The sequence below is a fragment of the Nocardia sp. NPDC046763 genome, assembly GCF_040645495.1.
Taxonomy (GTDB): Bacteria; Actinomycetota; Actinomycetes; order Mycobacteriales; family Mycobacteriaceae; genus Nocardia.
In genome coordinates this window covers 1-115,343 of record NZ_JBEYYI010000009.1, presented here as the reverse complement: position 1 = coordinate 115,343, position 115,343 = coordinate 1, and the positions used below count along the sequence as shown (strand labels likewise).

General features: G+C 66.9%; 62 protein-coding genes, 1 tRNA gene and 3 pseudogenes (1 of these 66 running past the window's edge). 39 read left to right on the top strand and 27 right to left on the bottom strand.

Annotation, left to right across the window (positions count from 1 at the left end; genetic code table 11):
* Positions 1-8,639, top strand: the 3' portion of a protein-coding gene (locus tag ABZ909_RS16940; protein ID WP_357000135.1) for an amino acid adenylation domain-containing protein. The gene continues 8,542 nt to the left of window position 1, outside the view; the window shows 8,639 of its 17,181 coding nt (coding positions 8,543-17,181); its start codon lies beyond the left edge, outside the window; the stop codon is at positions 8,637-8,639.
* Entirely contained in the window at positions 8,636-9,322 is a 687-nt protein-coding gene (locus ABZ909_RS16935) for a DUF6875 domain-containing protein (protein WP_357000132.1), read from the top strand. Before ABZ909_RS16940 ends, ABZ909_RS16935 begins: the two co-directional genes overlap by 4 nt.
* Positions 9,323-9,828: 506 nt before the next feature.
* Here ABZ909_RS16935 and ABZ909_RS16930 read toward each other — a convergent pair.
* On the bottom strand, positions 9,829-11,484 hold the full coding sequence (locus ABZ909_RS16930; RefSeq protein WP_357000129.1) for an LCP family protein: 1,656 nt from the start codon (positions 11,482-11,484) through the stop codon (positions 9,829-9,831).
* A gap of 225 nt (positions 11,485-11,709) precedes the next feature.
* On the opposite strand from ABZ909_RS16930, the gene ABZ909_RS16925 reads away from it, so the two are divergent.
* Together ABZ909_RS16925 and ABZ909_RS16920 are read left to right on the top strand one after the other, a co-directional pair.
* Positions 11,710-12,645, top strand: coding sequence for a hypothetical protein (locus ABZ909_RS16925; RefSeq protein ID WP_357000126.1), 936 nt, complete (start codon positions 11,710-11,712; stop codon positions 12,643-12,645).
* A 317-nt stretch (positions 12,646-12,962) separates the two neighbouring features.
* Complete coding sequence (locus tag ABZ909_RS16920; protein ID WP_357000123.1) at positions 12,963-13,592, top strand: hypothetical protein; 630 nt, start codon at positions 12,963-12,965, stop codon at positions 13,590-13,592.
* Positions 13,593-13,784: 192 nt separating this feature from the next.
* Here ABZ909_RS16920 and ABZ909_RS16915 read toward each other — a convergent pair whose 3' ends face one another.
* The 3 genes from ABZ909_RS16915 to ABZ909_RS16905 form a co-directional block, all read right to left on the bottom strand.
* On the bottom strand, positions 13,785-14,468 hold the full coding sequence (locus ABZ909_RS16915; protein WP_357000121.1) for an MspA family porin: 684 nt from the start codon (positions 14,466-14,468) through the stop codon (positions 13,785-13,787).
* Between the two features lie 795 nt (positions 14,469-15,263).
* Positions 15,264-16,775: a hypothetical protein gene (locus tag ABZ909_RS16910; protein ID WP_357000118.1), complete on the bottom strand. Its 1,512-nt coding sequence runs from the start codon at positions 16,773-16,775 to the stop codon at positions 15,264-15,266.
* A gap of 508 nt (positions 16,776-17,283) precedes the next feature.
* Complete coding sequence (locus ABZ909_RS16905) at positions 17,284-18,756, bottom strand: IPT/TIG domain-containing protein (protein ID WP_357000116.1); 1,473 nt, start codon at positions 18,754-18,756, stop codon at positions 17,284-17,286.
* 682 nt (positions 18,757-19,438) lie between these two features.
* On the opposite strand from ABZ909_RS16905, the gene ABZ909_RS16900 reads away from it, so the two are divergent.
* Both ABZ909_RS16900 and ABZ909_RS16895 read left to right on the top strand, forming a co-directional pair.
* The gene (locus ABZ909_RS16900; protein WP_357000113.1) at positions 19,439-19,831 is read left to right on the top strand and encodes a hypothetical protein; all 393 of its coding nucleotides are present in this window, start codon (positions 19,439-19,441) and stop codon (positions 19,829-19,831) included.
* Complete coding sequence (locus ABZ909_RS16895; protein WP_357000110.1) at positions 19,828-20,133, top strand: hypothetical protein; 306 nt, start codon at positions 19,828-19,830, stop codon at positions 20,131-20,133. Before ABZ909_RS16900 ends, ABZ909_RS16895 begins: the two co-directional genes overlap by 4 nt.
* Before the next feature lie 535 nt (positions 20,134-20,668).
* Here ABZ909_RS16895 and ABZ909_RS16890 read toward each other — a convergent pair.
* The gene (locus tag ABZ909_RS16890) at positions 20,669-21,517 is read right to left on the bottom strand and encodes an alpha/beta hydrolase (protein WP_357000107.1); all 849 of its coding nucleotides are present in this window, start codon (positions 21,515-21,517) and stop codon (positions 20,669-20,671) included.
* A 31-nt stretch (positions 21,518-21,548) separates the two neighbouring features.
* Here ABZ909_RS16890 and ABZ909_RS16885 point away from each other — a divergent pair, with 31 nt between their 5' ends.
* The gene (locus ABZ909_RS16885) at positions 21,549-22,070 is read left to right on the top strand and encodes a MerR family transcriptional regulator (protein WP_357000503.1); all 522 of its coding nucleotides are present in this window, start codon (positions 21,549-21,551) and stop codon (positions 22,068-22,070) included.
* Between the two features lie 167 nt (positions 22,071-22,237).
* On the opposite strand, the gene ABZ909_RS16880 is transcribed toward ABZ909_RS16885, so the two are convergent.
* Genes ABZ909_RS16880 through ABZ909_RS16870 form a run of 3 tightly spaced genes read right to left on the bottom strand, consistent with a single transcriptional unit; the run spans position 22,238 to position 25,859 of the window.
* Positions 22,238-23,269 (bottom strand): ABC transporter ATP-binding protein, encoded by a 1,032-nt coding sequence (locus ABZ909_RS16880; protein ID WP_357000105.1) that lies wholly within the window; start codon positions 23,267-23,269, stop codon positions 22,238-22,240.
* On the bottom strand, positions 23,266-24,840 hold the full coding sequence (locus tag ABZ909_RS16875) for an iron ABC transporter permease (protein WP_357000103.1): 1,575 nt from the start codon (positions 24,838-24,840) through the stop codon (positions 23,266-23,268). The genes ABZ909_RS16880 and ABZ909_RS16875 overlap by 4 nt, the downstream gene beginning before the upstream one ends.
* Positions 24,837-25,859, bottom strand: a complete 1,023-nt coding sequence (locus ABZ909_RS16870) for an iron ABC transporter substrate-binding protein (RefSeq protein ID WP_357000100.1) — start codon at positions 25,857-25,859, stop codon at positions 24,837-24,839. The genes ABZ909_RS16875 and ABZ909_RS16870 overlap by 4 nt, the downstream gene beginning before the upstream one ends.
* 534 nt (positions 25,860-26,393) lie before the next feature.
* Between ABZ909_RS16870 and ABZ909_RS16865 the strand changes: the two genes are divergently transcribed.
* The 5 genes and pseudogenes from ABZ909_RS16865 to ABZ909_RS16845 all read left to right on the top strand — a co-directional run bounded on the left by ABZ909_RS16865 (position 26,394) and on the right by ABZ909_RS16845 (position 31,668).
* On the top strand, positions 26,394-27,638 hold the full coding sequence (locus tag ABZ909_RS16865; RefSeq protein ID WP_357000097.1) for a hypothetical protein: 1,245 nt from the start codon (positions 26,394-26,396) through the stop codon (positions 27,636-27,638).
* A 36-nt stretch (positions 27,639-27,674) separates the two neighbouring features.
* Positions 27,675-27,929: pseudogene (locus ABZ909_RS16860) on the top strand (hypothetical protein); the annotation flags it as partial.
* Between the two features lie 150 nt (positions 27,930-28,079).
* On the top strand, positions 28,080-29,771 hold the full coding sequence (locus tag ABZ909_RS16855) for a GMC family oxidoreductase (RefSeq protein ID WP_357000501.1): 1,692 nt from the start codon (positions 28,080-28,082) through the stop codon (positions 29,769-29,771).
* A gap of 7 nt (positions 29,772-29,778) precedes the next feature.
* A complete protein-coding gene (locus tag ABZ909_RS16850; protein WP_357000094.1) occupies positions 29,779-30,174 on the top strand; it encodes a hypothetical protein in 396 nt (131 codons plus the stop codon).
* Between the two features lie 66 nt (positions 30,175-30,240).
* Positions 30,241-31,668, top strand: a complete 1,428-nt coding sequence (locus ABZ909_RS16845) for a cytosine permease (protein WP_357000091.1) — start codon at positions 30,241-30,243, stop codon at positions 31,666-31,668.
* A 60-nt stretch (positions 31,669-31,728) separates the two neighbouring features.
* Here ABZ909_RS16845 and ABZ909_RS16840 read toward each other — a convergent pair whose 3' ends face one another.
* The 4 genes from ABZ909_RS16840 to ABZ909_RS16825 all read right to left on the bottom strand — a co-directional run bounded on the left by ABZ909_RS16840 (position 31,729) and on the right by ABZ909_RS16825 (position 38,306).
* Positions 31,729-34,977, bottom strand: a complete 3,249-nt coding sequence (locus ABZ909_RS16840; protein WP_357000088.1) for a protein kinase — start codon at positions 34,975-34,977, stop codon at positions 31,729-31,731.
* Between the two features lie 617 nt (positions 34,978-35,594).
* Entirely contained in the window at positions 35,595-35,996 is a 402-nt protein-coding gene (locus tag ABZ909_RS16835) for a PPOX class F420-dependent oxidoreductase (RefSeq protein WP_357000085.1), read from the bottom strand.
* 483 nt (positions 35,997-36,479) lie between these two features.
* Positions 36,480-37,880, bottom strand: coding sequence for a hypothetical protein (locus ABZ909_RS16830; RefSeq protein ID WP_357000082.1), 1,401 nt, complete (start codon positions 37,878-37,880; stop codon positions 36,480-36,482).
* 90 nt (positions 37,881-37,970) lie between these two features.
* A complete protein-coding gene (locus ABZ909_RS16825) occupies positions 37,971-38,306 on the bottom strand; it encodes a hypothetical protein (protein WP_357000079.1) in 336 nt (111 codons plus the stop codon).
* A gap of 527 nt (positions 38,307-38,833) precedes the next feature.
* Here ABZ909_RS16825 and ABZ909_RS16820 point away from each other — a divergent pair.
* The gene (locus ABZ909_RS16820) at positions 38,834-39,943 is read left to right on the top strand and encodes a serine/threonine-protein kinase (protein WP_357000077.1); all 1,110 of its coding nucleotides are present in this window, start codon (positions 38,834-38,836) and stop codon (positions 39,941-39,943) included.
* A gap of 50 nt (positions 39,944-39,993) precedes the next feature.
* Here ABZ909_RS16820 and ABZ909_RS16815 read toward each other — a convergent pair whose 3' ends face one another.
* Genes ABZ909_RS16815 through ABZ909_RS16805 form a run of 3 tightly spaced genes read right to left on the bottom strand, consistent with a single transcriptional unit; the run spans position 39,994 to position 41,065 of the window.
* Complete coding sequence (locus tag ABZ909_RS16815; RefSeq protein ID WP_357000074.1) at positions 39,994-40,323, bottom strand: YciI family protein; 330 nt, start codon at positions 40,321-40,323, stop codon at positions 39,994-39,996.
* Between the two features lie 24 nt (positions 40,324-40,347).
* Positions 40,348-40,710, bottom strand: coding sequence for a hypothetical protein (locus ABZ909_RS16810; RefSeq protein ID WP_357000071.1), 363 nt, complete (start codon positions 40,708-40,710; stop codon positions 40,348-40,350).
* Between the two features lie 13 nt (positions 40,711-40,723).
* The gene (locus ABZ909_RS16805) at positions 40,724-41,065 is read right to left on the bottom strand and encodes a putative quinol monooxygenase (RefSeq protein WP_357000069.1); all 342 of its coding nucleotides are present in this window, start codon (positions 41,063-41,065) and stop codon (positions 40,724-40,726) included.
* 90 nt (positions 41,066-41,155) lie between these two features.
* On the opposite strand from ABZ909_RS16805, the gene ABZ909_RS16800 reads away from it, so the two are divergent.
* Positions 41,156-42,061 (top strand): LysR family transcriptional regulator, encoded by a 906-nt coding sequence (locus ABZ909_RS16800; RefSeq protein WP_357000066.1) that lies wholly within the window; start codon positions 41,156-41,158, stop codon positions 42,059-42,061.
* Positions 42,062-42,198: 137 nt separating this feature from the next.
* Here the strand turns inward: ABZ909_RS16800 and ABZ909_RS16795 are convergent, their stop codons facing one another.
* Entirely contained in the window at positions 42,199-42,924 is a 726-nt protein-coding gene (locus tag ABZ909_RS16795) for a DJ-1/PfpI family protein (RefSeq protein ID WP_357000064.1), read from the bottom strand.
* Positions 42,925-43,046: 122 nt separating this feature from the next.
* On the bottom strand, positions 43,047-43,277 hold the full coding sequence (locus ABZ909_RS16790) for a DUF1772 domain-containing protein (RefSeq protein ID WP_357000062.1): 231 nt from the start codon (positions 43,275-43,277) through the stop codon (positions 43,047-43,049).
* A gap of 496 nt (positions 43,278-43,773) precedes the next feature.
* Between ABZ909_RS16790 and ABZ909_RS16785 the strand changes: the two genes are divergently transcribed.
* Together ABZ909_RS16785 and ABZ909_RS16780 are read left to right on the top strand one after the other, a co-directional pair.
* On the top strand, positions 43,774-44,475 hold the full coding sequence (locus ABZ909_RS16785) for a type 1 glutamine amidotransferase domain-containing protein (protein ID WP_357000060.1): 702 nt from the start codon (positions 43,774-43,776) through the stop codon (positions 44,473-44,475).
* A 12-nt stretch (positions 44,476-44,487) separates the two neighbouring features.
* On the top strand, positions 44,488-45,525 hold the full coding sequence (locus tag ABZ909_RS16780; RefSeq protein WP_357000057.1) for an NAD(P)H-binding protein: 1,038 nt from the start codon (positions 44,488-44,490) through the stop codon (positions 45,523-45,525).
* 250 nt (positions 45,526-45,775) lie between these two features.
* On the opposite strand, the gene ABZ909_RS16775 is transcribed toward ABZ909_RS16780, so the two are convergent.
* Positions 45,776-46,054, bottom strand: coding sequence for a carbohydrate-binding module family 14 protein (locus ABZ909_RS16775; protein ID WP_357000054.1), 279 nt, complete (start codon positions 46,052-46,054; stop codon positions 45,776-45,778).
* 441 nt (positions 46,055-46,495) lie between these two features.
* Here ABZ909_RS16775 and ABZ909_RS16770 point away from each other — a divergent pair, with 441 nt between their 5' ends.
* Positions 46,496-46,855, top strand: a complete 360-nt coding sequence (locus tag ABZ909_RS16770) for a hypothetical protein (RefSeq protein ID WP_357000052.1) — start codon at positions 46,496-46,498, stop codon at positions 46,853-46,855.
* 127 nt (positions 46,856-46,982) lie between these two features.
* Here ABZ909_RS16770 and ABZ909_RS16765 read toward each other — a convergent pair whose 3' ends face one another.
* A complete protein-coding gene (locus ABZ909_RS16765) occupies positions 46,983-47,699 on the bottom strand; it encodes a nitroreductase family protein (protein WP_357000050.1) in 717 nt (238 codons plus the stop codon).
* A 69-nt stretch (positions 47,700-47,768) separates the two neighbouring features.
* On the opposite strand from ABZ909_RS16765, the gene ABZ909_RS16760 reads away from it, so the two are divergent.
* Positions 47,769-48,182, top strand: coding sequence for a helix-turn-helix domain-containing protein (locus tag ABZ909_RS16760; protein WP_357000048.1), 414 nt, complete (start codon positions 47,769-47,771; stop codon positions 48,180-48,182).
* Positions 48,183-48,759: 577 nt separating this feature from the next.
* On the opposite strand, the gene ABZ909_RS16755 is transcribed toward ABZ909_RS16760, so the two are convergent.
* The gene (locus tag ABZ909_RS16755) at positions 48,760-49,200 is read right to left on the bottom strand and encodes a MarR family transcriptional regulator (protein ID WP_357000045.1); all 441 of its coding nucleotides are present in this window, start codon (positions 49,198-49,200) and stop codon (positions 48,760-48,762) included.
* Positions 49,201-49,329: 129 nt separating this feature from the next.
* On the opposite strand from ABZ909_RS16755, the gene ABZ909_RS16750 reads away from it, so the two are divergent.
* From ABZ909_RS16750 to ABZ909_RS16740, 3 genes are read left to right on the top strand one after another with little or no spacing between them, the layout of a single operon-like run.
* Complete coding sequence (locus ABZ909_RS16750; protein ID WP_357000043.1) at positions 49,330-49,767, top strand: SPW repeat protein; 438 nt, start codon at positions 49,330-49,332, stop codon at positions 49,765-49,767.
* Positions 49,768-49,815: 48 nt separating this feature from the next.
* On the top strand, positions 49,816-50,202 hold the full coding sequence (locus ABZ909_RS16745) for a patatin-like phospholipase family protein (RefSeq protein WP_357000041.1): 387 nt from the start codon (positions 49,816-49,818) through the stop codon (positions 50,200-50,202).
* The gene (locus ABZ909_RS16740; protein ID WP_357000038.1) at positions 50,196-50,627 is read left to right on the top strand and encodes a hypothetical protein; all 432 of its coding nucleotides are present in this window, start codon (positions 50,196-50,198) and stop codon (positions 50,625-50,627) included. The genes ABZ909_RS16745 and ABZ909_RS16740 overlap by 7 nt, the downstream gene beginning before the upstream one ends.
* Positions 50,628-51,160: 533 nt before the next feature.
* Here ABZ909_RS16740 and ABZ909_RS16735 read toward each other — a convergent pair.
* On the bottom strand, positions 51,161-51,778 hold the full coding sequence (locus ABZ909_RS16735; RefSeq protein ID WP_357000035.1) for an IPT/TIG domain-containing protein: 618 nt from the start codon (positions 51,776-51,778) through the stop codon (positions 51,161-51,163).
* A gap of 368 nt (positions 51,779-52,146) precedes the next feature.
* On the opposite strand from ABZ909_RS16735, the gene ABZ909_RS16730 reads away from it, so the two are divergent.
* A complete protein-coding gene (locus ABZ909_RS16730; protein WP_357000033.1) occupies positions 52,147-55,884 on the top strand; it encodes an IPT/TIG domain-containing protein in 3,738 nt (1,245 codons plus the stop codon).
* Positions 55,885-56,723: 839 nt separating this feature from the next.
* Here ABZ909_RS16730 and ABZ909_RS16725 read toward each other — a convergent pair.
* Positions 56,724-56,987: a hypothetical protein gene (locus ABZ909_RS16725; protein WP_357000030.1), complete on the bottom strand. Its 264-nt coding sequence runs from the start codon at positions 56,985-56,987 to the stop codon at positions 56,724-56,726.
* Between the two features lie 116 nt (positions 56,988-57,103).
* Between ABZ909_RS16725 and ABZ909_RS16720 the strand changes: the two genes are divergently transcribed.
* The 4 genes from ABZ909_RS16720 to ABZ909_RS16705 are packed head-to-tail and all read left to right on the top strand — an operon-like array spanning position 57,104 to position 59,546.
* Positions 57,104-57,745, top strand: a complete 642-nt coding sequence (locus ABZ909_RS16720; RefSeq protein WP_357000028.1) for a DUF1906 domain-containing protein — start codon at positions 57,104-57,106, stop codon at positions 57,743-57,745.
* A gap of 18 nt (positions 57,746-57,763) precedes the next feature.
* Complete coding sequence (locus tag ABZ909_RS16715; RefSeq protein WP_357000026.1) at positions 57,764-58,876, top strand: hypothetical protein; 1,113 nt, start codon at positions 57,764-57,766, stop codon at positions 58,874-58,876.
* Between the two features lie 14 nt (positions 58,877-58,890).
* Entirely contained in the window at positions 58,891-59,112 is a 222-nt protein-coding gene (locus ABZ909_RS16710) for a hypothetical protein (RefSeq protein ID WP_357000023.1), read from the top strand.
* Entirely contained in the window at positions 59,109-59,546 is a 438-nt protein-coding gene (locus ABZ909_RS16705; protein WP_357000020.1) for a hypothetical protein, read from the top strand. The genes ABZ909_RS16710 and ABZ909_RS16705 overlap by 4 nt, the downstream gene beginning before the upstream one ends.
* 144 nt (positions 59,547-59,690) lie before the next feature.
* Here the strand turns inward: ABZ909_RS16705 and ABZ909_RS16700 are convergent, their stop codons facing one another.
* Positions 59,691-59,888: a hypothetical protein gene (locus tag ABZ909_RS16700; RefSeq protein WP_357000498.1), complete on the bottom strand. Its 198-nt coding sequence runs from the start codon at positions 59,886-59,888 to the stop codon at positions 59,691-59,693.
* Positions 59,889-60,441: 553 nt separating this feature from the next.
* Between ABZ909_RS16700 and car the strand changes: the two genes are divergently transcribed.
* Complete coding sequence (car, locus tag ABZ909_RS16695; protein ID WP_357000017.1) at positions 60,442-63,951, top strand: carboxylic acid reductase; 3,510 nt, start codon at positions 60,442-60,444, stop codon at positions 63,949-63,951.
* Positions 63,952-64,340: 389 nt separating this feature from the next.
* Here car and ABZ909_RS16690 read toward each other — a convergent pair whose 3' ends face one another.
* A complete protein-coding gene (locus ABZ909_RS16690) occupies positions 64,341-64,850 on the bottom strand; it encodes a hypothetical protein (protein ID WP_357000014.1) in 510 nt (169 codons plus the stop codon).
* 401 nt (positions 64,851-65,251) lie between these two features.
* Positions 65,252-65,686 (bottom strand): hypothetical protein, encoded by a 435-nt coding sequence (locus tag ABZ909_RS16685; RefSeq protein WP_357000012.1) that lies wholly within the window; start codon positions 65,684-65,686, stop codon positions 65,252-65,254.
* Positions 65,687-66,041: 355 nt separating this feature from the next.
* On the opposite strand from ABZ909_RS16685, the gene ABZ909_RS16680 reads away from it, so the two are divergent.
* The 3 genes and pseudogenes from ABZ909_RS16680 to ABZ909_RS16670 all read left to right on the top strand — a co-directional run.
* Positions 66,042-66,527: a hypothetical protein gene (locus ABZ909_RS16680; RefSeq protein WP_357000009.1), complete on the top strand. Its 486-nt coding sequence runs from the start codon at positions 66,042-66,044 to the stop codon at positions 66,525-66,527.
* A gap of 502 nt (positions 66,528-67,029) precedes the next feature.
* Positions 67,030-67,704: a serine protease gene (locus ABZ909_RS16675; RefSeq protein ID WP_357000007.1), complete on the top strand. Its 675-nt coding sequence runs from the start codon at positions 67,030-67,032 to the stop codon at positions 67,702-67,704.
* A 162-nt stretch (positions 67,705-67,866) separates the two neighbouring features.
* Positions 67,867-68,924: pseudogene (locus ABZ909_RS16670) on the top strand (IS3 family transposase); the annotation flags it as partial.
* A gap of 92 nt (positions 68,925-69,016) precedes the next feature.
* Here ABZ909_RS16670 and ABZ909_RS16665 read toward each other — a convergent pair.
* On the bottom strand, positions 69,017-69,139 hold the full coding sequence (locus tag ABZ909_RS16665; RefSeq protein WP_357000005.1) for a hypothetical protein: 123 nt from the start codon (positions 69,137-69,139) through the stop codon (positions 69,017-69,019).
* Between the two features lie 619 nt (positions 69,140-69,758).
* Between ABZ909_RS16665 and ABZ909_RS16660 the strand changes: the two genes are divergently transcribed.
* The 6 genes and pseudogenes from ABZ909_RS16660 to ABZ909_RS16635 all read left to right on the top strand — a co-directional run bounded on the left by ABZ909_RS16660 (position 69,759) and on the right by ABZ909_RS16635 (position 72,720).
* On the top strand, positions 69,759-70,202 hold the full coding sequence (locus ABZ909_RS16660) for an OB-fold domain-containing protein (protein ID WP_357000002.1): 444 nt from the start codon (positions 69,759-69,761) through the stop codon (positions 70,200-70,202).
* A gap of 361 nt (positions 70,203-70,563) precedes the next feature.
* Positions 70,564-70,887, top strand: coding sequence for a hypothetical protein (locus ABZ909_RS16655; protein ID WP_357000000.1), 324 nt, complete (start codon positions 70,564-70,566; stop codon positions 70,885-70,887).
* 323 nt (positions 70,888-71,210) lie between these two features.
* Positions 71,211-71,392 (top strand): annotated as a pseudogene (locus ABZ909_RS16650) (transposase); the annotation flags it as partial.
* 119 nt (positions 71,393-71,511) lie between these two features.
* Entirely contained in the window at positions 71,512-71,772 is a 261-nt protein-coding gene (locus ABZ909_RS16645; RefSeq protein WP_356999997.1) for a hypothetical protein, read from the top strand.
* Entirely contained in the window at positions 71,769-71,900 is a 132-nt protein-coding gene (locus tag ABZ909_RS16640; RefSeq protein ID WP_356999994.1) for a hypothetical protein, read from the top strand. Before ABZ909_RS16645 ends, ABZ909_RS16640 begins: the two co-directional genes overlap by 4 nt.
* A gap of 148 nt (positions 71,901-72,048) precedes the next feature.
* Positions 72,049-72,720 (top strand): class I SAM-dependent methyltransferase, encoded by a 672-nt coding sequence (locus tag ABZ909_RS16635; RefSeq protein WP_356999992.1) that lies wholly within the window; start codon positions 72,049-72,051, stop codon positions 72,718-72,720.
* A gap of 634 nt (positions 72,721-73,354) precedes the next feature.
* On the opposite strand, the gene ABZ909_RS16630 is transcribed toward ABZ909_RS16635, so the two are convergent.
* Positions 73,355-73,431, bottom strand: a tRNA-Pro gene (locus tag ABZ909_RS16630).
* Between the two features lie 971 nt (positions 73,432-74,402).
* Between ABZ909_RS16630 and ABZ909_RS16625 the strand changes: the two genes are divergently transcribed.
* The 3 genes from ABZ909_RS16625 to ABZ909_RS16615 all read left to right on the top strand — a co-directional run.
* A complete protein-coding gene (locus tag ABZ909_RS16625; protein ID WP_356999989.1) occupies positions 74,403-88,145 on the top strand; it encodes a type I polyketide synthase in 13,743 nt (4,580 codons plus the stop codon).
* Entirely contained in the window at positions 88,142-103,921 is a 15,780-nt protein-coding gene (locus ABZ909_RS16620; RefSeq protein ID WP_356999986.1) for a type I polyketide synthase, read from the top strand. The genes ABZ909_RS16625 and ABZ909_RS16620 overlap by 4 nt, the downstream gene beginning before the upstream one ends.
* Before the next feature lie 52 nt (positions 103,922-103,973).
* On the top strand, positions 103,974-115,343 hold an 11,370-nt coding region (locus ABZ909_RS16615), incomplete at its 3' end, for an SDR family NAD(P)-dependent oxidoreductase (protein ID WP_356999984.1).

Genomic DNA, 115,343 nt, shown 5'->3' with positions numbered 1-115,343 from the left:
ATCTGACGCTGTCCGGGCTCGGACAATCCGACATCGAGCGACTCGAGGACCGGTATCCGGGCTCGAGCGACGTCTGGCCCTTGGCCCCACTGCAACAGGGGCTGCTGTTCCATGCGCTGGTGTCCGAGCAGTCGGTGGACGCCTACATCACGCAGCTGGTTCTCGAGCTGCGCGGCCGGGTCGACCCAGGGCGGCTGCGCCGAGCCGTGCACGTGCTGCTCGACCGGCATGCGAATCTGCGCACCGCATTCGTCACCGACAGCGGCGCCGGGCCGGTGCAGGTGGTCGACGACGACGCCGAGGCGCCATGGACGGAGCTGGACCTGTCCGGGCTGGATGACGGTGCACGCGAACGCGAGTGGACGCTGCTCATGGCCGCGGACCGCGCCACCCGGTTCGACCCGGCTCGTGCCCCGCTGCTTCGCTGGATGCTGGTCACCACCGGGCCGGAGCAGTACCGGCTGATGCTGACCAATCATCACCTGCTGCTCGACGGCTGGTCGACGCCGCTGCTCCTGCAGGAACTGCTGGTGCTCTACGCCACCGACTGCGACGCCACGCTGCTGCCGCAGGTGCGCCCCTACCGGGACTTCCTGACCTGGATCGTCCGGCAGGACCCGGCCGCGTCACTCGACGCCTGGGCCCGTGCGTTCGACGGCGCCGACGAGCCGACCCTGATGGCGGCGACCGATCCCCGCCGTCGCTACACCGAATCCCGTGAGGTTCTCGGCGAACTCACCGAGGCGCAGACCGCGGCGCTCACGGGCCGCGCACGGTCCCGCGGAATCACGCTCAACACCATGATCCAAGCGGCCTGGGCGATCGTGCTGAGCGCGTTGACATCCCGGAACGATGTGACGTTCGGGGCCGTGGTCTCCGGACGGACCCCGCAGATCGCGGGTATCGAATCGATGATCGGGCTGTTCATCAACACGGTCCCGGTGCGCGTCCGACTCGACGCCACCGAGACCCTCGGGCAATTGCTCGACCGCATTCAGGCCGAGCAGGCCGCGCTGCTCGATCACCAGTTCATCGGTCTGGCCGACATCGAGCGGGCGGCCGGGCCGGGGGCGGTATTCGACACAATGACGGTGTTCGAGTCCTTCCCGGTCGACCGCCACGGATTGACCGCGGACACCGACATCGCCGGCATGCGGCTGGTCGACGTGACCGGCGCCGACGCCGCGCACTATCCGCTGGGCGTGGTCGGTCGGATCGACTCGAGACTGCACCTCGAGATCAAGTACCTGCCCGAGCTCTTCGACCACGACACCATCGCTGCCACCCTGCGGCGGATCCTGGACGTGCTCGGCGACATTGCCGCCGACCCGGATCTGCCGCTGGCCCGGATGAATCTGCTCTCGCCACAGGAATACCGCGAATTGGCGCCGGTATCAGGCGATCCCGCGATGCCGGAGCGGGTGCTGCCGGAGCTGTTCGCGGCGACGGTGGCGCGGAATCCGGAGGCGGTGGCGGTGGTGTGCGGGGACCGGCACTGGACCTACGGCGAGCTGGATGCCGAGTCGAATCGGTTGGCGCGCTTGCTGATCGGTCGAGGTGCCGGACCGGAGACGAATGTCGCGGTCGCGTTGCCGCGCTCCTACGAGTCGGTGCTCGCAGTGTGGGCGGTGGCGAAGTCGGGGGCGGCATTCGTCCCGGTGGATCCGCGCAATCCGGGGAGCCGGATCCACCACATGCTCAGCGATTCGGGCGTCGCGACAGGAATCACGCTGTCGGAGTGGAGGAATCGACTGCCCGGATCGGTGCGGTGGCTGGTCCTCGACGATCCGGCGGTCGAAGCGGAGGCGGCGGAGTCGCCGGCTGTGCCGGTGACCGATGCCGAGCGAATTCGGCTGGTCCGGGTCGATCAGGCCGCGTACGTGATCTACACGTCCGGCTCGACGGGTGTGCCGAAGGGCGTTGTGGTCTCGCACCGGGGGTTGGCGAACCTGGTGGCCGAGCAGTGCACGCGGTTCGACCTCGGGCCGGCCGCACGGGTGCTGCATGCCGCGTCTCCCGGTTTCGACGCGGCGGTCCTGGAACTGCTCTGGGCGTTCGCGTCCGGCGGGCGGCTGGTGATCGCGCCGCCGACCGTCTTCGGCGGAATCGAACTGGCGCAGATCATTTCGCACAACTCGGTGACCCATGCGGCGCTGACTCCCACGGCCCTGGGTACGGTCGACCCGGCCGGGCTGCGGAACCTCGGGACGGTCGTGATCGGTGGCGAAGCGCCCCCACCACGACTGGTGTCACGGTGGGCGCCGGGCCGGAAACTGTTCAACACCTACGGTCCGGCGGAGGCCACGATCCAGACCGATGCCGGTGCGCCTATGGTGCCGGGCGAGACCGCGACGATCGGCGGACCGATCCGCGGCGTCGGTGAGGTCGTGCTCGACGCGTGGTTGCGTCCGGTGCCGCTCGGCGTCGTCGGAGAGCTGTACCTCACCGGTCCGGGACTGGCTCGCGGCTACCGCAACCGGACGGGTCTCACAGCGTCGCGGTTCGTCGCCGATCCGTTCGCGGACCGCGGGCAGCGCATGTATCGAACCGGAGACCTGGTGCGGTGGCTGCGGCTACCGGAGGGAGGTCTGACCCTCGACTATGTCGGCCGGACGGACTTCCAGGTCAAGATTCGTGGCTTCCGCATCGAGCTCGGCGAGGTCGAATCGGGTCTGCTGGCCTGCCCGGGAGTGGCTCATTCGGTGGCGGCCGTGCACCGCGGCTCCACCACCGGCGATCGGTTGATCGGGTACGTCGTGCCGGAGCCCGGCACCGACCTGGACCCCGTCGCGGTCCTCGCGTTCGCCGAGCAACGACTGGCCCCGCACATGGTGCCGGCGACCGTGATGGTGCTCGACACGCTGCCGATGACGGAAACGGGCAAGATCGACCGCCTCGCGCTGCCCGAGCCCGACTTCAGCACGGGCCGAACCGAATTCCGGGCGCCGGTCACCGAGACGGAGACGACGCTCGCGGGACTGTTCGCCGAGGTATTGGGCATCGACACGGTCGGGCTCGACGACTCGTTCTTCGCCCTGGGCGGAGACAGCATCATGTCGATCCAGTTGGTGACGCGGGCCAAGGCGGCGGGGCTGGTGCTGTCCGTGCGTGAGGTGTTCGAACGCAGAACGGTTGCCGGACTTGCCCAGATCGCCGTCCGCGACAGCGCCGCGGCGGCCGCCCTTCCGGCTGAACTGCCCGGCGGGGGTGTGGGGCCGATGCCGTTGACGCCGATCATGTGCTGGATGTTCGAGCGTGGCGAATTCGACCGCTTCTGCCAGTGGGTGATGCTCACGCTGCCGACCGGCATCGAGCAGACCGCCATCGCGGCGACCGTGCAAGCGGTGATCGATCATCACGACATGCTGCGGGCCCGGCTCCGGCCCGACCCCGCACACCCATCGGGCTGGGCAATGCACGTGCAGCCGACCGGGATGTCCGCCGCCGGACTGATCCGGCACGTGCCGGTGGATGTGGCACCGGACAGCAGCGCGTTCGCCGCGATCGCCGATAGGGAGGCACGCGCGGCCGCCGAGCGCCTCGACCCCGCCGCGGGAATCGTGCTGCAGTTGGTCTGGTTCGACTACGCCGACGGACCGGGCCGGCTTCTGGTCGTCGCACACCACCTGGTGGTGGACGGAGTGTCGTGGCGGATCCTCGTTCCCGACCTTGCTGTCGCAGGAGCCCAGGTGAGTGCCGGGCAACGGCCGCAGCTGATGCCCGTCGGTACGTCGATGCGACGCTGGGCGCACGCTCTCGACACCGCTGCCGCGAACCTCGACGAACTCGACTGGTGGCGTTCCACCCTCGCCGCCGCGGATCCGCCGATCGGGACGCGCCCTCTCGACCCGGTCGTGGACCTGCAGGCCACCGTCGCCACTGTTCGGGTCACGCTGCCCACCGCGGTGACCCGCGCGGTACTCACCACCCTGCCCCAGGCGTTCCGCGGCAATGTGGACGATGCCCTCATCGCCGGGCTCGCACTGGCGCTGACCCGGTGGCGGCGCCGCCATGGCGACAACATCACCGACACGCTGCTCACGCTCGAAAGCCACGGGCGCGACGACACGGTCCTTCCGGGCGCCGACCTCACCCGCACGGTCGGATGGTTCACCACCACCTACCCGGTGCGGCTCGACCTGTCCGATATCGACATCGATGACGCGTTCGGCGCCGGCGCTGCCGCGGGGGCGGTCGTCAAATCGGTCAAGGAACAACTCCGGCGGGTCCCCGGCCACGGGATCGGCTATGGCCTGCTGCGCTACCTCGACACCGATACCGCCCGCATCCTGGGTGCGCTGCCCGACCCTCAGGTGAGTTTCAACTATCTCGGCCGATTCGACACGATTCCCGACGCATTGCGCGAGACCGGGTGGATGCCCGCCGGGGCCGATACCGCCGGCGGCGCCCAGCCCCCCGAAGCATCCGTGGCAGCCCTGCTCGGCATCAACGCGGCAACCGAGGACACGCCGGGCGGACCTGCCCTGACCGCGTCCTGGGACTACCCGGTCGACCTGATCACCGCGGCCGAGGTCACCGAACTCGCGGAACTGTGGCGCGACGCGGTGACGGCTCTCGCCGCCCACGCCTCCCGGCCCGGCGCGGGCGGGCTGACGCCCTCCGACGTCGGCCTCGTCGACCTCGACCAGGCCGCGATCGACCGGCTCGAGGCCCGGTACCCGGAGCTGGACGATATCTGGTCGCTCACGCCGCTCCAGGCGGGGCTGCTGTTCCACGCCCAGCTCGCCGACGGCGCCCGCGACGACTACATCGTGCAACTCCGGATGGAACTCGGTGGGCGCGTCGACGCGGATCGGTTACGCCGCGCCGTACAGACCCTCATCGGACGGCACCCGAACCTGCGGACCGCATTCGTTCACGACGGTCCCGGCGAGCCGGTCCAGGTCGTACACCGCCGTGTCGACGTGCCGTTCACCCGGATCGACCTCGCGGAATACGCCGACACCGCGGCCGCGCTCGATCAGCTCATGGACGCCGACCGGCACTTCGACATGACCGCGGCGCCGCTGCTGCGACTGACACTGATCAGCACCTCCCCGCAGCGACACACGCTGCTGCTGAGCATGCATCACATTCTGATCGACGGCTGGTCCACCCCACTGCTGATCCGGGAACTGCTGATCCTCTACGCCGGCGACAGCGACCCCGGTGCCCTGCCCCCGGCGCGCCCCTACCGCGACTACCTGGTGTGGCTGAAAACCCAGGATCAGCGGGCGGCGGAAACGGCGTGGGCCCGGACCCTCGAGGGCGTCACCGAGCCGACTCTGCTGGCGCGCGCGGACCGCGGCCGCCGGCACGCCGCCGCCGCACGCGAGGTCCGGGTACAACTGAGCGAACACCGCACCGCGGCCCTGGTCGCGGTGGCCCATCAGCAGGAGAGCACCCTCAACACCGTCGTCCAAGCCGCCTGGGCGATCGTGCTCGCAAGCGCGACCGCGCGCGAAGACGTCGTCTTCGGCACCACCGTCTCCGGACGCCCCCCGCAGCTCCCCGGCATCGAATCGATGATCGGCCTGTTCGTGAACACCGTGCCGGTCCGGGTCCGGCTCGACTACGGCGAAAGTCTCGCTCAGCTACTCCGGCGAATCCAGGCCGAACAAACTGCGCTGCTCGACCACAACGACCTCGGGCTCGCCCGGATCCAGCAGACGGCCGGGTCCGGCGCGATGTTCGACACCGTGACCGTCTTCGAGTCCTACCCGGTCGACGCGGCCGGGTTGTCCGAAGACACCGACATCGCCGGGATGCACGTTCTCGACGTGCAGGGACGAGACGCCGCGCACTACCCGCTCGGCCTGATCGTCCATCTCGATACCCGGCTGGAGCTGACCTTCAAATACCTGCCCGAACTGTTCACACAGCACCAGATCGACGCCCTCGCCGGCCGTGTCCGACGCGTGCTCGACGCCATCACCGACGACATCGATCTCTCACTCCTGCGAGTCCAACTGCTGTCGCCGGATGAACTGGCCACCTTGGTACCCGTTCGCGGTGATCCCAGCGTGGCGACATCGACGTTGCCGCAGGTGCTGGCGGCCGCAGCGAGGTCCGACGTGGACGCGGTGGTCTGGGAGGGCGAAAGGTTGTCCTACCGCGAACTCGACGAAACCTCGAACCGATGGGCGCGGATACTGATCGAGGCCGGAGCAGGACCGGAATCCTTTGTGGCCGTGGCGTTTCCGCGCTCCGTCGACGCCGTGATCGGCGTGTGGGCGGTCGCCAAGACCGGCGCCGCGTTCGTTCAGATCGACCCCACCCAGCCCGAAGACCGGATCAGCGGCATTCTCGCCGATGCCGGTGCCACCGCCGGGCTGACCGCCGAGACCTATCGACACCGGCTGCCGCAGGCCACACCGTGGCTCAGCCTCGACAGTCCCGAATTCGCCGCGAAGGCAGTGTCGGCGCGCGTCACCGCGATCGACGACAGCGAGCGCACGGCCACACTACTGCCGGAGCATCCGGCGTACCTGATCTACACCTCGGGCTCCACCGGGACCCCCAAGGGAGTAGTGGTCACCCAAACCGGGATCGCGAATCTGGCCGCCGAAGCGCGGGAGCGGTTCGGCCTCACCTCGTCCTCTCGAATGCTGGCTGCGGCCTCGCCGAGCTTCGACGTGTCGATCCTCGAATGGTTCAGCGCCGCCGCCGCCGGAGCCACCCTGGTGCTCGCACCGGAGCGAGTGGTCGCCGGCGCCGAACTGGCCGAGCGGATCACCGCCGCACACGCCACCCATGCGGCATTCACCCCGACCGTGCTCGAATCCCTACCCCCCGGCGAACTCGATACCCTGCACACCCTGATCCTCGGTGGCGAGACCTGCCCACTGGATCTGGCGAACCGATGGGCGCCGGGCCGCACCCTGATCAACACGTACGGGGCTACCGAGACCACCATCCTGAGCTGCGCCGACGTCCCCCTGACCGCGATCACGGAGAGTCCGCCGCTGATCGGCGGCCCTGCCCGTGGGTTCTCCGCCGTAGTGCTCGACGGCAGACTGCGCCCGGTCCCGCCCGGAGTGGCCGGCGAACTGTATCTGTCCGGACCGGGCGTCGCCCGCGGCTACCACGGGCAACCCGCACTCACGGCAGCACGATTCATCCCCGACCCGTACGGGCCGGCCGGGACCCGCATGTATCGCACCGGCGATCTGGTCACCTGGACCGGTGACGGGAGGCTCGAATACCTGGGCCGCAGCGATCTGCAGCTCAAGGTCAACGGCCATCGCATCGAACCCGGCGAGATCGAAACCGCGTTGTGCAGCCACCCCGCCGTCTCCCGTGCCGCCGTCGTGGTCCACACCCGGCTCGACGGTGTCGACCAGCTCACGGGCCATGTGGTGCCCGCCCCGCACACCACACCGGATGCCGCAGCGCTGACCAGGCACCTCGCTACCCGATTGCCCACCCACATGATCCCCACCACCATCGTGACGCTCGACCGGATACCGCTCACGACCACCGGCAAGCTCGATCGCAACGCCCTGCCCGTACCCGACCTGCGCGGTCGGTCTCGGTTCCGGGCGCCATCCACCCCGCTCGAGGCGACCGTCTGCGCTGCCTTCACCGACACCCTCGGCATCGAACGAATCGGAGTCGACGACGGCTTCTTCGCTGTCGGCGGTAACTCGCTGGCCGCCACCCAATTGGTGGCGCGGCTCGCGGAGTCCACCGGTGTCACCGTGCCGCTGCAGTGGCTCTTCACCGATCCGACGCCGCAGGCGCTGGCCCGCCGCATCGAGAGCCGTCGCGACGGTCTCGCAGGGCGGGACGTCGACGGACAGGGTCTCGACGGGGCGCTCGCCGTCATGCTGCCCCTGCGGGCTGCCGGAACCGACCCGCCGCTGTTCTGTATTCACCCGGCGATCGGATTGGCTTGGGGTTTCAGCGGACTCGTGCAGTACCTCGATCCCGACCGTCCCGTCCGAGGGCTGCAATCTCCGGCGCTGTCCGACCCCACCGTGCGGTTCGACACCCTCGATGAACTCGCCGCCCGCTATGTGCAGGAGATCCGGTCCGTCCAACCGCACGGTCCCTACCATTTGCTCGGCTACTCGCTCGGCGGCACCATCGCGCACGCGATTGCGGTCCAACTCCGCCGCGACGGCGACTCCGTGGCCACCCTGGCCATGATGGACACCCGCGTCGTCACTGCCGACAGCTTCCGGGCCCCCACCCCCTCGGTGGCGACGATGCTCGCCGAGTTCGGCGGTTTCGCGGTTCCGGACGGCCACACCGAGCTGACCGTCGAGGCCGCAACCGAGTTGCTGCACCGGCAAGGCGGCCTCTTCACCGAGGTCACCTCGGAGCATCTCGTGAGCTTGCAACGCGACTACGCCCGGCTCATCGACCTCACCTGGAACCATCGGCCGGGATTGTTCGACGGTGATCTGATCTACTTCAGCGCCGTCGACCACCACGTCGACGGGTCTTCTCCTGTTCGTGCCTGGAACGACCACGTCGCCGGGCGTATCACCGAGCACCGGATTCCCGTTCAACACGAACGAATGACCGGTCAGGATTCGCTCCGCGCCATCGGTTTCGTCCTCACCGAGCACTTCCGGTCCATCCACATCGCCCACACGGAGTCAGAAACCCCAGCAAGGACAAGCCGATCATGAACACCGACCGAATCGTCGGAACACGTTCCGGCGTCGAGCCAGTCAACCTGTTCGACCCCGATCGGGCAGCCGGTAACGGCGTGCACCCTCATGTCGCCGAACTGCGCCGGTGGATGGTCGGATACCTGTGCCAATCCCATCCCGACCTCGGCCGGCCCGGCCATGTCTGCCCCTACACCAGCCACGCCATCGCACTGCGATCCCTGTGGGCCGCATTCATCACGGGTCGTGATATCGACCGCCAGCGCATCAGCGCAATAGTCGCCGACCTCTACGATCTGTTTCCCAGCCTGCCACCCCGGGACGAGCCCGATTCCAAACTCAAAGCCGTCATCGCGGTCTTCCCAGACCTCACCGAATACGCCGACATCGACACCGTTCAACACGACCAGAAAACCAAATTTGTCGAACAGGGCCTGATGCTCGGCCAGTTCTACCCGGGCTGCACCGTTCCCGGGCTGCACAACCCGGCCTTCCGTGCACTCGACGCACCCCTGCCAATGCTCGCCATCCGCTACATGGCCCCCACCGATTTCCCATTCCTCAACGCCCGCCACGAATGGATGCACTTCTACCTCAAGATCTTCGCCCCCGCCATCCCCAAATTCATCGCCACCGCCATGTCCGACAGACTCGTCGTGACACCCGACGCCCCGACCGACCTCGGCCCTGATGGCCGGTGACGCTACCTTTCGGTCAGCCATCTTCTATGCCGCGAAAAAGGTATGGCTGCAACTGAATTGGGAGAATGCGCAACCATCGCCGACCCGGCGGATCTGGACCCGTGAACGTGCCGTGCGGCCACCAAATGGCCACCATGAACTTGCCTTTGTGGTCAATCCGATCTGTATCGCGGGACACGCGGTAGTCAAGGTAGACCATCGGGTCATGGTGGGTTGTTGTCGGCGATCGGTGAGACACTCGATATCGATATAGATTGTCTGGCAACAGGATTGGCGGTTGGTCCAGGCCGGATCGACCAGACGCTACCGAGCCGGGCCGTAGCAGACTTTGAGCGTGCCCGCGCACAGGGACCCGACAGGCGTCGACAGGTGAGGTCTGCGCCCAGCTCGATACGCTGCAACCGGTACCGGGGCTGAATTCAACTCTGCGTCAGGGCGACACGCGCAGCTGCTCGGCCCGCAGCGGCTCACCCCACCGGCGGGACCGCAAACCCGGACAAGGTCGGTCATTTGACGCAGGGAACGGCGGTGGAGTCCATGCTGGACAGGTCGGTGGGGGAGGGGGCCTGCGTCCCGGTCGCGGTGGCCGGGACCGGGACCGGTGGTGTCGCGGAGGTGGTCTGGCCGGGTAGGTCGGGCGCCAAAGAGGTGATGGGTTCGCCGGTCGCAGCATCGGTGCCGATGGTCAGTTCGACGGTTTCCGCGTCGAGGGCCGCCGATTTCGTCGCGGTGAGTCCGAGTCGTTGGCCGAGTGCGGTGGCGGCGGCGTCCGCGCCGGGACCGTAGGCGATCGAGCTGGCGGTGTGGATGGGGCCGGTGGTGGCGGCACCGCGGATGAATCCCCGTGCCGACAATGCCAGTTCCACGCGTGCGGCCAGGCCGGTGCGGCCGGTGCTGTTCACCACGTTCAACACCACACCGGAGGCGGCGGGGATGGTCGGGTCGGTCGTGGCTGCGGCGGTCGCAGCGGTGGTGTGCGAGGTGAGCGGGGCGAGCAGGCTGGCCACGATGCCACGGATCTCGGTGGTGTCGACGACGTTGATGTCCTCGCCGAGGGCGTTGGTCCCGAAGTCCTTGACAGGCAGGGTGAACAGCGACATCCCGTCAGCGACCAGCGTCGACGCTTGTCGGGCGAACTGCGGCAGATCCAACTCGTTGTCGACGGCGATGTTCTGCTGTGCCACATCGAGGACGCCGCGCAGGCTGCTGGGAGTGGTGAGAGTGCCACTTGCCTGCAGTGTGCGGGCCAGCGACACGATGAACGCCTGCTGCCGCCGGGTCCGGTCGAGGTCGGTGAAGTTCAGTGACGGATCGGGATCACGACGCTGCCGCACGAACGACATCGCCTGCCCGGCGTCGATCTGCTGCGTCCCCTTGTGGAAGTCGGCGCCGGAGAAACTGTCGGATGTGTTCTCGTTGAGGCACACGGTGATCGGCTGTACGACCTGGGCGATCTGAAAGAACGCCACCAGCGTCACCTCGACGAAATGGTCCACCGGCACGCCGCCGAGAAAGCTGCGCACGGTCGCGATCTCGGCCTTGCGCCCCGCATCACGAGACTTCTTCTCCAGGTCGGGCGAATCCTCGGCACCGGACTTGGTCAGCTTGTCCTTGGCCCGCTGATACGCAAACCCGTACGCCTGTTTGATCTTTGCCTTGCAGGGCGAGGAATCACACGCCGCGGAATCGAGGTTGACGTAGTCGTCGCGCGGAATGGAGATGGCTGTCGCCCGCGAACCGTCGCCGGGAATGTGCACCAGGATAAGCACATTCGCGTTGTACCCGCCGACACTGTCGTCGCCGGCGTGCAGCGCGTCGTACATCGCCTGCGGCAACGGGTTTCCATGCTCGTCGAGGCGACTGTCCAATCCCATGATGAGGATGTTCTGGTCGGTGCCGTTGGATTTCGGGTCATCGGCCAGCGCGTCGGATGTGGTGACTCCGCCCAGTATCTGGTGATAGCTGCGCCATGCCATCGCGGTGCCGGCCACCACGAAGATCGCCAGCAGCGCCACAATAGTCCGCGCCACCACCAGCAACCGCACGGTGCGGCGCGTGGGCGGCTGATGCGCTCGGAGGCGCCGAGCCGACCGGCGAGACGACACCGCGTCGCCGTCCGCCGCATCCGGTCGCCTCCACCAACGCTCCCAAGCTTGCGTCATGCGGTCTGACTATAAGCGGAGGCCTCGCGGCCGCTGGGCATCTGCGCGCTTCGACATGCTGTGTGGCAGGCGGGGCAGCCAGGCAGGCGACCGCTGCGGCCGGGAACTCCTCTGGACCGCGGGGGAACCGGGCCTCCAACTCGAAGAATTTCAGCAATAGCCCGAAGCTCAGTCGCGTAGCCCCCGGTCTCGGCTATTTCGGTGACCCATGCCACAGTAATGTTCATGAGCTATCAGTACTCCAGCCTGACCGGGGCGATCGACGACATGGCCAGCCCGCTGCGCCAGTACTTCGACCAGCGGTACCCGAATCTCGAACCCGTGCAAGCCGACTACCGAGCCCGCGCGGGCACACTGCTCGTCGGTGGCACCGGCGCCAGCCCGGGAACCTTGGGCGCGGCCTTCGACTACCTACTCCGATTCACCTGCGCCGCCGAGTATGTACCCGAGACCGCGGTGTTCGCCGAACCGATCTTCCATCGCCCCGACCACATCGCCGTAGTCTGGGAGCTGGCCACACTGGCAGGCCACGCGTATATGCGGCCGCTGCCGGAGAACGCTTTGGAGATCGTCGCACGAGCGAGCTGGGCGTTGGCGCTGTGCGCGGAGCTGTACCGCAACCCGTTCGTCTTCTCCAATTCCCCACTGGCCGAACCAATTCGCAGCGACCGGTTCACCACCGAGGCTTTGCTCGCGCTGGCTCCCGGCGACGCTCTCACCGAGATGCGGTCGCTGTATCTACTCGCTCTCACCGAACTGGCCGAATTCCTGCCCGACCCATCGTCGGCGGTGGCCCTGGGACCGACGTTCGCCGCCTCGCAGCTCTGCTCGGCCGATGCCGACCTCATCGTGGACGGCGTCCTGATCGAGGTGAAGACCCGCCTCGGCGCGGCCAACCGTGAGACAGGGCAAAGATCGGACTCGCTGTCGCTGACCGACATCTACCAGATCATCGGCTACGCGCTGTTCGACACCACCGACACCTTCTCCGTCCATACCGCGGCCCTCTACTCCGCCCGCTACGGCGCATTGCACAAATGGCCGCTGCAGCAGCTGCTCGACACCCTCGCCGACGCGCCGATCGACCTCGCGGCCGAACGCGCCCACGTATGGAAACTTCTCGGCGGCCAGCAGATTCCGGCGATCCCCGTGCTCCGGTGAACCGCTGGCGCGTGAGTCTTTCCCGTGGCGTGCGTGTAGTAGCTCCCGGGCCCGAACCCGTCGTCATCGTCCTCGCCACCGACCAGGCCACCGCTCGGGTGATCATCGACGTTGAACTCGACGGAGCAACCCGCTTCCTTCGCGAAACGGACGATGTCCCGCAGGCCCTAGCAGATCGCCGCCTCCTCGTCCCAGACCTCAATCGTGAGAGTGAATTTGGACTCCAAGGGCACTGATCTTCCCCGACTGTCGTGCGGAAGTGCAGCGGGGCGGCGAGTTTCGCCGCCCCGCGTGGCGTCGCTACGGCTGGCGCCGGGGTGGACGGCGGCCACCGTGTGATCGAGAACAGTCTGTTCCTTGCGCAGTTCATAACGCCGGGCGGCCGGCGTGTCCTGGTCGATGCGCTCCGCCCGGTCGACGAAGTCGGCGAATCGGATCCGATGGCTCCGGATCGCCGTGCGAGGCTGATGGGCATGTCCGAACCACTCCATTACACGCCGCATCCGCGCATCGCCGAACGCAAGCAGGCCGGACCGCCTAAGATCACCGACGTGGCCACGGCGCCACCCGATTCCGCGTGGTACACGCGGTTCAACGCGAACCTGGCGGTCGTGATCACCAAGGGCGTCGGCACCATGTGGTGTGCGTACGCGTTCGCCGCGCTCAGTTTCGTATCGCTGCCAGCTGCGATCAGTTCGGGCAGTCCCGTCATCCTGGTGTCGTGGATCAGTCAGACGTTCTTGCAGCTCGTGCTCCTGAGCATCATCATCGTTGGCCAGAACATCCTGGCCGCGGCCGCCGACAAACGGGCCGAGGCCACCTACAAAGACAGTGACGCGATCCTGACCACCACTTTGGACATTCATCGGCACCTCGAGCAGCAGGACAAGCAGATTCGCGACCTGCTGGAGATGATCCGAGATGCGGAGCGGGCCCGGGAATCCTGAAGCCGACCCGAGCCGCAAAGGCTGTTCTCCTACCGAGGTTTCGGGGTCGACGTCTGTCGGGGTCGACGGGGCTGCCCTGGTCGACACGCCGACGTCGGGCAACGGCCGGTGATCCTCGGGGAGGGCAGGCCGGGTGTCGAGGTAGCTGTGGACGGTGTCGCGGTGTACCCCGAATTCCTTGGCCATCGGGTTTCAGAAGGTGAACTGGTCGCCGTAGGCCGTGGTCTGCGCCAGCCCCTCAGCGGTGCTCACCGTGGCGGTGACGAAAGGGACGGCCGATACCGGCGAGGCGCATTGGGCGATATTCAGCGCGGCATTGTAGAACGCGATGCGATACGGAAACGTCGTGTTGGCATGCAGGCGGACCGTCTCCGTTCTCGCGACAGTGACCTGGCCGGGTCCCAAGTTCCCGAACACGCCTTCGCCCACGCCCAGAGTCCCGCCGATACTGGGCCGGCCCGCACCGGGCGCGACGATCGAGGCGTTGGGGGAGCCAACCGAGGGGCGAATCCTGACTCCCAGCCCTTGATTGGTGCCGATCTCGACATCGAAGCCGCCGTCCACACTGATCCCGCAGCCGATGATGAATCCCGCGACCGCCTGTCCGGACGTGATCTGGCCGCCGTCCACGGTGACCGAGTAATCGCCCGACATCTGCGTGGCATGCGAGAACGTCATGAGGAAGTTCGGTGTCCGGTCACCGGGCGGGTTCGCCGCGATGCTGTCGACCGACGCCGTCAGATGTACTCCTCCAGCGGAGACATCTGCGCCGGGCGGCTGGGCGCGGCCGAGTCCGGCGCCGCCGACCCACAGGCCCAGTACGGCCAGACTTGCCGCGACCGTAGCGGCCACAGCGACGGTGAACGAACGTCGCATGCCTGGAGCCTTCCGGTTCGCAACGATTCGCAACTCGGTATCACAGGAACAAACCCGCACGGGATAGCGCTTGACAAGCCTAAACGGTGGCACCGGCCAGGCGTCGCCACAGCAAGGCGTGTCCACCCCCGTCGACCCCGACGGACATCGACACCGAAGCCGCCTCCCTTGTTGATTCACCGAGCCACATTCGCGTTCGGAAAACGAACGGATATGGACATCGTTCCTGGTCGCTCGGCATGTCCCCGAGTGCTGCGGTCGGGTGTATCACCAACCCCCGACCGCTCGACGCTGCCGGGTACACGGCATGCGCTACCGGCTCGACCTGCTGAAACGTAGTGCCCCAGAAGGGGTCTCACGATCGAAGGTCTGAGTACGCCGCCGCTGGCGGACTGGCATCGGATGCGGTGCAATCATCGCCGAGGATTGTGGGCAGCAGACTGCCGTGTACGAGCGTCGAATGCGCAGGTCTGGCGAACTCCGTGTCTATCACGCGATTACAACAAGTGCCGCCAACTGCGTCGAATGCGAACACGCGATGGTCCGCCTCACTCGCTGAACGACGCGGTGAATTCGCTGTGCGGAAGTGACCCGGGCGGTCGCGCGGGAAGGCCACCACGGCAAGGGAATTGACCATGCGAGCCGCATGGCGGCTTCGGTGAGAGGTCCGGGGAACGGACTGGAGTAATCCCGACACCGTGCCCCGGCCCACTCAACTCTGTTTCAACACATTCTCACAGTCCCTGAGGAGTCGGCCAGCGCCGGCTCCGAGCGGAATTGCTTGAAGGGACTGGCCTATGGGCGGGTCACCTCGGTGGCGTGGAGGTTGCGCAGGGCGCCGTCACCGGCCTCGTGCTGGGATGGGTAGAGCAGTTGCAAGGCCACGGTCAGCGGCGTGCCGGGCTCGATGGTGTGGTTGTCGTCCGGTGTGGCGATGACGACCGATCCGTCGGTGCCATCCTTGATCACCTTGTACCACTGAGTCTGCTGGGGATTGACGCGTGTTCGTGGCGGGACGTCGAAGCGGATCTCCCACCACACCACCCGCTGCGCGTGGGCGGCCAGCGTGAGTTCATAGCTGATGACCCACCCTTTCGCGTCCTCGGGCCAGGTCTGGGGCCACTGCCCGACGATCACGGGGGAGACGGTGACAGGAGGCCGATCGACCTCGGTGGTGACCGAGCCCGAGTGCCGTTCGGCGGTATTGGCGCGTGATGGTGAGGTGATGAGGCTGGTGCAGGTGAGTCGGCCCTCGTACTGCGGGTCGATGGTGCCGGTCAGGTTGATGACCGCCTTACTGCCCTTGGGCAGGTCGATCGGCATGTGTAAGCCGTCGCCGACCGAACCGGTGCCGCAGACCGCCCCATTCTCGGCCTGGCAGGTCAGTTCCAGATCGGTCAGCTCTGTCGGGATGGTGGCCTCCAGCACGGCGTCGGGGGCGTCGTTGGGGCCGAGATTCTGCACGCTGATGGAGTAGGTGATCCGATGTCCCGACTGCGCTGTCTGCGGGCCGCTGATCTCCAGAGGCATTTCCGCGGGCAGGGACACCTTGAGGTTCTTGATCCGGTGGTAGGCGGTCGCGGCGCCGGTTCCGGCTGCGAAGCCCAGCTTGAAGGTTTCCGGCACGGGTGGCTGACCGTCGGCGCCCGCGAGATTGAAGCCGTCGATCAGCAGGGTGCCGTTCGAGTTGGCTTTGTCGGCGTGGCGAACGGTGAGCCGACCGCCGATGATGGACACCTGAATGTGGGCACCGCGCTCCCACGACGCGTGGAACCCATTCGGCACCTGAACGCCGGTCAGCCAGGCGAACCCCTCCCGCAGACTGCCGGCTCCGCGTACCCCGACGGTGTCGGGTCGCTGTGCGCCGCCTCCGGTACCGGCCAGCGGTGTGGCGAAGTTCCCGAAGTTGTCGAAGCCGACGCCGACGAACCCGGCGGTGACTCCGGGCGCGACGATCTGCCCGGGCGAGGACTTCGTGATGGAGTAGCCGAGCGCGGCGCCGATGCCGCCGGGCTGTGTCGTGTGCGCGCCGTCGATCAGGTAGACACTGAAGCCGTCGCCGAGCGTGGCCCCTCCCTCGCAGGAGTAGTCGAAGTCGATGGTGACGCCGAGCGTCGACGAGAACGGCTGATCGAGGAACGCCGTCCCAGCTTGGGAATTGGTGTTGGGAGTGAGTTCCAGGCTGCCGCCGTTCAGCCGCGCGCTGCCCAGCAATTGCCAGTGCGGGTTGGTTGGGGTCTCCTGGGTGAACGATTCGACGATCGGGAACTGTGCCTGTTGGATGGTGACCGGTGCATACGTCGTCATAGTCGAATCCTCTCGGGGCTGGATGTGCCATGAGATGAGCGATTGCGCCGCGCAGATTGACCAGTACTCCGCAATGAAGATAGTGCCTTTCACGCTCCATGGCTAGAAGCACAAAGTGGACTGGAATGCAACATAATTGGTTAATTGCGTCGGTGCGATTAACCCGTCCAGTCTTTCCTCGCCTGTGTCCAAACGTGGAACGGTGCCTTCAACCTCGGAGGTTCACCTCGGGGGGTCTTCTCTTGGATTTAAGGCCCCGCAGTCACCCGCCGGGGTTGGGCCGGTGATTCAACCCCGAAACGGAACAGTGCCTCCCGCAGTTTGTTTCAGAATCGCTACACAAAGGTCGCCGAGTTGAAGGGGTCCCCGACCGTATCGCCGAAAATCGGGGTGGATATAACGTAATCCTCTGCAGGACAGGGGATTACGTAGGGGTCGGAGCCGAGCCTCGTGCGCACGTCCGGGAAGGACGATCGAGGCTCGGCTCCGCCGGATCCGATGATTGTCCTCAGACGTAGGTGAAGGGTATTCCTGCACTTGTGCCGACGGCTGTGGTGACGGTGACTTGCACCGTGCCCGTCCCGGGTGGAGTGACCGCGAGAATCAGCGTGTCGGACAACACGAGAAACAGGGTCGCCGGGGTGGCGCCGAAGGTTACCGCGGTGGCGCCGGTGAATCCGGTCCCGGTGAGGGCCAAGAAGGTTCCTCCGGTTACCGGGCCGGTGTTCGGGCTGATCGAGGTGATGGCGGGAATTCCCAGGTAGGTGTACGGCAGGCCGTTACTGGCACCCGCTGTGCTGGTGGCTGTCACCGCTACCGTGCCTGTCCCGGCAGGAGTGACCGCGGTGATCTGGGTGTCCGACACGATCGTGAACGACGTTGCCGGTGTGGCACCGAATTTGACTCCGGTGACGCCGGACAGGCCCAGGCCGGTAATGGTCACCGTGGTTCCGCCGGCTTGCGGTCCCACCGTCGGTATCAAGAACAGCAGGATCGGCGCCAGCACGTAGGTGAAGGCGAGCCCGCTGCTCGTGCCGGCCGCGGTGGTGACCGTGACCGGTACCGTCCCGAGACCCGGTGGAGTGACAGCGGTGATCTGCGTATCGGAGTTGACGGTGAACGAGGCCGCCGGAAGGATGCCGAAAAACACTGCGGTAGCGCCGGTGAACCCCGTGCCGGTCAAGATGACGGTCGTGCCTCCGGTTATCGGTCCCGTCGCCGGACTGATCGAACTCAGCGTGGGTACCGGCCGGTACGTGAACGGAACGCCAGCACTTACTCCGGCCGCGGTGGTGACCGTGACCTGCACGGTGCCCGTGCCCGGAGGAGCGATCGCGAGGATCTGGGTGTCCGACAACACGAAAAACAAGGTTGCCGGGGTGGCGCCGAAACTCACCGCGGTGGCACTGGTGAACCCGGTACCGGTCACGGTGACCACGGCGCCTCCGGTCACCGGCCCCGAATTCGGGCTGACCGAGATCACGGTGGGTACTCCCACATAGGTGAATGGCAGCCCGTTACTCGAACCCGCCGTGCTGGTGACCGTGACCGACACCGTGCCGGCCCCCGCGGGAGCGATCGCTGTGATTTGTGTGTTCGATACGATCGTGAACGAAGTCGCCGGTGTGGCACCGAAATTGACCCCGGTGGCGCTGGACAGACCGGTACCGGTCAGCGTCACCGTCGTTCCCCCGGCGGTCGGCCCGGTGATGGGAGCTATGAAGATCAACGAGGGAACCGCCGCGTAGGTATAGGAAGCGCCGTTGCTCGTTCCACCGGCGTTGGAGACGGTCACCTGTACCGTTCCCGTTCCCGGCGGCGCGATCGCCGTGATCTGCGTATCCGAATTGATGGTGAAAGTCGTTGCGGTCGCGCCGAACTGCACGGTGTCCGGCCCGGTGAACCCGCTACCGGTGATAACCACGGGGTTACCCCCGGAGGCCGGCCCCGAGGGCGGTGAGATAGCAGTGATAGTAGGCATGATGGTGCCTCCTTGTCGGTCAAGAGGGTGACGCAGGGATGCAACAGATTGCGCTGCGGTGGGTTTGCCGACTCTCGCCATGGCACGGCAATATCCAGTAACACTCCTGAACCACCACTGAGGCAAGACATCTCGCGATCCGCTTTGGTCCGCTTTGCAGACGTACTGCCCCCGGCGGGCGAAGCCGGAGCAATGACGTGTAGTCCCACGTGACGGTGCTGGCCGCCCGGACGACGACTCTGCAACCAGCATTTTCCCGTCGACCGCCTCCCGAGCCGGTGACCGACAGACCGAACACCAACCGCCCTCAGCGGACATGACTTGTCGGGACGGCGAGTGGCGCAACGAAAGCGCGGGCCGGTCGCAAAGCAGTGACACGTGTGCCCGATGCGGCGGTGGTTGGGGTGTCTGGCAACACGTGGGCGAAACCGGACGAAAGGGGATCGGCAGATGCGTTGCCCGGCAGCCGGTCCAGGGGTGTTAATGAAGGCGCCGGAGTCTTCGGCAGCACTCCACACCTGTGGGGTGTGGGGCGTCGATCGAACGCAGCGATCAGGAGGCGAGCATTGTGGCTACCGTCGCGTCGCTGTCTGCGTCGTCAGGACCTACCGGGACCGGCGGGAGGTGATCCGGTATGAGAAGTGTGAGGCCGCCGACCCGTCACGACCCGTTCGAGGTTGTGTTGTGTGCGGTGTTCGGTATTTCGGCGCTGGTGCAGTGTTTCCGTGGTGCGCCGGTGAATTCCGCGGTCGCGACTTTGCCTGCGGGGTTGCGGATGCTGTGGTTGGGGTTGACGTTGGCGGGTGCTGTGGTGACTCTTGTCGGTGTATTCGCCCGGCGGGTATGGGGTTATCTGGTCGAGCAGATCGGTGTGGGGGCGTTGGGCTGGTCGCTGGTGGCTTCCGGTGCGCGACTGTCGATGATGGGGTTCCATCAGCGAACCATCAGTGCGGCCACGGTCTTGGGTGGTGTGTTGCCCGTGGCGGTGGGTGTCGCGTTCTTGTGGAAGCGCCGGCAGTTGTTGCGGGACTTGAAGATGTTGCACGCGATCCGGGACAGGAGGGCCGCCTCGTGAATGCGTTCGCGTCCTCACCGTTGTTCTCCGCGCTCATGTTGCTCGCCAGTTCTTCGGCGCTGTCGGCGGCGGTGACCGCGTGGTTCAAACGCGGCGATGTCGATGCCAGCATGACCAAGAAGAAGGCCGATGCCGCGAAGGTGCTCAGCGACCTCGCGATCTCCGAAACCCAGCGGATGTCGGAGCAGATGGGTGAGTTCCGGATGGCGTTACGTGCTCATCGTGAGTGGGACCGGAAGATGGTGGCCCGCGCGCGTCAAGCGGGCATCGACTTCGACGACCCTCCCGAGCTGTATCTGTAACGAACCACCAGGTGGACGGCAACAGACCAGCTCGTCCACGAAAACGGAATGGGTGCAAGGAAACTGAACCAGTGGTTGACGGCCCGTGACTCGTCAGCGGCCTGCCGAGTCTGGTGGATGGGCCGCGCTGCGGTGCTGGAAAGCCTGAAGCCGACCGGCCTTCTCTCTCGTCATCCGTGGGATTTGGGTGGCGGGAGGCCCGGAACCAAGACTGCGATGTGCGGTCCGGGCGATGCCACCTGGATATAGCTGGGTGTCGACCGCCGACCCGACAGATGCAGGCCCTGGACCGATCCCAGCCGGCCGCTGCGTAACTGGGACAAAGGCAGTGTCGTGCAACATCTGATTCTCACCTATGGGCTGGCCGCGATATTCGTGCTGATAGCCGCGGAGTCAGCGTGCATTCCCACTCCCTGGGTGCTGCGCTTGATTCTGGGTGGCGGGGCCAGTCGCTCACGGCCCGGTTGATGTCCTCGACTGGGCTGCTGGACAACGAACCACGACTGTCGCGGCAGCGCCTCCTACATGGCCGAGCTCACCAGAATTCCTGCCTGCCAGGCATCGATGGTCTCGCAGAGGAGTCGATGTGTTCGATTACGGCGGTGGCGAATTCGTTCGGGTGAGTCAGGTGTGGTGCATGCGCGCACCCGTGGATGACACGCAGCATGGCTCCGGGAATGGTGTCGGTGAGGATGCGCACGACCGGTGCGTACCACGGCAGTCCCCGGTCACCGTGCGTGATCAAGATTGGTACGGAAAGACTCGCCAGTAGTCGGGTCGCCAACGCCAGCCGGTCGGGGTCGCGGGCCTGGTCCAGCCAGGTGTCGGCGTGCGCGATAAAGGACTCGCGCAGTCTCGGGCTGAGTACATGATCCCAGGTTCCGGGGCCGAAGCCGACTTCATCGACGAATTTCCTTGTGCCCTCTTCAATTTGGCCGCTCGTGAGCAGCTCGATGACTCGGCCCATGCGGTCGCGCACCAGTTCGGCCAACCCGGTCTCGCCGGCCTCGGCGAGCAGCGCGAACAGCGGTGGTTCGTGAATGGTGAGACTGTGGCACAGCTGCGGATACCGCAGCGCCAACAGCAGCGCGACCGTGGCGCCGTAGGAGTGACCGACAACATGGACAGGACCGTGTCCGAGGTGTTGCACGAGACCGGCGAGGTCGTCCACGTCCTCGCCGATTCGTCCTTGCCCGGGCGGGCAGTCGCTGCGACCATGGCCGCGTCGGTCGTACCGGATGACGGTCAGATGCGGTTCGAGGTACGGAACCACGTCATCCCATCCGTGATGGTCGTCCCACGATCCGTGCACGAGAACGACCGGCTCCCCGTGTCCGCTCGTCTGATAGTGCAGAACCAGGCCATCGATGACTATGTCGGACAAGTCAATTCGCCCTTCCTGTTGATACGGCGTGATGGTTCGAGGTCCTTCGAGGGATATCGGTGACAGTTTTCATTACCACTCACCCAGCCTGCGACCTAAAGTCGGCTTCATGTCAAGCTTGTCCGCAACGGAGCAAACCTTTTCGATCGGTGCGGTCGCTCGCCGTGCCGGCGTCGCCGTGTCGACACTGCGCTGGTGGGAGCGGATGGGACTGGTCGTGCCGGCAGGCCGTATGTCCGGCAAGCGGCGATACGACCACGCAAATCTGCGACGAATCGCATTGATCCAGCTCTGGCAACGTGCGTCGATGAGTTTGGACGAGATCGCGACCGTGCTCGCCGGAAGTAGCAGCGACCGGGATTGGCGAGATGCGGTGCGCGCGCGAGTGGCTGTCTGCGACGAGCAGCTGGCCCGGATCACCGCCGCCCGCGACTATCTGTCACATCTGATCGAATGCCCGAATGATCATCCTGCCGACAACTGCCCGTACCTGGCCGACGCCATCAACGAAATCCTGGCTGGCCGATCCGATACCGGCTGGGGCTCGAGGTGATTGGCTGGACGGCTCCCGTGCGCAGCTACAAGGTCAACCTCGTCGTTACCGACGGTCCGGCAGCGCCTGCGGACTGACGCACGGTAACAGTGGGGGCGCTGGTGTCGAGCGAAGATCCCTCATTACCCTCGCTCGACACCAGCACGATCAATGGGGCTGGATATCGCTCACCGCCCGGTCTTCGGCTGCAGTAGGTGCGGCTCTCCGCAGACCTGGATGTTGACGAGGGTGCCCACGGGCGGGGGAGTGGAGTCCGCAGCCGTATAGGCGATGAGTCGATTCGGAAGGGCGACACCAGGTTCCGGCGTGAGCTCGACGCGGTGGTCGTAGCCACGGAAGTGGCTGCGCTCGATGCGGCAAGGCACTGACGCCGGTGCGGGCTCGTCACCGAGCCGGAGTTGTGGCGGCCGGACCAGGAGGTACGACCCCGGTGCGGCGGTTGCTCGGAGGCCGAGTGCGGTCAGCGTCGCCGGTTCCGTGGGAATCAGGTTGGCCTCGCCCAGGGTGCGGGCCACCTCGGCATCGACGGGGTGGTGGAACAGTTCGTGGGGTTCACCTGCTTGGGCGATGCATCCTTCGCGCAGTACCGCGATGAGATCGGCGAAGGCGAGTGCCTCGTCGACGTCGTGGGTGACCAGGATGGCGGTGGCGCGGGCCTGGTGCAGCAGGTCGGCGACTTCGGTGCGCAGGTCGGCGCGGAGCGCGGCGTCGAGTGCGGAGAACGGTTCGTCGAGCAGCAACAGGTCCGGGCGCGGGGCCAGGGCGCGGGCAAGGGCGACGCGTTGTTGCTGCCCACCGGAGAGTTGGTGAGGGTGGCGGTCGCCGAATCCGTTGAGGCCGACCAGATCCAGCATCTCGGCGATACGGTCGCTGCGTTTCGCGCGGGCCAGGCCGAATCCGATATTGGCGGCGACACTCAGATGCGGGAACAACGCGCCGCTCTGGGGCACGTAGCCGATGCGTCGCTGTTCGGCGGATACACGGGTGCGGCCGTCGTCGAGGACGCGGCCGCCGACGGTGACGGTGCCGCCGTGCGCGCGGTGGAATCCGGCGATGACCCGTAGCAGGGTGGATTTGCCGCAGCCGGACGGGCCCAGGACGCAGGCGAGCGCGCCGTCGTCGACCGCGAGGTCCACACCGTGCAGAACGGTGTTACGGCCATGGGTCGCGGTCAGATTGGCGATTTTGACGCCGGTCATCGGGCACCTTCTTCTGCCGTGCGCAAGGTTCGTGTGGCCACCATCAACACGGCGGGAATCGAGAGAGCGGTCATCACCACGGCGTACGGTGCGGCCGCGCCCCACGCCAATCCCGAGGTGTAGACCCAGAATTGGGTGGCCAGGGTTTGGGTTCCGGTGGGCCGCAACAAGAGTGTGGCGGTCAGCTCGGTCGTCGAGGTGAGCGCGACCATCGCGAAGGCTGCCCCGAGCCCGGGGGCGATGAGCGGCAGCGTGACTCGACCGAGCACCGCCCACCAGCGGGTGCCCAGGGATCGCGCGACCTCCTCGACGCCCGGGGGTACCTGGGCCAGCGACGCGCGGACCGCGGTGAGGGCGAGCGGGAAGAACAGCACGACGTAACCGGCCACCAGCATCGGCGGCTGCTGATACAGCGGCTGCGCGTAGCGAATACCGAAGTACACCACCGCCAAAGCGACGGCGATGCCCGGCAGCGCCCGGGTCAGGTAGGCGGCACGTTCGATACCGCGCGCCAATCTGGTGTCACGCCGCCACGCGTACAGCGCGACCGGGATGGCGGCCACGGTCGCGGTCACGGCCGCGGTGAGGGCGTAGCCGACGGTCGTCATGGTCTGCGCCCAGATCGAGGCGGGCGGCAGGGTGCTCGAGTTGCCGCGCACCAGCCAGTAGCCGAGGGCGAAGATCGGGACGCCCAGCGTTATCGCGGTCACCGACAGCAGACCGAAGAACGCGGGAATCGTGGCCCAGCCCAAAGCGATCGGCGGGCAGGGGCGGCCCGTCGTGCCCGTGGTGACGATCCGTCCGCGTCGCCCCACGCGCGCTTCCGCTGTCACGACCAGCAGCGCCAGGCCGATCAGGACCAGGGTGAGCATGCTGGCCGATGCGGTGTCGAAGGCCGTCGCGTACTGGGTGTAGATGGCGGTGGCGAAGGTGGTGAACCGGACCATCGCGAACGCGCCGTATTCCCCGAGCAGATACAGCGACACCAGCAATGCGCCACCGGCCAGGGCGGGCCTGGTCAGCGGAAGGGTCACCCGCCACATCGTGGCGATCGGGCCGTGACCGAGGCTGCGCGCGACCTCTTCGGCCGAACCGTCCCCGCGTCGCAGTACAGCGGCGACGGGCAGGAAAACCAGTGGGTACAAGGCGGATTCGATCAGCACCGCGCCCCAGAAGCCGTGCACGGAGGGGAACAGCGAGACCCAGCAGTAGCCGTGGACGAACTCCGGAACCGCCAGCGGCATGGTCAAAACGACTGTCCACCAGCGTTTCCCGGGCAGATCGGTGCGTTCGACGAGCCAGGCAGCACCGAATCCGACCAGTGCGGTGATCAGGGTGACGACCACGGCCAGGCTCAGTGTGTGCCACAGCAGGGTCGCCATGAGTGGACGGCCCAGCAGCCGGTGCGCGGCCGGCCATCCGGAGTGATACGCCTGCAGCACAACGAAGATCAGCGGGCTGATCATCAGCAGCGTGATCAGCCCGGCGACGAGGCCGAGGCCGGGCAGCGGGCGGCGCGCCCATCCCCGGATCGGGAAGGCGCGCGCTCGCTCGACCGCGGGGAGTGTCACGACAGCAGGCCGGTTTCCTGCATCAACTCGATGGCCTGGCTGCCGTCGCCGAGATCGCTCGCCTTGGCGATCGGGCCGGAGTCCTGCAGCGATCGAGTCAGTCGCGTATCGGTCACACCGGAGACCAGCGGGTATTCGAAGCTTTCGGAGGTGGCGATGATCTGCTGGGCGGGCTGGCTGACCAGGTAGGCCAGCCACTTCTGCGCCGCGGCCTGATGCTTGCTCGACGCGAGCACCGCCGCACCCGAGATGTCCACCAGCGCACCGGGATCGCCCTGGGCGAAGTACGACAGCGCGCTGTGGATGTTGCCTTCGCCCTTCTCCTCGCGCAGGCGGTACCAGTAGTAGTGATCGACGACGCCGCCATCGACCTCGCCACGGTCGACCGCGGCGATCAAGTCCTCGTTGCTCTGGTAGACCTTGCCGTTTTCCTTGAGGCCCTGCAGCCAGGCACGGGTGGCGGGCACGCCCGACGCGGCGATCATCCGCGACACGATCGGCGCGAAGTCGGTTTCGCTCGGTGCGACACCGAGGCGGCCCTTCCACGCAGGGGTGGCCAGATCCTTCACCGATGTCGGGGCCTGGGCGGACTGGAGCTTGCCGGTGTTGTAGACGAACGCGGCCGAGCGGGCCGACACCGCGACCCAGTCGCCCTTGTCGGAGCTGACCCCGGCGGGCATCGCCGACAGGGTCGAGTCATCGACCTTGGCGAGTTTGTTCTTGCCCTCCAACAGGTTCAGGGCGGGCGGGTTCTCGGCGAAATAGGCGTCGGCGGGGGTGGCGTCGCCCTCGGACAAAATCTGGTTGGCCAGCTCCGCCTCATCGCCGGAGCGCACGTTCACGCTCACGCCGGTGCGCTGCTGAAAGTCCTTGACCAGCGCGGTCACGGTCTGCTCATGCTGGCCGCTGTAGAGCGTGATCGAGTCCGCCGAGGACTTACTGCCGGAACACCCGGCGATCGACAGCACGACTGCCGATGCCGCGGCGACCGCCACGGCAGTGCGAAGCGAGCGGGACATGAGAACCTCCGAATTACCACGTTCGATTGTGAAGCTGAATCTTGTGAGTGCCGTTCAGGAGAACAGCGTGGCCCCGATGCAGTCGCCGTCGCCGCGCGCGCCGGGCGGGACGGCGAAGATGCCGGTGGCCGTGTGGGTGGTGAACTGGCTCATCGCGTCACTTGTCCAAGGACCCACACGCGGCGACCCCCGCCACGGCGACCCACCCCACTACCGCGCACCCCACCATTCGATCCCGCCATCGACCTGCTCATCTCTTGCATACTCGCGGCAGAATCACCGCACAAGCGGAGGTTAGCATTACCTAAATGGTAAACCGTCGACGGGTCCTTCGCTGATCCTCGCGTGTATTCCGCGCTGCGTCTGAGGACCGAGCGCGGCGCCGAGAGCTGGAACGAGTGTCTGGCCGCCGAGAGCGCCGCGGACAGGCCGCCCGCACCCGATGCCGCGTCCCACCGGGCGAGCCAGGCACCCTGCTCCTGCTCTCAGCGTCGTCTCAGCGCCGGATCGGTACGGTCCCGCCTTGTGGCGGACATGACGAAATCCGAGGTGGGCCAGGCCCTGCGCATGCTGAGCAAGGTGCCAGAGGTCACGGTGTGGTTCTGGATCATCAAGATCCTTTGCACCACAGTGGGGGAGAGCTTCGCCGACTGGATCAACAGCTCGCTGGGTGTGGGATTGAACCTGACGGCGCTGCTGTTCACGGCGATCCTCGCAGCGGTCCTGATCTGGCAACTGCGTCTGGACCGTTACGTGCCGTTCGTCTATTGGCTCACCGTCGTGGTGCTCAGCGTGACCGGGACGCTGTACACCGACATCCTCACCGACAACCTGTCGGTCCCGCTCGCGGTGAGCACCAGCGTCTTCGCGGTGGCCTTGGCGGTGGTGTTCGGCGTCTGGTTCGCGCGCGAGCGCACGCTGTCGATCCACAGCATCGTCACCCTGCCCCGCGAATTGTTCTACTGGCTCGCGGTTCTGGTCACCTTCGCCCTCGGCACCGCTGTCGGCGACTGGACCCTGGAAGTGACCGGCTGGGGACCCGGAGTGTCGGTCCTGCTGCCCGCGGGCTTGATCGTCGCGATCCTCGTCGGCTGGCGACTGGGCGCGAACGCCGTGCTGTCCTTCTGGCTCGCCTACATCCTGACCCGTCCGCTCGGGGCGAACCTCGGCGACTGGTTCGCCTCACCCACCGATGAGCACGGGCTCGGCGTGGGCACGGCCCTGACCAGCGTGCTGTTCCTCGTCGCGATTCTGGTGACCGTCATCTACCTGACCAGCACCCGTCGTGACGTCATCGACGGCCCGCAGCAGTCCGCAGCCGCGAAATCGACCGCCAACCCAGCACGTGAGCGAATCATGCTGGGGTACTACGCGATTGTCGCCATCCTCGCCGGAGCGCTGCTGGTCTGGGCCGCGGGCCAACCGCATGCCGCCTCCGCAGGCGAGGAGGACTCCGCGAATCCTCCGGCCAGTGCGCCGGCGACCCCCGGTTCGACGACCGCGCATTTCCCGGCGGGGGAGATCACCAAGTTCCGCACCATCACCCAAGACACCCTGACCAAAGTCCAGGCCGGTCAGCAAAGTGACGCCAAGGCGCGGATCAAGGATCTCGAAACCGCTTGGGATGAGGATGAATCGACGCTCGAGCCGATGGACAAATCCTCCTGGACCCTTCTCGACGGCCAGATCGACGACGCGCTGAAATCCGTACGCGCGAGCAAGCCGGACACAGCGACCGAGACCCACGCACTGACCACACTGCTCACCACCCTCGGATAGTCCGACCACCGCAACGATCCGCCGACAGGAAGAATGGGTGTGCTGAAGAAGCCGGAACTGTTGAAGCCCCGAAACCACGACATCCTCGGTCCTGCACTGGCCTGATCTCTGGTCGCCGGTGTACTGGCTTATCTCTCGGTCAAATTCCTCGTCAAGTACTTCGAGACCCGCACACTGACCCCCTTTGCGGGCTACTGCTCGGTCGTCGGCTTCGGCACCGCGAACTCGGTGACCGGGAGCTGGATCGGTTCACCGTGTATCCGGCCCGGTTATGGCATTGCGCTCTGGTGATCTGCCACCACGACGTCGCGTTATGTGTGCATTTCATTTCCTTGTGCGTTTGCACAACACAGGTTCGCCGGTTTGTTGCGGATCGATGCTAGCGGGCGAGGTGTGACCCACGCATCATTGCTCGTGACTCCCCGAACCGGAGAAGGACCCATGGGCGCGACCGGGCTTCGGCTGGGCTCGAGCCGACCAGGAGCACAGCAGTTGAACACCCAGCACATCGACTACGACATCGCCGGAGGAGCCGACGTTCTCATCGTGGGCGCCGGAGCATCTGGCGGGGTGGCAGCACTCGAGTTGGCCGGCAGCGGCCTCGAGGTCGTGTGTCTGGAGCAGGGAGACTGGAACCTGCCCGACGACTTCACCGGCGACAAACCGTCGTGGGAGCTCACCCGTCTGAAGCAGTGGAACTCCAGCCCGAATGTGCGTCAGAACCCGGCCGACTATCCGGTCGATGCCACCGAGAGCCCGGTCGAACCGCTGATGTTCAACGGGGTCGGCGGCAGCACGATCATGTTCTCCGGGCACTGGGTTCGCGCGATGCCGTCGGACTTCCGGGTCAAGACACTCGACGGCGTGGCCGAGGACTGGCCGTTCACTTATGAGGATCTGCGACCGTTCTACGACGAGGTCACCCACCATATCGGCGCGTCTGGGCTGGAAGGCGACCCCGCCTATCCGGATCCGCACACCTTTCCGCTGCCGCCGCTGCCGATCGGCAAGTACGGTCTGGTCGCGGCCAAAGGGATGGACAAGCTGGGCTGGCACTGGTGGCCGGCACCGAATGCCATCGCGTCGCGCGACTTCAAGAACCGCCCGGCCTGTCTGCGCTACGGCGCGTGTGAATCCGGATGCCCAACCGGCGCCAAGGCCAGCACCGACCTCACACACTGGCCTGACGCGATCGCGCTGGGTGCGGTGCTGATCACCGGTGCCCGGGTCAGCCGGCTCACCGTGAACGACCGCGGCCTTGTCACCGGCGCCGAGTACATCGACCGCGACGGGAACCTGCAACACCTGGCGGCCCGGGTGACCGTGCTGGCCGCGAACGGTATAGGCACACCGCGCCTGCTGCTGAATTCGACCTCGTCGCTTTTCCCCGACGGCCTCGCCAACTCCTCCGGGCTGGTGGGCAAGCGTCTGATGACGCACCCGTACGCGTCGGTATTCGGCGCCTACGACGAGGAGCTCGAAACCTGGCTCGGCCCGGCAGGACAGGCGCTGCAGTCGATGCAGTTCTACGAGACCGACACCGACCGCGGTTTCGTGCGGGGAGCGAAGTGGAACCTGATGCCGACCGGTGGCCCGCTCGCCCACACCCTGTGGGAGCGGGGCCAGGACTGGCGTGGGAGTTTCGGACCCGCCTTCCACAGCCGCCTCAGGCGCACGTTCGGGCGCTACACCGAATGGGGGATCACCACCGAAGATCTGCCCGACGAGCACAACGCGGTCGTGCTCGCCCCGGACCTCACAGATTCCGACGGGATCCCGGCCGCGAAGATCCGCTATACCATCGGTGAGAACTGTGAGCGAATGCTCAAATTCAACGTGGAGCGGGCGATCGAGGCGCATCAGGCCGCCGGGGCTGTCGAAGTCCACCCGATCCCGGTGGTACGCCACAGCGCCTGGCATCTGCTCGGCACGGCCACCATGGGCACCGACCCCGCCACCTCCGTCGTCGATCAGTGGGGTCGGGCACACGATGTACCCAACTTGTTCATCATCGACGGCAGCGTCTTCGTCACCTCCACGGGTGTGAACCCGACTGCGACCATCATGGCGATTGCTCTGCGCTCGATGCGGCACCTCGCCGAAACCCGCCACAGCATCCAGACCGCGTTCTAAGGACAGCATGATGCTCGATTCCGACCAGCGCCGCACCTTCGCGCTTCTCGCCGACACACTGATTCCCGCGTCCGGCTCCATGCCCTCGGCGAGCGCCGCCGGAGTACCCGACGCGTTGCTCGACCAGGTTCTCGGCTACCGGCCTGATATCGCAGAGGCATTCGCCGCCGCTGTTGCCTCGTGCACCGGCAAGGACCCCGAAGCGGCTCTCGATGAGCTCGCCGCGCACAGGCCCGACCAGTTCGAGGCGCTGACGGTGCTGACGGCCGGCGCGTACTTCCTCAGTCCCGCCGTGAAGGCCGCCATGCCCTATGCCGCGGCACCGCGTCCGGCCCGCGATGACATGGATTCCTACGTCGGTCTTCTCGCCGCCGTTGTCGAGCGCGGCTTTGCCATCCGCTGATCAATCCCGTCGCGGCCGAAACCACAATCCCCCAACCTGCCCCGGGTCCTCCGAAAGGCGACGCCAGTGAGTGAAAATCACAGCGGGCGTGAAGAATCTGTCTCCACCATCGAATCGGCCACCATCCAACCGATCCCGGCCGACCAGCGCCACGGGCGCAACCGGGACATGTTCACGATCTGGTTCGGAACCAACATCATGATCCTGGCGGTCGTCACCGGGTCGTTGTCGACGACCCTCTTCGGGCAGCCCGCCTGGTCGGCCGCGCTGGCGGTCATCGCAGGAAATCTCTTCGGTGCGATCTTCATGGCGCTGCACTCTGCTCAGGGGCCGCGGCTGGGTGTTCCACAGATGGTGCAGACCAAGGGCCAATTCGGTTCGCTGGGATCGATTCTCATCGTCGGAGTCGTCGTCTGCATGTACCTCGGGTTCTTCATCTCGATTCTCGTCTTCGGCGGGCAGTCCCTCGCGTCGGCCATACCCTTCCTGAACGGTAAGGCCGGCATCGTGGTGCTCGCGGTGATCAGCGTCTGCGTGGCCATCTGGGGTTACACCCTGATCCACGCCTACGCGCGCATCATGACGTTGGCGTCGGGGCTGGTTCTGCTGATGGCGTTCGTCTGGGCGTTCATTGTCCACTCGGTGCCCGCTCACTTCTTCAGCACGGGCACCGCGACGCTGGCCGGCTTCCTGAGCACCTTCGGGGCGTGTGCGGTGTGGCAGATCGCCTATGCCCCATACGTTTCCGACTATTCGCGCTACCTGCCGACAAAGACGGGCTCGAGGCCGGCATTCTGGATGAGCTACTGGGGCACCAGCATCGGCTCGATCCTGCCGATGTTCCTCGGGGCGGGCGTCGGATTGTTGCTCCCCCACACCGACCCGGTTGTCGCCCTGACCCAGGCCACCGCAGGGATCAGCGTCGTGGTGGTTGTGGTCTTCGGCATCGGAGTCGCCGCTACGAACGCGATGAATCTGTACTGCGGCACGCTGTGCACGATCACGATTGCGCAGACGATCTTTCCGCGCTTCAACCCACGCGGCCGCGAACGTGCTCTGGTCGCCACTGGACTGTGCGCGCTGGCCTCGAGTGTCGCGCTCGCCGGGGGCAGCGATTTCGTCGCCACCTACAAGAACTTCCTGGTTCTGCTGCTGGCTTCGCTGGTCCCGTGGACCACCGTGAATCTGGTGGACTACTACCTGGTCCGGCATGGGGACTATGTCGTCGAAGATTTCTACAAGCGCGACGGCGGTCGCTACGGCCGGGTCAACTGGCCTGCGGTCAGCTGCTACCTCATCGGTATCGCTGTACAACTCCCGTTCATGATCATCGGAACCGTCTTCATCGGACCGATCGCCAAAATGCTTGGCAACACAGATATCTCGTTCATCGTCGGATTGGCTGTCGTTTCACCGCTGTATTACTTCACAGCCACAGCTTTTGCCCGCCGCAGGAATCGTTCCGCCGCATTTGTCGACTCGGCGGTGCAGTAGTGGGAAGTCGATGCGTCGCCGGCCGACGAGACGCGGCGCCCGAACATGGATCATGTGAACTCAGGGTGGTCCTGCGCCTGCTGCAACCCAGGCCGCGATCTGAGCCCGCGAGGTGAAACCCAGCTTCGTCAGGATGTGCTCGACGTGCCCCTCCGCAGTGCGCCGTGAGATCGTCAATCGACCAGCGATTGCGCTGTTGGTGAGGCCTTCTGCTACCAGTTCGGCGATCTGCTGCTCACGTTTGGTGAGGGTCGACGCCGCCCGGTCGGCGGGCGATGGGAGATCTTCTCCGAGGCCGAAGGCAGCGGCCATGGCGAAACTCATTGCACCGCCCTTCTTCCGGGCTTTTTCGAATTCTTGTGTTCCGAGAGTCTCCTGTGCGCGGCGCTCGCATTCTTCGTGATGGATGGCCAGGTTGGGGAACAGGATGGAGGAGCTACCTGCGGCCCGGCCCAGTGCTGCGGCAGCACCCATCAACACAGAGGCGCGGCTGACATCGTCGCGATCCGAAGCGACCCATGCGAGAGCTTCCAAACTGGTCGCAGCGATGAGTGGATCATCTACCGAGCGAGCATGACGAAGGCTCTCCTGCAACAGGTCCGTGGCTCGGTCGAGCGCACCCTGCCTCCAGACGGCCGTACCCATTGCCCACAGCAGCCAGGACCGAAAGGACGTCTCTCCTCCGCGAGAGTCCGCGAATGCCAGCGTCTGCTCATGACAGGTGACCGCACGCCGGAGATCCCCGCTGAGTTGGTATGCCCACCCCAGCAATAGGGAAGAATCCATTCGTAATACAGGATCGGGATCACTCCAGCCTGTGACCAGTTCTCTGGCCTCCTCGAGGCGGGCGACTGCATGGCCGAGATCGTCGCTGACAAGCGCGGTGTAACCGTCCGCAACTGCCACCCAAGTGGCGATCTCCGGGCCGGCCAGCTGCCTGGCCAGCCCCCTGAGTTCAGCCACCCGGGCTGTCGCCGCGGCCAGGTCCGCCTGAGCCGCGGCAAGCATCCCGGCCGAGTAGATCGCCTTGGCGCGATCTCGTCCTTGTCCGATGACCGAGTGGGCCAGAGTTCGGTCGAGCCAGCTGCGGCCCTCGGTGATTCGGCCACCCATGTACCAGAACGAAAACAGAGCTGCTGCGATCCTCATGCCGCCGGCGCCGGCCTCGTCGAACTCCATTGCCTTGCGCAGATTCGGCAGTTCCCGCTTCAGGCGAGAATCCCACTCGAGTTGGCGGGGACTGATCCACTCGGCCTCCGAGTCGAACGCCAACCGCTCGTACCAATCCCGATGCCGGCGACCGATCTCCCGGTCCTCACCTGCCTCCTCGAGCTTTCTCCTGCCGTAGTTCTGCACTGTGTCGAGCATCCGAAACCTGACCGCGCCACCGGATTCCTCCCGGATCAGGATCGACTTGTCCACCAACGCGAACAATGCGTCGAGCTGGTCGGGGTCGGGTGTGGCGTTGCCGCACACCGCTTCAGCCGCGTCGAGGTCGAAGCTGTGAGCGAAGATCGACAGTCGCGACCACAGCTGCTGTTCGCGTGGTGCGCACAGGTCGTAACTCCAGCCGATGCACCACCACAGAGTCTGCTGGCGAGTCGGGACATCCCGATTGCCCGCTGTGAGCAGGGTGTACCGGTCGTCGAGCCGTCGGAGGATCTGATCGGCGGACAGCACGCGCAGCCGGGCCGTGGCCAGCTCGATCGCCAATGGCAACCCGTCCAGCCGGGCACAGATCCGGGTTACGGCAAGCCGGTTATTTTGATTCAGCTCGAACCCGGGTACCACCGCCGCCGCTCGTTCGACGAACAATTCCACCGCATCGTATCGGGACGCTTCTTCCAGCGTGGGCACGCTGGACGGATCCGGAAAACCCAGTGGCGTCACCGGCAATACGGATTCGCCGCCGATTCCGAGGGCCTCGCGGCTGGTGGCCAAGATCGACAGGTCCACACAGGCGCGCAGTAGCGACTCCGCGAGGACCGCGACCGCCTCCACCAGGTGCTCGCAGTTGTCGAGCACCAGCAAAAGTTTGCGTGTCGACAGAAACTCGACCAGTACTTCCCTCGTCGGTCTGCCGGCCGGGTTCCGCACGCCCACGGAGGTAGCCACAATATCGTCCACCAACTCTGGGTCGTCGATGTCGCCGAACTCGACCAGACTCATCCCGTCTGCGTAACTGCGGCGCAACTTGCTTGCCGCCCGCGCCGCGAGCCGCGTCTTGCCGACCCCACCGATGCCCGTCAGCGTAACCAGACGCGACTCCGACAGGGCCTTCTTCACCTCGGACAGTTGTGCCCTCCGACCGACAAAGCTTGTCAGTTCCAACGGCAGGACTCCCGTGTCCTGCCTGCGACGACGCCGTCCCTGCGCCGGTACGTGCACGTCCCGAACGTTGTCGGGTTCACCGCGGATGGTCATCTCCTCGACGGCGTACCCGTGGTCGCGCTGGATCCGTTGCAGCTGCTTACCGAAGGCGATGGCGGAGGGGCGCTGCGAGGGATCGCGGTCCATCGCGGTCTCGATTGCCGTGCACACGTCGTCGGGGATCCCGCCCGTACGCAGATCCGGCACCGGTTCGGTAGTGATCCGCAGAAACTGCGCAATGACCTGTTCCCCACTCCGGCGTTCGAAAGCGGCATGTCCGGTGAGCGCACAGAACAACGTGCTTCCGAGTTCGTACACGTCCGACGCCAGACTGGGCGGATGGCCTTCGAGAACCTCGGGAGCAGCAAAGGCCGGCGACGCCGTGAACGTTCCAGTCGCGGTCTCGAATCCGCCGGGGATATGGGCAATGCCGAAATCGCACAACGCCGGCTCGCCGTATTCGGTGAACAGGATATTCGCCGGTTTGACGTCGCGGTGCACGATACCGAGCCGGTGCGCCGTCTCGAGCGCCCCGGCCACCTTGATCCCGAGCCGCAGCACCTCGTCCACAGGAAGAGGGCCGTCCCTGCGGATCCGGGCCTCGAGGGATCCGCGCTCGTGGCACTGCATCACCAAATACGGTCTCCCAGGCGAGATCTCGCCGATCTGCAGGACCCCGACGATGTTCGGGTGGCCGGTCAGTCGCCCCATCGCGCGTTGCTCCCGCAGAAATCGCGCTCTGCTTTCCTCGTCCGGTTCAGCGCTGGTGAGCACCTTCACCGCGACGACGCGATCCAAGTCGCGCTGGGTGCAGCGGCAGACCACGCCGAACCCGCCCCGCCCGATCTCCTCGGCATCCTCGAACCCCACGGAATTCAGCTCCGCGACTGGAGGAGCCGCGATATCCCGCTGTGTTCTGAGGGGGTCATCCTCGACCATGTGGGTCACCTGCGATTCACACCCCCGGAACTCCTATCATTCACACCCCCCGGAACCCCTACAATAGTCCGCTGTGCTGCGGAAGGACCTGATCAGGTGGACCGCTCGGGCGCGTTGCGTGCAGCGTTGAGGTGAATGATGCGAGCGCGAGACCAGTTCCTAGATCTTGCCCAGCGGGTCGCCTACCGTGACTTTTCGGCCGACTGGACTCCACGGGCCATAACGACCTCATCATCAGTCGGCCACGATTGGGCACCGACCGGTTGAGAAGGCCGACCGATTGGTATGCGCTGAGATGTCGGCGCAGCGCACGACCCCCGACGGCTGAGCCGATACGAGGGTCTCGCCCCACGTGCACTACCGGGACGCTGGGGCGAGACCCTTGTCCATCCGATGTGGTCAGCGGGGGATGCGCTCGTGCAGCGTGAGCAGGATGTGATCGAAGGCCGACACCGAGCCGGGCGCCGAAAGGCACTGCGCCGCTACCGATGCCGGCCAGGTGGTGCTGGTTGAACTCACCAGGCTCAACCGCCACGAACTCCACCAGGGGCAGCCGAGCGAAACGACCGCTCGAGCCCACATCGCATGACCCCCAAGGGACTTGGGGGCGCGACTACTCAGCTGTTGGGCGTGCGACTGGTGAAATCGAAGGAGCCGCCGTCGATGCCCCAGGAAATGATCCGTTCGGGGTGGATCCGAATGATCGAGCGCTCCTGTGGCGGGAACGGCGGCTCCTGGTCCTCGAGCGCCTCGGCCGTGCCGCGCACCTCGATGCCGCGAATAACATAGGGCTCCAACGAGACCTGCTGGTCGACGACGAACGACACCCGACTGCCCGCCTCGACATTGCGGTACTTACGGCTGGCGTGCATGCGCATACCGCCGATGTCGATGGTGCCGTCGGCATTCACCCGATAGCTGGTCGGGTTGTTCTGTACAACGCCGTCGGGCGATACCGTGGCCAGCCGGCCGATCCCAGCCTCCGCGAGGAACTGCTGCTCATTCGTAGTGAAAGTCACCAACGAAGCCTAGCGGGATGGCTCGGCGGCGACGAGCCGCTTTGTTCGGGCACGCATCGTGTTCGGAGGACGATCGATCAGTGGTCGGGTGCAGGGTGATCTGGCCTGTCCGAATCTCGCGACTCGGTGTCGTGAGGGTTCCGGGTGTCGCGCGGGCATAGGGCGGTGCCGACGCGGATCTGTGGGTGCCGCAACGCTGTTCGGCTCCGCACGTGACCGGCCAGAACATCACGACCGCGGCCGTCTACCCGGTCGCGGGCGGCCACCGCATCACGGTGCCGATCCCGGTGGCCGGGGACTACCGGATCACCGTCGCCCGCGGATGATCCGCAGCCAACCTGTGGGCCGCGCCTTCGCGGTCGGTGAGCGCCACCTTCTCCAGTGCATTGCCGGCCAACCGCTGGAGCGACACCCCTCACCACGCCCGACCGGATGGGTGGGCCGCCGACCGCCACGCCGACTTCGCCGGCCGACCACACGGCGCTATCGCCGGGGGGTGAAAGTCAGCAGTGCTGTTGTATTCGCGGTCATGGTGAGGGTGGCCGACCGACCCGCACCGGTGGCGCTGATGTCGCCATTGTGGGCCGCGTCGATAACCGCTTCGGTCCACTGATAGTTGCCGTCGTCGAGCCGCACGGTGGTCGTCCGTCCGGCGGAATTACCGCTGGGCATGAAGTTCGTCAGTAGGACCGTGACCCGGCCGGCGTCGTCGGTGGAGGCGAGGGCGGTGATCTGTTCCTGGCCGTCAGTAATGTCGCTGGCCACCTGGATCGGGCCCAGCGCCCGCCAGAAGGCCATGACCTCATATTGCGGACCGGGCCGGGTTCCGCTGTCCTGGATCATCGCCAGACCGGGGTCGCCGGCCGTGAGGAAGATGCAGGCGCGGTCGAGTCCGGCCTGTTGCATCCGCATCAGCGCACTTGCCGCGTACGCGCCGCCATAGGGCTCGCCGACGCGGGAATCACCGGCGGAGCCGAGGTTCCACTCGGAGATCCACAGCTTCGGATGCAAGGCCGGATACCGTGCCACCATCGCGCGCATTCGACGCACCTGATCGGCGAAGGTTCCCGGTGTCGGCGTCGGGCAGGACGACAGGCAGATCAGTTCCGAATACCAGTGCCAGGACACGAAATCCAACGGCAGCCCGCGGGCGGCCACGAAGGCCAAGAACGGCTCGGCCACCAGCGGATCGTCGCCCACCGCGAGTGCCGGGCCACCGACTTCGATGTGAACGCCCGCGGCGGCTGCGGCATCTTCGAGCACTCCGACGGTGTCGGCGTACAGCTCGGGATAGGCGATCGGGGAGAACATCAGCGAGGTGTCCGGTTCGTTCCACACCTCGAAAGTGCGGACCCCATCGGCGATCTCGTGTGCTGCCATGGTCGCGACCAGGCTGTTCCACCGGTCGGCATGCTCCATCGGTGACGCGGCCAGCACCGGCTGCCCCGGCTGCGCGCCGTTGAGACAGGTCGGCGCGTAGCCGACCACGACCACCGGCTGCGCCCCTTGCGCGCGAATGTGGGCGTTCTCGCGGTCGAGTGGACCGGAATCCCATGCACCCGTGGCACAGTCGTAGTTGGGCCTGCCGTCGAAGGTCAAGTCGAAGTGGGCGAAGGTGCGGACCCACGACGGCGACAACCGCCGCATCAGCGGATCTGAGGCATCCTTTACCGTCTCGGCCATCTCCACCGGTTCGTTGCTACCCACCAACTCGGCGTGGATCGCCCCGGTCCGTTGTCCAGGATGCACGGTCATCGTCGTGGCCGCGGGCTCCGCCGAGACCGTCCCGTGGGCCGACAGCTCCAGAGCGAGGACGCACACCACCACGCCTGCGGTTCTGATCAGCACGGCCATCCGCGATGACACGGTTGCCCACGTTGTCATGAGATCCCTTCCAGCGCAGGACATCCGGCGCAGGTGCGAACACTCCGCACAGTTCTGCATATCGAACCAAGATAGTGAAGTTAACATGTTTCAAATCCATCTGGCCTTCATCTCCGGCTGCGCGCCCAGATCCGCCGGTGGCAGTCGGTGATCGCGATCGGTGATGAGCTGCACGACCGGTACCCGGAACTGTTGCCGGTATTGACCGGTCTGGACGGTGCCGCCGATCTCACCCGGGCCGACATCGGGATCCGCCGCCAACTCCTCGACGCGGACATCTACAGTCGCACTGCCGATTTCACCACCATCCCCGATCGGATACACCGACGCCGGCGCGCCGCCATCGACGACCTGCTCCCGGCCGCCTATCTGCGCCGTCAGTGCGCCGCGATCGCCGCGACCAGCGCTTCGAGGGTGCGCACCCACTCGTGCCGTCGGTGTACTCGAGTTCGGCAGGAACATCCGGCATGGCGGAGTCCGCTCAGGGGTGCAGTGTGGTCACTTGGTAACGCCACGTCATGGCGGCCGTGTCCCGCGATGGGCTTCCGGGGAGATGGCGACTACCTCGGCCGCATCCCCCGCTGACCGCATCGGATGGACAAGGGTCTCGCCCCAGCGTCGCGGTAGTGCACGTGGGGCGAGACCCTCGTATCGGCTCAGCCGTCGGGGGTCGTGTGCTGCGCCGACATCTCAGCACATACCAACAGGTCGGTCTTCTTAAACCGGTCGGTGCCCGATCGTGGCCGACTGATGATGAGGTCGTTACCGGCTCCCCGTCCCGTCCGCCCTCGTCGCTGGAGTGTCCGGAAACGGCCGGTCAGTGGTCGGGTGCAGGGTTTCCTCGCCGGCGAAGTAGTCGCTGTCGCCGGGCGGGGTGGTTGGTGTGATGATGGCCGGGATGTGTTGTGCGGCTTGACCGGTAGGGCGGGCGGCGGCTGGCGGTGGAGGTAAGGGTGTCGGTGGAGGGGACGCGGTTCGGTCGTTACCGGTTGCAGCAGTTGCTCGGTGAGGGCGGTATGGGGCAGGTGTACCGGGCGTATGACACCGGGACCGATCGGGTGGTGGCGGTGAAGGTGCTGCACGCGCATGTCGCGGCGGATCCGGTGTTCCGGGAACGGTTCCGCCGGGAAGCCAAAGCCGCCGCGGCGCTGGGTGACCCGCATGTGGTGCCGATCTTCGACTACGGCGAGATCGAGGGCCGGTTGTTCATGTGCATGCAGTTCCTCGACGGTGAGGGGGTCGATGCGCTGCTGGCGCGGTCGGGTCCGATGCCGGTCGGGGACGCGGTATCGGTGCTCACGCAAGCGGCGGCCGGGTTGGGGGCAGCGCATACGGCGGGATTGGTGCACCGGGACGTGAAACCGTCGAACCTGTTCATCACCGCGAACGGGTTCGTGTATCTGATCGATTTCGGGATCGCCCGCGCTGCCGGGGAGACCGGTTTGACCAGTATCGGTTCGACGATCGGCACCTTGGCCTATATGGCGCCCGAACGGTTCACCACCGGCATCGCCGATGCGCGCGCGGATGTGTATGCCCTCGCCTGTGTGCTGTTCGAACTGCTGACCGGTCATCCTCCGTTCCCGGTGGCCGCTGTCGAACAGCAGATCGCGTCCCACCTGACCGAGCCGCCTCCCCGGCTCAGTCTTATCCGGCCCGAGGTCGGGACCGGCATCGACGCGGTGATCGCCCGCGGCATGGCCAAGGACCCCGGACAGCGTTACCAGCGGGCCACCGACCTCGCCGCCGCGGCTGCGGTGAGCATCGGAACCGGTTCGCCGACAGCCGCTTCCCGCACCCGTGTCGTGGCCGGTGCGCGAGGACTATCCAGGTCGGTGCCGGGGAAGGCAGCCGCGGGCCCGCGGCCCGGGCAGCGGTCACCCCGCCGGCCGTTGCGGATCATCGGAATCATCGGGTTCACGGTGACCGCCCTGGCCGTGACGGGTGCCGCACTGGCCATCCCCTGGTTACGGGGGCACGCTGCTCACCAACCTCCAACTCCTCACCCCACCGCCACCATCCCCGTCGGTCAAGAACCGACGGGCCACCATCCGCGTCGGTAGCAGTCTGTGTCGGCCACCACCGGGCCGCCGCCGGACTGGCGTGGCCGGTGTCAGAGGACAGGCGGGATCGTCGTGATTCCCTGCACCCCGGCTGCGGCGAGCCAGGCGCTCGCCGTTGCGGTAGCGGTGGTGGGGGTCATCTGGATGATGTCGTAGCGAGCCGCGCCGGCCAGGACGAACGGATCGGTCTGGGTGATCTTGTCGATGGTGTCCAGGTCGTCGCCGATCGCCAGGATCACGCCACCGGTCCGGGGGATCTGCCGTCCGGAGAGCAGGAATGTGCCGTCGTGATAGTGCCGCTGCAGGTATTGCTGGTGATCCGACATCAGCCCATCGATCTTGTCCAGGCTTTCGAGGTAGGTGAGTACCAGAATGAACATGTTCGCTCCCGCAGGGTAGTGGTGTCAGTTGTCTTGTCCCAGTAGGCGGTAGGCCACGCGGGGGTAGTGGTCGTAGCGGACGGCGATCTCTCGCGACAGCAGGGTCATGCGTCCGATGACCCGGTTGTTGCGCAACGCGCCGCCGTCGAGAACCCGGAACGGCAATGGACCGAGCAGTCGCATGACGGTGGTCTTGGCGGTGTCGTCGTCGCCGGTCACCAGGAGGTCGCTGACGCCCTCGGGGAACTGCGGCTGGTCGAAGACGACCCAGAAGATGTTCTTGAATGCGCCGACGACGTGGGCCGTAGGGATGACCTCGGCGAGTCGTTTCGCGGCCGAGGTGTCGTAGCCGGTTCGGATAGCGGGTTCGAGCGGGCCCGTCCCCAACTCACCCAGCCGGCTACACCTCCTGCGGTGACGGCGAAAAGCGAGGCAGCGGAATCACTCCGAGCTGCTCGGTGGTGTCGAGGGTGCCCTGGCTGTCGGCTGCGAGCCAGTGGGGGAGTCGGGCGACGAAATCGGCCACCGCGGGCAGCGCCAAGTGGGCGTCGAGGGCCTGCGGGTCCGCGTAGCGTTCGAACAGCAGAAAGCGGTGCGGCGCAGTGCGATCGCGCCAGATGCCGTACTCGAGCACGCCTGGTTCGAGTGCGGCGGAGGCGACGAGAGCATCCAAGGTCCGCTCGAACTCGGCCACATGCTCGGGCTGGATCTCGATACTGGCCGACAGCTGAATGTTTGACATACCTGCACGTTAAGCGCCGATGTGCCGGGTGCGGAAAGATCGATTCGCACTAGACTCAGCACCGATCGTTATCAATCGACGGAAGGCGCGATGGCCCCGGACACCTCGAGCCTGCGGTACTTCCTCGTCGTAGCCCAGGAACGTAACTTCACCCGCGCCGCCGCCCGCATCGGCATCGCCCAGCCCGCCCTGAGCGCCCGCATCCGCCGCCTCGAAGCCGACCTCGGCACCCAACTGCTGACCCGCACCACTCGCAGCGTCGCATTGACCCCGGCCGGTACAGCTTTGGCGGACTCCGCCCCCGCCGCCCTGGCCGCCCTGGACCGGGCTTTCGACACCGCACGCCGAGTAGGGCTCGGCGCCGCAGGTCCACTCCGCATCGGCTACAGCGCCAGCGCAGGCTCGGAAACCGCCCCACTCCTGGTCGAAGCCCTGCGCCGAGATGCACCCGACCTGCAAATCATCGCCGCCCCCATGCCGACCCCGGACATCTCCACCGCCGTCGCGCAGGGCCGACTCGACGTCGGCATCACCCGAGCTGAACAACCGGGCACCGGAGTCCGCCGATTCCCCTTGCGCCGAGAACGAATCGGCGTACAGCTGTCCCTCTCCCATCCCCTGGCTGCCCACGTCGACCTCGACCCCACCGACCTCGTCGCCTACCCCATCCAACTGCACGACCGCCCTGCAAACCCGCCACTGCACGACGCCCTCGTCAACCTCTTCCGCGACCTCCCGACCCAACCCCAATTCATCACTCCCGCAGTCGCATTCGACATGTCCCAGCGGGCAGTCCGCACTGGCACGACGATCTCTCTGGTCGGCGAGGCCGCACTGTCGGCGCACCCGCCCGGCCTCACCTGGCGTCCCCTGCGCGGGGTCGCGCCTCTCACCATCTGCCTGGTGCTTCCACATGTGCTGATGCCCATCCATCGGCGAGTGCGTACGTTGGCGAAAAGCCTTGCCACCGAACTGGATTGGCTGACAGTCGAATAGCATGCGCCCTGCTCGGACGTTGTCCCACGTCGCTGATTTCGCCTTCGCTCGGCGGTAATGAGCATGTCCAACGTCGACGTATCGTCCTCGCAAGTTCACAGAGAAGGTGCCGGCCCCTGCTGCTGTCCATGATTGGGTCATCGGGTCCAGATCGGCCCACGTGCCTCGTATTCCAGGATCGCCTCGACGCGGGTCGCGGTTTCGGCGCTCAGCTCGCGGCGCACCAACCAGAGGGCCAGATCGATCCCCGAGGTTATGCCGCCCGCTGTCACCAGATCGCCGTCGTCGACGACGCGTGCCTTGGTAAGGACGCCACCTTGTTGCTGCAAGGTGTCGAGAGCACCGTGATGGGTTGTGCAGGGGCGGCCGTTGACCAGCCCGGCTGCACCCAAAAGCAATGCGCCGGTGCACAATGAGCTGATCGTCAGTCCGGCGCGGGGTGCGGCTGCCAGGGCTTCGGGCAGGACGCCACGATTGATCTCGGCCCAGACGCCCGGCGCGTCTCGGTGTGTGTAGCCGCCTCCGGGTACGACGAGCACATCGGCGTTCTGGGGCGCCCATGGCTCGGTGACTTGCACGACGGTGGCGTAGGAAGCGCGGATCGTTCCGGGTTGACCCGTGGTCACGTACCGTAGGTCCACGCCGCGCTCGGCGAGCATGGCGGCGAGCGAGAACACCTCGAAGGGTCCGATGAAATCCTGTTCTTCGACACCGTCGAACATGACGATATGGACGCGTAGAGGCCCGGTCCGGCCTGGTCCGTCCGCCTTCGCTTCCGGTGCGGCGATCTTGGGTGAGGCAGCTGCGAAGGTGGCGGCACCTCCGGCGGCCATCAGCGCTCGCAACACGTCTCGTCGTTCCAATTGTCTTGTCCTCCAGTCCTGCTCATCTCCGAGCGCGGTCATCAGTGGGTGCTGTCCAGGGTGGGAGCGGCCGCCGTGATGACGTGCACGGGGGCGGCGGCCACCAGTACTGCGGCGATGCGCTACAGGGCGACAGCGGATTTCGAGGCCCGGGCGGGTCGGCGCGTCGACGTGCCGATCATGCGGGCGGTCGTGACGATGACCAGCGGGAAGGCGAGAACGGGAGCGGCGGTGCGGATGTCGTGGTAGGTGTCCCAGCGGTACAGCATGGTCAGATAGTCGGTGGGCGGAGTGCTCGGGTTCCACGAGCGAATCTTGTTGTTGATGGGGACGTTCCCGAACTTGGTGACCACGCCGGTCGATCGGGGGCGGCCGTAGCATCGGCCGACTGTAGCCCGGAAGCCGTGAGGGGCAGCAGCTTCCGGGCACGAGGCATCGACGAGTCGGACGGGTCTGGCCAACGGAGCTCGCCCAGCCACAGAGACCGGCCTCGCGCGCCGACGATTACCGCCTTCAGATCACCCTCGCCGCCTGTGAAGCCGACCTCCACGCCGCCCGCGAGATCGTGACCCGCCTCTACGACCTCCGCCAGACCGCGTCGATCCACGCCTCGTCCCCACTGGACGGCTGGCTCCGCGACGTCACCACCAGGGTGGAGTTCCGAGGGCATCGTGAAAGCGGTTGTCGCTGTTGCTATTTCTTGCCGGGGCCGCCGCTGGTCGGCGTTGGCGGCCGAGCGCGGGCTGGCTGGCACGGGGCATGCCGTTGTGTAGGATCGGGGAGATTGCGGTTCGGTTGCCAAGTGTTTGCCAATTGACGGGCATATGGGATCCGGGAGGAGCTTTTGCGATGGCAAAGGTGCTCTTTATCGTCAGTGGTGCCAGTTACTGGGTTGTGAAGGACGGCTCACGATACGCGACCGGATACTGGGCCGAGGAGTTCGCCAACCCGTATCGGATCCTGACCGACGCCGGGCACCAGGTGGTCGTCGCTACACCGAATGGTGTGATCCCGACGGTCGACATGATGAGTCTGCGCCCTCAGATGGCGGGCGGCATCGACGGGGCCCTGCGGCTCGAGTCGATTATCCGCGAAGCGGAAGCATTGCGGCGGCCACTGCAGTTGTCAGATGTGCGTCTCGAGGATTTCGATGCGGTGTACCTGCCGGGTGGGCACGGTCCGATGGCGGACCTGGCGTTCGACGCCGACTGTGGGCGGTTGCTGACGCGGCAGTTGGCCTCGGGCAACCCGCTTTTCATCGTCTGTCACGCTCCGGCGTCGATCTTGTCCACCAGGATCCAAGGTGAATCGCCCTTCGCGGGTTATCGCCTCACCTGCTTCACCGACGAAGAAGAGGAAGCCGTGGGCGTCGCCGCGTTCGCGCCGTGGCTACTCGAGACCGACCTCAGGGAGAAGATCGGCGTCGATTTCAGCCGCGGGCCCATATGGGAGCCATACATGGTCGAGGATCGCAACCTGACCACAGGACAGAACCCGGCCTCTGCCGCCGTGCTCGGCAACCGGATGGTCGAGATTCTGAAAGGTACCTGACCGACGGGATCCTTGGTCACGGCGTCGGTCCTGATGCGAATCAGCCGAACCCTGATCCGGCCCCGCCGTCCGAAACTCCATGCGCAGCGCCCAATTCGCCTTGCCGAGCACTGGGAAAACACACCTCGAGGAGCGAACATGAATGCGCCCTTGTACCTGATCACCGGGGCGGGTGGTGGCACCGGTGACGTGAGCCGGCAGGTGATCGAGCAATTGCGGGACCGTGGGGATCGCGTTCGCGCGTTGGTGCACCGCGACGACGCCCGAGCCGAGCCGTTACGTGCACTCGGCGCTGACGTCGTAGTCGGAGATTTGACCGATCCACGAGATGTGGTCGATGCGATGGCCGGTACCGATCGCATGTTCTTTTCGATGGGCGTCTCGCCGGACTACCTGCAGGCAACGGTAGTCGTTTGCGACGCCGCGTTGGAGTACGGCCACCTCGAGGTGGTCGTGAACATGTCCCAGATGACTGTTTCTCAAATGACACTGACCAGTGTGGGGGAGTCTCGTCAACATCGGCTGCATTACTTCGCCGAGCACGTCTTGAATTGGTCGGGTGTGCCGGTCGTGCACATCAGGCCGACGGTGTTTCTGGACAATCCGATATTCGCTGGACTCGCGGCACCGTCGCTGCGAGAGCGAAACCTGTTGGCCCTCCCCTTCGGAACGGGTCGAACATCACCGATAGCTAGCAGTGACGTGGCCCGCACGATTACGGCAGTGCTCGTAGATCCCACCCGCCGCATCGGCGACGTCTACGAATTGACCGGCCCGGCGGGTTTGGACATCGATGGTCTGGCTGCCGAGTACACCCTGGGACTTCACCGGCAGATTCGCGGCACCGACATTCCGCACGAAACCTGGGTCCAGGAGGTCCTCGAGCCCAGAGGTCTGCCCGCGCACCTCGAGCAGCACCTGACCACTTTGGCACTGCTACACCGTGCCGGACGCTACGACCGAGCCACCGACGACGTCGAGAAGATCACGGGACAGCCGCCATCCACGGTTGGGCAGTACATAGCCGAACACTCGGAACTGTTCTCATAAAGGAATCTGTGCTGTCGTTTGCATGTCGTGCATCGGGATCAGTTGTGCTGCATGATGTTCGACTCGTGATCGACGAGTTGCCGAAACATCGTGTGCCGGACGAACTGTGGGGTTTCGGCGGCCGACACCAACGATGCTCGAGTGCCGAAACCGCTGGTGAGGGTGATGCCTGTCAGTGCGGTCTGCGGCGCGGTCCACGCGCCGCGGACCGGGCAAGCTGCACGCGCTGAGGGATTTGCACCGAGGATTATTAGCCAGGGTTGTTTGCGCTGGACGGCCAGTCACAGTACTGGCCTTGCAGGTTCCAGATCAGGCCGGACGGACACGACTCCAGGGTCGGGATATTGTTCGAGCACTGGTAGTACTGCGACGGGGTAGGGCCGGGGGAGAAGCCGTTGGGTTGGGGACAAGGGGATGCGGCACGGTTGGGTCCGGCGTGGTCGGCGAGGGCCGAGGGTACGGCGGCGAGCGTGAGACCGAAACCGAGCAGCAGTGCGGCGGGCGGAGCAAGGACGCGGGCGAGTTGCATGGTCGTCTCCTTCCGGTGAGGCGCAGGGCCGTTCTGATCATGACATCGGCTGGGCGGACACGAGCGTGGACGCGCCGCGCCGACTCCGACGCAACTGGCGAACGTAGTCGTTGTCGTCGCAGGTAGTGCCTATTTCGTCGCCCGACTGCTCAATTGGTGCGCAGCCGGTAGTCAGGGCACCCTCGACACCATCGAGTAGCTCGGAGTGATTCCGCTGCCTGGCTTTTCACCGTCACCGCAGGAGGTGTAGCCAGCCTGTGGGCGGGATTCGTTGCCGGACAACGAGTCTGCAGGATCAGAGAGGGCCGCGTAGGAGATTCCAATGTTGGACAGCTACAGATTCGGCGGCTCACGGTGGTCTTCGGGCATGCCGCGCCGCTGGCGGTGGCCTCCGCCTGGCACGACTGCGGCCTCGGCATCTCTTGGGGGAGAATGAACGATATGGATCGTGAGGCATATCTGCTGCATCAGGTCCATCCGGCCAAGCTCGCCACCGACATCACAGCCGGGATCGCCTCGATGGGCCTGATGTGGCAGCGGCGGGTGGCGACGGCGCTGGTCGTCGCGCATGTGCCCGCCGTGCTCGCGTCCGCGTTGCTGGTGCGCAGGGATCTGACATCGCTGCGCCGGACCCGACGCGGCCGCTACGTGCTCGCCCATATGCCGCCCGCCGCTTCATCTGCCGGTATGAGCTCGCATCAACCCTGGTACAGCCGCGCGTGGTTCCGTCGTTTTCGTCCACTTCGGCGGTCTCCGGTCGTTCTCAGGCCGTTGGACCAGAACACTCAGCCGTTGCACTGAGTGGTCACGATTTGGCCCTCGTCGTGCAAGCCCCGCGAGCTTCTGGCGGGCGGAAGGATGGTCGACTTGTGAAGCTCGCCGAAGCTGTCCCCAGCCGCAAAGTAGCTTCGCGCCCACGCTGATTCGTCTACTGGGCAGGGCGTGCGTCAGGAGTGGTCGGCCGAGGATCTGATTGGATCGTGGACGCTGGTCGGTGACGAGGCCCGGTAGCGTAGCGCTCGGCGAAGACGACCTGTTCCAGCGGGCGTCGGCCTGGGTGCGGTGGGATGGTGGCGGAGTGTCCGATCGTCACGATGACGGCGATGGCCAGATCATCTCGGTCCTCGATGCCGATCGCCTTCTTCACCAGATCGGGATCCCAGCCGTTCATCGGAGCCGACGCCAGCCCCAGCGCCGTGGCCGCGAGCATGGTGTAGGTGGCGGCGATCATGGCGTTCTTCACCGCGTTCTCCCGCAAGAGTCCGCGGTTGTGCAGGTCGCGGAATTCCGCCCGGCTGTCGAACATGGCGGTGAACTCGGCGTTCCAGGCACCACTGCGCCCAGCCGACTCGGCGATGTCGGTGTTCGGCGCCTCCCATGCCGCACTGTCGGCCACGAAGACCAGCGCCACCGGCGCCTCCCGAGGCTGTGGCTGCCCGAAGGCTGCCTCCGAAAGCCGGGCTCGCCCAGCCTCGCTGGTCACTACCACTATCGATCGGTCCTGCATGTTCCAGGCGCTGGGGGCCTGCATAGTGAGCTCCAGCAGTTCGGTCAACACGTCCGGGTCGATCGGATCGGGGAGGTAGTGGCGGACGGTGCGGCGCCGGTGGATCGCTTCCGGGACAGACAAGGTATCGGCTTTCATGAAGCTAACTATCGGAGAGTGGCAAACTTTTTGAAAGAAGGCACCTTTTAGTTCGTTACAATGGTCAGGGTGCGCACACATGTCGAATCCTCGGGCCTGCCGGCCGATGTCTTCTCCGCTCGCTGCCCCACTCGCCAGGTGCTGGACCGGATCGCCGGCAAATGGACGGTCCTGATCATCGACTCGCTCGCCGGCGGGACCATGCGCTACACCGATCTGCAGCGCCGCATAGAAGGCATCTCCCAGAAGATGCTCACCCAGACCCTGCGCGAACTGGAGACCGACGGTTTCGTCATCCGAACCGTCCATCCCACCGTCCCACCGAAGGTCGAATACACGCTCACCCCAATGGGTTACAGCCTGCGCGCCCCGATCACCGCGCTGCGCGAATGGATCGAGGCCAACATCAACGACATCGAAGCCGCTCGAGCGGCTTCCCGGCAACACCATGACTCGGCCGACCGACAGTCGACGAGTTCCTGACCGTCCCGACTTCTCGAGCCCCGCCTTCGGTCCGGCCGTCGACCGGGCCGCGCAGCGAGCGGTTCGAGCAGATGCTCTCCGACTACGCCGGAGCGAAGTACCGCGTCGCGATGGACTCGTGAACCGACACGCAGGATCCGCGGGTCGTTGCGGTCGCCATTCGCGCGTGGTGAGGCGACGCGTGATGCGTCCTGTCCCAGAACGGATCTGGCGGCGGACTCGGCATCGATGCTGTCGGACGTGCCGTTGACGGCTTGTTGCTTACGGGAAGGTGGCCGGACTGCTCCGAACGGTATGCCCGCCTGTCCTGGCGCGCCCACCGGCGCGGGGTGGGCTTCGACGGTCTCGACCTGGTCGACCCCAGGGGTTCGTCCCACAGGTGCCGGTCGAACGGAAAGCCTTGCTGGCCAAGGTATTTCGGCATCAGCCGCGAGACCGGGTGTGGCGCATGTCCGCCGGATCGGCACTGGAGTTCATCTGTGGCTCGATGCTGGCATCTGATGTACATGGACGAGGGCCCGCGCCCGCACGAACTGGCGAGCGGGATGCGCCGGAATGGGAGGGGTGGCTATCGTGCCTACGGAGTGGCGACGGTCGGGTCTGTTAGTGCGTCGACGAGGGGGGTCAGTCGCTGTAGCTCTTCCAGGTGTGTGGCGCTGAGCAGGGCGAGGGTTTGTTTGCCTGCCTCGGTCAGGGTGAGGCGGACGACGCGGCGGTCCTTGCCCTCATCCCGGTTGCGGGCGACGAGCCCGAGTTGCTCGGTGCGATCGATCAGTTGGACCACGCTGTGGTGCCGGGCGCTCAGATATTCCGCGATTTCGCCGACGCTGGGCCCGCTCGGGTCGAGATGGCCCCGGATCGCCAGCAGCAGTTGATGCTGAGCGCCGGTGAGTCCTACGTCGGCTGCCCGCCGCTCACTCCAACGCAGGAACCGGCGCAGCCCGGCCCGAAACGCCAGCAGTCTCGAATAGTCCTGGTCGGTGAGGTGTTCAGGAGACGACATGGACTCTTGTGTCATAACAAGATATTATCATGAAGTGATACATAGGTTCGGTGGTGATCGCAACCGGTACCGCTGTCCATGACGATTGCGGCCACCCCGGCTCGAAATGCGATTCGGCATTCAGTCGGAAAGTTGGTGGAAGACATGACCAGTGAGGCCATGAGCAGCATGAGCCTGCATCCCGATATCGTGGAGTTGCGGGCCAAGCATGAGAAGTATGAACTCGCCGCGGAGGCGCCGGTTGCCCAGGCGGTCACGGGCCTGTTGTTCCTGACCGGCCTCTACCTCGCGATCTCTCCGTGGGTTGTCGGATTCAACCGGTTCCCGACATTGACCGGGAACGACCTGATTCTCGGGATCGCCCTGGCGGTGCTGGCTTTCGGGTTCTCCTCGGCGCACGGCCGGATGCACGCCCTGGCGTGGGTTGCTCCACTGATCGGTCTGTGGACGATCATCGCTCCCTGGGTGATCAGCGGCGACGTCGCCCATACCGCGACGATTTGGAGCAACGTGGTGGCCGGCACGGTCGCTCTGGTGCTCGGCCTGGGCTCGATGTTGTTGGGGATGCCCCGGACCAGATGACCGGCGGCACGGCACCCGCCGCAAATTGGATATCCGCTGGTCAGGGCAGTGAAAGCATTCGTGTTGTGGGGCGCGGGAAGCCTGGGCGCCGCCCAGGTGGGGATGCTACGGGCGCTGGCCGAGCATCTGATCGTGCCTGATCTCATCGTGGGTGCGTCGGTCGGGGCGCTCAATGCCGCGCACTATGCGGCCCGGCCGACTCCCGCCGGCGCCGAGGAGTTGGCGAGGCTGTGGCTGTCGGTGGGCCGCCATGACGTACCTACTCGCACCCTTCTCTCCCAGGCGCCCATGCCCAAGACATCCGACGTCCTCACCACGCGGGCCTTCGTTCGGACCGGACTCCTGAAGCGGCTATTGACCGCATGGGTCTGCTTGGCGAGATTCGATGAATTCGCGTGTTGGAGTGAATATCCCGGGCCAGGGTTCTGGTGCTGACCGTTACCTATCAGACAAAGGTCTACCGGCGCCTGGTCAATGACATGTCGGAGAGCCAGGTGGTCACCGAGGAACGGACCTACCGCCTCGACGACATCATCTCCGCACGGTACGCCCAGCCGGCCGGACCGACACCCCCACCGCCACCGCCGGTCGACCTGCCGGTATTCCAGGGAACGACCGACGACATCCTTCAATACGCGCCCGATCCCACCGGCCTGAACGACGGGAACTATCCCCATTCGCAATTCGCGAATATCTACTGGGCCGTGGTCGCACAGACCCACTTGTACCTGCGCGATCCATGCCCGCCCGGCTTCCTGTTCGATATCGATTCCGGAACGGTCACGCTGCCCGAAAACGGTAGGACCGAGGCGCCGTGGATCTTCGAGGGCCCTTGCTTCCCCGGCAAGTACGCAGGCTGAAGTGCCTGTTGGCGACCCTCGGTGTGTTCTGCGGTAGAGCGCAGCCGTTCGGATCCACCGTCATCGTGACATGAGGCCGAACGGCTTCTGCCCCTGGGTGTCTCGGCTGCGAGTCGCGACGCGCGGGACTTTCTTGCTGGTATCGGTACCGGTTGACGAACGGGCTTCCGAACACTGGTTCATGAGGAATCGCATGGTCTTCAACAACATCCACCGCGAGACCGCTGTGCGCTACGCGACCGTCTCCGAGCTCGGTGACGAACTCGAACAGTCGCCGATCCGATAGCACCGTCCGAAGCTGTCATACGGTGCAAGGTGCTGGAGTGTCGGCAGCCCTGTCGTTGTCTGGTGAGGTGACGACGACCTGCACGAATCATGCTGCACGGCCAGGATATTCGGGCCGTGCAGGACGAACGCGGCAAACGCCCCTACACCATCGCCGAGATCGCCGGCGATGGTGTAGCGCACCACATCCCGAATCACGTGGTTGTCCCCGGCGGGGCCGGACCGGGGACAACGCGCGCCCCCCGCGCTTAAGTGGTGATACCGAATGCGCCGGTGGGGACGGCGGCGACAAGGGTGGGGCTGCCGCCGGTGATCGGCGCCGACACCACCCTGAGGTTGCCGCTGTCGGTGATGAACAGGGTGCTACCGGACACGGTGACATCGACAGGGCCCGACAGGCCGGTCGTCACCACGGGGGTCACCGTGCCGCCGGTTGTCGGCACCGACACCACCCTGTTGGCGCCGAATTCGGCGATGAACAGGGTGTTACCGACGCGGGCCAGACCCATGGGCTGATTCAGGCCGGTCACCACGACGGTTGCCGTACCGCCGGTGGCCGGCATCGAATACACCGTGCCGACGACGGCGCCGTCGCTGGCGAAGACAACGCCGGGGCCGTAGATGTAGGGCAGCGCGTTGCTCGTGCCGTCCAGATTCGCGCTGACGGTGACGTTCACCGTGCCCGTCCCAGCCGGGGCGGTGGCCGTGATCTGGGTGTCGGAGTCGATGGTGAATGTGGTTGCCGTGGTACCGAACTGGACGGTCAACAGACCGACACCATTGAATCCGGAGCCGGTGATCACCACAGAGTTCCCACCCGCTTGGGGGCCGGAGGATGGTGTGAGCGAGGTAAGTACAGGGGCCATGAGTCCGCCTCCAAACTGAAACATGGTGTAAGGGGTTGTACTGCCTGCAATGTTGATCTTGTCGCGACCCGCAATCTCCAGTAACCCTCCAGCGCAGGCACTTCGGCAACGAATCCACAGTTCGTTTTCGTCCCTTCTCGGATTCCTGCCGGGTGGCGACCGGCATCGGCATTCCGCCCCGCTGTGCATTCACCGCCGATCCTCGCCTGGCGCGTGATGACTTCCACGTCAACGCCGTTGGTGCTTGAACAGAACTTTCACTCGCCGCCGCACGATTTCCGTTTCACTGCAAAGGGTTTGGTTTCCTTTATATCGCCGCCGAGAGCCAGTCAAGTTCCGCGGAGCGCCCCGACACCTCAGCGAGTGTAATGAGGCTCGAGATCGGGGCCCGATCGCCAAAACTGCAGGGGTGCAAGGGGTTACGGGGCGAGCGGGCGCAGTGTGTATGTCTCGACACCGGGCAAGAATTCGAAAACGGACGAAGACGGACCGGCAGTGGCCTTCCCGGCAACCGGTCCGCGGGGCGTTACTGGAGAGAGCGGGCCGCTACAGGAGTCGGGCAATCGCCCGGTTTTGCAGAAACAACCGTCATCACAGCAACTCAGGAGGCAAGCGCTATGCCTACCATCACATCTCTGTCTCCGGCCTCTGGGCCCGCCACAGGGAACAACCATGTCACGATCACCGGCTCCGGCTTCAGTAATGTCGGTCCGTTGACCGTCCGGTTCGGAACCACGGCAACCACATTCACCATCGACTCCGACACCCAGATCACGGCCATCGCTCCGCCTGGGACGGGCACGGTGAACGTCACGGTCCAGGCACTGCTGGACGGCACCAGCAACCCGTTGCCCTACACCTATGTCGCGGTTCCGACCCTGACCAGCATCTCTCCCAATGCGGGCCCGGTGACCGGTGGGACGGTGGTCGTGCTGACCGGGACGAATCTGACCGGTGCGACGGCGGTGAGTTTCGGTGGGACACCGGCGACGTCGTTCGTCGTGAACTCCGCCACCCAGATCACCGCGGTCGCTCCTGCCCATTCCGCGGGGTCGGTGCTGGTCACCGTCACCACCGGGGCTGTAACCAGCAACGGTGTGGTGTTCACCTACGCCGTGGTGCCCACCCTGATTACGGTGGTGCCGAATGTCGGTCCGGTGACCGGTGGGACGGTGGTCGTGCTCACCGGGACAGCCTTGACCGGGGCGACGGCGGTGAGTTTCGGTGGGACACCGGCGGTCTCGTTCTTCGTGAACTCCGCCACCCAGATCACCGCGGTCGTTCCCGCAGGGGCGGCCGGGACGGTGCAGGTCACCGTGACCACGGCGGGCGGAACGAGTAACGGTGTGTCCTTCACCTTCGTTGCGGTGCCCACCTTGACCACGGTGGTGCCGAACGTGGGACCGGTGACCGGCGGCACCACGGTTGTGCTGACCGGGACCAATCTGACCGGTGCGACAGCGGTGAGTTTCGGTGGCACGGCGGCGGCCTCGTTCGTCGTGAACTCCGCCACCCAGATCACCGCGGTCGCTCCCGCAGGGGCGGCCGGGACGGTGCAGGTCACCGTGACCACGGCGGGCGGAACGAGTAACGGTGTGTCCTTTACCTTCGTCGCGGTGCCGACCCTGATTACGGTGGTGCCGAACGTGGGACCGGTGACCGGCGGGACCACGGTCGTGCTCACCGGTACAGGCCTGACCGGTGCGACGGCGGTGAGTTTCGGTGGGACACCGGCGACCTCGTTCGTCGTGAACTCCGCCACCCAGATCACCGCCGTCGCTCCCGCAGGGGCGGCCGGGACGGTGCAGGTCACCGTGACCACGGCGGGCGGAACGAGTAACGGGGTCTCCTTCACCTTCGTCGCGGTGCCGACCCTGATTACGGTGGTGCCGAACGTGGGACCGGTAGCCGGTGGCATCACCGTCGTGCTCACCGGGACGAATCTGACCGGTGCGACAGCGGTGAGTTTCGGTGGGACACCGGCGACCTCGTTCGTCGTGAACTCCGCCACCCAGATCACCGCGGTCGCCCCTGCCGGGACGGCCGGGACGGTGCTGGTCACCGTGACCACGGCGGGCGGAACGAGTAACGGTGTGTCCTTCACCTTCGTCGCGGTGCCCACCCTCACGGTGGTGGTGCCGAATGTCGGTCCGGTGATCGGCGGAACAACCGTCGTCCTCACCGGCACAGGCCTGACCGGTGCGACGGCGGTGAGTTTCGGTGGGACACCGGCGACCTCGTTCGTCGTGAACTCCGCCACCCAGATCACCGCCGTCGCCCCCGCAGCAGCGGCCGGGACGGTGCAGGTCACCGTCACCACGGCGGGCGGAACGAGCAACGGGGTCTCCTTCACCTTCGTCGCGGTGCCGACCCTGATTACGGTGGTGCCGAATGTCGGTCCGGTAGCCGGTGGCACCACGGTCGTGCTCACCGGGACGAATCTGACCGGTGCGACAGCGGTGAGTTTCGGTGGGACACCGGCGGCCTCGTTCGTCGTGAACTCCGCCACCCAGATCACCGCGGTCGCCCCGGCCGGGACGGCCGGGACGGTGCTGGTCACCGTGACCACGGCGGGCGGAACGAGTAACGGTGTGTCCTTCACCTTCGTCGCGGTGCCCACCCTCACGGCGGTGGTGCCCAACACAGGGCCGGTGACCGGCGGCACCACGGTCGTGCTCACCGGCACAGCCTTGACCGGTGCGACAGCGGTGAGTTTCGGTGGGACACCGGCGACCTCGTTCGTCGTGAACTCCGCCACCCAGATCACCGCGGTCGCCCCTGCCGGGACGGCCGGGACGGTGCTGGTCACCGTCACCACCGTCGGCGGAACCAGCAACGCCGTCGCCTACACCTACGCCGCGGTGCCCACCCTGACCACGGTGGTGCCGAACGTGGGACCGGTGACTGGCGGCACCATCGTCGTGCTCACCGGCACAGGCTTGAGCGGCGCGACCGGGGTGAGTTTCGGTGGCACGCCGGCCACCTCGTTCAACGTCGACTCCACCACCCAGATCACCGCCATCGCCCCCGCCGGGACGGCCGGGACCGTGCTGGTCACCGTCACCACCGGCGGCGGAACCAGCAACGGTGTCGCCTACACCTTCGTCGCGGTGCCCACCCTGACCGCGATCGCTCCCAGCACAGGGCCGGTGGCCGGCGGGACCACGGTCGTGCTGACCGGGACCAATCTGACCGGTGCGACGGCGGTGAGTTTCGGTGGCACGGCGGCGACCTCGTTCGTCGTGAACTCCGCCACCCAGATCACCGCGGTCACCCCCGCGGGGACGGCCGGGACGGTACTGGTCACCGTCACCACCGCGGGCGGAACCGTCGACGGTGTCTCCTTCACCTACGCCGCGGTGCCCATCCTGACCACGGTGGTGCCCAACGTGGGACCGGTGACCGGGGGCACCGTCGTCGTGCTCACCGGCACGGGCCTGACCGGTGCGACCGGGGTGAGTTTCGGTGGCACACCGGCGACTTCGTTCGTCGTCGGCTCCGCCACCCAGATCACCGCCATCGCCCCCGCCGGGACGGCCGGGACGGTACTGGTCACCGCCACCACCGCCGGCGGAACCAGCAACGGTGTCGCCTACACCTACGTCGCGGTGCCGACCCTCACGGCGGTGGTGCCAAGTGCCGGTCCGGTGACCGGTGGCACCACGGTCGTGCTCACCGGGACCGATCTGACCGGTGCGACAGCGGTGAGTTTCGGTGGCACGGCGGCGACCTCGTTCGTCGTGAACTCCGCCACCCAGATCACCGCGGTCACCCCCGCCGGGACGGCCGGGACGGCACTGGTCACCGTCACCACCGCCGGTGGAACCGTCGACGGTGTCTCCTTCATCTACGTCGCGGTGCCCGCTCTGACCACGGTCAGTCCGCTTTCGGGCACCACGGCCGGGGGGACCACGGTCGTGCTCACCGGGGCAGCCCTGACCGGCGCGACCGCGGTCAGTTTCGGTGGCACACCGGCGACCTCGTTCGTCGTGAACTCCGCCACCCAGATCACCGCGGTCACCCCCGCAGGGGCGGTCGGAACCGTACTGGTCACCGCCACCACCGCGGGCGGAACCAGTAACGGTGTCGCCTACACCTACGTCTGACAGTTGGTGTGACCGGGCCGTCGGCGGGCAAGCGCCTGCCGACGGCTCAGCCGCGTCGCGGCCGAAGATATGGTCGCCGCCACCAGCGGGACAAGCAACGTGTTGAACTTCGAATGAGGACCACCGTCGGCGGAAAGGCCCATGAGGTCCAGTTGATCGAAAAGTCACGGTAGAGGGCGCGGCCCGGCAGAACCATCTGCGTCGCAACGGTTTTCGGGCTTGTTCCAGCCGGCTTTCGAGAAAAGTCACGCTCGCGGCAGCTCACATCCGCACACTGTGTGCGATGGCCCAGGTGTCGAGCTGGGCGGATGTTCCGGTCAGCGGTGCCGACTCGGAAACTATTCGCGGTGGCCGGTTCTACCGTGACTTTTCAGCCCCGTGAGCCTCAGGGGCCTCGGGAACCGGGATCTGTTACGCCACTGAAGGTCTTGCGATTCGCGCCGATCCCGGAGCCCATCGCAGTCGAGGCGCCGCGACGCCTGGGAACTCGAGTATCGGTCCCACAGCGAGGTTTTCGTCACTGAAGTGATCTCACCGGAGCTATGCCGGCGCTGGAACCTGCCTTCGGCAACGGATTCGGCATCTGTCGCGGCCAGGTACGCAGAACACACCTCGCAGCAACCATCGGAACACCATCCGCTGCCGTCGACACCGTTGGCGCCCGAACCAGCGACGATGCGCTGGGCGTTGACAGGACGATTCGGGCACCTGACAACTGCGAAAGCGGACGAAACCGGACCGGCAGAGGCGTTGTCCGCCAACGCGTCCAGGGGCATTAATGAAAACAGCGGGCCTGCACCACAGCTGGGAACCACCCGGCGCAACAGGAACAACCCTCACTACAGCAGGGAGGCCAGCGCCATGCCTACCATCACGTCCCGGTCCGGGACCGCAGCGCCTGCGAGTGTCACGGTGACCGGTACCGGCGGCACGTCGACGACATCGATGGCGACGGCAGCCAAGCGTGCGAGATGCTCGCGAAATCCGTTGGCGGCCAGACGTACTTCGACACTCGGGGCTGCGTCGACAACGCGGCGCCAGACGACGTCGCCGCGCTGCCGGCACCGGATTGCCGACTGTGGGACCAGACCGTGCTGCGTCATGACGGATCTCCGACGTGACGTCGGCGACGGGCCCGGCACGGTGAACAAGGACCACCGCCGACTTGCTTCCAGATGGTCGTCTGCTGACCGAAATACATCTGACCAGGAGAAGTGTCATGGTTGAGCTGATCGATTTCTCGGCCGCCCTGATCGCCCCGCAAGCGATCAGGGACGCCGGATATGGCGGCGTCATCGGCTATTTCAGCGAATCACGCGCGGATGCCGACTTCGGCGCCAAACCCCTACCGCGGGACTACTGCGACCGGTTGCGCGCGCTCGGGCTGCAGATCGTCACCAACTACCAGTACGGCAAGGGCGACACCTCGGACTGGAAAGGCGGCTACGACGCCGGCGTCTACCACGCCACGATCGCGCTGGACAATCACTTCGCGGCAGGCGGACCGGGATACCGACCGCTGTACGCGCCGGTCGACTCGAATCCCACTCTCGCCGAATGGAATTCGCAGATCGGCCCGTTCCTGATCGGTTGGGCCTCGGTCGTCGGTCTCGAATGGACCGGCATGTACGCCAACGCCCGCTGCATCGATTGGGCACTCGAGGACGGCGTCGCGACCTGGTTCTGGCAACACAACTGGTCCGGCGACCCCGCCATCAACGGCGACCACCCCGCCGCCCACATTCACCAGGTCCGCATCGACACCGACCGGGTCGACGGTATCGGAGTCGACGTGAACACAACGTTGCAGGACGACTACGGCCAATGGTCGAAAGCCACTGCACCACCACCATCCGACTAACCGGAAGGTACGAGCGCTATGCCTCCGCAGTACACCGAACTCGACCGCATGGGAAACTCGGCATCCTCACGCACCGGCACACGAATCACCAACTTCTTGTTGCACACCCAGGAGGGCGACGGCACCGCCGAGACCCTGGCCGACTATCTCAATGATCCCAGCCACGAAGCCAGCTACCACTACACCCTGCGCGACGGCATCGTGTGCGATGTCGTGGATACCGATCTCGCGAGCTGGTCGGTGCTGGACGCGAATCCGTACACGATCAACCTGTGCTTCGCCGGAAGCCGTGCCGGATGGGGCCCCGGCGACTGGGCGCACATCGACGCCGACATCCGGATCGCCGCCTGGCTGGCCGTGCAGGACGCGAAGAAATACGGGTTCTCCACCGACGTCATCGCCCCGCCCTACCAGCAGCGCGAGGGCCTGAGCGACCACAGGTACGTGACCGAATGCCTCGGCATCGGCACCCACACCGACGTCGGCGACAACTTCCCCTGGACCCGGTTCGCCGGCTACGTCCAGGAATACACCACCGGTGCGGCTGCCGTACCGACGCCGAATACATCTGCCGTATCGACGCCGAATACATCTGCCGTACCGACGCCAGCGATCGACGACGTCTACGCCGCGAACCCGTGGCTCGGCACACGCATCACCGATGGCGAGACCACGACTCCCGATGGAGCGGGCCGATTCACGCAATTCGAGCACGGCTACATCTACTGGCATCCCGCCACCGGCGCGCACCCGATCCCGGAGACACTCTGGGCGAAATACCAGGAATTGGGATGGGAGGCCGGATCTCTCGGATATCCGGTCACCGACCGCACCATGTTGAACGGACCCGACGGCCAGGCGTCCGGTGAGGTACAAGGCTTCCAAGGCGGGGCGCTGTACCGGTACCAAAGCGGCGACACCTACTGGGTCCACGGCGCAATCCGCGACCGGTGGAACCGCAGCGGCTACGAAAACGGACCACTGGGCTGGCCGATGTCCGACGAAATCCCCTGGGACACAGGCACATACCAGGACTTCCTACACGGCCGCATCTACTGGACGCCCGGCCAGACACTGGCCACGGTGACCGCCGACGGCACCGACAAGCCTCTCCACGACCCGTACTACTGAAAAGGGAGAATCCGATGCACAACATATTCACGATCCTGCGTAGCGAGCCGGTGCGCACCCTGCTGTATCCGCTGCTGGTGGCACTGGCCGGGTATGGGGTCACCACCGGCGTCGTCTCCTCCGACCTGTCCGGCTTCCTGGTCGCGGTGGCCGCGGCAGCGCTGGGAGTCCCGGCGGTCGAGTCGGTGCGCGGCAGAGTCACTCCTGTGCCGCCGGGCAACGGTGAAGCCGGATGAAAGCGCCGAAGGCGACCACACGCCGCGACCCGTTCGAGGTCGTGCTGTGCGCGGTCTTCGGGATCTCCGGGCTACTGGAATGCTGCTACGGCCCGCCCGCGGGCTCGGCCACCGCGACCCTGCCACCCGGATTCCGCACGCTGTGGCTGGCACTGATGCTGACCGGCTGCCTCGCCACCCTCATCGGCCTGTGGGCCCGGCGGGTATGGGGGTACCTGATCGAGCAGATCGGTTTGGGGGCACTCGGGTGGTCACTGATCGCCTTCGGAGCGCAACTGCTACTGATGCAGATACAGCACCGAACCCTCGCTGCGGCAACGGTTCTCGGGGGACCACTGCCCATCGCGCTGGGTGTCGCATTCCTGTGGAAACGCCGCCAAGTCCTACACGACGTGAAGACGCTGCATGACGTGTACATGAGGGAGGCATCCTGACCATGACCCAGCAATCACCGCTGTTCTCCACTCTCGTGCTCCTGGCCAGCTCCTCGGCGCTGTCGGCCACGGTCACGGCGTGGTTCAAACGAGGCGACGTCGACGCCCACATGACCAAGACCAAGGCCGACGCCGCCAAGGTACTCAGCGACCTCGCCATCTCCGAGACACAACAAATGTCCGAACAGATGGGTGAATTCCGCATGGCGCTGCACGCACATCGCGAATGGGACCGCAAAATGGTCGCCCGCACACGCCAAGCAGGCATCGAAATCGAAGACCCCCCCAGCCGTGCGCGGCGTGGATCTGCACGCCATCGAAGCCTGCCTCCCGCGCTCGCATGCTCGCCGCGACGAAACTCTCTACGACACTGGGGATTTCGTCGAGCCGCAAGGGCGAGGGTTTGGTTCCGTCCAGCGGTTCGCGGACGTTGGAGGCGGAGACGATCCGGCCGGCGCGAGCTGAGCCGGGTGCAAGGCCGCCAGCCGACCGCGCTCGTCGAAGAGAGCGTCGGCCATGCTGCGGATCTCCCCGATACCCACCACTTTTCGAACGGGGTGAACCCCGCTGGGCAGGTGATTGCTCCGCGGGGGACGTTGCGGGCAGTTCGGCGATGTCTCGTCGTCCGGGACGAGTTGCCGGGGATTCGCAAGGATGGCATTGGCGGGCAGCGTTCCAGCTCTCTGACGCGACCTCGCTCAGATCGGCGCGCATCAGCCTAATGATGCGGCGTCGCCACGTACCCGCGATAGCGTCGGTAACTAAAGCCCGCGATGTCGCCGGTATTCGCCGTCCACCGTGATCGTGGCGCGCGCCGGAGGCACGGAATTAGACTTCAAATTTGCCAGAGGTTTTCTCTAGTTGTAGTCCGTCGAACGACCCAGGGAGACCGGCCATGGCGACGCATACGTGGGAAACCGAACAGCAGCACCGCATCGACCAGGTCTTCACCGACCAGCAGGTGCACGATGCCATGCCGTCTGAGGAGGTCATCGCCGCCGCCGCGCGGCCCGGCCTGCGACTGGCCCAGATGGTCGACACCCTCGCCGCCGGGTATGCCGACAGGCCGGCCTTGGGCATGCGCGGTACCGAACTCGGCACCGACGCCGCCGGGCGCCGGGTCCGTCGGCTGATGCCGCGCTTCGACACCATGACCTACCGGGAATTGTGGTCGCAGGTGGGCGCGCTGGCCGCCGCATGGCACCGAGACCCGCAGTATCCGGTGCGTGCCGGTGACTTCGTCGCGATCCTCGGGTTCACCAGCCCCGGCTACATCACGGTCGACTTCGCCTGCACCCGGCAGGGCGCGGTATCGGTGCCACTGCAGGTGAGCGCGACGTCCGCGCAGTGGGCGGCGATCCTCGCCGAGACCTCCCCGCGGGTGCTCGCCAGCAGCCTGGAGATGCTCGACGGGGCCGTGGACGCGGTGCTCGCCGGAACCGCCGCTCCGCAGCAACTGCTGGTCTTCGACTACCACCCCGAGGACGACAGCGACCGTGCCGCCATGGAGGGCGCCCGCCACCGCCTGGCGCAGGCCGACAGTCCCATCGTGGTGGCCGAGCTGAACACCGTGCTCGACCGAGGCGGCAGCCTGTCTCCCGCCCCGTTGTTCGTGCCCGCCGCCGGCGAGAATCCGCTGTCCATGCTCATCTACACCTCCGGCAGCACCGGCACCCCGAAGGGCGCGATGTATACCGAGCAGATGCTGGCCGCGATGTGGCGTACCCGCATCGGCACCGATGGCATTTCGCTGCCCGCGATCGAGCTCAACTACATGCCACAGAGCCACCTGGCGGGGCGAATGCAGGTGGTCAGCACGCTGATGCGTGGTGGCACCGCGTATTTCACCGCCGGCAGCCACATGTCCACCCTGTTCGACGACTTCGCGCTGGTGCGGCCCACCGAGGTGTCCTTCGTGCCGCGGGTGTGCGATCTGGTATTCCAGGAGTTTGTCAGCGAGGTGGAACAGCACGTCGCGGATGGCGCCGACCGCACCACCGCCGAGCGCGAGGTGCGAATCGACCTGCGGGAGCGGCAGTTCGGTGGCCGCGTGCTGGCGATGAGTTGCGGGACCGCGCCGCTGTCCGCGGAGACGCGGGCCTTCATCGAGTCCGTGTTCGAACTGCCGCTGCACGACGGGTACGGTTCCACCGAGGCCGGAATCATCATGCGGGACAACCACATTCGCCGACCCCAGGTGCTGGACTACAAGCTCGCCGACGTGCCCGAACTCGGCTACCACCACGACGACCGGCCGCATCCGCGCGGCGAGCTGATGGTGAAGACGATGACGATGTTCCCCGGGTACTACAAGCGGCCCGAGCTCAGCGCAGAGGTGTTCGACGCCGATGGCTTCTACCGCACCGGCGACATCATGGCCGAGATCAGCCCCGACGAACTGGTGTATGTGGACCGGCGGAACAACGTGCTGAAGCTCTCGCAGGGCGAATTCGTCGCCGTGTCCCAGCTGGAGGCCGTATACGCGATCAGCGCGCTGGTCCGGCAGATCTACGTATACGGCTCCAGTGAGCGCGCCTACGTGCTCGCGGTGGTGGTGCCCACCGACGAGGCGCTGCATGCGCATCCGGACGATCTCAAGGCCGCCGCCCTGCAGTCGCTGCAGAAGATCGCGCAGGATGCCGGGCTGGCCTCCTACGAGATACCGCGCGACATCATCATCGAGACGCGCCCGTTCACCCGCGCCGAAGGGCTGCTGTCCGGTGTCGGAAAACTGTTGCGGCCCAAGCTGAAACAGCGCTACGGGGAGCGGCTGGAGGAACTCTACCGGGAGCTGGAGCGGCAGCAGACCGACGAATTGACCGCGTTGCGAAGCGGTATCGGTGACCGACCGGTGCCGGAGATCGTGCACCGGGCGGTGCGGGCGCTACTGGGCTGCGCCGACGCCGATATCCGGCCCGACTCGCATTTCGGCGATCTCGGCGGCGATTCGCTGTCGGCACTGTCGCTGTCCAACCTGCTGCAGGAGATCTTCGGGATACAGGTGCCCGTCGGCGTGATCGTCAGTCCCGCAGTCGATCTGCAACAGCTGGCCGGATACATCGAGGAGGAGCAGGTTACCGCGGGGCGGCGCGCGACCGCGGTCTCGGTGCACGGCACCGGCGATCGGATTCGCGCCGCCGACCTCACACTGGAGAAGTTCATCGACGTCGGCACTCTGGCGGCCGCGCCCGCGCTGCCGGCGGCCGCGACGCCGCGGACCGTGCTGCTCACCGGCGCCAACGGATACCTGGGCCGGTTCCTGTGCCTGCGCTGGCTGGAGCGGCTCGACGCCGTCGACGGCGCCCTGATCTGCGTCATCCGCGGCAAGGACGCGGACGCGGCGCGCGCGCGGCTGGACGCGGTGTTCGACTCGGGCGATCCGGCGCTGTTACGGCATTACCGGGAGCTGTCCGAACGCCGGCTGCAGGTGCTACCCGGCGATATCGGTTACCCGAATCTCGGTCTGACGGAAAAGGATTGGCAGCGGCTGGCGGACACCACCGACATGGTCGTGCATCCCGCCGCGCTGGTGAACCACGTGCTGCCCTACGACCAGCTGTTCGGCCCCAACGTCGTCGGCACCGCGGAGGTGATCCGACTGGCCCTGACCGGCAGGCGCAAGCCGGTTACGTACCTGTCCTCGGTGGCGGTGGCCGGCCAGGTGCCACCCGGGAGGTTCGCCGAGGACGGCGACATCCGCGCGATGAGCCCGGAGCGGATACTCGACAACAGCTACGCCAACGGCTACGGCAACAGCAAGTGGGCCGGCGAGGTGCTGCTACGGGACGCGCAGGAGCGGTTCGGGCTGCCGGTGGCGGTGTTCCGCTCCGACATGATCCTCGCGCACAGCTATTACGCCGGGCAGCTCAACGTGACCGACATGTTCACCCGGCTGCTCCTCAGCATCCTGGTGACCGGCGTGGCGCCGAAGTCGTTCTACCGCACCGACTCCGGCGGCCATCGGCAGCGAGCGCACTACGACGGCCTGCCCGCAGACTTCACCGCCGAGGCGATCGTCACCCTCGGTGGCCGCGCCACCAGCGGCTATCAGAGCTTCGACGTCCTGAACCCCTACGACGACGGCGTCTCCCTGGACCAGTTCGTCGACTGGCTCATCGACGAGGGCCACCCCGTCCAGCGCTTCGACGACTACGGCGAATGGCTGTCCCGCTTCGAGAGCGCCCTGCTGGCCCTACCCCAGCAGCAACGCCAGCAATCAGTCCTCCCGCTTCTGGACGCCTACCGCACCCCCGCCGAACCCACCCGAGGCTCCGTCCTCCCCGCCGACCTCTTCCGTGTCGCCGTGCAGCAGGCCAACCTCGGCCCCGACGCCGACATCCCCCACCTTTCCCGCGCCCTTGTCCACAAGTACGTCGACGACCTACACCTGCTGAAGCTCCTCTGACCCCAGCAGCGGATCAGGTGTCGCGCTCATGGATGGTGCGACTGGTACACGTGTCGAGGACACGCAAGCTGTCCTCCAGTTGCGCGGACACATCGCTCGCCCACGATCACCCGCACCGAGGTGCACTGGCTCGGAGTGGCTTCCGCCATCTCGGCAAACTCGACACAGTGACCGCCCTGGAGCACCTACTCGCCGTGGGCGGTCGGCCACGACACCGATGATCAGTGCTGGGTCGAGCAGAATGTGCGACATCTCATCCGCGTGGCGGGCTGTTCGAACCGGCCACGGCACCCGCTGGCGGCGGCACCATCATGTCGAATGGCGGCTGCTGCAGCCGTTTCGGGTGGGGCCTTGCGCGTCAGTTCCGCGATGTGTCGGCCTTGGCCCGCTCAATTCATGGCGGACCGGTTGGACCGGTAGGACAACGTGAATGTGTTGTCGTAGTGCGCGACGATCCCGACTCCTGCGCCCTGGGTGGAGCCGAGCAGGTCGGCGATCGGTGTTCCCAGAGCAGTTGCGACGGAGCCGATCCCGATCGTGGCGTGGTAATCGGAAATAGTTAGACGCATCAACCCGGTGCCGTGGTCGTCCTGATGCCACGAGCTCGCCATCGGCAATGGAATCGCGTTCGGCAACGGTGGACCAACCTGGATACGGAGGCTCTCCGCAACGCCGACACCGGTCGTCGTCGCAGTGATATCCGGCGTGTAGCGCGCGGGAAAACCGGCGGCATCCATGTGGCGCACCAATTCCGGCAGTGTCGATAAGAAGTCGAACGTATAGATCTGCAGCCCCTGTGCGTCGTCGTGTGGCGCCACCACGATCACTCGATCGCTTTCCTCGAAACGACCGATCCGTTTCCCGTCGAGTGTCCCGTCCTGGCATACCAGGGTGCCCACGATCAAGCCCCCCCGAGACCCGGTAGGTCCGGATCTCCCGCCGTGAGTCCGATCAGGCTCTCGGGGCGATACCCCTCGGGCAGAGCGGCCGCGGCGTCGGCGTCCGCAATCGGCATTGTCATCGTGACCTCGGTGCAGTCGTCGGCCGTCATCGTCATCACGACTTCACTCGGCAGCTGATCCGCGACAGCCGACCCGGACCCGGCGAGCAGGATCGTCGTTGATGTGGCCAGGCGTGCGTCCGGCGTGCGGTCACCGCCGGGGAATTGGCGGTCAACGAACAGCTGCCTCCCGCAACGGAATTGGCGGAGACACTGTCGTTCGGTCGACCGCTGCATGATCACGCGGTGACCGCCCTACTCCCTGGTAGACGCGCCCGGCCAGCAAGTCCGGCTGGAGTTTTAGGCCATCCAGCAATACACGCGGTGATCCCGCCCGCCTTCGCTGCGAGCCAGTCGGGCCAATTCGCTCAGGATCTCGGTCGCGATCTCCCGGTCAATCGCCTCGCCATCCGCCGCTCGCTCCTGGACCCACAGCTGGCCTGCTTCGACAAGCCGGGACATGTCGGCAGCGGCGAGTGCGTCCTGAAGGGCTTTGGAAGCGACGAAAATCAGGGGGCTCTTCCCGCCGCGGGAAGCGATCGCTTCGGGCTCACCAGCGGCGACGAGCTCTTCAAAGCTCCGCCCGGTGAGGATGCTCTCCCACTCGACCAGCGCCTCTGCGGCATCGAGGTTGCCGTATACCAGCGACTCGAAAGCCCTGCCGGGGCCGTAATCCACGACCGCAGCGGCAGATTCGTGACTCAATGCCATGAAGAACTTGACGATGATGCTCACCGCGACATACTGCCTGCCCGACCAACCCTGGTCTACCCGCAGACCGCAATCAGCCAAGCCGCTACCACTCGATCCAGGCAACCATGATCACGATCTACGGCTGGAGTACCAAGCTCGGAATGTTCGCACAAGGGAATGGCGCGTTGTCCCCAATTGGTCCCAATCGCATACGATCCATTTGTGCTGCTAGATGCGTGCGCGGAGGTCCTCTTATGCCCGGCGGTTGGAACGGTAGGTCACGGTCGCCGGGTGCACCTGACGTTAGGCAAGACTGGATAGGGATCCAATACGGTTACCTTTGCCGCTCACGTCGCAATGCGTAGCAAACATATGGTCCAGCACGACCAAATGCACCATGACCAAGCACATCAAGGTCGAAGGAGACAAAGGTATGCCCGCTGTCGCTGACCTTGCCTTGGGGCTGGCGCCCGTTGCCGGTGGATTGGCTCTCGGCGCGGCGGCGGGATATCTGAAAGGTCCCGATGTCCGCAAGGCGATCAAGCAGGATATGGACCTATTGGACCGCCTATCTCCGGAGGACGTGGAGCGGCGAGCTGAACTCCAACGGAGCATCGATAGCCGCATCGACGACCTGGTCGCAACCGTCCACAGGTACCGGCCGCTGCGCAGGGCGGCCGCCTCCTATCACGCCGGCTTGCGCGACATCTTGCTGTTTATCAGCGCAATTTTGTTTACGGGGGTCTGGTGGAGTGTCGATCATGACAAGAACAGCTGGCTACCGCTTTTCATTGTGCTCATTGTGATTTCGGTATGGGCGGCCGGCTATGCGTTGAGCGGTCTCCTCGGACTCTTGCTCAGTTTTCGGCAAGGGAAGGACTGATCTGCAGCACCGCGCCAGCCGGCCACCACGAACACGTGATTCGAAGCCGGGCAGCTCCAGATGGCCCCACCGCCAACGATTATGAAAATGGTCCGTTGCGGGCTCGCGGCAACTCCACGCCCTGAGGTGCGGAGGGTTCGCCGCCGGTTCTTCGAGCCAGCAGGTCTGCCCGGCCCGGGCCGGGTGGATTTCGGTGCAGCGGCTGGGGACCCGGTTCTGGTGCGGATATTACGAACCCCAGACGAAGGGCGGGCATTTCAGTACCGCGGCTCGATCACCGACACCGAATCGCCGTCGTAGTTGGTGGTGTAGATGGTGTGCGTGCCCGGGTCCACAGCCACACCGAACGGCCTGTTACCGCCGCGCGCCGCGAACCCTCAGGCCCAGCATCTGCAACGATCCAGCAAACATCCCCTCGGTATGGACGCGTCCGGAGGTGAAAACCGCCAGGATGTAGTACGGCGACGCTGATACCGTGCGGACTTGCGACGTTTGGAGGGACATGCTCACAAAACTCGCCAAGGTGGCTCGGGCAGCCTGCGCCGGCGCCCTGGGCGCGGCGTTGCTCGGGACGGGCGCGGGGGTCGTGCAGGCCGATCCCGGTCCGCCGGTGATCGGGGGCGGTTCCGGAATCATCATCGACAACACGGAACTCTGCACCGTCACCACCGTCGGCCATGATGCGGCCGGACGGCTGGTCGGCCTGACCGCCGGGCATTGTGGCGAGCAGGGCTCCCAGGTGTGGGCCGAGCAGGACCGCGGCGCCGGCGTGATCGGGCATTTCGCCTACTCCAACCCCGGCGCGGCCCTGGACTATGCGGTCATCCAGTTCGATGAGGGCAGCATCATTCCGGTCAACCGGATCGGCAACACGACGATCACCGAGATCGGCGCGCCCGCGACGTTCCCGCTGACCGGCTGTAAGGAAGGCCGCACAACCGGCAACACCTGCGGAATCATCTGGGGCAACTTCCAGAACGACAATACCTCTACCCAGATGTGCGTTGCCCAGGGCGACTCCGGTGGGCCCGTGGTGGTCGGCACGACGCTGGTCGCCATGGTGCGCGCCTACCTGGTCGTGCCCTGCTTCGGTCCCGAAGTCGGCCCTAACATGTCGGCGATCGTCAACGATATGAATGCGCGCGCCGGGGTCGGCGCGGGGTACTACCCGATCTGATACCCGAGCATGCCCGCCTGAAAGTGGTTGTGCGGGGCGGTAATTCGAGTGCGAAAACTCAAGTCACCGCCCCGATCCGTGTTCGGGGGCGTTCGGCTGCACGGCCGGGTCGGTTGTCGGCGTCGTCGGCACTGAGGCCGACACATTCGATCTGATGAGGCACGGGAGCTCAAGCGTAAGAACGCCGAGCTGGAGCAGACCATCGAAATCCTCAAGGCAGCAACGAGTTTCTTCGCGCGGGAGAGCGACCCGCGACGTCGCTGATTTGTGCGTTCATCGCCGAGCATCGGGCTCGGTTCGGGGTCGCTCCGATCTGCCGTGCGCTGGCCGAGCACGGTGTCAAGATCGCCCCGAGAACCTTCCACGCCTGGGCGCGACGGGCACCGTCGAAACGGGCGCCGTGGGACACAAGGGTCACCGAGATCCTGGCCGGCTACTACGAACCCGACGAAAAGGGCCGCCGCGCATCGGAGTCGTTGTACGGGGCCGAGAAGATGTGGGCGCAGCTGCAACGGCAGAAGATTCCCGTCGCCCGTTGCATCGTCGAGCGGCTCATGCAGGCCAACGGCTGGAAAGGGGTGGTGCGGCGCAACAAGATCCGCACCACCGAACCCGATCCCACCGCTTCGCGGGCACCGGACCTGGTCGACCGCCAGCTCCGGGTCCCGGCCCCGAACCTGCTGCTCGTCGCCGACTTCACCTATGTCCGCCTGGCCACGGGCACATTCGTGTACACCGCATTCGTCATCGACGCCTACGCCGGGCGGATTCTGGGCTGGGAATGCTCGACCAGCAAACAGGCCACGTTCGTCAACTCCGCGATCCGGCAAGCCTCGACAGTCCGTCGCAGACAGGGACATCCCTTGGCGGGCAACACGATTCACCACTCCGATGCCGGATCGCGATACACGTCGCTGCGGCTCGGGGAAACACTGCTGCTGTCGGGCATGATCGCCTCGATCGGATCGGCGTGCGACGCATACGCTAATGCATTGGCGGAGACCACAATTGGGCTCTACAAGACCGAAGCGATCCGGGACGACTCACCGTTCCGGCGCGGCCCGTTGCACCGGCTCGCCGACGTCGAGTTGCTCACCGCCGACTGGGTTCGATGGTTCAACCAGTCCCGGATCATGCACCGACTCGGCCGCAAACCGCCGGTCGAGTACGAAGCCGACTGCTATGCACTCCACTCCGAGCAACCGGCTGGAGACAGATAAACCGGTGTGCATCAACCCCGGGAGGGGATTGATCGAATCGGCGGCCGCGATTCTGTTGCGTATCAACGACTGTGCTGTGCGGATGACAGTCTCTAGCGGACCTCGGCGCGGTGCCACTGTTCTGCGGCCCAGTTCAACTCGCCCATGATCAGCATTTGCGTGATGTGCAGTTTCGGATCGCTGCGGTGCTGTCCCTCGGTGGCGTCTTTGGTCACGGTCAGCCAGATCGTGTCGTAGGTCGTTCATTCGGCGCGTTGGCGGGTGCGCAGATAGCCGGGGACTTGGCCGCTGTTGTGGATGGCGGCAGTGGCGTAGTAGAGGAGTTCGAGTTCATGGCGCAGGTGTGCGCACCTGTCGGTGCGACCCTTGCAATGCGACGGGAATGCCCTGCGCCCCAAGCGAATTTGAGACGAGCTCGCTGGCGCTTCGCAATGGCTCCTACGGCTCGAGCTTCAGCAGTACCGGTGGCAGGCCGTGCAGGGGTCGGGCCAGTAAACACATAGCCTGTGGGAAGTTCGGCGCCGCCCCGCAGCATCCATCGACGTCGTATGGGTTCTGACCAGCGTATGGACATCAGCCGGCATCTCTGACCGGGATGCGGAAACGATCGTTTCCGTAGATGGTCGTTTTCCGAGCAGCTGAACTGAGCGCCGTCCTTCCGGCACGTGCCAGGGCTGTGCCGCGATCCGTGGAATGACCTGTTGTTACGTGTGCGCCGACGAAGCCCCGCTCGAGCAAAAATAGGTATGCCCCCAGGTCATTCGACCATCGTGGAAGTACTCCGGACAGACAATGCTGAACGGAATCCACCAGCACCGTTCCACGGAGGGTTTCATGTTCCCACCGAATGCCCAGCACACAGAGGGCGTCAGCGACGACAGCGCCCGTTGTGTCGAAGACACGTTGACGATCCGGCGTTGCGCGGCCTGCGATCAGCGGTTCGCGCCGCTGACCGCCGCGTGTTCCGCCTGCGCGTCCGACGATCTCGAGTGGGTGCCCTCGTCCGGTGCTGGTTCGATCGTGTCCTGGCGGGGGATGTACCGCGCGAGTGATCCGCACGGCAAGTCGACGCCATTGATGATCGCCATAGTCGAACTCGACGAGGGCCCATGGGTCTACGCCTACATCGAAGGTGAAGTCCCGCTGATCTACACCGGGCCTGTGCGTGTGTACTTCCAGCCGAGTCCCTGTCAGGACAGGTTTCCGGTCTTCAAAGTCGACGCCGATCCACGGCAGCCAGCGTTCTGGCGTGTATCCCGCGCCCCCCATTGCGACTGATCGCAACATCATGCGATCACACAATCAACCCGATGTCGGCGACACATCCACGATAGCCAAGCTGGCCACCACCGCCCGGGCCACCAGATCGGCATCACGCACGTCGGCCAGTTCCGCCAGCCAGACTCCGTCCGGGAACCACCGGCCGGAGGCGGCTGCGACCTCGGTAGCCGGCCGTGTCTTGTCTTTCTGACCCCGCCTACTCCCGCGTGAGCGTGATCAGCCGCGCCTGCATGCCGAGACCGATGACACAGGGTGCACAGATGTCGCCCCTGTGGCGACAGGTACAGATGACAAACACATTCCCGGCTGCCGGAGGTAACCCTCTCGTGGCCGGCCGACCGGGAAACCGGATGCTTCGATGACTGCTTTATTGCCGCTTGCCTACGGATACGTGCGCGACGATCTGCTGAGTAACCGCGACCCGAATTCCAGCGACGACTTACTGCGAGCCGCCGCCAGATCACTCGGGTATGCGCTGGGCACCATATTCCACGAGCCGGCACCACAGAACGCGACACTGCCCCCGGCGTTCGTCGATCTCGTCCAGGAATGCCGGCGAGCCAGGGCCCATACCGTACTGACGCTTCCCGGACACCTGTCGGGCATGTCCGTGTGCCGCATGGTCCTCCTCGCGATCCTCGAGGTACGAGCCGAAGCCGCAGTACAGGAGGTTCGCCTCTGACCGGACTGTCAGTGATTTGCTCGGCAGCCCATCTGCAACATATTCATCACGAACAGCGCAGCAATTGCGGCTTCCTGCGGGCGCTCCTGGATCGGTTGGCCGATAACTCGCTCGAGGCCGGTGAGTTTCCGTTCACACCCCTGACTTGTTTTCCTCGCCCTAGCCGGGTACGCCGCCACGGAGGCTGCTGAACAATGAGTACCATTTCCGCGCCGCCGGCTGATTCGTCGATCATGCTGCGCCGCAACTTGAAGCACATCACCCGGACTTCGGTCGCGATATTCAACGCGGCGCTGATGCCGGTGGTGATGATGTTGATTTTCGTGTACCGGATACTTCAGGTCACCGAGGCGACCTACTACCGGTGGCGCAACCTGTTCGGCGGCCGGAAAGCCGACAACGCGAAGAAGCTCTCAAATACCTCGAGCGGGAGAACGCCACCCTGAAACGGCTGCTGGCCCAAACGGAGGTGGAGAAGGCGGTGTCGAAGGAGGTCGCGACTGGAAACTTCTAGACCTGGAACGCCGCTGCGCGGCCGAGGCCTCACCTGATGAACAGTCAGCCGGCAGAATCGCGCTCGACGCGTGACACCGTTTGTCAGCAACGCCAGAGACGCGACGATGGATGCGCGTACGAGGTTGGGTTCCACTGGTCACCGAGGACTCGACGATCTGTCAGGGCGGTTATGCCCAATCGATTCGGACGCCGCAAGCGATCACCAGCCCCGAGGAGAAGGCCAACGCCGCCTCCTACGGCTACACCGGCAGCAGAGCCGATGCCGAGTACGACCATCTGATCGCGCTGGAACTCGGTGGCGATCCCAACGACCCACGTAACCTCTGGATCGAGCCCCCTCGCCCGATCACCAGCCCGGCCACGGTGTGAACAACCCGAAAGACCCGATCGAGAACACCCTCAACGCTGCGGTATGCGGCCGGAAAGTCACCCTCGCCGCCGCCCAGGCAGCCATCGCGGCGGACTGGACCACTGCGCTGGCTTCACTGGGGTTGTGAAATCCGGACACCAGCTGCGGTAAACGGAAGGCGCACTACCGCAGTGCCTTCCGCGCGCATCCGGCTGCGTTGGATTTTCGGCGAGGTCGGGACCCCGGTCAGCGAGCTGGGCTTATGCGATGATGCCCGCTGGCGTACTGTCGAGTCTGTGAGCAGTGGCGCCGTCCCGGCGGGAGCGGTGAAGGGCTCGGACCTGTGGGCCCGGGTTTTCGCGGCGCTGTATGACCCTCTGCTGTGGGTGGGCGAGAGGGCGGGTATGGGCGCTCGTCGGCGAAATTTGCTCAGCCGTGCAAGGGGGCGGACTGTCGAGCTTGGCAGCGGTACCGGCCTTAACCTGGGGTACTACCCTGACGGCCTTGACGAGCTGATCTTGACGGAACCGGAGGCCGCGATGCGTACGCGGTTGGCGCAAAGGCTGCGTCGCAGTCGACGTCGCGCACGTGTGCTCAACGCATCGGCGGAACAACTACCGTTCGCGGATGAAACCGTGGATACGGTCGTCTCAACGCTCGTGTTGTGCACCGTCGATGACCCAGATCCGGTGTTGCAGGAGATCGGGCGCGTGTTGCGCCCCCGCGGCCAGCTGCTGTTTCTCGAGCACGTCCGTTCCGAGTCGCCGCGACTTTCCTATTGGCAAGACCGCCTCGCCGGCCCGTGGCGCCAGTTCGCAGAGGGCTGCCACTGCAACCGCGCCACCCTCGAGCTAATCCGGGCGTGCGGTCTGGATCTCGAAGACGTGCAGGAAACGTCGTGGCGGGGAATGCCCCCGATTGTCCGACCGCTGATCACGGGCGTGGCCACCAAAACGATTTCTGATTGAAGCTGCGTCTCACTGGGCCACGTGCCGACGGCTGCCTCGATGGCCTGCCGGTGGGACCCAACCTCACGAGACACCATATCTAGGAGTCAGCTGAATCGGGTATGCACGGGCTCGTTCCGCAGGACGTAATCGACTACCGCGCTGGCGCACTCATCGATCCCGGACTCCAGTACTTCGGATCGGTACGCTTCCCAGTCCGCAAGCTTGGTGCGGTCACGTTCAGCTCCGCGATGGACCATACGCTGATGGATTGACTCGGAAGGGCTGGACACCCAGATGGGACGAATGGGCGGAGTTGGTGCGGTCGCCGTGGCTCGGATGAGACCCGCGTGAGACCGACCGTCCACAGCTGCGGCGCGGACATGGCCGATGAAGGGCGCGTCGACAAAAGACAGGAAGGTGGGTGCCGATGTTCAGCGAGCAGCCTACGAGTGCCTTGTAGATATTGGGGCCGACTACGGTCGCGTAGACCGCGCTGTCACGGTCATGCGGGTTGCCAGTGGGTTCGGCCACGACGGCCTCTTCGAGATCTGGTGCGAACGCATCTTTGTCCAAGAGTGCAGCGTCGGTGAGGCGTGGAAGAGTAGTTGAATAACAAAGAACCCCCTTCCGACCTTGGTCGGAAGGGGGTTCTTGGTCGGGCTGACAGGATTTGAACCTGCGACCACTTGACCCCCAGTCAAGTGCGCTACCAAGCTGCGCCACAGCCCGTTGCATTCGCTCTCGCTTGTGCTCGATGAGATTACCCCAGGACCCCCCCGAACATCCAAATCGGCTGGTACGTGGCGTGTGGTGGGGTAGCGCGGCCCACTTGGCGGGGGCGGGTGGGCGCCGGTGTTGGGGTCATCTGGTGCTCGGGTTGCATGCGCCGTGTGGTCCCGTCGTCCTGGATGGTCTCGGCGTCGGGCGGGCGTGCGGAGAGTGATCCGAGGCTTCGGTGTGGCTCATGATCCCTCGGTGGCGAGGTGGTCGGATGCCTGCGCGGGCTATGTCGGTTCCATGCGCCGCCGGGGGTGTGGCGTAGGCGCTCGACGTGCCGGTTGGACCCGCCTGCCCGCGGCGGCGGTCATGGGACGGCAATTATTTCGACATGCGTTCGAAATCGTTTGTGCGGCAGGGTAATAAAGTGCAAAAAGGTGCGGTTTTCATTGCCGCCCTCGGGTGTGGGTGGGGTGGGTTGCCTCGGCTGTGCTGCCATTGGTTTCAGGGGCATTTGGGCGATTGACAAGTCAAGATCGTTCGAACTACTGTTCAGTACGATGACCCACGCCGCTCGAAAACCCCTGGTACACATGCCTCATTCGGTTGGCATGGCCACGTAGCGTGGCAGTCTTCAGCATCATTGCTGATCAATTGTTGCACTGAGCCCGGCGGCACAGCTGGGTCAGTTGACCTGGTCTGAAACATCTCCTCGGCCAGGGTCCCGGTGGAAGCACCGCATATCATGCGGGCTCTTCTCTAGGTCGCTGTCGCATCGAAATCCGTTGTGTCGAAAGAGGAATCATCTGTGTCGTCGGCATGGTGTCGACTGGATCCGGACGCCGAGCGCTCGGCGCGATGGCGTTTGGCCGCGGGTTGGCCAGGGTAGAAGAACGGAACTTGTTGGCCGCGGTCGTCTTCGACCGTCCGGCGGTGGATGAGGGCGCGAATTGGGTGCGTGCCATGAGGAAGGATTTCCAGAGGTGACCGGATCGGCGTTTGCCGTCGCTATCGTGGGTATGTCTTGCAGGATGCCGGGGGCGGCCGATCTCGACAGTTTCTGGCAGTTGCTCACGGAGGGGCGCGCCGCCATCGGCGCGGCTCCCGAGGGCAGGGGGAGCATTAGCGAGCGGGCCGGATTCGTCGACACCACAGGGGAGTTCGATGCGGACTTCTTCGGGGTCTCGCCGAATGAGGCACGGGCGCTCGATCCGCAGCAGCTGCTGGCGCTGGAGCTGAGCTGGGAGGCGCTGGAGGACGCGGGCCTGGCCGCCACGGCGCGGGAGGCCCGGCGGTGCGGTGTGTTCCTCGGCTGCACCGGAAGCGATTTCGCCGAAATCCTGGCCTCCCGGGGCGGTCCGGGCATCAGCCGCCACTCGCTGTGGGGGGTCGGGCGCGGCATCATCGCGAACCGCGTCTCGAACTATTTCGGTTTCAGCGGCCCGAGCATCGTCGTCGACAGCGCCCAGGCATCCTCGCTGGTGGCGGTGCATCTGGCGTGTGAGAGCCTGCGCAGCGGCGAGAGCGACGTGGCGCTGGCCGGGGGCCTGAACCTGATTCTGTCGCCGACGAGCGGTGAGCGGATCGAGCAGTTCGGCGCGCAGTCGGCGCTCGGCGCCTGCTACACCTTCGACGCGCGGGCCGACGGGTTCGTGCGCGGCGAGGGCGGCGGCATGGTGCTGCTGAAGCCACTGGCGCAGGCGGTCGCCGACGGCGACCGGATTCACGGCGTCATCCGCGGCAGCGCGATCAACACCGGCAACGAGCGCCGGGTGCTGAGTGCCCCGAGCCGGGATGCGCAGGCCGCGGCGATTCGCGATGCCCTGGCCGCGGCGGGCGTCGAGGCGCCGTCGGTGCAGTACGTCGAATTGCACGGCACCGGGACACCCGCCGGTGATCCGGTGGAGGCCGCCGCGCTCGGCGAGACCTACGGTGTGGGCCGGGCGCAGGACGCCCCGCTGGCGGTCGGATCGGTCAAGACGAATATCGGGCATCTGGAAGGCGCTTCCGGTATCGCGGGCCTGATCAAGACCGTGCTCTGTCTGTCCCGCCGGGAACTGGTGGCCAGCCTGAACTTCGAAACGCCGAATCCGCGAATTCCGCTCGGGGACTGGGGTTTACGAGTGGTGACGGGCACCGAGGACTGGCCCGTGACCGACGTGCGCAGGGCGGCTGTGTCGTCGTTCGGCATGGGTGGATCGAATGCCCACGTGATCGTGGAGGAGGCGCCCGCTGTCGGGTCCGCCGCGTCCACGGCCGACGGCGAGGCGGTGCCGTGGGTGGTGTCGTCCCGCAGCGAGCCCGGTGTGCGTGCGCAGGCTGCCCGGCTGCGGGAGTGGCTGCTCCGCCATCCCGATGCGGCCACGGTCGATGTCGCCTACTCGCTGCTGACCACGCGCGCCCAGATGGAGTGGCGCGGAAGCGTGATCGGGCGGGATCACTCCGAGCTGCTGGCCGGTTTGGCGGCCCTGGCCGACCCGACCGCGCCCGCCGTGGCGATCGAGCCCGCCATCGGGCGGGCCGGGCAGCGCCGCATCGCGTTCGTCTTCCCCGGGCAGGGCAGCCAGTGGGAGGGCATGGCGCTGGGCCTGCTGGACGCGGGCGGCGCGTTCGCGGAGTCGATCGCGGAATGTGAAGCGGCGCTTGCGCCGTACGTGGACTGGTCGCTGACCGCGGTGCTGCGTCGCGAGGCGGGCGCGCCGCCGCTGGATCGCGTGGACGTGGTGCAGCCGGTGCTGTTCGCGGTGATGGTCTCCTTGGCCCGGATGTGGCGCGCGGCCGGCGTGGAGCCGGACGTGGTGATCGGCCACTCCCAGGGCGAGATCGCCGCCGCCTATGTCGCCGGTGGACTCTCGCTGCCCGATGCGTCGCGCGTGGTGGCGCTCCGCTCGCGGGCGGTCGCCGAGGAACTGGCCGGTCAGGGCGGTATGGCCTCGATCGGGCTCAGCGCGGATGCGGTCCGGGAACGGTTGGCGGCGTACGGGGATCGGCTCTCGCTCGCGGCGGTGAACGGACCCGCGCAGAGCGTGATCGCCGGCGATGTCCCCGCGATGGAGGACTTTCTCGCCGCCTGCGCCCGCGACGGTGTGTGGGCCCGCCAGATTCCGGTGGATTACGCGTCGCATTCGAAGGCGGTCGAGCGGCTGCGTGATCGCCTGCTCGCGGAACTGGCGCCGATCCGCCCGCAATCCGGGTCGGTGTCGTTCTTCTCCACGGTCTCCGCCGCTCGGGTGGATACCGCGGAACTGGACGCCGAATACTGGTATCGATCCCTGCGGGAGCCGGTGCGATTCGCCGATGCCGTCACCGCGCTGATCGCCGACGGTATCAACGGATTCATCGAGTCGAGTCCGCATCCGGTGCTCACGATGGGCATCGGCGTGACCGCCGAGGCCGCCGATGCGGCCGAGAGCGTCGCTGTTGTCGGCTCGTTGCGGCGTGGCGAGGGTGGCCCGGACCGCTTCCTGGCGTCGCTGGCACAGGCTCACTGCGCCGGCGTTCGGGTGGATCCGGGTGCGCTGGTCTCCGGCGGGTCACGGATCGACTTGCCGCCGTACGCGTTCCAGCGCCGCAACTTCTGGGCCGGCGCGCCGGCCATTTCCGGTGGCACGACCGACATCGTCGAGGTCACCGAGGACCGCACGCCCGAGGGCGGTGAGCAGGCGTGGGATGACAGCCCGCTGGCCCGCACACTGCAGGCGACCCCCGAATATCAGCGCGGCACCGTCGTTCTCGACCTTGTCCGTGAGCAGGCCGCCGCCATCCTCGGCCACGAATCGGCCCGATCCATTCACCCCGACCTGCCCTTCACCGAGTTCGGCTTCGACTCCGTGAGCGGCGTGGAGCTGCAGAATCGCCTGACGCGCGCCACCGGTGTGCCCCTGCCGTCGTCGCTCATCTTCGACCACCCGACCGCGAATGCGGTTGCGGCGCTGCTGCAGGCCCGGGTCACCGGGACCGGCCGGGGCGAGCGCCGGGTCTCACGGCGCGCGAATACGGACGAACCGATCGCGATCGTCGGCATGGCCGCCCGATTCCCCGGCGGTGTGCGTTCCGCCGAGGACCTGTGGGACCTGCTCGCGGCGGGCCGGGATGCGATCGGTGAATTCCCCGAAGATCGCGGCTGGGACCTGGACCGGCTGTTCGACCCGGACCCCGACAAGCCGGGCAAGGTCTACACCCGTCACGGTGGATTCCTCAGCAGCGCAGGTGATTTCGATCCCGGGTTCTTCGGTATCAGCCCGCGTGAAGCCTTGGCGATGGACCCGCAGCAGCGGCTGCTGCTCGAAACCTCCTGGGAAGCCCTGGAAGACGCGGGCATCGACCCGGTGTCGTTGCGGGGCAGCGACACCGGTGTCTTCGCCGGCGCCTGCTCGTCGGGATACGCCGGCCGGGTGGCCGGGGACCTGGAGGGCTTCCGCCTGACCGGCACGTCGCACAGTGTCATCTCCGGCCGCGTCGCGTACGCGTTCGGCCTGGAGGGCCCGGCGGTGACGGTGGATACGGCGTGCTCGTCGTCGCTGGTGGCGTTGCATCTGGCGTGCCAGGCGCTGCGCCAGGGCGACAGCTCGCTGGTGCTCGCCGGTGGCGTGACCGTCGCGGCCAGCCCGTATCTGTACGTGGACTTCGCCCGCCAGCGCGGCCTGTCGCCGGACGGCCGGTGCAAGGCGTTCTCGGCGGCCGCCGATGGTGTGGCGTGGTCGGAGGGCTCGGGTGTGCTCGTCCTCGAGCGACTGTCGGACGCGCAGCGTCTCGGCCACCATGTCCTGGCCGTGGTTCGCGGTAGCGCCGTCAACCAGGACGGCGCGAGCAACGGCCTGACCGCACCGAACGGTCCGTCGCAGGAGCGGGTGATCGCCCAGGCCCTCGCCAATGCGGGCATCACGGCGGTCGACGTGGACGCGGTGGAGGCGCACGGAACCGGCACGGCCCTGGGCGATCCGATCGAGGCCCAGGCGTTGATCGCGGCCTACGGTCAGGATCGCGGCGAGCGCGAACCGCTGCGGATCGGCTCCTTGAAATCGAATATCGGCCATGCCGTGGCCGCCGCCGGTGTGGCCGGTGTGATCAAGATGGTGCAGGCGCTGCGGCACGAGCGGTTGCCGCGGACACTGCACGCCGAAACGCCGTCGCCGCACGTGGATTGGGCCGCGGGCGCGGTGCGCCTGCTGACCGAGGCCGAACCGTGGACCGCGGGCGATCGGGTGCGCCGCGCGGGTGTGTCGTCGTTCGGGATCAGCGGCACCAACGCGCACGTGATCCTCGAGGAAGCGCCCGCCACTCCGATGGTGGCCGCCGAGGGTCAGCCGGGCAGTACCGCACCGCTCATCCCCGTGCTGGTGTCCGGCAAGGGGGAGGCGGGTCTGCGCGCACAGGCCGGCCGGTTGGGCGCCTGGCTGTCCGAGCGCCCCGAAATCGACATCGCGGATGTGGTCGAGGCGCTGGCGAATTCGCGAGCGCAGCTGGATTCGCGCGGTGTGGTCCTCGGTCGCGATCGCGCCGAGTTGCTCGAGCGTCTGGCGAATCTCGCCGAATCGGGGACCGGCGCCGGTGTCGTCACGGGTGCCGTCGGCGCGGGGACGACGGCCTTCCTGTTCACGGGGCAGGGTGCGCAGCGGATCGGCATGGGAGCCGGGTTGTACGAGGCGTTCCCGGTGTTCGCGCACGCGCTGGACTCGGTGTGCGCCCACTTCGATCCGTTGCTGGAGTGCTCGCTCCGGGACGTCATGTTCAGCGGTTCCGCAGATGGCGGTACCGCCGTCCTGGATCGCACGGAGTTCACCCAGCCCGCCTTGTTCGCCTTCGAGGTGGCGTTGTACCGCCTGCTGGAGTCGTTCGGCGTCATCCCGGACGTGGTGATCGGTCATTCGATCGGCGAGATCGCGGCCGCGTACGTCGCGGGTCTGTGGTCGCTGGAGGATGCTGGCCGATTGGTGGCGGCGCGCGGCCGTCTCATGGGCGCGCTGCCCGAGGGCGGCGCGATGCTGGCCATCGGAGCGCCCGAATTCGAGGTGAACGAGGTCGTCGCCGGTTATCCCGGCCGCGTGTCGGTCGCCGCGGTGAATGCGCCGCAGGCCCTGGTGGTCTCGGGTGACGAGGACGCCGTCGCCGAGATCGAGGCCCGATTCGCCGAGCGAGGCGCGAAGACGTCACGGCTGCGGGTCAGCCACGCCTTCCACTCGCATCGAATGGAGCCGATGCTGGCCGAATTCGAGTCCGTCGCACAGGATTTGACCTACAACCCGCTCCGGATTCCCGTGGTATCGAACGTCTCCGGTCAGCTGGCCGGGGACGAGATCATGGAGCCCGCCTACTGGGTTCGCCAGGTGCGGGGCGCGGTGCGATTCGCGCCGGGTATCCAGACGCTGATCGACTCGGGGGTGCGCCGATTCCTGGAGGTGGGCCCCGACGCGGTGCTGTCGGCGCTGACCCGGCAGACCCTTCCCGACGACGCTGAGTCCGCGTCGGTGGTGGCTGCGGCCGCGCGCCGTGGTCACGATGAGCCCCAACAGCTCTCGATGATGCTGGCGCACGCTCACGCCGCCGGTGTGCGGGTGGACTGGACACCCCTGCTCGGTCGTCGGTCGACCCGGCGAATTCCCTTGCCCACCTATGCCTTCCAGCATCAGCGATTCTGGCTGCCGCCGCGCCGCGAAGCCACCGGGGACCCCCAGGCTCACCCCTTGCTCACCGGTGTGGTCCCGGTGGCCGGTAAGGACGAGTTCGTCTTCACCGGCCGGTTCTCGCTGCCCACCGACCCGTGGGTCGCCGACCACATGACCTACGGCACCGTGGTGCTGCCCAGCGCGACCCTGGTCGAGTTCCTGCTCGTCGCGGGCAGCCGGATCGATTGCGGCGTCGTCGAGGAGCTGACCCTGGAGGCTCCGATCCTCCCGTCGGAAACCGGCGAGGTCGAACTCCAGGTAGCGGTGCAGGAGCCGGACCCGACCGGGCGACGCCAGTTCAGCTTCTACTTCCGCAAGGCCGGCCGCGCGGGCGAATGGGTGCGCAACGCCAGTGGTGTCCTGGCCCCGTCCTGGGACGGCGATGACGCCCTGCTGGACCAGCTGCGAGACGAGGCATGGCCGCCGGCCGACGCCGAAACCCTCGACACCGCATGGATTCCCGAGCGGATCGCGAAGGGATCCGGACTCGAATACGGCCCGGCGTTCCTCGGCGTCGACGCCGCCTGGCAGCGGGACGGGGCCGTCTTCTCCGAGATCACCCTGAACACGGCCGCCGCGCCCGAACCGGAGCGGTTCGATCTGCATCCGGCTCTGCTCGACCTGGTGATGCACGCCGGGCTGGCCGGGCTCATCTGGCGCGATCAGGACAGCGACCCCGACACCGGCCGATTGCTGTTCCGCTGGGGAGGTGCGCGACTACACCAGCCGCTGGTCAAGGCGACGACACTGCGGGTCATCGCCGTCGAGAGCGGTCCGGAGACGATCTCCGTTGCGACCGTTGACGATTCGGGGCGGCCCGTGGTCTCCGTCGACGCGGTCGTCATGCGTCCCTATGACGTGAAACAGATGCGCGGCACCCTCGCCGCTGATGACGCCGACCTCTATGACATCCAGTGGTCGCCGACGGCGGCAGCGACACCGGGTCCCGGCGCGGACCGGATGGCCGTGCTCGGTTCGGCGCCGGTCACCGGAATCGACACCCACTCACCGAACCCATCGGAACTCGCTGCGGCACAATCGATTCCGGATGTCGTGACCTGGCGTCCGCAAGCAGGCGTCGCGGTCGGCGATCCCGCGGCCGTCGGTGGCTACCTGGAATCGGTGCTGGAGACGGTACAGTCCTGGCTCGCGGAACCACGTCTGGCCGACACTCGACTGGTCGTGGTGACCGCGAACGGCGCCGCGCTGAACGGCGAGACACCGGATCTCGCCGCGGCAGCCGTCTGGGGCCTGATGCGCAGCGCCCAAACCGAATACCCGGGCCGGTTCGTTCTCCTCGACGCCGACCCGTCGGCCGACGCGCCTGTTGCCGACCAGGCGTTGGTCGCCGCAGTGATCGCGACAGGCGAGCCCCAGGTCGCGGTGCGCGCCGGAGTCTTGCTCGTGCCCCGGCTGGCGAAGACGCGAGCCGGCCACGACGCCGAGCCCGGATCCTCGTTCGGCACCGGCACCGGCACCGTCCTGATCACCGGCGGCACCGGTGGCCTCGGCGCACTGCTGGCCCGGCATCTGGTCACCGAGCATGGCGTCCGCCATCTGGTGCTGGTGTCCAGGCGCGGTGAAACCGCCCTCGGCGCAACCCAATTGATGCGCGAGCTGTCGGAAGCCGGTGCTGCCGTCCGGGTGGCGGCCTGCGATGTGGGCGACCGGGAAGCCGTCGCCTCGCTGCTGGATTCCCTCGACGCCGATCATCCACTGACGGGCGTGGTCCACACGGCGGGCGTCCTCGACGACGGCACCCTCGCCGGCCTGACCGCCGAGCAACTGCGGCGCGTGTTCACCGCGAAGGCCACCGCCGCATGGCACCTGCACGATCTCACCCGTGACCGGAACCTGTCCGCGTTCGTGCTGTTCTCGTCGGTCGCGGCAACGATCGGTTCGGCGGGACAGGGCAACTACGCGGCGGCCAACGCCTTCCTCGACGCCCTGGCGCACCGTCGCCGAGCCGAAGGGCTGCCCGCGATGTCCCTGGGCTGGGGGCCCTGGAACTCCGCCGGTGGCATGACCGGCGGCTTGGACCGCAGCGCCCTCGCCCGCTGGGAAAGGCTCGGCCTGCACCCGCTCGGGCACGACGAAGGTCTGCGGCTGTTCGATGCGGCCACCGGCCGCACCGCCGCGCACCTGGCGGCGATTCGGTTCGACCCGGCCGAACTGCGCCGCGAAGCCGGCAACGGCGCCGTGCCGTCGGTACTCCGCGGTTTTCTGCCCCGCACCACGACTCAGGCTGCGGCCCCGTCGAGTTCGCTGGGCGCGCGCCTGAGCCGGGTGCCCGAGGCCGAACGCGCCGAGGTGGTGCTCGACCTGGTCCGCGAGCACGCGGCAGCCGTGCTCGGACACGGTTCTGCCGAAGACATCAGTCCCACCGAACGATTCGACGCCCTGGGATTCGACTCGCTCGGCGGCGTCGAATTCCGTAACCGGCTGTCGAAGGCCACCGGTGTCCAACTACCGTCCACCCTGGTCTTCGACCACCCCACCGCCGCGGCGGTCGCTGCCCTGCTGCACAGCAAGATCGAGGGAACCGAGTCCGGTTCCAGGCCGACCCGCGTCTCGCGCCGTGCCCGCGTGGACGAGCCCATCGCGATCGTCGGCATGAGTTGCCGATTCCCCGGCGGCGTCCGCACCCCGGAGCAGTTGTGGGATCTGGTCCGGTCCGGGATCGATGCAACAACGGAATTCCCGGACGATCGCGGCTGGGATCTCGAGCGCCTGATCCACCAGGATCCGGACAAGCCTGGAACGGTCTACAGCCGAGGCGGCGGATTCCTCGACGACGCCGGAGATTTCGACGCCGGCTTCTTCGGGATCAGCCCGCGCGAGGCCCTGGCGATGGACCCCCAGCAGCGATTGCTGCTGGAAGCCTCCTGGGAGGCGCTGGAGGAATCCGGCATCGACCCGATCACGTTGCGCGGCAGCGATACCGGCGTTTTCGCGGGCGCGTGCGCCTCGGGCTATGTCGACAACGTCACCGGCGACCTGGAGGGATTCCGGCTGACCGGCACCACCCACTCCGTCGTCTCCGGCCGCGTGGCCTACGTGTTCGGCCTCGAGGGCCCGGCGGTCACCATCGATACCGCCTGCTCGTCCTCATTGGTCGCGCTGCACCTGGCGTGTCAGGCATTGCGTCAGGGCGAGACGTCGCTGGCGTTGGCGGGCGGCGTCACCGTGGCCGCAACCCCTTATCTCTCCGTGGATTTCGCGCGGCAACGCGGGCTGTCGCCGGACGGCCGCTGCAAGGCGTTCTCCGCCGCGGCCGACGGTGTGGCCTTCGCCGAGGGCGTGGGTGTCCTGGTCCTGGAGCGGCTGTCGGACGCGCGGCGGCTGGGCCACGACATCCTGGCCGTCATTCGCGGGAGCGCGGTCAATCAGGACGGTGCCAGCAATGGCTTGACCGCGCCGAACGGCCCGTCGCAGGAGCGAGTGATCGCGCAGGCCCTGGCGAATGCCGGGCTCACACCCGCCGACGTGGATGCGGTGGAAGCGCACGGGACCGGCACCCCGCTGGGTGATCCCATCGAAGCCAACGCGTTGATCGCCGCCTACGGGCAGGATCGCGGCGACCGCGAGCCGCTGCGCCTGGGATCGATCAAATCGAATATCGGTCACACCGTCGCGGCCGCCGGTGTCGGCGGCGTGATCAAGATGGTGCAGGCGCTGCGCCACGAGACCCTGCCCCCGACCCTGCACGCGGAAACGCCGTCCCCGCACGTGGATTGGTCGGCCGGGGCGGTGCGCCTGCTGACCCGCCCGGAACCCTGGCCTGCCGGGGGAATGGCCCGCCGGGCCGGTGTGTCGTCGTTCGGAGTCAGCGGCACCAACGCCCACCTGATCCTGGAGGAAGCACCGACCGCACCGGTCGTCTCGTCGCCGGCCGCCGACCACCCGCGCACGATGCTGCCGTGGCTGATGTCGGCCAAGAGCGAGAACGCCCTGGGCGCGCAGGCGGCGAAACTGCATCGGTGGCTGATCGATCACCCCGGCGCCGATGCGGCGGACGTGTCCTACTCGCTCGTCACGACACGTGCGCGGCACGAGTGGCGGGCAGCGGTCCTCGGCGGTGATCGCGACGAACTTTTGGCGCGCCTCGCGAAGCTGGCCGCCGGATCCGCCTCTGCCGGAGTGGTTTCCGGCACAGTGGGCTTTGGGAAGACCGCCTTCCTCTTCACCGGTCAGGGTGCGCAGCGGGTCGGCATGGGCGCGGGTCTCTCCGCCGCCTTCCCGGTGTTCGCCGCCGCCTTGGACGAGGTGTGCGCCCGGTTCGATCCTCTGCTCGGATGCTCCCTGAAGCAGGTGATGTTCACCGGACACCTGATCGACGATCACGGAGTCGCCGCCGAGACCGGCACCTTGGATCGGACCCGACTGACCCAGCCTGCGCTGTTCGCCTTCGAAGTGGCGATGTACCGGCTCCTGGAGTCCTTCGGTCTCGTCCCGGACCTGGTGATCGGGCACTCGATCGGCGAGCTGGCGGCAGCGTATGTCGCCGGTGTGTGGTCCCTGGCGGACGCCTGCGAGCTGGTTGCGGCCCGCGGGCGACTGATGGAGGCGCTGCCCGCGGGCGGTGCGATGCTCGCTGTCGCCGCGACCGAGACCGAGGTCGCTGCCATGATCGCCGGATTCGGCGACCAGGTATCGGTGGCCGCGGTGAATGCGCCTGCGGCCGTGGTGGTCTCGGGTGACGAGGACGCAGTCGACGAGATCGATCGGCGGTTCACCGAGCAGGGACGCAAGACGAGCCGGTTGCGGGTGTCGCACGCGTTCCATTCCCCTCGGATGGAGCCGATGCTGGCCGAGTTCGAGATCCTCGCCGCGCGCGTAACGTTCAATGCGCCGCGGATTCCATTGGTGTCGAACGTTTCCGGCCGGATCGCAGGCGACGAGATCCTGGCTCCCGGGTACTGGGTGTCACAGGTGCGCGCCGCAGTGCGCTTCGCCGACGGCGTCGAGACGCTGACCGCGTCGGGCGTGCGCCGATTCCTCGAAATCGGCCCCGACGCGGTGCTGGCGGCGATGACCCGGCAGACGCTCCCCGCGGAGGCCGAGGCCCGATCGGTGGTCGCCGCGGCGGCCCGCCGGGACCACGACGAGGTCGAACAGTTCCTGACGATGCTCGCCCAGGCGCACAACGCCGGGGTGGCGGTTGACTGGAATCAGCTGTTCGCCGCCCGTTCGGTGGCACGAATCGCCCTGCCCACCTACGCTTTCGACCATCGGCGGTACTGGCTCGAGCCCAGTCTCGACGAGCCCCGCAACGCTTCCTCGGACCATCCGCTGCTCACCGATGTGGTGCGAGTGGCCGACCGCGACGAGTGGCTGTTCACCGGGCGGCTCGGGCTGCGCACCGATCCGTGGATCGCCGACCACACCACCTACGGTGTGGTGCTCGTCCCGAGCGCCGCGCTCATGGAGATGCTGCTGGTCGCGGGCCGCCGCATCGGCTGCGACGCCGTGGAGGAGCTCACCCTCGAGGCGCCGATCCTCCCGCCGGCGGACGGCGAGGTCGAACTCCAGGTCCTGGTGCGAGAACCGGACGCCGAGGGACGCCGATCGTTCACCTTCCACTACCGCCTGACCGGCGACGCCGCCGGCGGCGAGTGGACCCGCAATGCCAGCGGCGTGCTGAGCGCCCGGCAGTTGATCGACATCGGGCTGGTGGACATGGTGCGCGCCGGTTCCTGGCCGCCCGCCGACGCCGAACCGGTGGACCCCGAATGGATTCCGGCTCAGGTGGCGCGTGCTGCCGGACTGGAATGGGGACCCGCGTTCTTCGGCATCGAGGCCGCCTGGCGCAGCGGCGACACGGTCTTCTCCGAGGTCGCCCTGACCGAGGACACCCCAGCCGACCGGTTCCAGCTGCATCCGGCGCTGTTCGACATGGTGATGCATGCCGGACTCGCCTGCCTGATCTGGCCGGACCACCAGGGCGACGCCTCCGAGGGCAAGCTGTTGTTCCGGTGGGGCGGAACGCAATTCCACACCACATCCACGGTGACGAGGCTGCGGGTGATGGCCATCCAGCGCAGCAGTGAGGCGATTTCCGTCGTGGCCGTCGACCAGGACGGCAACCCGGTGGTCAGCATCGACGAAGTGCTGATGCGCTCCTACGACGTCCAGCAGTTCCGGGCCGCGCTGCCGGGCGGACGCGCGGCACGGTACGGGTTGCGCTGGGCACCCGCGGGGGTGCCCGACGATGCCCCGGCCGGGAGCACGGCCGTGCTCGGGGCCGGGCACGTGCCCGGAATCGATGAGCAGTACCCGGATCTGGCGGCACTCGCCTCGGCTCCGATCGTTCCGGACGTCGTAGTGTGGTCCGAAGCCGCTGCGCTGCATGATGGTTCGCAGCCCTCCGCCCGCGATCGGGTCGATACCGCCCGGCGCGTGATGCGGGACTGGTTGGTCGACGAGCGATTCGCGCGGTCGCAGCTGGTCGTGGTGACCGGCCGGGCGGCAGCGCTGCCCGGAGAGACGCCGGATACCGGATCGGCCGCGGTATGGGGTCTGATACGAAGCGCCCAGACCGAGTATCCGGGGCGGATCGTGCTGCTCGATGCCGAGGAATCCGCTGGTGCGCAGCACCTTTCGGCCGATTCCATCCGAGCCGTGATCGCGACCGGGGAACCGCAGGCGGCGGTGCGGGGCAATGGTGTCCTGGTGCCACGACTCCAGGCGCTGACATCCTCGGCGGCCGAGCAGGTGTCGTTCGGTCCCGGGACGGTGCTGATCACCGGCGGTACCGGGGGATTGGGCGCGCTGCTGGCCCGTCACCTGGTCGCCGAACACGGGGTACGACACCTGCTGCTCGTCTCACGTCGTGGCGAGAGTGCGGACGGCGCAACGGAACTCGTGGCGGAACTGTCCCGATCCGGTGCCGAGGTACGGATCGTCGCCTGCGATGTCACCGATCGCGACGCGTTGCGGGAGTTGCTGGCCGCCGTGCCCGTGGAGCATCCGCTCACCGGTGTCGTCCACACCGCGGGCGTGCTCGACGACAGCGCGTTCCACACGCTCACCGGTGACCAGATCGACCGGGTGTTCGCCCCCAAGGCCGAGGCGGCGTGGACTCTGCACGAGCTCACCCGGGACATGAAGCTGTCGGCGTTCGTGATGTTCTCATCGATCGCCGGCTTGATCGGCTCGGCCGGACAGGCGAATTACGCTGCCGCGAACAGCTTCCTGGACGCCCTCGCGGTGCAGCGCCGCGCCGCGGGACTGCCGGCACTCGCGCTCGCCTGGGGGCCGTGGCAGCAGGACATCGGCATGACCGGCGTCCTGGATCGTGCCGCCATGAACCGGCTGGAGCGATTGGGCCTGGCCCCGCTGGATCGCGCCGAGGGCCTGCGTTTGTTCGACGAATCGCTGACCACGGCGGAACCGGTGTCGGTGCTGGTGCAGCTGGATACCGACAAACTGCGCATGGAATCGCATTCCGGTCCGGTGCCCGCGGTGCTGCGCGGATTCGTTCGCACACGCGCGAGGTCGGCCTTCGCACCGAGCGGTGTGCAGTCGCTCGGGGACCGTCTGCACGGTGTGGCGGAGGCGAAGCGCCGCGGGTTCGTCCTGGACCTGGTGCGGGAGCATGTGGCGGCGGTGCTGGGCTACGGCTCGGCCGACGACATCGGACCCGATCGAGGCTTCAACGAACTCGGTTTCGATTCTCTCGGCGGCGTCGAATTCCGTAACCGGCTGGCGAAGGTGACGGGGCTGTCGCTGCCCTCGACCCTGGTATTCGACTATCCGACGGCGGCTGATGTCGCCGACTACCTGCTGGCGCAGACCGTGGTGACGGTGCCGGCGCAACCGGCGTCGGCGACGGCCGACGACTTGGCGCGGCTCGAGGCACTGCTCGAGCGAATCATCGCCAGTGGCAGCGACAACGACGAGATCGTCACCGGATTGCGGGGCGTCAATGAGCGCCTCGTCGCCCACCTGGGCGGCACGTGGTCGCGCAGCGGCTACGACGATCTCGAATTCGATTCCGACACTGCGCTATCCGACAGTGAGCTCTTGGATCTGATCGACGAGGAGTTTGGCCCAGCATGAGCAACCCCGGCACCAGCAACGAGGAACGGCTCAGCCGGTATCTGCGCAAGCTCACCGGAGACCTCCGCGCCGCCAAGAAGCACATCCAGGATCTGGAAGACCGGGCCGGCGAACCGATCGCGATCGTCGGCATGAGCTGCCGCTATCCGGGCGGGGTCGAAACTCCCGCGCAGCTGTGGGATCTGGTCGCCACCGGCACCGACGCCATCGGGCCCTTCCCGGCCGACCGCGGCTGGGACCTCGAGCGGCTGTTCGACACCGACCCCGATACGCCGGGCACCATCTACACCCGCGAAGGCGGATTCCTGGATGCGGCAGGCGATTTCGATGCCGGATTCTTCGGGATCGGCCCGCGCGCGGCCCTGGCGATGGATCCGCAGCAGCGCCTGTTCCTGGAAGCGGCCTGGGAGGCCCTGGAGGACGCCGGGATCGATCCGGTGTCGCTGCGCGGTAGCGACACCGGTGTGTTCGCCGGTGTGATCCATCAGGATTACGGCCCCCGTGTGGGTTCGCCTGGTCTGACCGCCGAGGCGGAAGGCCATGCTTACCTGGGTGTTTCCTCCAGCATCCTCTCCGGCCGGGTCGCCTTCACCTTCGGTTTCAAGGGTCCTGCGCTCTCGGTGGACACCGCGTGCTCGTCGTCGCTGGTCGCCCTGCACCTCGCGTGCCAGGCGCTGCGACAGGGCGACACCTCGCTCGCCCTGGTCGGTGGCGTCACGGTAATGTCCGACCCGGCCCTGCTGATCGCCTTCGGCCGCCAGCGCGCACTGTCCCCGGACGCGCGGTGCAAAGCCTTCGCGGCAGCGGCGAACGGGACCGGATTCTCCGAGGGCCTCGGCATGCTCGCGATCGAGCGACTGTCGGACGCCCGCCGTCTCGGCCACCCCGTCCTCGCGGTCATCCGCGGCAGCGCGATCAACCAGGATGGCGCCAGCAATCGCCTGACCGCACCGAACGGTCCGTCGCAGGAAAAGGTCATCGCGCAGGCCCTCGCCAATGCCGGTCTGACACCCGCCGACGTCGATGTCGTCGAAGCGCACGGCACCGGCACCACCCTCGGCGACCCGATCGAGGCGCAGGCGCTGATCGCCGCCTATGGTCGCGGACGCGTCGGAGCTCCGCTGCGCCTCGGCTCGCTCAAGTCGAACATCGGGCACACCTCCGCCGCGGCCGGTGTCGGCGGCGTGATCAAGATGGTGCAGGCGCTGCGGCACGAAACATTGCCCGCGACATTGCATGTCGACGCTCCGACCCCGCACGTGGACTGGTCGGCGGGCTCGGTGCGGCTGCTCACCGCGGCAGAACCGTGGCCGGCGGGGGAGCGGGTGCGCCGCGCCGGTGTGTCCTCCTTCGGCGCCAGCGGCACCAACGCGCATCTGATCCTGGAAGAGGCCCCCGCACTGGAGGAGGCCGCGGCCGACGCGGTGGACGAGGCTCCCGATCAGGGTGCGAAGGCTGTGGCGTCCGATGTCTCCGCCTGGCTGGTCTCGGCGAAAACCGAGGACGGCCTGCGTGCGCAGGCGGGCAAACTGCGGGAATGGGTGACCGAACACCCCGGTCTGACCGTCGACGAGATCGCCTATTCGCTGCTGACGACCCGCGCCCGGCTGGACTGGCGGGGCACGGTGGTCGCCGGCGACCGGGACGCCATGCTCACCGGACTGGCAGCGCTGGCGGAACACGGATCGGCGAGCGCCGCCGCGGGCGTGACGACGGGGCAGGCGGTCACGCGCAAGGCGGCCTTCCTGTTCACCGGGCAAGGCGCACAGCGGGCCGGAATGGGACGTGAACTGGCCGAGGCATTCCCGGCCTTCGCCGCCGCGTTGGACGAGGTGTGTGCGCAGTTCGACCCGCTACTGGGTGGTTCGCTGAAGCAGGTGATGTTCACCGGCCAGCAGGTCGGCGCTGCCGAAACCGGCGTGCTGGACCGGACCGAGTTCACCCAGCCCGCGCTGTTCGCCTACGAAGTCGCGCTGTGCCGGCTCCTGGAATCCTTCGGTGTGACACCGGATTTCCTGATCGGCCATTCGATCGGCGAGCTGGCCGCCGCGTACATCGCCGGTGTCTGGTCGCTCCCGGACGCGTGCCGGCTGGTCGCGGCGCGAGGCCGCCTCATGGGCCTGCTGCCCGAGGGCGGCGCGATGCTGGCCGTCGCGGCCACCGAGCGCGAGGTGTCCGAGGCGCTCGCCGGCCACGCGGACCGCGCCTCCATCGCCGCCGTGAATTCGCCTGCGGCCGTGGTGGTCTCCGGCGACGAGGACGCGGTGACGGCGCTCGAGCAGTGGTTCACCGACCGTGGCCGCAAGACCTCACGGTTGCGGGTGTCGCATGCATTCCATTCCTACCGCATGGACCCGATGCTGACCGAGTTCGCCACTGTCGCACGGGAAGTGACCTATCACCGCCCGCAGATTCCCCTGGTTTCGAATCTCTCCGGCCGGATCGCCGGTGATGAGGTACTCGAACCCGGGTACTGGGTCCAACAGGTGCGGGCGAGCGTTCAGTTCGCCCGGGGCGTCGAGACCCTCGCGGCCTCGGGTGTGCGCCGATTCCTGGAAATCGGTCCCGATGCGGTCCTGACGGCCATGACCCGGCAATGCCTGCCGGAGGACCTCGAATCCCAGTCGTCGGTGATCGCCGGTGCACGCCGAGGCCGGGCCGAGGTCGAACAGTTCGTCACCTGCCTGGCGCAGGCGCACACGGTCGGCCTCGAGGTCGACTGGACGGCGTTCTTCGCCGCTCGGCCGGTCTCGCGAGTGTCGTTGCCCACCTACGCTTTCCAGCGCCGCCGCTACTGGCTCGAACCTTTGCAGGGCACCGCCGGTGTCGAGTCCGCAGGTTTGGGTGCCGTGCAGCATCCACTGCTGGGCGCGGTGGTATCGGAACCCGAATCCGGTGGCGTGCTGTTGACCGGCCGGTTGTCGGTGGCCACCCACCCCTGGCTGGTCGACCACGCGGTTGCCGGGTCGGTTCTGCTGCCCGGGACCGGGTTCGTGGAGCTGGCATTGCGCGCCGGCGCAGAAGCCGGGTGCCCGGCGATCGAGGAACTGACGCTGCGGGCGCCACTCGTCCTGCCCGCGACCGGCGGTGTGCAGATCCAGGTCGTCGTCGGCGGGCCGGACCACGAGCTCACGCGCCGTCCGGTATCGATCTACTCTCGCGCCGAACACGATCGCGACGGAGAGTGGGTACTCAATGCGCGGGGTCTGCTGACCACCCGCGACGACGCCACCGAACCCGAGTCGCAAACGTGGCCGCCTGCCGCGGCGTCCGGTATCGATGTCGCGGCCGCGTACACGGCCCTGCTGGCGCGTGGTTACGACTACGGCCCGGCGTTCCAGGGCGTGCGGGCGCTGTGGCGACGCGGCGACGAGGTGTTCGCCGAGGTCGCCATTGATACCGACACCGGGATGCGAGCCGAGGGTTTCGGCATCCATCCGGCACTGCTGGACGCGGCCCTGCAGTCGGGACTGCTGGCCGCGATGTCCGAAGATGCTGCGGGACAGCCGGATTCGCCGTTCACCGTCGCGGCGGGCCAGGTGGTGCTGCCGTTCTCCTGGGAGTCGGTGTCGCTGTACGCGGCCGAAGTGTCGGTGCTGCGCGTGCGTCTGACCACGACCGGATCGTCGGTATCGGTGTGGGCGGCCGACGAGCAGGGACAGCCCGTGCTGTCGGGCTCGGTCACCCCCCGCCCGATGCCATTGGCGCAGCTCGCAGCCTCCGGTGCGAGCGGCGCGGCGGATCCGGTGCTGGAGCTGGTGTGGTCGCCGACCGCGTCCGAGTCCGCGGTGGCGGATGTCGTTGTGGGCCGGTGGGATCGGTTGGATCCGCAGTCACCGGTACCGCCGGTGGTGGTGGTCGAGGCCGGGTCCGGGTGGAACGAACTCACCCGGGCCGACGTGGTGACCACTACCCACACCGAGGTCGCACGAATCCTCGAGGTGGTGCAGGCGTGGCTGGATCAGGACCGGTTCGGCTCGAGCACCCTGCTGATCGCCACGCGCGGCGCGGTCGCCTTGCCCGGCGAAGACCCGACCGACCTCGCGGGTGCCGCCGTGTGGGGCCTGGTGCGTACCGCGCAGACGGAGGATCCGGGCCGAATTGTCCTGGTGGACGCGGACACCCGCATCGACGAGCGACTCGCAGCCACCGTCCTCGCCGTGGACGAACCCCAACTGGTCGTGCGCGCCGGAGCCACCTACACCGCTCGACTCACCCGGCCCACTCCCGTCTCTTCCGCAAGCGGCGAAGCTTCCGCATTCGGCGCGGGGACGGTGCTGATCACCGGCGGCACAGGCGGTTTGGGCGCAGTGGTGGCCCGGCACGTGGTCGTCGAGCACGGTGTCCGGTCGCTGCTGCTGGTGAGCCGCAGCGGCCCGCAGGCCGAGGGCGTGTCAGCGCTCTGCGACGAGTTGGCCGCCCTGGGCGCACAGGTGCGAGTCGTGGCCTGTGACGTCACCGCCGCCGACGCGGTGGCTCGACTGCTGGGCGAAGCGCCCGAGCCGTTGACGGCCGTGATCCACGCCGCGGGCGTGCTCGACGACGGGATCATCGCGTCCCTGACCCCGCAGCGGCTGGACGCGGTCCTGGCACCGAAGGCAGACGCCGCCTGGCACCTCCACGAAGCGACCGCGGAGCTGAATCTGGCTGCGTTCGTGGTGTTCTCCTCGGTGTCCGGCACCATCGGCGGACCCGGACAGGCCAACTATGCGGCCGCGAACACCTTCCTCGACGCCCTGGTGGCGCATCGGCGCGCACGGGGACTGGCCGGTCAATCGCTGGCCTGGGGTCCGTGGGCACGCTCGAGCAGCATGACCGGACACCTGGGCGAGACCGATGTGGCCCGGATGAGCCGCGGCGGCTTCACCGCGATGCCGGACGAGCAGGCGCTGGCCGGATGGGATGCGGCCCTCGCGCAGGGCACAGCGCTGCCGGTGATCGCGGCCGTGGACACCGCCGCGATTCGCGCTCGCGCCGAGGCCGGACTCCTGCCGCCACTGCTGCGGGAACTGGCTCCGGTGGTGCCGCGGCGTCCGGCGGCGACTACCTCGGCGGCGGCATCCGGTCTCCGGCAACGACTCACCGGTCTGGATGCCGACCAGCAGCGGCAGGCGGTACTCGCGACCGTACGCACCCACATCGCGGCCGTGCTCGGTCACGACGGTGCGTCCGCGATCGAACCCGATAGCGCCTTCCAGGACCTGGGATTCGATTCGCTGAGCGCGGTCGAGCTGCGCAACCGGCTCAAGACCGCCACCGGCCTGTCACTCTCGGCCGCAGTCGTTTTCGACTACCCGACGCCACGGACTCTGGCCGCCTACCTGGCCGACGAGCTCACCGGCACCGGTCGCGATATCGCCGTCGCGGCCACCAAGGCCGCCGACGACGAGCCGATTGCGATCGTCGGCATGGCGTGCCGGTACCCGGGCGGGGTGAGTTCTCCCGAGCAGCTGTGGAATCTGGTCGCGACCGGGACCGACGCGACGTCGGAGTTCCCGGTGAATCGAGGCTGGGATACCGACCGTCTGTACGACCCCACCGGCGAGACGCCGCACACGACCTACACGCGCGAAGGTGGATTCCTGCACTCCGCAGGCGAATTCGATCCCGCGTTCTTCGGCATCAGCCCCAATGAAGCCGCGGTGATGGATCCGCAGCAGTTCCTGCTGCTGGAAACCTCCTGGGAGGCATTGGAGCGGGCCGGTGTCGATCCCGCGGGACTGCGCGGCAGTGCGACCGGCGTCTTCACCGGCATGATGTATCACGACTATCCGGTCAACACGAACGCGGGATCCATTGCCTCCGGCCGGGTTTCGTATGTGTTCGGGCTGGAGGGCCCGGCGGTCACCGTGGATACGGCGTGTTCGTCCTCGCTGGTGGCAATGCATCTGGCCGCGCAGTCGCTGCGGTCGGGGGAGTGCGATCTGGCACTGGCCGGTGGTGTCGCGGTGATGGCGACGCCGGAAACGTTCGTGGAGTTCAGCCGCCAGCGCGGGCTGGCCCCGGACGGGCGGAGCAAATCCTTCTCCGACAGCGCCGACGGTGTCGCCTGGTCCGAAGGCGCCGGCGTGCTGGTGCTGGAGCGGCTGTCCGACGCCCGCCGCAATGGTCATGACGTTCTCGCGGTGATGTCCGGTTCGGCGGTGAATCAGGATGGCGCGTCGAATGGTCTGACCGCGCCGAACGGTCCATCGCAGCGGCGGGTGATCCGCCAAGCGCTGGCCAATGCCGGGGTGTCCTCGGCCGACGTCGATGTGGTGGAGGCCCACGGCACCGGCACGACTCTGGGTGATCCGATCGAGGCCGAAGCGCTGCTGGCGACCTACGGGCAGGACCGTGCGGCGGATCGTCCGCTGTGGCTGGGGTCGTTGAAGTCCAACATCGGTCACGCGCAGGCTGCCGCAGGTGTCGGTGGCGTCATCAAGATGGTGATGGCGATGCGCCACGGAGTACTGCCCAAGACGCTGCATGTCGATCAGCCCAGCACCAAGGTCGATTGGACCCGGGGGCATGTCCGGCTGTTGACCGAGGCCGTCGCGTGGCCCGAGACGGATCGTCCGCGTCGCGCGGGCGTGTCCTCCTTCGGTATCAGTGGCACGAATGCTCACATCATCGTCGAGCAGGCTCCGGTGGCGGACCCGGCTCCGGCTGTGGTCGAGAGCGTCCCGGCTGGTGGAGTGCTGCCGTGGGTGGTCTCGGCACGCGGTAGCGCGGCTCTCGCCGGTCAGGCTGAACGTTTGACATCGCTTGCAGGCGACCTGGATCCGGTGGATATCGGTTTCTCGCTGGCGTCGACGCGCAGTGCTTTCGAGCACCGTGCGGTGGTCGTGGCCGAGGACCGTGATGGTCTGCTGGCAGGTGTGCGGGCATTGGCCGCGGGGGCATCGGCCCCCGGTGTGGTGTCCGGCCGCGTGGCGTCGGGTTCGACGGGTGTGGTGTTCTCGGGTCAGGGTGCGCAGTGGGCCGGTATGGCCACTGAGCTGCGTGCGGCGTATCCGGCGTTCGCCGATACCTTCGACGGGATCGTTGCCGAGCTGGATCCGCTGCTGGGGCAGTCGGTTTCGTTGAGCGAGGCGTTGGCGGACGGTGATCTGGTCGATCGGACGGTGTTCGCGCAGGCGGGTTTGTTCGCGTTCGAGGTGGCGTTGTTCCGTCTGCTCGAATCGTGGGGTGTGCGTGCGGATGTGGTGGCTGGTCATTCGATCGGTGAGGTGGCTGCCGCGCATGTGGCGGGTGTGTTGTCTCTGACGGATGCGTGTGTGCTGGTGGCTGCCCGTGGCCGGTTGATGCAGGCGCTGCCGACCGGTGGGGCGATGGTCGCGGTCGGTGCGTCCGAGTCCGATGTGTTGGCGTTGTTGGCCGGTCGGGTGTCGATCGCGGCGGTCAACGGACCTGCGTCGGTGGTGTTGTCCGGTGTCGAGGACGATGTCGTCGCTGTCGTCGAGCGGTGTGCCGAGCAGGGTTGGCGGACACACAGGTTGCGTGTCTCGCATGCCTTCCACTCGGCCCTGATGGAGCCGATGCTGGCCGAATTCTCCACGGCCATAGCGGATTTGACCTTCGGTAGTCCACGTATTCCGTTGGTGTCGACCGTGACCGGCGCCGAGGTCGGCGATGAGATGTCGGCGCCGTCGTATTGGGTCGGTCAGGTCCGGGACACGGTGCGGTTCGCCGACGCGGTCACCGCAATGGCCCGCCTGGGCGTCGGCAGGTTCGCCGAGGTCGGCCCCGATGCCGTCCTGACCCCCATGGTCGCCCAAACTCTCGATACCGCAACCGCAATCGCGCTGACGAGACGTGACAACGCGGACGCCTCGACCGTAATGCGTGCGGTGGCCGGGCTGTTCGTCTCCGGTGCCGACGTGGACTGGGCCGGCTTCTATACCGGCACCGGGGCTCAGCGAATCGACCTGCCCACCTACGCCTTCCAGCACGAGCGCTTCTGGCTCGATGCCCGGCAGATGCTGGCCCAGTCGTGGCTCGGTGCCGAACTCGGCGGAGTCACCTCGGTCGGTCTCGACGCGGTCGACCATCCCCTGCTCGGTGCTGTTGTGCCACACCCGGATTCGGGTGCGGTGAGTTTCACCGGTCGCTGGTCGCTGGACTCCGTCGAATGGCTGGCCGACCACAGCGTGCTCGGCACCGTGCTGCTGCCGGGAACCGGGTTCGTCGAGTTGGCCGGCCATGTCGGCGGTCTGCTGGGTTGCGCGGTGGTGGAGGAGCTCGTGCTGCACACCCCGTTGACGCTGCCGGCCGACGGCAGTGTCGCAGTGCAGGTGGTGGTGGCCGCCGCTGACGACGCCGGTCGTCGACGGCTGACGGTCCATTCGCAGCAGACGGCACAGGGTCCGTGGGCGCTCCATGCCGAAGGTGTACTCGCCCCGGGCGAGGTGCCGGCCGACTTCGATCTCACCTCCTGGCCTCCGGCCGGTGCGCAGCCGCTGCCCGTCGATGGCGTGTACGACGAGCTGCTCGACATCGGGTATGGCTATGGCCCGTTCTTCCAAGGGTTGCGGGCGGCCTGGCAGCGTGGCGATGAGTTGTTCGCCGAGGTCGCGCTGCCGGACCCGAAGGACGCCAAGGGTTTCGGGATCCATCCGGCGCTGTTCGACTCGGCCCTGCATGTCGGGATCGTGCACGGCCGTGGCGGTGGTGCCGCCGTGCTGCCGTTCACCTGGAACCGGGTCGTGTTGCACGCGGCCGGTGCTCCCGCGCTGCGGGTGCGCATCGCGCGTGAAGATGGCCGGTTCGCTGTGCAGCTCGCCGATGAGCAGGGGCACCCGGTGATGTCGGTGGGGGCCTTGGTCTCTCGGCCGGTATCGGCTGAACGCCTGGGCGCGGACCGGGTGGCGGAAGCCCTCTTCGGGCTGGATTGGGTCGCTGTCGCGCCGTCGCCGGCGACCGTCGATCACCGTGACCTCACGGGATTGATCGCCGATCTGGATGCCGATCCCGATTCGGTCGTTCCCGAGATCGTATTGTTCGAGTGCCCTCACGTCGACGGAGCGCCGCCCCGGGCCGCACGGCAGGTCGCGACCAGCGTCCTCGACGCCGTCAAGGGTTGGTTGTCGGACACTCGTTTCGCCGGTTCCCGTTTGGTGGTGCTCACCAAACACGCAGTGTCCGTGGATGATTCCGAGTCGGTGGATCTGGCGCAGGCTCCGGTCTGGGGCTTGATGCGTGCCGCCCAGGCGGAGAACCCGGGTCGTTTCCAGCTTCTCGATCTGGATGAATTCGGTGATCCGTCCGCCGTGGCTGCCGTGGCCGCCGCTGTCGCGTCGGAGCCGGAGGTCGCCCTCCGGGGCGCGAGCGTGTTCGTGCCGCGTCTGACCGGTCACGCACCCGGCACGATCGATCGATCGACCGCACCGGGCACCGTCCTGATCACCGGTGGCACGGGTGGTCTGGGCGCGGTGATCGCCCGGCACCTCGTGACCGAACACGGTCTGCGCCATCTACTTCTGACGTCTCGGCGTGGCCCGGATGCTCCCGGCGCTGCCGAACTACGTCAGGAGCTGGCCGAGCTCGGTGCCGAGGTCACCATCGCCGCGTGCGATGTGTCCGATCGAAACGCGCTCGCGGTACTGCTGGACAACGTGTCGGATCAGCATCCGCTGTCGGGTGTGGTGCACGCGGCGGGAACCGCCGACAACGGTGTGATCGAGTCGATCACCGCGGATCGCATCGACGGTGTCTTCCGGCCCAAGGTCGACGCGGCGTGGCATCTGCACGAGCTCACTCGCGATCTCGCGCTGTCATTGTTCGTGCTGGTGTCGTCCGCGGGCGGCCTGGTGCTGGCTGCCGGCCAAGCGAACTACGCCGCGGCGAATGTCTTCCTGGATGCGCTGGCGGCGCATCGCCGCGGCCTGGGATTGCCTGCGACGTCGGTGGATTACGGAATGTGGGCGCGATCGAGCGGACTCGGGACCGAACTGTCCGAGGACGACTTCGACCGGATGCGCCGACAGGGTTTCCCGCCGCTCTCCGAGGCCGAGGGTCTGGCGTTGTTCGATGCGGCGGTATCGACCGATGCCGCTCAGCTGGTGGCGCTGCGGGTCGACAAGACGGTGCTCCGGACGCGGGGCGAGCAGATTCCGGCCTTGGTCCGCGCGCTCGTACCGGCCCCGGTCCGTCGCCGGACTCTGGCGGCGGGTCAGGCCTTCCTGCGCACGCTGGCCGGACTGTCGGACGCCGATCGCAAGACCGCTCAGCTCGACCTCGTCCGATCGGTGGCCGCCGAGATCCTCGGACACGCCTCCAGGGCAGCTGTGGAGCCCCAGCAAGCCTTCCAGCAGCTCGGTTTCGATTCGCTGAGCGCCATCGAGTTCCGCAACAAACTCAATGCCGCGACCGGTCTGCAACTGCCCGCGACGCTCGTCTTCGATTACCCCAACGCGCAGATCGTCGCCGAGTTCATCGACTCCCAGCTCACTGGCACCGCAGCCGTCGACGAGGTCGCGGTCAGCCGGGTCCGTACCGGCGACGATCCGATCGCGGTGGTGGCGATGAGCTGCCGCTATCCAGGTGGAGTCGCGTCGCCCGAAGAGCTGTGGGGTCTGGTCACCTCGGGCATCGATACCACCGGCGAGATGCCGATGGATCGTGGTTGGGATATCGGGGGCATCTACGATCCCGAACCGGGTAAGGCGGGCAAGACCTATACCCGCCAGGGTGGATTCCTGTACTCCGCAGCGGAATTCGACGCGGACTTCTTCGGGATCAGTCCCAATGAGGCCACCGTGATGGATCCGCAGCAGCGGTTGCTGCTGGAGGTCTCGTGGGAGGCGCTGGAACGTGCCGGTGTGGATCCGGCGGTGCTGCGCGGCAGCTCGACCGGTGTGTTCACCGGCGTGATGTACCACGACTACGCCCAGGCGACCGGCACCGGTAGCGGCGCCGCAGGCAGTTTGGTCTCGGGCCGAGTGTCCTACGTGTTCGGCCTGGAAGGCCCTGCGGTCACTGTCGATACGGCGTGCTCGTCGTCGCTCGTGGCTCTGCATCTGGCGTCGCAGTCGCTGCGGTCGGGGGAGTGCGATCTGGCTCTGGCCGGTGGTGTTGCCGTGATGGCCACCCCGGACATGTTCCTCGAGTTCGGCCGTCAGCGAGGTCTGTCCCCGGATGGACGCTGCAAGTCCTTCGCCGACGCGGCCGATGGCGTGGGCTGGTCGGAGGGCGCCGGTGTTCTCGTGCTGGAACGACTTTCCGACGCGCAGCGCAACGGGCACCAGGTGCTCGCGGTGATCGCCGGTTCGGCGGTGAATCAGGATGGCGCGTCGAATGGTCTGACCGCGCCGAACGGTCCGTCGCAACGGCGTGTCATCCGCCAAGCGCTGGCCAATGCCGGGATCTCACCGGTCGAGGTGGACGCGGTAGAGGCTCACGGCACCGGTACGACGCTGGGTGATCCGATCGAGGCTCAAGCGCTTTTGGCGACCTACGGCCAGGATCGTCATGCGGATCGTCCGTTGTGGTTGGGCTCGTTGAAGTCCAACATCGGTCACGCCCAGGCTGCGGCCGGTGTCGGTGGTGTGATCAAGATGGTCATGGCGATGCGGCACGGGGTGCTGCCCCGAACCCTGCATGTCGATCAGCCCTCCACGAAGGTGGATTGGTCCGAGGGCCAGGTGCGGTTGCTGACCGAGGCGGTGGCGTGGCCGGAGGTGGATCGTCCGCGTCGTGCGGGTGTGTCTTCCTTCGGTATCAGCGGCACCAACGCGCACGTCATCGTCGAGCAGGCCCCGGTGACCGCGCCCACGGTGGAACAGGCTCCCGTGGCGGATTCGGTGCCGGCGGTAGTGCCGTGGATGCTCTCGGCTCGCAGCGACGAGGCGCTCGCCGACCAGGCTGCCCGCCTGACATCGGCTGTGGCCGAACATCATCCGATCGACATCGGTTTCTCGCTGGCATCGACGCGTGCTGTTTTCGAGCATCGCGCTGTGGTCGTGGCCGAGGGCCGCGATGGTCTCCTCGCGGGAGCGCGGGCACTGGCTGCGGGTGTGCAGGCTCCCGGCGTGGTGACCGGTCGCGCGGTGCCGGGTTCGACGGGGGTGGTGTTCTCGGGTCAGGGTGCGCAGTGGGCCGGTATGGCTGCCGAGCTGCGCGCGGCGTATCCGGTGTTCGCCGAGGCGTTCGACGCGATCGTCGTCGAGCTGGATCCGCTGCTGGGGCAGTCGGTTTCGTTGAGCGAGGCGTTGGCGGACGGTGATCTGGTCGACCAGACGGTGTACGCGCAGGCGGGCTTGTTCGCATTCGAGGTGGCGTTGTTCCGCCTGCTCGAATCCTGGGGAGTCAATGCCGATGTCGTGGCCGGTCACTCGATCGGTGAGGTCGCTGCCGCGCATGTGGCCGGGGTGCTGTCTCTGACGGATGCATGTGTATTGGTGGCCGCGCGCGGCCGGTTGATGCAGGCGCTACCGACCGGCGGGGCCATGGTCGCCGTCGGTGCCTCCGAGATCGATGTGCTGCCACTGCTGGTGGCCGGTGAGGTGTCGATCGCGGCGGTGAATGGTCCGTCGTCGGTGGTGCTCTCCGGGGTCGAGAACGATGTCCTTGCTGTCGCTGAGCGGTGTGCCGAGCAGGGTTGGCGGACACATCGGTTGCGTGTTTCGCATGCCTTCCACTCGGCCCTCATGGAACCGATGCTGGCCGAATTCGCTTCGGCGATCGATGGTTTGACGTTCGCTCGCCCGAGCATCCCGCTGGTGTCGACGGTGACCGGCGCCCGGATCCGCGACGAGATGTCGGATCCGTCGTATTGGGTGGACCAGGTTCGCGAGACCGTTCGATTTGCTGATGCGGTCACCGCCATGGCGGGTATCGGTGTGTCCAGATTCGCCGAGGTCGGACCCGACGCGGTGCTGACCCCGATGGTCGCCCAGACTCTCGATGACGGGGATGCCTCGGTCGCAACGGTGGTGGCGCTGGCACGTCGAGACCAGGCCGATGCGTCGGCCGTGCTGAACGCGGTGGCCGCACTGTTCGTGGCCGGCGCTCCCGTCGACTGGGCCGGTGTGTACGCCGGTACCGGAGGGAAGCGAATCGACCTGCCCACCTACGCTTTCCAGCGTCGCCGCTACTGGATGCGCGAGGGGTCCGCGGGTACCGGTGATGCCCGGGCAATGGGTCTGGTGGCTACCGGACACCCCCTGATTTCGGCGATGGTGTCACAACCGGACTCCGGCGCGGTGATCCTGACCGGTCGTCTCTCGGTGGAGACCCATCCGTGGCTGGCCGATCACCGGGTCCTGGGCGCCGTGTTGTTCCCCGGTACCGGTTTGGTCGAACTCGCCCTGCACGCCGGGGAGCGAGTGGGCCGCACGAGCCTGGAGGATCTGGTGCTTCAGGCTCCGCTGGTGCTGCCGGAGTCCGGCGGCGTCGCGGTGCGCATCGTGGTCGCGGCCGAGGACGAGACCGGCCGCCGCGCGGTGCGGATCTACTCCTGCCCCGATGGCGATGCCGATTCCGCGACGTCGTGGACGCTGAATGCCGAAGGCGCACTTGCGCCGGACGTGGTGGCGGCCCCTGTCGACCTCACCTCGTGGCCTCCGATCGGTGCGCAGCCCCTGCCCATCGACGGTGTCTACGACGAGCTGTTCGATGCCGGGTACGGGTACGGTCCTGTCTTCCAGGGATTGCAGGCGGCTTGGCAGCGCGGCGACGACGTATTCGCCGAGGTTGCACTACCGGATCCGCAGGACGCCAAGGGCTTCGGGTTGCATCCCGCGCTGCTCGATGCCGCGCTGCATGCACTGCGCCTTGCGGGCTACCTGTCCGCGGAGGGAAGCGGACCGGCCTTGCCCTTCGAGTGGTCCGGTGTCACCGTGCATGCGGCGGAACCGGGCGCGTTGCGCGTTCGGCTGACCCGCGTCGGCGAGCATGCGGTGTCGGTGGATCTGGCGGATTCGACCGGCGCTCCGGTCGCGACGGTGCGGCATCTGGCCTCCCGGCCAATCGATCCCGCACAGCTGACCACCGGCGCATCCACCGTCGGCAACGCGCTGTTCCAGGTCGACTGGACACCACTCTCGGTGTCCGAGGCCGAAGTCAGCGTCGTGTCCTGGGTGGATCTCGGTGACGAGGTTCCGGCCGCGGTAGTGCTGGATTGCCCGGCGAGTAATGATCCCGCAGGCGTTCGCGCCGCGACGCACAGTGTGCTGCAAGCACTTCAGTCCTGGATCGCCGATCACCGGTTCAACGAGTCGGTGCTGGTGGTTCGGACCAGTGGCGCGGTATCTGTTGCCGGGGAAGACATCACGAACCTCGCCGGTGCCGCCGTGGGCGGTCTGGTGCGTTCCGCGCAGGCGGAGAACCTGGGCCGGATCGTGTTGATAGACACCGATTCCGACCTGCACGGGCTGCTCGGCGGAATTCTGGCCTCCGGGGAGCCGCAGGCCGCCGTGCGTGGCGGTCAGGTGCACGTCGCGCGCCTCGCCCGAGCCGCTGCGTCGAGCGCTTCAGCGCCGGGTTCCAGTCTCGGTCCGGACGAAACCGTTCTGATCACCGGCGCCAGCGGCTTCCTCGGCGGACTGTTCGCACGGCATCTGGTCAACACCCAGGGTGTCCGTCACCTGCTGATGCTGAGTCGGCGCGGGGCATCCGCCCCGGGCGCAACCGGGTTGCGCGCGGAACTGGAGCATCTCGGTGCCGAGGTCGAGTTCGTCGCTTGCGATGTCACCGATCGTGGCGCGCTCGCACAGGTACTGGCCGGTATCCCGGCGGACCGTCCGCTCACGGGCGTGTTCCATACGGCCGGTGTACTCGACGATGGCGCCATCGGCTCGCTCACCGCGGATCGAATGGACACGGTCCTGCGGCCCAAGGTCGACGCCGCCCTGCACCTGCACGAGCTGACCGCCGATCTGCCGTTGAAGGCGTTCGTGCTGTTCAGTTCGGCGGCCGGGGCGTTCGGCAACCCCGGCCAGGGCAACTATGCCGCGGCCAACGCCTGCCTGGACGCCTTGGCATTGCGCCGCAGGGTATCCGGGCGTAGCGGACAGTCGCTGGCGTGGGGTCTGTGGGGCACCAACAGCGGTATGGCCACGGAGCTCAGCGATGTCGACCGGCAGCGCATGTCGCGTTCCGGCATGCTGCCGCTGTCGGAAGAACAGGGCCTGGCATTGTTCGCCGCGGCCACCGGAATCGATACGGCGGCTCCGATCCTCGCCCGTCTCGATCTGGAGAGCCTCCGCAACGCGGGGTTCGCCGCGGCGCTGCTGTCCGGCCTGGTTCCCGCTCGCCGCCGAGCGGCCTCGGACGCACCCGCGACACTGCGCACTCGTTTGGCGAATACTCCCGAGAGCGAACGCCTCGGTGTGCTCGCCGAAATCGTTCGCGGTCAGGTCGCGGCGGTACTCGGTCATCAGAACGCGAATGCGATCGCGGCCGACCGGGCCTTCAGCGAGCTGGGCTTCGATTCGATCACCGCGGTCGAGTTCCGCAATGCCCTCAAAGCCGTGACGGGCCTGCGGTTGCCGGCCACGCTGGTATTCGACTACCCGACGCCGCAGGCCCTGGCCGAATATCTGGCCGGCGAGTTCACCGACAAGCACCACACCGGCCAATCGACAGACCTGTCGGAGAACGATATTCGCCGAGCTCTCCAAACGATTCCGCTCACCCGCCTGCGCGACGCGGGCCTGCTGGATGCCCTCATGAAACTCGCCGGCGGGCAGGAAAGCCCCGGCGAGATCGAGCAGAGCATCACCGAGGAATCGATCGACGAGCTCGATATCGACGACCTGATCGACCTGGCTTACAACAACTCCTCAGAAGACTGACGGCGACATTCGCCGACGAGTCACGCTGACCGTAGGAAGAGCTAGCACACTAATGACGAAGCCCGAAGACAATACTCAGAAGCTCGCTCAGGCATTGCGCGTCTCGCTCAAGGAGACGGAGCGGTTGCGTGCCCGCAATCGCAAGCTCGACGCGGCTCTTCGCGAACCGATCGCGATTGTGGGTATGGCCTGCCGGTACCCGGGCGGGGTCAGTTCGCCTGAGGAGCTGTGGAATCTGGTCGCGGAGGGGACCGACGCGACCTCGGAGTTCCCCGGCAATCGTGGCTGGGATATCGATCGCCTCTACGACGCGACCGGGGAGACGCCGAACAGCACCTACACCCGCGAGGGCGGATTCCTGCATTCCGCAGGTGAATTCGACCCCGCGTTCTTCAACATCAGCCCCAATGAAGCCGCGCTCATGGATCCGCAGCAGTTCCTGCTGCTGGAAACCTCGTGGGAGGCGTTCGAACGGGCCGGTGTCGACCCCGGCTCGCTGAAGGGCAGCAGGACCGGCGTGTGGGTCGGCATGATGTACCACGACTATCCGGCCAATGCGAATTCGGGATCCATTGCCTCCGGCCGGGTCTCGTACGTATTCGGCCTGGAAGGGCCGTCGGTCACCGTGGACACGGCGTGCTCGTCCTCATTGGTGGCAATGCATTCCGCGGCGGCCTCGCTGCGGTCGGGAGAGTGCGACCTGGCTCTGGCCGGTGGTGTCGCGGTGATGGCCACCCCGGAGACCTTCGTGGAGTTCAGCCGTCAGCGGGGTCTGTCTCCGGATGGTCGGTGCAAGTCGTTCTCCGACACCGCGGATGGGGTGGGCTGGTCCGAAGGCGTCGGCGTCCTGGTGCTGGAACGACTCTCCGACGCCCAGCGCAACGGCCATCGGATTCTCGCGGTGATCGCCGGTTCGGCGGTGAATCAGGACGGCGCGTCCAATGGTCTGACCGCACCCAACGGTCCCTCGCAGCGGCGGGTCATCCGCCAAGCTCTGACCAATGCGGGGGTGTCCGCGGCGGATGTGGATGTCGTCGAAGCCCACGGCACCGGCACGACTCTGGGTGATCCGATCGAAGCCCAGGCGTTGCTGGCGACGTACGGGCAGGAGCGTGACGCGGATCGTCCCCTGTGGCTGGGGTCGTTGAAATCCAATATCGGTCACGCCCAAGCCGCGGCCGGTGTGGGCGGTGTGATCAAAATGGTCATGGCAATGCGCCATGGCGTGCTGCCCAAGACCCTCCATGTGGATCAGCCCTCCACGAAGGTCGATTGGTCCGAGGGCCATGTGCGTCTACTGACCGAGTCCGTGGCGTGGCCGGAGGCGGATCGTCCGCGTCGTGCCGGTGTGTCCTCGTTCGGTATCAGCGGCACCAACGCGCACGTCATCGTGGAACAGGCCCCGGCGACCGAGCCTGTGGTGGATCAGGTGCCCGCGGCGAAGACCGTCCCGGCCGGTGGGCTGCTCCCGTGGGTGGTTTCGGCACGCACCGCCGAGGCTCTCGCCGGTCAGGCTGCCCGCCTGACATCGTTTGCGGGCGAACATGATCCGATCGATCTCGGTTTCTCGCTGGCATCCACGCGGGCTCTCTTCGAGCATCGCGCAGTTGTGGTGGCCGACGACCGCGATGGTCTCCTGGCGGGAGTCGGCGCGCTGGGCCGCGCCGAAACCACTCCCGGCCTCGTGACCGGTCGTGTGGTGGCGGGCTCGACCGGTGTGGTGTTCTCCGGTCAGGGGGCGCAGTGGGCCGGTATGGCCACTGAACTGCGCGCCGCGTATCCGGTGTTCGCCGAGGCGTTCGACGCGATCGTTGCCGAGTTGGATCCGCTGCTGGGACAGCAGGTTTCGCTGAGCGAGGCGTTGGCCGGTACCGACCTCGTGGACCAGACGGTGTTCGCGCAGGCGGGGTTGTTCGCATTCGAGGTGGCATTGTTCCGCCTGCTCGAATCCTGGGGAGTCCGTGCCGATGTCGTGGCCGGTCACTCGATCGGTGAGGTCGCTGCCGCTCACGTGGCGGGTGTGCTGTCTCTGACGGATGCGTGTGTGCTGGTGGCCGCGCGCGGCCGGTTGATGCAGGCATTGCCGGTCGGCGGGGCGATGGTCGCCGTCGGTGCGTCCGAGGCCGATGTGCTGCCGTTGCTGGCAGCCGGTGGGGTGTCGATCGCCGCGGTGAACGGCCCTGCGTCGGTGGTGCTCTCCGGTGTCGAAGACGCGGTCGCGGCCGTTGTCGAGGCGTGTGCCGAGCGCGGTTGGCGTACACACAAGCTGCGGGTGTCGCATGCCTTCCATTCGGCTCTGATGGAGCCGATGCTGGCCGAGTTCTCGACGGCGATAGCGGGTTTGGCGTTCGCTCGCCCCACCACCCCATTGGTTTCCACCGTGACCGGCGTGCGGATCACCGACGAGATGATCGATCCGGCGTACTGGGTCGGTCAAGTCCGCGACACCGTGCGGTTCGCCGATGCGGTTGCCGCGATGGCGAATTCGGGTGTGACCCGGTTCGCCGAGGTCGGACCCGACGCGGTGCTGACCCCCATGATCGCCCAGACTCTCGACGACGTTCCCACGGCGGTGGCGTTGGTGCGTCGGGATCGGGCCGACTCGTTCTCCGTGCTGTCCGGGGTGGCCGGGCTGTTCGTATCCGGTGCCGACGTCGATTGGGCCGGTTTCTATGCCGGTTCCGGAGCTCAGCGAATCGAACTGCCCACCTATGCTTTCCAGCATCGGCGCTTCTGGATCGCCGAGGGCGCTGTCGGTGGCGATGCCCGGGCGATGGGCCTGGCGGCCACCGGACATCCCCTGGTCCCGGTGGTGGTGTCGCAACCGGATTCCGACGCGATCACCCTCACCGGCCGACTGTCGGCACAGACGCATCCATGGCTGGCCGATCACCGGGTGATGGACACCGTCCTGTTCCCCGGCACCGGTTTGGTCGAACTCGCCTTGCAGGCGGGAGAGCAGGTCGGCTGCTCGACCCTCGAGGAGTTGGTCCTGCGGGTGCCACTGGCGCTGCCGGAGTCGGCAGGCGTCGCGGTGCGCGTGGTCGTCGGTGCCCAGGACGGAGCGGGCCGACGCGGGGTGCGGGTCTACTCGTGCCCCGATGACGGTGTCGATGCGGTGCCGTTATGGACATTGAACGCCGAAGGTGTGCTCACATCGGGATTCGACAGCGCGCCAGCGGATTTGGCGCAGTGGCCGCCCGCCGGCGCCACCGCCGTCGATATCGACGGTGTGTACGACTCCCTCGATGCGCAGGGCTATCACTACGGTCCGGTGTTCCAGGCGCTGACTTCGGTATGGCGGGGAATCGACGGGCTGCTCTATGCCGAGGTCGAGCTGCCGGAGCAGGCCCGTCCGGACGCCAAGCGGTTCGGCGTGCATCCGGCGTTGCTCGATGCCGCTCTGCACGCCCTGCGCTTCGCCGATGGCATGCCCGCGGAGGGCGCGGGGCTGGCCTTGCCGTTCGAGTGGTCCGGTGTCGCCGTGCACGCGACCGGAGCGGGCGCGCTGCGCGTCCGGCTCACCCGCGTCGGCGAGCACACGGTCACCCTGGATCTGGCGGACCCGGCCGGTACCCCGGTGGCGACGGTGCGGCAGCTGGCTTCCCGGCCCATCGATCCCGCGCAGCTCACCGGTGGCGCATCCGCGGTCGGTAATGCGCTGTTCCAGGTCGGCTGGGCGCCGATCTCGGTGGGGGAGGCCGAAGTCGGCGCGGTGTCGTGGGCCGATCTCGGTGACGAGGTTCCGGCCGTGGTCGTCCTCGATTGCCCGGAGGGCAATGACCCCGCGGCCATTCACGCCGCGACCCATGCAGCTCTCGCGGTGGTTCAGTCCTGGATCGCCGATTCTCGGTTCGCCGAGTCGACGCTGGTGGTCCGGACCAGCGGAGCCGTATCGGTTGCCGGGGAGGACATTTCGAACCTGGCCGGTGCTGCCGTCGGCGGCCTGGTTCGTTCCGCGCAGGCGGAGAACCCCGGCCGGATCGTGTTGATCGACACCGATTCCGGGCTCGACGGGCTGCTCGGCGGGATTCTGGCCGCGCAGGAACCGCAGGTCGTCGTGCGTGCCGGGCAGGTACACGGTGCGCGGCTGAGCCGGGCCACCGCGGCGACCGCTTCGGCGACCGACGCTTTCGGGCCGGACGACACCGTTCTGATCACCGGTGCGAGTGGTCTGCTCGGTGGGTTGTTCGCCCGGCACCTGGTCGACGCGCACGGTGTGCGTCGCCTGTTGCTGCTGAGCCGACGCGGCGAGGCCGCTCCCGGCGCCGCGGAGTTGCGCGCGGAGCTGCAACTGCTCGGCGCGGAGGTCGAGTTCGTCGCGTGTGATGTCGCCGATCGCGACGCGCTCGCACAGGCGATCGCGAATGTGCCTGCCGCGCACCCGCTCACCGGCGTGTTCCATATGGCCGGCGTCCTCGACGACGGCGCCATCGCCTCGCTGACCCCGGCCCGGATGGACGCGGTGCTGGGACCCAAGGTCGATGCCGCCCTGCACCTGCACGCACTCACCGCGCAGCTGCCGCTGAAAGCGTTCGTGCTGTTCAGCTCGGTGGCCGGTGCGTTCGGCAATGCCGGACAGGGCAACTACGCCGCGGCCAATGCGTGCCTGGACGCGCTCGCGGCATTCCGCAGGGCCTCGGGCGGCCACGGGCAGTCGCTGGCCTGGGGTCTGTGGGACGGGGGCATGGCCGGGCAGCTCAGCGACGCTGACCTGCACCGCATTTCGCGTTCGGGCCTGCTGCCGCTGTCGGAGGAACAGGGCCTGGCGCTGTTCGACGCCGCGACCGCGAGCGACGTGACCGCTCCCATCCTCGCCCGCCTGGACCTGGATAGCCTGCGTGGCGCCGAATTCGCCGTGCCCGCACTGTTTTCCGGCTTGATTCCGGCTCGCCGCAGAGCCGCCTCGGGTGCGGCAACGCCGTTGCGCGCTCGTCTGGCCAACACTCCCGACGGCGAGCGTTTCGGTGTGCTCGTGGAGATCGTGCGCGGTCAGGTCGCGGCGAGCCTCGGACACCAGAACACGAACGCGATCGCCGCGGACAAGGCCTTCGGCGAGCTGGGCTTCGACTCGATCACCGCTGTCGAGTTCCGCAACGCCCTCAAAGCCGTCACCGGCCTGTCGCTGCCCGCGACACTGGTATTCGACTACCCGACACCGCAGGCGCTGGCGAAATATCTGGCCGACGAGTTCACCGGCACCGGCCGAGATGTCGAGGTGACCGCCAGCGCGGCCGTCGACGACGAGCCGATTGCGGTCGTGGCGATGAGCTGCCGCTATCCGGGTGGAGTCGCCTCGCCCGAGGACCTGTGGAATCTGGTCACCTCCGGGATCGATGCCACCGGCGAAATGCCGACGGATCGCGGCTGGGATATCGAGGGCATCTACGACCCCGAACCCGGTCACGCGGGCAAGACGTACACCCGGAAGGGCGGATTCCTGTATTCCGCAGCGGAATTCGATGCGGAGTTCTTCGGGATCAGCCCCAACGAAGCCGCGATGATGGATCCGCAGCAGCGGTTGCTGCTGGAGGTCTCGTGGGAGGCCTTGGAACGCGCCGGTGTGGATCCGGCGGTGCTGCGTGGCAGTTCGACCGGTGTGTTCACCGGCGTGATGTACCACGATTACGCGCAGGGAACCGGGAACAACGCAACCGGGAGCTTGGTCTCGGGCCGGGTGTCCTACGTGTTCGGCCTCGAAGGCCCCGCGGTCACCGTGGACACGGCGTGTTCATCCTCGCTGGTGGCAATGCATCTGGCCGCACAGTCGCTGCGGTCGGGTGAATGCGACCTGGCTCTGGCCGGCGGTGTGGCGGTGATGGCCACCCCGGAGACCTTCGTGGAATTCAGCCGTCAGCGGGGCTTGTCCCCGGACGGGCGGTGCAAGTCCTTCTCCGACAGCGCCGATGGGGTCGGTTGGTCCGAAGGCGCCGGTGTGCTGGTGCTGGAGCGCCTGTCCGACGCCCGCCGCAACGGCCATCAAGTGCTGGCGGTGATCGCCGGTTCGGCGGTGAATCAGGATGGCGCGTCCAATGGTTTGACCGCACCCAACGGTCCCTCACAGCGTCGAGTGATTCGCCGAGCCCTGGCGAATGCCGGGATCTCACCGGTCGAGGTGGACGCGGTGGAGGCCCACGGCACCGGTACGACTCTGGGTGATCCGATCGAAGCCCAAGCGCTGCTTGCGACTTACGGCCGGGACCGTGAAGCGGATCGTCCCCTGTGGTTGGGATCGTTGAAGTCCAACATTGGTCACGCTCAGGCTGCGGCGGGTGTGGGTGGTGTGATCAAGATGGTGATGGCGATGCAGCACGGGGTCCTACCCCGAACGCTGCATGCTGATCAGCCCAGCACCAAGGTCGACTGGTCCGAAGGCAATGTGCGGTTGCTGACCGAGGCGGTGGCGTGGCCGGAGGTGGATCGTCCGCGTCGTGCGGGTGTCTCTTCCTTCGGTATCAGCGGCACCAACGCCCACCTCATCGTCGAGCAGGCCCCGGTGGCTCCGGTGGCGGAGTCGGTGCCCGTGGCCGAGACCGTTCCGGCGGTGCTGCCGTGGGTGGTTTCGGTGCGCGGTGGTGACGCTCTCGCCGGCCAGGCTGCGCGTTTGGCATCGGTTGTGGGCGAACATGATCCGATCGATATGGGCTTCTCACTGGCGTCCACGCGCGCTGTGCTCGAGCATCGTGCCGTGGTGGTCGCCGAGGGCCGTGAAGGTCTCCTCGCGGGACTACGGTCGTTGGCCGCCGGTGTGCAGGCTCCCGGCGTGGTGACCGGTCGCGCGGTGCCGGGTTCGACGGGTGTGGTGTTCTCGGGTCAGGGTGCGCAGTGGGCCGGTATGGCTACCGAGCTGCGCGCGGCGTACTCGGTCTTCGCCGAGGCGTTCGACGCGATCGTCGTCGAGCTGGATCCGCTGCTGGGGCAGTCGGTTTCGTTGAGCGAGGCGTTGGCGGACGGTGATCTGGTCGATCGGACGGTGTTCGCGCAGGCGGGTTTGTTCGCGTTCGAGGTTGCGTTGTTCCGCCTGCTCGAATCCTGGGGCGTGCATGCCGATGTGGTGGCCGGTCATTCGATCGGTGAGGTGGCTGCCGCGCATGTGGCCGGGGTGCTGTCTCTGGCCGATGCGTGCGTGCTGGTGGCCGCGCGCGGTCGGTTGATGCAGGCGCTACCGACCGGTGGGGCGATGGTCGCGGTCGGTGCGTCCGAGTCCGATGTGTTGGCGTTGTTGGCCGGTCGGGTGTCGATCGCGGCGGTCAACGGACCTGCGTCGGTGGTGTTGTCCGGTATCGAAGACGACGTCGTGGCTGTTGCCGATCGTTGCGCCGAGCAGGGTTGGCGCACTCGCCGACTGCGTGTCTCGCACGCTTTCCATTCGGTTCTGATGGAGCCGATGCTGGCCGAATTCGCCACGACGATCGAGGGTTTGGTGTTCGCCCGCCCGACCATCCCGCTCGTGTCGACCGTGACCGGCATTCGGATCACCGATGAGATGTGTGATCCGTCGTACTGGGTGGGTCAGGTCCGAGAATCGGTGCGCTTCGCGGATGCCGTTGTGGCGATGGCTGGTTCGGGTGTGTCCAGGTTCGCCGAGGTCGGTCCCGACGCGGTACTGACCCCGATGATCGCCCAGACCCTCGATGACGGTGCCGCCACGGCGGTCGCGTTGGCGCGTCGGGATCGGGCCGATGCGGCGACACTGCTCGCCGGAGCGGCCGGGTTGTTCGTGACCGGCGCTCAGGTCGATTGGGCCGCTCTGTATGCCGGTTCCAGTGCTCGGCGAATCGACCTGCCCACCTACGCTTTCCAGCGTCGGCGCTATTGGATGGCCCCGACGTCCGCCGGTAGTGGCGACGCCCGGGCAATGGGTTTCGTGGCCATCGGGCATCCGCTAGTTTCGGCGGTGGTCTCGCAGCCGGATTCCGAGGTGGTCACGCTCAGTGGCCGTTTGTCGGCGCAGACCCAGCCATGGCTGGCCGATCACAAGGTCACGGGCACTGTCCTGTTGCCCGGCACCGGACTGGTCGAACTCGCCCTGCAGGCCGGAGAGCATGTCGGCTGCCCGACCCTGGACGAGTTGGTTCTGCAAGCGCCGCTGGTACTGCCGGAGTCGGCCGGGGTGGCGGTGCGTGTGGTGGTCGACGCCCCGGACGGTGCGGATCGTCGCGGGGTGCGGATCTTCTCCTGCCCCGACAGCGGCGTCGATTCCGCGTCTTCGTGGACATTGAACGCCGAAGGTGTGCTCGCGCCGGACGAGGTGGCGGCGGATTTCGATCTTGCCGCTTGGCCTCCGGCCGGTGCGCGGCCGATGGATATCGACGGCGCCTACGACGAGCTGTTCGATCTCGGATACGGCTACGGCCCGCTGTTCCAGGGTTTGCAGGCGGCGTGGCAGCGTGACGGAGAATTGTTCGCCGAGGTCTCGCTACCGGATCCGCAGGGAGCCAACGGTTTCGGCATCCATCCCGCATTGTTCGACGCCGCTCTGCATGCCGGAATCATTCACGGCCGTCGCAGCGGCGGCGGTGATACTCCGGTGCTGCCCTTCACCTGGAACCGGGTGGCGCTGCACGCGGTGGGCGCTGCCGCGGTGCGGGTGCGTATCACGGTGCAGGACAACAAGTTCGCCGTCCAGCTGGCCGATGAACAAGGGCAACCGGTGTTGTCGGTGGATGCCCTGGTTTCCCGGCCGGTGTCGGCCGACCGGCTCGGCGGCCAGCGCGCGTCGGAAGCCCTGTTCGGTGTGGAGTGGGTCGCCGCCGGTTTGTCGGCCGGGGTGGCGTTCGAGCCGGATCGGGTGGTGCTCCTCGGTTCTGGTCAGGGTGCTGACGAGGCGCCCGGCCACCGCGATCTCGCGACGTTGATCGCCGATCTGGATACGAACCCCGACGCGGTTGTCCCTGAGATCGTCCTGCTGGAGTGCCCCCGCGGTGACGGCCCCGAGCCGGATGCCGCACGGCAGGTCGTCACCGGTGTCCTGGATACCGTCCAGCGGTGGCTGGCCGAATCCCGCTTCGCCGGTTCCCGTTTGGTGGTGCTCACCAGGCATGCAGTGACCGTCGCCGATGCCGAACAGGTGCGGCTGGATCAGGCCCCGGTGTGGGGTTTGGTGCGGGCCGCGCAGGCGGAACACCCGGGTCGTTTTCAGCTGCTCGATCTGGATGAAGACGCTGAGCCGTTCGCTGCCGCGACCGCGGTCGTAACTGTCGCGTCTGAACCCGAGGTTGCCCTCCGGGGCACGAGCGTGCTCGTGCCCCGTTTGAGTCGTCACGCATCGGGCACGATTGTTCGATCGGCAGCGCCGGGCACGGTGCTGATCACCGGCGGCACCGGTGGTCTCGGTGCGGTGATCGCCCGGCATCTGGTGACCGAACACGGTGTGCGCCAACTGCTTCTGATCGGTCGTCGTGGCCCGGATGCGCCAGGGGCCACCGAGCTTCGGGACGAACTCGTCGAGCTCGGCGCCGAGGTCGCCATCGCCGCGTGTGATGTGTCCGATCGAGACGCGCTGGCCGCCCTGCTCGACACCATCTCCGACCAGCACCCCCTGGCCGGAGTTGTCCACGCGGCCGGAACCTCCGACAACGGTCTGATCGAATCGATCACGCCCGACCGCATCGAGCAGGTGTTCCGGCCCAAGGTCGATGCCGCGTGGCACCTGCACGAACTCACCCGCGATCGGTCGCTGGAGCTGTTCGTGCTGGTGTCGTCGGCGGGCGGCCTGGTGCTGGCCGCCGGCCAGGCGAACTACGCCGCGGCGAATGTCTTCCTGGACGCCCTCGCGGCCCACCGTCACGGCCTGGGACTTCCCGCGACGTCCATCGATTACGGGTTGTGGGCGCGGTCGACCGCGCTCGGCGCTGAACTGTCCGAGAGCGACTTCGACCGGATGCGGCGGCAGGGGTACCCGCCGCTGACCGAGGCCGAAGGCCTGGCACTGTTCGACTCGGCGATCGCCACCGATACGGCCCAACTGGTCGCTCTGCGAGTCGATCCGGCCATCCTGCGAACCCAGGGCGAGCGGATTCCGGCGCTCCTCCGCGCGGTCGTGCCGATGTCCGTGCGTCGCCACACTCGCACCGCGGCAGGTCAGGCCTTTCTGCGGAAGCTGGCCGGTTTGTCCGACAGCGAGCGCGACAGTGCGCTGCTCGAACTCGTCCGGTCCACTGCCGCCGACATTCTCGGGCACGCCTCCATGGCAGCTGTTGAACCCCAACAGGCTTTCCAGCAGCTCGGTTTCGACTCGCTCAGCGCTGTCGAGTTCCGCAACAAACTCAATACCGCGACCGGTCTGCAACTTCCGGCCACCCTCGTTTTCGACTACCCCAATCCGCAGGTCGTCGCGGAGTTCATCGGTTCACAACTCACCGGCACCGGAGCCGTCGAAGAACTCGCGACCAGTCGAGTCCGAGCCGACGACGAGCCGATTGCCGTGGTGGCGATGGGATGTCGCTATCCGGGTGGCGCCATGTCGCCGGAGGATCTGTGGAGTCTCGTCGTATCGGGTGCCGATACCACCGGTGAGTTGCCGGTGGATCGCGGTTGGGACATCGAGGGCATCTACGATCCCGAACCCGGCAAGGCAGGCAGGACCTACACGCGCCGGGGCGGATTCCTGTATTCCGCAGCGGAATTCGACGCGGAGTTCTTCGGGATCAGCCCCAACGAAGCCACGATGATGGACCCCCAGCAGCGGTTGCTGCTGGAGGTCTCGTGGGAGGCGTTGGAACGCGCCGGTGTGGATCCGGCGGTGCTGCGCGGCAGTTCGACCGGTGTCTTCACCGGCGTGATGTACCACGACTACGCCCAGGGGACCGGTACCGGGGCCAGCACCGGCGGCAGCCTGGTCTCGGGCCGGATCGCCTACACGCTGGGATTGGAGGGCCCCGCCGTCTCGGTGGACACGGCGTGCTCGTCGTCGCTCGTGGCTCTGCATCTGGCGTCGCAATCACTGCGGTCGGGGGAGTGCGATCTGGCATTGGCCGGTGGTGTTGCCGTGATGGCCACCCCGGACATGTTCCTCGAGTTCAGTCGTCAGCGCGGGCTCGCACCGGATGGGCGGTGTAAGTCCTTCTCCGACGCCGCCGATGGTGTCGGGTGGTCGGAGGGCGCCGGAATGCTGGTGCTGGAACGACTTTCCGATGCGCAGCGCAATGGGCACCAGGTGCTGGCGGTGATCGCCGGTTCGGCGGTGAATCAGGATGGCGCGTCGAATGGTCTGACCGCGCCGAACGGTCCGTCGCAGCGGCGTGTCATCCGCCAAGCGCTGGCCAATGCCCGGGTGACCTCGGTCGACGTGGATGTCGTCGAAGCCCATGGCACGGGTACGACTCTGGGCGATCCTATTGAAGCCCAGGCGCTTTTGGCGACGTATGGGCAGGATCGTGGGGCGGATCGTCCGTTGTGGTTGGGGTCGTTGAAGTCCAAC

Excerpts from the sequence above, each read along its gene's own strand:
- ABZ909_RS16680 (WP_357000009.1), top strand. The coding sequence starts at position 66,042 with ATGACCAAGCACATCAAGGTCGAAGGAGACAAAGGTATGCCCGCTGTC.
- ABZ909_RS16645 (WP_356999997.1), top strand. The coding sequence starts at position 71,512 with ATGCGCGTACGAGGTTGGGTTCCACTGGTCACCGAGGACTCGACGATC.
- ABZ909_RS16730 (WP_357000033.1), top strand. The coding sequence starts at position 52,147 with ATGAGGCTCGAGATCGGGGCCCGATCGCCAAAACTGCAGGGGTGCAAG.
- ABZ909_RS16830 (WP_357000082.1), bottom strand. The coding sequence starts at position 37,880 with ATGACAACGTGGGCAACCGTGTCATCGCGGATGGCCGTGCTGATCAGA.
- ABZ909_RS16750 (WP_357000043.1), top strand. The coding sequence starts at position 49,330 with ATGACCAGTGAGGCCATGAGCAGCATGAGCCTGCATCCCGATATCGTG.
- ABZ909_RS16930 (WP_357000129.1), bottom strand. The coding sequence starts at position 11,484 with ATGACGCAAGCTTGGGAGCGTTGGTGGAGGCGACCGGATGCGGCGGAC.
- ABZ909_RS16935 (WP_357000132.1), top strand. The coding sequence starts at position 8,636 with ATGAACACCGACCGAATCGTCGGAACACGTTCCGGCGTCGAGCCAGTC.
- ABZ909_RS16910 (WP_357000118.1), bottom strand. The coding sequence starts at position 16,775 with ATGACGACGTATGCACCGGTCACCATCCAACAGGCACAGTTCCCGATC.
- ABZ909_RS16855 (WP_357000501.1), top strand. The coding sequence starts at position 28,080 with ATGGGCGCGACCGGGCTTCGGCTGGGCTCGAGCCGACCAGGAGCACAG.
- ABZ909_RS16700 (WP_357000498.1), bottom strand. The coding sequence starts at position 59,888 with ATGCGAGCGCGGGAGGCAGGCTTCGATGGCGTGCAGATCCACGCCGCG.
- ABZ909_RS16725 (WP_357000030.1), bottom strand. The coding sequence starts at position 56,987 with ATGACGCAGCACGGTCTGGTCCCACAGTCGGCAATCCGGTGCCGGCAG.
- car (WP_357000017.1), top strand. The coding sequence starts at position 60,442 with ATGGCGACGCATACGTGGGAAACCGAACAGCAGCACCGCATCGACCAG.
- ABZ909_RS16655 (WP_357000000.1), top strand. The coding sequence starts at position 70,564 with ATGACTGCTTTATTGCCGCTTGCCTACGGATACGTGCGCGACGATCTG.
- ABZ909_RS16705 (WP_357000020.1), top strand. The coding sequence starts at position 59,109 with ATGAAAGCGCCGAAGGCGACCACACGCCGCGACCCGTTCGAGGTCGTG.
- ABZ909_RS16735 (WP_357000035.1), bottom strand. The coding sequence starts at position 51,778 with ATGGCCCCTGTACTTACCTCGCTCACACCATCCTCCGGCCCCCAAGCG.
- ABZ909_RS16620 (WP_356999986.1), top strand. The coding sequence starts at position 88,142 with ATGAGCAACCCCGGCACCAGCAACGAGGAACGGCTCAGCCGGTATCTG.
- ABZ909_RS16755 (WP_357000045.1), bottom strand. The coding sequence starts at position 49,200 with ATGACACAAGAGTCCATGTCGTCTCCTGAACACCTCACCGACCAGGAC.
- ABZ909_RS16785 (WP_357000060.1), top strand. The coding sequence starts at position 43,774 with ATGGCAAAGGTGCTCTTTATCGTCAGTGGTGCCAGTTACTGGGTTGTG.
- ABZ909_RS16885 (WP_357000503.1), top strand. The coding sequence starts at position 21,549 with ATGGTTCGAGGTCCTTCGAGGGATATCGGTGACAGTTTTCATTACCAC.
- ABZ909_RS16720 (WP_357000028.1), top strand. The coding sequence starts at position 57,104 with ATGGTTGAGCTGATCGATTTCTCGGCCGCCCTGATCGCCCCGCAAGCG.
- ABZ909_RS16770 (WP_357000052.1), top strand. The coding sequence starts at position 46,496 with ATGGATCGTGAGGCATATCTGCTGCATCAGGTCCATCCGGCCAAGCTC.
- ABZ909_RS16870 (WP_357000100.1), bottom strand. The coding sequence starts at position 25,859 with ATGTCCCGCTCGCTTCGCACTGCCGTGGCGGTCGCCGCGGCATCGGCA.
- ABZ909_RS16925 (WP_357000126.1), top strand. The coding sequence starts at position 11,710 with ATGAGCTATCAGTACTCCAGCCTGACCGGGGCGATCGACGACATGGCC.
- ABZ909_RS16865 (WP_357000097.1), top strand. The coding sequence starts at position 26,394 with ATGACGAAATCCGAGGTGGGCCAGGCCCTGCGCATGCTGAGCAAGGTG.
- ABZ909_RS16715 (WP_357000026.1), top strand. The coding sequence starts at position 57,764 with ATGCCTCCGCAGTACACCGAACTCGACCGCATGGGAAACTCGGCATCC.
- ABZ909_RS16840 (WP_357000088.1), bottom strand. The coding sequence starts at position 34,977 with ATGGTCGAGGATGACCCCCTCAGAACACAGCGGGATATCGCGGCTCCT.
- ABZ909_RS16850 (WP_357000094.1), top strand. The coding sequence starts at position 29,779 with ATGATGCTCGATTCCGACCAGCGCCGCACCTTCGCGCTTCTCGCCGAC.
- ABZ909_RS16905 (WP_357000116.1), bottom strand. The coding sequence starts at position 18,756 with ATGCCTACTATCACTGCTATCTCACCGCCCTCGGGGCCGGCCTCCGGG.
- ABZ909_RS16880 (WP_357000105.1), bottom strand. The coding sequence starts at position 23,269 with ATGACCGGCGTCAAAATCGCCAATCTGACCGCGACCCATGGCCGTAAC.
- ABZ909_RS16660 (WP_357000002.1), top strand. The coding sequence starts at position 69,759 with ATGTTCCCACCGAATGCCCAGCACACAGAGGGCGTCAGCGACGACAGC.
- ABZ909_RS16915 (WP_357000121.1), bottom strand. The coding sequence starts at position 14,468 with ATGCGACGTTCGTTCACCGTCGCTGTGGCCGCTACGGTCGCGGCAAGT.
- ABZ909_RS16805 (WP_357000069.1), bottom strand. The coding sequence starts at position 41,065 with ATGTCAAACATTCAGCTGTCGGCCAGTATCGAGATCCAGCCCGAGCAT.
- ABZ909_RS16765 (WP_357000050.1), bottom strand. The coding sequence starts at position 47,699 with ATGAAAGCCGATACCTTGTCTGTCCCGGAAGCGATCCACCGGCGCCGC.
- ABZ909_RS16800 (WP_357000066.1), top strand. The coding sequence starts at position 41,156 with ATGGCCCCGGACACCTCGAGCCTGCGGTACTTCCTCGTCGTAGCCCAG.
- ABZ909_RS16675 (WP_357000007.1), top strand. The coding sequence starts at position 67,030 with ATGCTCACAAAACTCGCCAAGGTGGCTCGGGCAGCCTGCGCCGGCGCC.
- ABZ909_RS16815 (WP_357000074.1), bottom strand. The coding sequence starts at position 40,323 with ATGTTCATTCTGGTACTCACCTACCTCGAAAGCCTGGACAAGATCGAT.
- ABZ909_RS16710 (WP_357000023.1), top strand. The coding sequence starts at position 58,891 with ATGCACAACATATTCACGATCCTGCGTAGCGAGCCGGTGCGCACCCTG.
- ABZ909_RS16775 (WP_357000054.1), bottom strand. The coding sequence starts at position 46,054 with ATGCAACTCGCCCGCGTCCTTGCTCCGCCCGCCGCACTGCTGCTCGGT.